The organism is Hoylesella pleuritidis, assembly GCF_963541955.1.
In the GTDB taxonomy this organism is placed as follows: domain Bacteria; phylum Bacteroidota; class Bacteroidia; order Bacteroidales; family Bacteroidaceae; genus Prevotella; species Prevotella pleuritidis.
Genome location: NZ_CAUTUT010000013.1, coordinates 1 through 82,439, shown reverse-complemented (window position 1 = coordinate 82,439; position 82,439 = coordinate 1). Strand labels below are relative to the sequence as shown.

The following is an 82,439-nucleotide window of genomic DNA, read 5'->3' as shown; positions in this document are numbered from 1 at the left end:
TTCTTCTATATATGTTAAAAGGTTATTGTTTCTACGGTTTCATCAGTTCTCTCCAGCCCGCTATGCTGTAAGCCGCATATTGTTCGAGCGCACGCTCTACCTCGCAGCTTTCATAGTCTTCGTGCCGCACAAGTTCGCAAAAAACGTTCATCCAGGTGGAACTGGTGATATGAATAAAGAAGGGCGAGATGTCGATATTGATGTGCGGATAGCGTTCTTTCATCAGTCGCAAGTATTCCGTGCCTACTTTCATCTGGTGCTCGATAATCTTGTCTTTGTATCCGGCGAGCGATGTCCCTTCGGCGTTGAACAGCAACAGGCGCAGTTCGGGACGATAATTCTTTACAAGCGTCTTCATCGCACTAATATATTCATCCTGAAACTCACTCACGTTGAATACGTCGATGCTTAGATGTCGCTCTTCGTTGTGTGAAAGGATATGGCGGTGGAGGGCAGCAATGAGCGGACGCAATACCTCGCGCAACAGATCATCCTTGCTGCTGAAATAGTTATAAACATTACCGGCGGCGATACCCGCCTTGCGTGCCACTGTGCGGATGGACGTGCTTCTTACACCGTGCGCGATAAACTCCTCGCGCGCTGTCGCGAGAATGCGCTGCCGTATATCATCTTTCAGTATTTGCATATCGAATGGGATTTATCAATAATGAACTTCGTTTCGCTTTGTTCATAAAGAAAACGCACCGTTCTTCGTCTGAACGGTGCGTTTGGGGCAATGTGAATCCATACCTTTGTTGTATGTGATGTCTATTTCTTATCATAAATCGAAATTTATCTGGTGCAAAGATAGCAAAGTTGCCAGAATGCTGCAATACCCAAAAGCAGGTATTTTGCAATAAACACTTGTGTGTATTGAATGTTTATAGGTCAAACTACATATTGCGAAATAGAATATGAAGGGTTTCAGTTCTACAAAATCAATACCCCTTTATAATTCTCCTCCAATATCCTCTCCAAGTCCGAGCCTTATAGAGTATCTTTTCTGCAAACTGCGTGTAAGGAATAATCCTCCTGTCCCGATAGATCTGCAAGGTGCGAGGGCTGATATACAGCCAATCATACACCTTCTTACTCGTTAGGAATTCTTCTCTCCGAATGCCTTGTGGCAGCATTCTGTAAGGCTCAAGATTTCGTCTCTGAGCTTTGCTCAATTGGTTTCCGTAATGGTGTAATAGTTTATAATCTTATCTTGTTATTTCAGGCCTTCCCTGTTTCCACCGGAAAAGGTAATAGCATGCGTACGCCTCTCAAAGTAGCAGAGAAATATCTATGAGTTCAAATACTCTGCAAAGCACTACCAAATTATAGTTCGTCAACAGACTGAAGAAAGAATTTCTCCAACCGTTCTTGCCCAAAGGTTGGAGCTTGCATATCCATTGCCATAGCGGTTAGGAAGAACTCAAAAGGTCCGTAGGTTTTGGAAGAAGTGAATGTATGCAAGAGGAAGAGAATGAAACGGCGTACTACATCGGGAAGATGGTGAATAGTTACAGACATATCACAAGCTCGCAATGCCAGTTCTGCAATCTGATTATGAGTCAACACGTCTGGCCCGCCAATACAGAGTTCCTGTTGGTCACTTTGTAAGACATCGACGATTGCCCGGGCAAGATCGTTACCATGGATTGGGTTCATATGCAGCTCACCGTGTCCGAAGAGCCATACGCTCCCATGCTTTGCCATTTGCAAGAAATCTTTCATATCAGAGAAGAACCCTGTAGGACGAATGATACAATAGTCCATTCCTGAACCTTTAAGATAATCGACCAGCCGTTCTTTGGCTTCGCAGATTTTCAGATGCCGCATTTGTTCACCATTGAACACAGAAACATAAACAAAGCGTTTCACACCACTGCGGCGCGCTTCGTTTATCAGATTGGCATTCGCTTGAAAATCCACATCCATATAGGTCTTCCCCTCTTTCTGCCGCGTAATACCGACAGTGCTAATCACTACATCAATGCCTTCGCAGATGCCTTTCAGCGTATCGGCTTGTGTTACTTCGCCAGTCCTGATGTCTAAATGCGGGTAGGTACTGATAATGCGTGAGGGATTTCTTACCACAATTCTGGTAGAATAACCTTGACAAAGGAGTTCATCCATTACAAATCTTCCGAGATAACCAGTTGCACCTGCCAACAGTACACGGCATTGTGATGCAGGAATTGTATTATGGTTAGTTTTCATCTTGTTACTATTTTTGTATGTCTGATGAGAATGTGGAGTGTCAATAATCGCTGCGACAGGCTCACCCCATCGCAGCGAAAATAATTAGTAAACAGGGGGGCAGTATTACGGCTGTTCACTTCCTCCGCCCCCGCCAGCCGGTTTCTTCTTTGTCTTCTTTGCAGGCGCCTCCACACGCTCGTAACTTACACCCGAGAGTGTGAAATACTTCTTCGAAGGCGAGAGTCTCACTACGGGGCGGGTGATGTGGATATTAGGGTTGAACTCTGTCTTGCCTTTCTCCACGATTCTACTTTGAAACGAGGGTGTGAGCGTGCCGATATCGCCGAACTCCACGATATCTCCGTTTTCCACATGCCGTTTCGCCATTTCGGCAGCAAGGCGAAGCACTGCCTCTACCTCTGCACCGGTGAATGTGGTTGCGTGCGCCACTTCGTCGCAGAAACTGCGGTGATCTACTCGCTTGCGCCCTGTCGGGCGAGCCTGAATGATAATCTTGCCGGCGTATCGGCCAACTGTTGCCTTGCGCTCGGTGAGCGTGTAAGTCAATGGTCTGTTTGCCATAGTTTTTGGGTGTTAAAGTTTTGTCCCTCAGAAATAATGTTTCGCCAACTGTTAGAGTGAGGAACTTTCTCTGCCGTCAGCCCAGTATTTAGTTATCTGTCGGCAAATATACAAAAGTATGATGACATTTCCAACAAAATATGACATCATATTCTTTCAAATATGACGTCATTTCCAACAAAACATGACGTCATATTCTTCCAAATATGACGTCATGTTTTCCGTAATGGCAAATGATTTTACCCTGTTCAATCATTTAAAGTACCGATGATTTCGTGTACAGACGCACAACCGTGGGCATCGAGCCACGCATTGATTCCGTCACGAATCTTGATTGTTACGGCAGGATCGAGGAAGTTGGCCGTGCCAATCTGCACCGCAGTTGCGCCTGCCATCAGAAACTCGATGGCATCTTTTGCGTTGCAAATGCCGCCTAATCCGACAACGGGGATCTTCACTGCACGGGCCGTCTGCCATACCATCCGCAGTGCAACAGGTTTTACACATGGCCCGCTCAACCCTCCCGTGCCAATGCTGAGCACAGGTTTCCGACGCTCGATATCTATCGCCATTCCCATCAATGTGTTGATGAGCGATACTGAGTCGGCTCCTTCGGCCTCGCAGACACGAGCTATCTCGGTGATATCCGTTACGTTCGGAGACAGCTTGACGATAAGTGTCTTGCGATACCGACGGCGCACTGCTCTGACCACTTGGGCTGCTCCGGCACACGTTACACCGAAAGCCATCCCGCCCTGTCGCACATTCGGGCACGAGATGTTGAGCTCGATGGCGGGTATTCTGTCCAATTCGTCGATGCGAGCAGCACATTCTGCGTAGTCGTCGGGTGATGAACCGCTTACGTTGACGATCATATTCGTATCGAAATCCTTAATCTGCGGATAGATATTCGCACAGAAATAGTCTACACCTTTGTTTTGAAGTCCCACGCAATTAAGCATTCCCGAGGGCGTCTCTGCCATTCTGGGATAGTCGTTTCCTTCACGAGCGGCGAGTGTAGTACCCTTTACAATGATGCCGCCGAGACCATCCAAAGGAACGAAATCGGCATATTCGAGCCCGTAGCCGAAAGTTCCCGAGGCTGTCATTATCGGGTTTTTGAGGTGCATCGCACCGATATTTACGTTCAAAGTTGCCATAATAATCTATTTATATTGAATACAGGGCCTTCCTGGCATACGCACACATTTCCTTCGGTCGACTTCTCTACGCAACACAGACAGGCACCGACACCACATGCCATCACGTTTTCTAAGGATACTTCGCACGGCGTATTGCTCTGTCGGGCATAACGGGCCACGGCTTGCATCATCGGTTTCGGTCCGCAAGTAGCAATGAAATCGAAATGCTCTCGGCACAAAATCGAATGGTTGGTAACGAATCCTCGTTCGCCGAAGCTGCTGTCTTCGGTGGTCACAAACACACGACCGGTAACCTCGAAATCACTCATTTCCAAGAGATCTGAGGCCGAACGAGCTCCCAAAAGAAATGTAGGTTCGCCGCCCATAGCTTGAATTTGGCGTCCCAAATACAGCAAGGGAGCTACGCCAACACCGCCTCCGACAAGTAAAAAACGCTCTGCCGGCGACTTCGGAAGTGTGAATCCGTTGCCCAAAGGCAGCATACAATTGAGTTGATCACCGGCTTTCAATCGAGCCAGTCGTCGTGTTCCGTCACCGATCGCAGCCACAAGCAGCCACAATTCATTGGCTTTTCGATCTACGAAATTAATGGAAATAGGGCGTCGAAGAAATGTTGTCGGCGAGTCGTCGACACGCACTTCTACAAACTGTCCGGGCAACATATCCGGCAACGGGCGGCTGTCTGTGAGCCGAATCAGTACATATTTCTCACTGAGTCGGGTTACTTGGCTGACCATTAAGTCAAGACAAAATTTCTTCATCATTGTTTTTTCAGTCATCATATTGCAAAGATACAAAAGAAAGTGCAGACCAATGCGAATCCAACTCATTATTCATCGCATCGAGCCTGCACATCAATGATAAAGTATTTTACAGATTGTTAAAAACAGACTATTTGTCGGGTGAGAAAGTTTCCCACGTTTTATCATCATAGAAGACGCGTATTTCGGTAATTTTCCGTTGTGGTTTGTCAATATATTTCATATTTATTTTTTCTTTCTCTTGGGAGTTCTGATACCCTCCTTGGCCTTTGTTCCCATCGAAAAAAGATGTGGGTGGGGTAGAAGATTCATCCTCAAAAACCAACATCTGATTTGAATCCGTAATCCCATCTGCAACCGGATGCTGAGCAGAATTTGACTGCTCAGCAACGTACATAGATCCAGTTCCGAAGAGCAACCAATCTGTTGAGATTTTCGGAATCTTATTTTTAACGGCCTCAACAATGTTGATGGTAGGTCGAGTTCGACCGTTAAAGATGCTGCTCAATGATGCCGGAGACATTCCGATGAATTGAGCAAAAGTTTGTTGAGTCATATGTTGACCCTCCATTATTTGTCTGATTCGATCTTTCATTTCGTACTTCATTAGTCGATTTCAGTCCCAATAAGGGCCGATTTCTAAGACTTTACAAAGGTAAATGATTTTTCCGAGATAACCAACAAATCTATATCAAATTTTGATTTATGAAATTTTGATTTGTAGATTTAATATTTTAAATATGTCAGCGGATGTTTATCGGATTTTAAATTTATAAATACAAATATGAATTCATAGTCGATATACATTGTAAACTATTACTTTATATAATTCAATTAATTATCTGACATATAGTTCTTTACCGTTAATAAACAAGCTATTCATATACTATTTATGCAGCATTTTAGTCTAAGAGGTCGTAAAGCCATTATAAACTTTCAAACAATTGATATGTAAGTATCTGGTTTTCAGTCATTATTTATCTTTTGGAAGCATTGTATATGTATTCGTTCAGCATTATAAAACAAAACGTTTTGCGATTGATTTACAAGTTAAAATGCATAGAATAAAATATAAATCACTACATTCTACACAACAAACATAAATTATTAGGGTTTTAAAACCGATATGTAAAGATGCGAATACACATAAGTAAATGTAAAAGTAATATAAAAGTAAATTTCAAGAAGCTGTAAATGGTCATTTTTTCCATTATTAAAGTCTTTGTGAACAGGAGCCAATTCGTTTGCAAATACGCGAATTATGGAGGAGGAAAAAGAGCTTAAAGTACTGTATTTCTTACCAGTTAGAGCGAAAAAAAGCTCCTATCAGAATGCTTGAAATAGCTGAAAAGAGGGCCGAAAACAGTTTAAAAAGGACTAAAAAACGGTCAGAAATGAACAAGGAATGGCAAAAACGATTCCCGTTTATGGTAAATTATCAATGCAAAATAAAGAAAATGAGCTCTTTCATCAATTCTCCGAGTGGTGTATTGGGATTATCCAACCCTTTACTCTTGGCATCCACCTCTCTGATCTTATCTATAATCTGCATCGTTTTCATCCCACTGTAATTACGCATACCTATCATATAATCTTTAACAGCCCACACCGTCCGAAGTTCTAAGTATTGAGCGACTGATTTTTCATCATTTCTATTAGGTGCATAGTAAGCTATCATCAAATTCTGGAAGTAATTAAAGAGTAGCAGAAGGAATGAGAACAGCGATCCGGATTTAGGATTCTTGTCAAGATATTTCATAATTTGATTTGCCTTGAATATATTCCGATTGACAATTGCATCGCGAAACTCGAAAGCGTTAAAATCCTTGCTTACTCCGATTTGCTGTTCGACGATTTCAGGAGTCACCCGTTTGTCATTTTGAGGAAGCGAAATCAGCAGCTTATCGAGTTCAGAAGTAAGACGTGACAGATCGGATCCGATATGATCGGCAATCATTGTTGCCGATTTATCATCAATCGTAACTCCTTGCATTTTCAAATAACCTGTGATGAAACCGGGCAATTCATAGTCTCGTTTTTTCTTGCTTTCAAACACCACTCCGACAGCTTCGGCCTTGGGAACGAGTTTTTTTCGTCGGTCGATCGTACCGTTCTTGTAACACAATACCAATACGGTCGACCTCACAGGAGCATCGAGATATTTCTCAATCGCCTCGAATCCACGCATTGCTTGCGCCTCCTTTACAATAACCACACGATGTTCGGCCATCATCGGATACCCTTTGGCCTGGTCGACAATCTGTACTGCTGTGGTGTCTGCACCGAAAACGATGTTTTGATTAAAGTCGCGCTCCTCGGGAGTCAGCACATTTCCAGCGATGAAATCGGCAATTTTGTCGATATAATAAGACTCATCACCCATCAAAACATAGATAGGCGCGAAGTTGTGCGCCTTCAAATCGCGCATAATTTGGTCGAAACCGACCGCCGTTTTTTTGTCTGCCATATAATAATAGGTATAAGTTCGGGAAGAAAACTGTGTCTCATCCGTCCTTATCACGCATCTTTTTAGTAATTTTGCATACGCACTTGCAAATATAACAAAATGATTCGATTAAACCTACCCGCATTTAAAATAAATCTCGCCGGTACGCAACAGCACCCTGCTATTTTTGATATTCTGCGTCGAAAATACGTTGCGCTTACACCCGAAGAGTGGGTTCGACAACACTTCATTCATTTTCTGATTGAACAAAAGGGCTATCCCAAGACTCTGCTTGTTAACGAAGTGCAACTTAGGATAGGCGAAAAAAGCGTACGAGCAGACAGTGTTCTTTATGACACCGACCTACATCCGCGGATGATAATCGAGTATAAAGCCCCTTCTATTCAACTCACACAACGGGTGTTCGACCAAATTTCTGTTTACAATATGTTGCTCCATGTAGATTATCTCATCGTGAGCAACGGACTGCAACATTATTGTTGCAAGATGGATTACGAGCATAACACTTACACTTTCGTCCCCGAAATCCCTACATATAACGAAATCTGACTGCTTCTAACAACTTTCGCGAGAAGCGTGTAAAATCGACCGATCTTACCATCGTTCCCAAATATGCAAATCTCATATAAGAAAATGGGCTGCGATTAATGGTTAAACGTGTTGTGATTAACCATTGAATGCACTGTGTTTAACCGTTAATCGCCCGACGAAAAGCCGTTAATCGCGAGCTGTTTAACGGCTAATTAGAAGGAAGACGACTCATTGAAGAGCGACCGGTAGGGGCTGAAAAATTTCCAAAAGAAAGTTCTTAAAAACTCAAAAACTTATAAACTAATGATCCCAAAGCTCTCATTTTCCATTTAAATATATTAAATTTGCAAATAAATAAACCCTGGATTATTAAACCAACAACCGAATAAAATGAAGATTATAGCCTCTTTATTACTATCGACAGCTCTGTTTTCGGTCCTTCCGATTAATGCAACGGGCAACAGTAAACAACGACTCTTCGAAACGAAAAAGACCGATACGATTCCCTATCGTATTCCCGCAATTGCCACGTGTAGCAATGGTGACCTTATCGCCGTAAGTGATTACCGATACTGCAAAGCAGATATCGGCTTCGGACCAGTGGATTTACATTATCGCATCAGCCGTGACAACGGGCGTACTTGGGGCCCCGAGGCGTTGTTGGCTGATGGCAATGGTATCGAAAAGGGCAACGTTTGGGATTATGCTTTCGGCGATTGCGCCATTGTGGCAGACCGTAACGGCAGCGAGGTTCTCGTGCTTTGCGTGGCCGGCAAGATGCCCTACTCCCGCAGTATGCGTGCCAATCCCACCCGAATTGCTTGTTTCCGAAGTCACGACAACGGTCAAACGTGGGACCAAGGAACGGAAATTACCGAGCAAATTTACGGCCTTTTCGACCACCGCAAAACCGGTCCCATCCGCAGTTTATTTGTTGGTTCTGGTAAAATTCATCAAAGTCGCTACGTCAAAACGGGTAAATTTTATCGCCTTTATGCTGCTCTCTGCACATATTCCGGCAATTTTGTGATTTTCAGTGACGATTTCGGAGACACGTGGAAAGTCTTAGGCGATGCCGATGAGTCGTGTTGTCCTGATGGCGATGAACCCAAATGCGAAGAGCTTCCCAATGGAAGTGTCGTACTAAGTTCACGTTCCGAGGGGCGAATGTTTAATATTTACACTTTCACTGATATTAAATCGGGTGCCGGACAATGGGGAAGACGGGCTAAAGCGACGGCTTTCGAGGGTATCAAAAACGCCTGCAACGGCGAGATTTTAGTTCTTAAAGCTCGGAATACGGCTACTCGTCGCCCCACGTTTGTGGCTGTTCAGTCAGTACCTTTCGGTTCTCAACGTGCTAATGTAGGCTTCTTCTATCGCGAATTAGATACCGCTCATCTCACGCCTGAAGCTTTTGCAGATGACTGGCACAAAGGTTTGCAGGTAAGTAATGAGGTTTCCGCCTATTCTACAATGACTCCGCAGCACGACGGCCGCATTGGTTTCCTTTGGGAAGAAGGCCCCACCAATTACAACATTGACTATATATCGTTAAGTCTCAGCGATATTACAAGGGGCCGATTCACTATCGACCGGTCTGTGAAAAAGGAACAGAAGCACAGTAGAAAATAACGATTTATACCGTAAGAAAGTGCCGGCAACGGCACTTTCTCGATATAATCAGATTCCTATTACCGTAAAACGGCATTATATTTGCGCACCCTCGACATATCAAAAAACATCTGATTATGGCAGCAGGAAAATGGATCGGAGGCTTCTTAGGCTTCATTACAACTGGTAGTCCGCTCGGAGCTCTGGCCGGTTTTACGCTCGGTGCACTCTTCGATGCAGGTATGGACGCCGTCAATACAACTGATAACACTTCTTATTCGGCGTTCGGCAATACCTATTCGGGTGCAGATGCTCGGCAGAGAATTTATGAAGGGCAGCGCAACTCGTTTCTCTTTTCCCTGCTGGTTTTGTCTGCTTACACCATCAAAGCAGACGGACGGGTAATGCATTCGGAGATGGAACTGATGCGAAAGTTCCTCCGCCAGAACTTCGGTGATACCTCCGTGCAGCAAGGCGAACAGATTCTGCGCCGACTGTTTGAGCAACAAAAGCAGATGGGAGACCGCGAATTCGGCAATATTATACGCCGCAGTTGCACACAGATTGCAATGAATATGGATTACGGTCAGCGCTTGCAGCTGCTCAATTTCCTCGTAATGATTGCCCAAGCCGACGGCAATGTGGCTCCCGAAGAGGTGAATGTGTTGCGCGAACTCACCCGATATCTCGGTTTATCGACTGCCGAACTCGATTCAATGCTCTGGCTCCGCGACAATGATTTGGAGTCAGCTTACAAGGTGCTGGGTATTACTTCTACTGCTACTGACGATGAGGTAAAAGCCGCTTATCGCCGAATGGCGCTGCAACATCACCCCGATCGCGTGTCTGTATTGGGTGAAGATATCCGTAAAGCAGCCGAAAAGAAATTTCAAGAAATTAGCGATGCCAAAGAGAGAATTTACAAAGCACGAGGACTTTAACTACGAAATGCATCTAAGGAAAAGGCACCCACTTGCATTATTAACTACAAATAGGTGCCTTTTTCATATCACTTTGTCTGCAAAAATCAATCTTCGCTCTCCTCTTTCTTCGTCTTACGGATGGCGCGTTTGCGCTTCGGTTTCTCGTCAGTGACGGCTGTATCGATCTTGACTCCGGCCAATTCAGGATCTACCAAAATGCGACCGCAATATTCACAGACGATAATCTTCTTGTGCATCTTGATGTCAAGCTGCCTCTGCGGCGGTATTTTGTTGAAACAACCGCCGCAAGCGTCACGCTGAACATAAACGATTCCCAAACCGTTGCGCGCGTTCTTACGAATGCGTTTGAAGCTGCTCAGCAAACGAGATTCTATCTTTGTCTCGAACACTTTGGCTTTATCTTTCAGCTTTTCTTCCTCTTCGCGCGTCTCTTGCATAATCTCATTGAGCTCGTTTCGCTTCTGTTCGAGATCGTCTGTACGTGCAGCAATCTGTTCCCGCACGCTATTCAGGTCGCGATCACGTTCATTAATCTTGACGATTGCTTCTTTAATCTTCTTGTTACAAAGCTCAATCTCAAGTGATTGGAACTCGATTTCCTTGCTCAGTGTGTCGTACTCGCGGTTATTTTTCACCTCTTCCAGCTGCATTTTGTATCTGTCTACACTGATTTGAGCCTGTCCTATCTCAGCCCTTTTCTGCGAAACGGCTGCATTAAACTCATTGATCTCACTCTCAATCTTATCAACACGAGTGATGAGTCCTGCAATTTCGTCTTCCAAGTCTTGTACTTCAAGGGGCAACTCGCCTCTCAATGCTTTCTTTTCATCGATGGAAGATAACGTTGTCTGTAACTGATAAAGCGTCTTTAGCTTCTCTTCGACAGACAGATCTGTTGGGTCTTTCTTTGCCATACTTGCTTTATAAATAGATGATCGGATTGGTGTTGGTTTTGGTGAGATAGCACGTCACTTTATCGCCACACGTCTCCTCAATGATTGATTTAAATATTTCGTTGGTAAATTGTTCGCTCTGAAAATGTCCGATAACGGCAATCTGTGTCTGCTGTTCGTGTCCGAAGTATTCGTGATAGTGCATTTCACCGGTTATGAAAGCGTCGGCTCCCGCCGCAATAGCATCTTCAAGCAGAAATGAACCGGCACCTCCGCAGAGGGCAACACGCTGAATCGGGCGGCGAAGTAACTGGTTGCACATTACGCATTCCACGTCAAATACACGTTTGAGTATCATTATAAAATCATCGGCTGCTACCGATTCGGACAATTCGCCGATAACTCCGCTGCCGCATTCAATGCCGTCTACCATCTTCGATGCAAAGAAACGGATATCTTGCAAACCTATTTTCTCAGCGATTTTAAAGTTTACACCGCCTCGTGCATTATCCAGATTGGTGTGCATCGAGACGACAGTTACATTGTTGCAGATGGCTTTCATCACTGTGCGCTGCACGTAGTCGGTATCCGTAATCTGTCTTAACTTATGGAAAATCAGCGGGTGATGTGACACAACTAAGTTGCAACCTAATGCCACAGCCTCGTCAATCACCTGCTCGTTGACGTCTAAACACAATAAAGCCCCTGATACTTCCGCCTCCGTTAATCCGATTTGCAGGCCGGCATTATCATAGTCTTCCTGCAAGGGCAGAGGCGCGAATCGTTCAAGGGCGTTGATAATCTCCTTTATTTTCACGCTTTATCAGCCTTTCATTACCATACAACGCGTTTCGCATTGCACACGATATCACGATTAAATGATATTTGGTTACAAAGTTAATGATTTATTTTAAGAATAGGATATAGTGTTATTTGTATTTAAAAATAATTAAGTTTTAAGGCGGTAATATGATCTATCTGTGGCCAATATGTCGGGGATTCTGATGCGAAAAGCCGTTAAACATCGTGCAATTAACTGTTAATCGTGCTGCATTTAATCATTAATCACCTTGTGTTTAACTGTTAAATGTACTCCTTTTAACCGTTAATCAGAATGTAGTTGGATTTTAGTCTTTATACATCTTATATCTTGTTGATACACAATTAATTGATAAGATGATGTAAAAATGTAGGAGATTTGTTCATCGAAATAGTTATATGGATAATGAAAACGGTTGTTTTCAAACTCCTTTTATAGTTTATTCCAATGTTGTATGGTCTATTATCGAATGTTTAAAAGTTGTTATGTGCGCCTGATAGGACTCGAACCTACACATCATAAGACACCAGATCCTAAGTCTGGCGCGTCTACCAATTCCGCCACAAGCGCAGTATGAGTATGTTTTCAACCGCTGCAAAGGTATGGATTTATTTGCAAACAGCCAAATTATTGCGTCAATAAATGGCGCGCATATTCGATGATCGCATCACGACCTTGAATAATATCAGCCATCGTTAGCCCCACTTTGTGATCAGGATCGATGCCGAATTCTGTGGAATGTTGGTCTTTATCATACATAGGACACGCCGAAAAACGAACGCCCCAACCGTTAGGCAACTCGCTGGAGAATGGTAACCCTGCGCCGCCACCGGTCTTATCACCGACGATGGTTGCCTTCGGACAACATCGCATATACTTTACAAACTCATTGGCAGCACTATATACCCGTCTATTTGTCAGTACAGCTACTCGTTTTTGCCATCTGATACTGCGGGCTGGACGTAATCGTTGTTCTCGCATCGACGAGAAATCGTTGTGTCCTTTGCCTGTTTTGTGTTGCATATACCCCACAAGCAGTTCTTTGTTTGTGAATCTTGCAGCCAATGTTTCGGCACTGGTAATGAGTCCGCCGCCATTGTTTCGGATATCGATGATAAGTCCGTTGCAGGGTGCGAAATAGGCAAAAATCTCATCAAGATTTCCTGATCCGAAGCCGTTTTCAAAGCTGGCACAACGCAGATATCCGATGTTGTCATCAAGAATGCGGTATTGCATTCCGTTGGTTTGCCTGTAATCGGTGCCGATGTATTTATTAAATAATGTATCGCTGAAATTTGTCGGGAAGTCTTCGTGCCACGACCAGTTGCGTGCCAGGTTGAAACGGGAGTACATATTGACGTGTCCGTCGCGCAGTTCGGCCAACATATTGCCCAGGACTTCAAAGAGTTGGTCTTCTGTCATACCCTCGTTGAACTGCCGTGCATATTTATCGTGCACCTCGTTCCAATCAAGGTTATAAGTCTTTTGTTTGTAATCGAAAAAGCAGTAATGCTCGTCGATGATGCGCCAAAGGGCTTCGAAATTGCCGTGAGGATTGTTGGCAAATGTTGTTTCGTCTACACACGAGGTAAGCCCGATGGTCGACAACAGGACGGCAAATGTAAGGAGGATGGACTTAAAGTTCATTTAGCGAATCTTGATAAATTTGAATTTCTTCACAACACCTATCACAACGGCGTGTGTATAAATGTGAGATTTGAGATGATTGATATTTGTCTGCCGGAAATCTCCAAGATAACCGATACGGCAAGTACCGCCGAGCAGTGGAAAATCGACGGCCAACAAGTGGCGCATAGACGGTGCATTGCCAATGAAGGTAGGTACAATGTTATGGTCGTAATTGCCTTTTGCAAACAACTCATAATAAGACTGTCCATAATTAGGACTGAATCGCAGTCCGATTAACGGTATTTCGGCTTCTAAACTCACGTCAATCGCACGGCGTTTAATCATTAATCGATAGCAGGCAGCTACAGAAGGCGTCAGATTGAGTGCTGCGAGTGCCTGTGCAGGATTGTTACCGTTGCGCGTGTTATAGATAAATCCGAGGTCAGCATCGATCATTCCGCCAGCTTTAAGTTGTAGTCGGTCAGCTATTGGCTGCCAATTGAGATGCCAACCGTAACTGAACTGATAACGGCCTGCAATCTCACTTCCGATACCCGAACGGTTACCGGCTTGTGCGATGCTGCCTTGATGGACTATCATTTGTGACCATTTGCGCTCCTCGTGTCTGCGAATGGTGTGCGAGATATAACGGAGCTCGGTTCCGGTATATTTCTCAGGAGAGAGGTATGTATCGAGAATATTGATTGCACCAAGGCTTATCATCCGAGCATTTGTAATCACTTTGCGACCAATGAGCGTGTCGGTTTGTGCACTGGCGGATAATGAGACGAGGCTGAACAGCAGTAGAAACACGCGCATCGGCCTGCATTCGAAGATATTATTGACTGTTATCATCGCTGAAAAGACTTAATTGCCCCGTTATCTCATTAATTACTTGCTGCTGACTTTTGCCTGCATCGGGGTCGAGATTTTCTATTTCTTCTTCCTCGTTTCCTGTCTCATCGTCTGGGGTCTCATTTTTCTCCGGGAAACGAGTAGGCTCCAATTCTTCGATAGTGCCGATCTGATAGGTAGAGATTCGCTTGCCTTTGGCCTTGAATCCTTTCACGCCGATGAACTCATCTACGTCTATTTCTATTGTGTCTCGGAATGAGTCGTGACCGGCAAAAGTTACTTTCAGCCGTGGATAAAACACATCCGAGAGCAGTACGAGCTTGTTTTCGGCATTCTCACCTAGGTAATTTTGATGGCGTTTTGTGGCTTCCATCAAGAAGCGCTTCACATAAGCGTAGCCTTGGTTATCTGCATCGAAGAGCACGGCTGTCCACACTTTCTCCGCATTCCACTTCTCAATGACCTGTATATTGTCCTCATAGTGGTTGTTGGCATCAAAGTTTGTGATGTAAAATTCACCGTTATCAAGTACTACAAGAATGGCATCTTCGTCGTTGAACTCGCCTAAATAGCGGCCGTGTTCTTCGTAATTGATTCGGTTTACATCTGAGTCGAACCACACTTTACGACCACCGAGGGTAGAATGTCCGTGACTTTTCAGCCCGATTCGATGCACAGGCTCTTTTGTCAGCAGGTTACCCTTCGACGTTCTGCCCTTGATCAGCACGTTAGAAAAGTCGCGTTCGAGGAATATGTTTTGTTTTTTCTTTTTAGGATTGGGGTCTAACGTAATTTTGATTACTTCTGCTTCGCCATTCGGGTTGGCTGTAAAATAAACGACTTTTGAGCCTGGTGTGCCTTGCGTTAAGTCGTATTCCTTGTCGCGAGTCATACTCGTTACATTGAAACGCTTATAATAATAGAAGCCTTGTCGACCGTCTCGGTAAACCACATTATAGATTGTTCGTTTGTCATTCTTTTTAAACACCTGTACGTGCAGAATGTTTTTGCCAACGAAAATCTTGTCGGCCACGCGGATAATCTTGTATTTCCCGTCACGATAAAATACGATGATGTCGTCGATATCAGAACAGTTGCACACAAATTCATCCTTTTTCAGACCCGTACCAATGAATCCTTCTTGGCGATTGATGTAGAGTTTCTCATTGGCTTCAACCACTTTGGCAGCTTCGATGGTATCAAAGTTCTTGATTTCGGTCATCCGTGGGTGCGCCTTTCCATATTTATCTTTGATAAACTGGAACCAATTGATGGTGACGCTTACCATCTGTGCAAGGTCGCGATCGATCTCGTCGATCTCCGCCTGCATCTTAGCGATGAGTTCGTCAGCTTTGTCTTTACTGAACTTTAAGATGCGTTGCATCTTGATTTCCATCAGTTTGAGAATGTCGTCGTGGGTTACTTCACGAATTAGATCGGGTTTGAAAGGTGCAAGCCGGTCGTCAATGTGGTTCACGGCGGCATCCATATTTTCTGCGTTTTCAAACTTCTTGTCTTTGTAAATACGCTCTTCGATGAAGATTTTTTCAAGCGACGAGAAGAAGAGTTGCTCCAAAAGCTCATCTTTTCTGATTTGTAACTCGCGCCGCAAAAGTCCCATTGTGCTGTCGACACTATACCGAAGTACGTCGCTCACGGTGAGAAAACAAGGCTTGTTATGCTCTATTACACAACAATTAGGTGAAATATTGACTTCACAATCGCTGAACGCGTAGAGTGCATCAAGCGTTTTGTCCGATGAAATGCCCGGTCCCAGATGCACCTGAATCTCAACCTCGGCCGCCGTATTATCATCTACTTTCTTGGCTTTGATCTTTCCTTTGTCTATTGCTTTAAGAATCGAATCGATGAGTGTCGTTGTCGTCTTGCTGAAAGGAATTTCCTTGATGACCAATGTCTTGTTATCCTGCTTTTCAATCTTGGCTCGCACTTTCAAGACTCCGCCTCGTTGGCCGTCGTTATATTTGCTTACATCAATGCTTCCACCCGTAGGAAAGTCTGGATAAAGCTGAAAATCCTCACCGCGCAGATACGCAATGGCTGCATCGCAGATTTCATTGAGATTATGCGGAAGTATTTTTGAACTCAGTCCGACGGCAATTCCTTCTGCGCCTTGCGCCAAGAGTAAGGGAAATTTAGCCGGAAACGTAATCGGTTCTCTATTTCGCCCGTCGTAGCTTTGTTGCCATTCGGTAGTCTTCGGATTGAAAACCACGTCGAGTGCAAACTTTGATAGCCGAGCTTCTATATATCGGGGAGCGGCCGCTCGATCGCCCGTGAGAATGTTTCCCCAGTTTCCTTGCGTATCTATGAGTAGTTCTTTCTGCCCCAACTGCACTAGAGCGTCGCCAATGGAAGCATCTCCGTGCGGGTGGAATTGCATCGTATGCCCTACGATGTTGGCCACTTTGTTGTACCGCCCGTCATCCATTCGCTTCATCGAATGCAGTATTCGGCGCTGCACGGGTTTCAATCCGTCTTCGATATGAGGCACTGCCCGCTCAAGAATTACGTAAGAAGCGTAATCCAAAAACCAGTTTTGATACATCCCGCTAAGGTGATGTACGGCTGCAGCATCAAATCGATTCACAGGCCGATAGTCTGAATGTGTTTCTACATCCAGTTCTTTTTCTATTTCGTCTAATGTATCGTTGTCTTTTATTTCGTCGTTCATATCGTGTTGACTATTCACTATATTACTCAAATTTAACGCAAAAATACAAAGAAATTTCGGAAAAGTCGCTACCTTTGCAGCAATTATTCGGAAAATACTGACATTTGAACGATGACACGGAAGGGTGTCGAGTGAGTCAAGATTAATAATAGACAACGAGGAAATGGCACAAGAGGATGTTTTTAAGAAGATCGTTTCGCATTGTAAAGAGTATGGATTCGTCTTCCCAAGCAGTGATATTTACGACGGATTAGCAGCTGTTTACGACTATGGGCAGAACGGTGTCGAACTGAAAAACAACATTAAGGAGTATTGGTGGAAGAGTATGGTGCTGTTGCACGAGAATATTGTGGGTATCGATTCGGCTATCTTTATGCACCCTACTATATGGAAAGCGAGTGGCCACGTAGATGCTTTCAATGATCCGCTTATCGATAATCGCGATTCGAAAAAACGTTATCGGGCCGACAATCTGATTGAAGATCAGATTGGAAAGTATGATGAAAAGATCGAAAAAGAGATTGCCAAAGCGCGTAAACGATTCGGAGACAGTTTTGATGAAGCTAAATTTCGCGAAACTAATCCGCGTGTGTTGGAGCATCAGCAAAAGCGAAATGCTCTGCACGAACGTTATGCAGCGGCGATGCAAGGCCCCGATTTGGCTGAATTGAAACAAATTATTCTCGACGAAGGAATCGTCGATCCGATCAGCGGAACAAAGAATTGGACCGATGTCAGACAGTTTAATCTGATGTTCTCTACCGAAATGGGGTCGCTTTCTGATGCCGCCAATAAGATCTATCTGCGGCCGGAGACAGCGCAGGGAATATTTGTTAACTATCTCAATGTGCAGAAAACGGGTCGGATGAAATTGCCGTTCGGCATCGCACAGATAGGAAAGGCATTCCGAAATGAGATTGTTGCGCGCCAGTTTATTTTCCGAATGCGCGAGTTCGAACAGATGGAGATGCAGTTCTTTGTAAAGCCCGGTACAGAGATAGAGTGGTTTATGAAGTGGAAAGAACTGCGAATGAAATGGCATCAAGCACTCGGTTTCGGGGCAGAGAATTATCGATTCCACGATCACGAGAAACTAGCTCACTATGCCAATGCCGCTACCGATATCGAGTTCCGGATGCCGTTCGGATTCAAAGAAGTGGAAGGTATCCACAGTCGGACAGACTTTGACTTGTCGCAACACGAGAAATTCAGCGGTCGGAGTATTAAATACTTCGATCCGGAAACCAATGAGAGTTACACGCCGTACGACATCGAGACCAGTATTGGAGTAGATAGGATGTTCTTGTCGATAATGTGTCATAGTTACGAAGAGGAGCATTTGGAGAATGGTGAAACGCGCGTTGTGTTGAAATTGCCTGCTGCTTTGGCACCTGTTAAGTGTGCAGTGATGCCGTTAGTAAAGAAAGACGGATTGCCTGAAAAGGCTCGTGAGGTAGTCAATGGCTTGAAGTTTCATTTCAATACGCACTATGAGGAGAAGGATTCGATTGGTAAACGCTATCGTCGTCAGGATGCAATAGGCACGCCTTATTGTGTAACCGTAGATCATGATACACTCAAAGACAATAAGGTTACATTGCGTTTCCGTGATACGATGATACAAGAGCGTGTGGATATAACGGCTCTCCGCAATATAATCGAAGACAAAGTGAGTATTCCGAGCCTTTTAAAGAAATTGCAATAAATGATGAAGACAAACGTATTTACCTATTTGTTTACTGCTTTATGCACTGTTTTTACACTGTCATCGTGTCGGGAAACTGATGATTCTAAAGTAGAATTTGAAGACTGGCAGACTCGAAACGAAACTTATTTCAGTAATATTTACGCCCAGGCAAAAGCTAATTCGGACGGCACTTGGAAGTTACTTCACAATTGGTCGTATAACGATGGCGTGGTGACAGAGCCCACAGGCTATGTCGCAGTGAAGGTTCTCACAGCTGGAACAGGGTCAGGCAGCCCGTTATATAGCGATTCTGCGCGGGTGAGTTGTGTCGGACGCATTATCCCCTCAACTTCTTATGCAGATGGATATGCGTTTATCCGAACCTATAATGGCACATTTAATCCTAATACGGTGGCTCCGATCAATATCGGTGTGCACGGAACTTTCGGTAAAGCGACTAAGACTTTCACTCCGTATAATGTCCCCGACGGTCTCACAACGGCATTGATGAATATGCATATCGGCGATCGTTGGCTCGTTTATGTACCTTATCGGCTTGGCTATGGCACTCGTACGGCCAATTATGTCCCAGCTTACTCTACCTTGATTTTCGACATTTTGCTCAGCGGTTATTCCCGTGCAGGTGTCAAAGTGACTGATGGAAAAGCAAAGAAAACTACGATATGGATTGAAGAATAAGCAATACCGATCATATAAATGAAAAGAGACGCGACTTTAATAATCGCGTCTCTTTTCGTTATTTGTGATCACTGTCCGTAATATTACAACTTGTTGATCACCTTTTGCAGCTGTTCGCCGAGACCGATGGTATAGCCTTGGGAAACAAAGACGATTCGATTGAAAGTGTCAGCGATTATGAAAATGGGGAGCAAACGGTCGGTTTGGAGTTTCATCTGGGCTGTGATCTGGCGCTTAATACTACCGTCTCGGTCGATGCCGAAGATAGTATTGGCTGGCAATTCACCGAAATCTTTGGCATTAAATTTGGCTGCGTCGGCTTCATTTTCAAATAATAAGACGAGCGGACGACCCCATTTATTTAACGAAGACTTGACGTTTGCAATGTCGTGCAAGGCGTGATTGGTTGGCTCCTGACCCACACCGAGGATACCCACAACAAAGTATCCGCGGCCAGTCTGTGAGAGAATGGATACGTCTTTGCTGTCTTTGCTGAACTTTGATTCGCTATCGAAAGAGCCGATCACACTCACTTCGTCAGTGCTTGTACGTATATCGAGCGGTAAGGTCGTGGTTTTATCCGGCCGAATCGTGAATATTTGCGTGTTGGCCAGTACACTTCCGTTGGCCAATCGTGTGCCCGTTGTGAGCAAGTAAGTGCCTACATCAAGGCGAGCACCATTTTTGAAAGTGTTCGACCATTTTGTTCCGTTGCTCTCATCGCTCGTTCCGTCGTAGAAATTGAGCAGACTCGTCGTTCCGTTTTCTATTTTTGAAATCGTGAAATGCCTGTAATATTTCGGGTCATCTAAGTATTTCGTGGGCTGGTAGGTCAAGGTCAATGTGCCGGTGGGGGCTGCCTGTTGTTGCACGGCATCAAAGTTGACATCGATCCAGTGGCCGTTTTCGCGGTATTGAACTTTGGATGTAACGACGTCTTTACGTGCGGGAATTCCCAAACTACGCGCAACGTCAACGAAGAAGATATCTCGTGAGCGTGTGTCGGTAAGGCGCGCGTGCCACACACCGATAGGAGTCTGAGCAATACGCAGGGCTTTCGGGTCGGGATAGAGGCGCAGATTAGCCTTTACCCATTTCACAAGCTGTGCGGGATTGGCACGGAATCGGTTGGCGGTCTGCTTATCGAAAGCCTTTTCCAATTGCTGTTTAAACGGCGCGATAATCATTTCGTCTTCTACGCGTGGGCACACTTCATCGCTTGATGCATTGAAGTTGTCTTCGAGAATCTCTGTCGGAATGTCTCTCAAATCCTTGTCGCTGAGTGATCGAAGTAGACTGAAAGCACGTGCGGAACGGTCTTTATGACGGACAAGGAACGACAAAATGACAGCGTGATTGCCGCGTGCCTTGACGAGAAAAGCTATTATGCTGTCGGCCGGCAGACCGTTTTCGAGTGCAGCCTTGCGAGCTGTCTCTTCGTTATAGAATGTTGATGTATAAGCTGTTCGCACCGAATCTTCGTATGCGAAACGACGGAGATTGGCCTGCCGCTTGTCTTCGGGCACATCGGGCAACATCACTTTCTCGACTGGCGGCACAATATCGAAAACCTGTGCGGGATAATGCTGGCGGCGATTGTCGGTTGCGGCGCATCGATCGAGCCGTATTGTGATCTGCTTATCCTTACCGAACGACGCCTTGGAAAAGCCGTACCAACCATCTTTTGACGCCCAAACGAGCATATCTCCAAGTCCGGAAGTGAGAAAAGTGCGCCCTTTTGTATCGGTATATTTAGTTACCACGGTGAAGAATTCGGCGTAGTTATAGATCTTAAAATCTACGCGTGCTTGACTTATAGGCTTCCCGACGTGGTCGACAACCGTGAAATCAGTGCGGGCTGTGGCTGCATAGTTGCCGATCAGGTTGATTTCCGTGAAGTTGGAAGTACGAAGCATCACCTCTTCCGGACCGTTATAGTCGCCGAAAGCTCGTGTATGCATCAGCATTGCACGTGAAGCTGGGGCATTGAACCAACCCAAATTGAGCACGGCTTCAGGTTCGCAGGCCCCTAAGAAATACCATCGTCCGTCGGCCCAAGCCTCTACCCACGCGTGATTATCATCGGTATGGGCCCATCGCGGCGTGTAAACCTGTCGGGCTGGGATACCGATTGCGCGTAGCGCAGCCACTGTAAAGGTACTCTCTTCACCGCAACGCCCGGTGGCAGTACGCATAGATGCGAGTGGCGAAGAGGTACGCGCGTCTGACGGTTGATAGGTAACGTGCTCGTGACACCAGTGATTTACCTCTAAAATAGCATCGTACATGCTCAATCCTTTTACACGATCTTTCAGCGCTTGATAGAACTCCGAGCGCGAGTTATCAAGATTTTCGTTGTTCACGCGGATAGGAAGCACGAAGTGACGAAACAGCAGTTCGGGTACCTTTTGCCCCCAAGGCATTTCCTGTTGTGTGCGGAACGAAGTACGAACATTGTCTAAATAATAAGTCGTTGGATAATCCGTAGCATCGGCCAACGGCATATAAGCATACAAAAATTCCAAAGCCTCGCGCTCTTTCGGTGTAGCTTGTTGGCCCGAAAGATTGAAAAAGCGACTTCCTACGAGGTTGATCTTCTGCCTGAAAGCCTTTTCCACTTTGGTCCGATACGTGGGATTGGAAAGAAAATGATTGTCTGCGGCTATTGAAAGGCACGTGAGCAGAACGCTCAAAGATAAGATAAGTCTTTTCATACTATGTGCAGTTGAAATGCAAAACGAGGCCGGATATACCCCGTTTTGCATCGGATTTATTTCCGAATGGGTATTTTCTCGATACGGCGCAGATGTCTGTCACCCTCGAAGTCGGTACTGAAATACTCGTCCATAATATTTCGTGCAGTGGCATTGTCGATGAAACGGCCAGGCATTACGAGCACATTTGCATCGTTATGCTGCCTGCTTAGATGGGCAATTTCGGGTGTCCAGCACAATGCGGCACGTATCGCGGCGTGTTTGTTGAGCGTGATGCTGATGCCCTCTCCGCTTCCACAGATGGCGATTCCGGGATAGACGTTACCTTGTTCGAGGCCTTCGGCCAGTGCGTGTGCATAATCGGGATAGTCGCAAGAGGTTTCGTCGTAAGTTCCGTAATCTTTATAAGGAAGCCCTTTTTCATCGAGATATTGCTTGACAAACTGTTTGAGTGCAAAGCCGGCGTGGTCGCTGGCTAAACCGATAGTTTTTATTTTCATTGCTGTTGGGCTAAAAATGCTTTCACCTCTTTATATATATGCTCGCCCGTAAAGCCGAGTTTCTCGTCTAAAACTTTGTAAGGAGCGGAGAAACCGAAGCTCGGTAAGCCGAATACACGACCTTCAGCGCCCACTAATCCTTCAAGTGTCACGGGCAGTCCGGCTGTCAATCCGAATATTTTCGAGCCGTGGGGAAGAATCTTCTCTTGGTATTCGGGCGTCTGACTACGGAATAGCCCCTCGGAAGGAACGCTCACAATGCGTACGCGGAGGTTGTCTTTGTGGAGGAGTTCGGCCGCTGCTTCAAGTGTGGAAACTTCTGATCCGGAAGCCAAAAGAATGATATCGAAGTCGTCATCGCTGCCTGCTACCACATAGGCTCCGCGTCGGGCTTGGCTGTAGTCGTTTCCTGTGGGCAGCTTGGTCACATTCTGTCGAGAAAGGACCAGTGCCGTCGGTGTGTCCATATTTTCCATAGCCATCTGCCAACAAACGGTGGTTTCGTCGGCATCTGCGGGTCGGAACACGCGCATACTGTCTCTGCCGTGATGGTTTTTCAGCTTTTCCATCAAGCGGATTTGAGCTTCCTGTTCTACGGGTTCGTGTGTAGGGCCATCTTCTCCGACACGAAACGCGTCGTGGCTCCAAATGAATTTGATAGGTACTTCCATCAAAGCCGCCATTCGGATGGCCGGTTTCATATAATCGGAGAATACAAAGAAGGTGCCGCAAGCAGGCAGAACGCCGCCGTGCAGATACATTCCGATACACATACAAGCCATTGTCAGTTCTGATACTCCGGCTTGGAAGAATGCGCCTGAGAAGTCGCCGGCCGTCATCGAATGGGTCTTTTTGAGGAAACCATCGGTCTTATCGGAGTTCGAAAGATCAGCCGATGAGCATACCATATTATGTACTTGCTCTGCCAAAACACTCAAACAAACCGAACTCGCAGCACGAGTGGCCGATCCTTCGACCTGTGTGATGTTACTCCAATCTACTTTCGGTGCCCGTCCTGAGAACCATTCCTGCATCTCGGCAGCCTTTTCCGGATGTGCTTTTGCCCACGTTTCTTCTTGTCTACGACGGGCAGCAACGATGTGTTTCAGTTCTTCCTGCCGTGCAGCGTAAAGGTTTTTCACCTCGTCAAAAACCACGAACGGGTCAGCAGGATCGCCCCCGAGGTTTTTCACCGTATTGCTGTAAGCCTCTCCGCCGAGCGGTGCTCCGTGTGTTTTTACGCTGTGTTCATAGCTTGTTCCATCGTCTTTCAAGGCACCTTTACCCATTACCGTCTTGCCGATAATCAGCGTGGGGCGTCTCGATTCAGCCTTAGCTTCGGTCAGTGCATAGTGTATTTCGTCGGCATTATTACCGTCGATAGTCAGTACCTTCCATCCCCACGCCGCGTATTTGGCCGCAGTGTCTTCTCGCATTACGACTCCGCACTCGGTCGAAAGTTGAATATCATTGGAGTCGTAGAACATAACGAGGTTGTTTAGTCCGAGTAAACCGGCCAATCGTCCGGCACCTTGTGAAATCTCTTCCTGTATACCTCCGTCGGAGATATATGCGTAAATGGTGTGCTGCATCACCTCTTTACCGAGGCGGGCAGCCAAGAATTTCTCGGCAACGGCAGCTCCGGCGGCAAACGTGTGCCCCTGACCCAGCGGACCGGAAGTATTTTCAATGCCCCGCATCAGATCGCGTTCGGGATGTCCGGGAGTAGGGGAGCCCCATTGGCGAAACGCTTTCAGTTCGTCGATCGTAAACTTTCCTTGCAGTGCAAGAGCAGCATAGAGCATCGGAGACATATGTCCCGGGTCAAGATAAAAGCGATCACGACCCGTCCAAGTGGGATCTTCGGGATCGTAAACAAGGAACTCTGAAAAGAGCACATTGATGAAATCGGCTCCTCCCATAGCGCCGCCAGGATGTCCGGATTTTGCTTTTTCGACCATAGAAACAGCCAAAATGCGGATGTTATCTGCTGCGCGGTTCATTAAATTCTTGTTATTCATTATTTTAGTTATTATGGATTAATCTTCTGCAAAATTACGATTTTATATTCAGATAGGCGATTGATTCGCTCGGTATTTTGTCTTTTCTTACTTTTTCCGTAATTTTCGGTTATTTGAATGAAAATGAATCGCGATCGGGTTGTAAGTATATCATTATGAATTTCGTTGACAAAAGACAGTCGGCTGAATGTGGACTTCTGGAGTGAAAATATTTGCTTTCGAGCACGAAAATAGTTTCTAATTAGGAGATTTATAGCTTGAGATATTGTGAAAGGTGGCTTTTGAGAGGTCTGAAAGCCCTGGATGAGGGGATGATAAGCTGTTGTTTGCGGTCTTATTAACGGCTTTTTAGGGTGTTTTTTAAGTGGGTATTGATTGCTTGGAAATATTAAGTGGCTGTTAGTCTGTATTTTATGAGTCTTTGGAAAATGGCGTTTTTTCAACCATTATATTATTCGATGAAAAATAATGAAGTATTGATGGACTTTAATAATGATTTTTCTTGACAAATAAGGTGAATAGAATGGAATGGAAAAGGCCTGCAATCATTTCCGATTACAGGCCTTTGAAATTGTTATTGAATCGTTCTCGGTGTTATACCGGAATATCGGTATTGACGTTTTTACTGCCGAATAGGGCATAGAACAGCATATAAGCCATAGCCAAGACGGGCACGAAATAAGAAACTAAATAGGTGGAATTATCGGCAATGAAGTTCTGAAGCAGAGGCAACAGACCGCCGCCGACAACCATTACCATAAAAATTCCCGATGCACTTGCCGTGTATTTACCCAATCCCTCGGTAGCAAGATTGAATGTACTTGTCCACATAATCGATGTGCAAAGGCCGCAGAGCACTAAGAACATAGCTGCAATGGGCACGTTGACCATTTGGAACGATGAACCCGTAAATACCGGCATATCTACTGTGGTGGATTTGCCGAGTGTGATGGCAGCTAAAATTAAGACGATGCCGATGATGTTAGCGGCCGTCATCATTGTACGGCTCGACACCTTGTCGGCAATAAAACCGCCACAGAATCGGCCTACAAGCATTAAGAACCAATAGGTTCCGGCAACAAAACCACCGATTGCCGCAGCATTGCCTTGTATGCCTGCGCCGTTGGCAGAGGTGTCGGAGAGATAGAAGTTGAGGGTTCCAGGGATGCCCACTTCTACACCTACGTACACGAAAATGGCGATGGTACCGAGTACAAAGTGGCGGAATGCCATCGGGCTATGCTCGAAAACGGTATCGGCTGTGGTACGACCGAGCTCAGGATCTTGAATGGGAATGAAGCTCAATATGATGAATGCGCCTGCAAATACAGCCATCGCAATGTACATTACGAGGTTTACATCTACCATTTTAGTCTGTGCTGTGACTGTACCGATCAGTGTTCCGACAAGCATTGGAGTTAAAGTGCCCGACAGAGAGTTGAGTGTTCCGCCGACCATATTGAGTTGATTACCGCGATTTCCGCCGCCGCCGAGTAGATTTAACATCGGGTTTACCACTGTGTTGAGCATACAAACGGCAAAGCCGGAGATAAATGCACCGGCCAGATAAGTAGCAAAACCGGAAACGCCGACTTCTACTTTGCCTGACAAGAACTGTGTGAATACGCCGATAAAACCGACTGCAATGCCAATGAGAGCTGTTTTCTTATAGCCGATTTTGGTCAACATCTTACCGGCGGGAATGCCCATAAAGAAGTAGGCCAGGAAGTTCATTGCATTCCCCAGCATACCGATGGTATTGGCGTTGGAACTGTCTGCAAATACGTTTTTCCATATAACTCCGATGGGTGCAGCAAGATTCGTTACAAAAGAAATCATTGCATAGAGGAAGAACATTGTGATAATCGCAATGATACTGCCATTTTGTTTTTTCTCGTTCATTTTATTTGATGGTTTAATAATATACATAGAAATGGTCTGCAACCGCTGTTTCAGTTGCAGACCAAAGGTTTTTTGTTCTCTTTCGGATTAGCAAATCTTTCTCGAACCATCGCTGATGATTACGTCGTAGACTTTCGGTTCCTTACCGAATTTAGCCTGATACTTAGCCTTTGCATCTGTAATGAAAGTATCGTAAAGTTCGTCTTTTACGAGGTTGATGGTGCAACCGCCGAAGCCTCCGCCCATAATGCGACTGCCGGTAACGCCGTTTGCCTTGGCAATGTCGTTGAGATAGTCCAGCTCTTCACACGAAACCTCGTATTCTTTGCTAAGTCCTTCGTGGGTTTCATACATTTTTCGGCCTACGGTTTCATAGTCCCCGGCATTGAGTGCATCGCAGACTGCTAAGACGCGATCTTTCTCTCCGAGAACAAAATGAGCACGTTTGTAGTCTTCTTCGCCCACTTCTGCCCGTACTTCTTCAAGTTGTTCCCACGTACAGTCACGCAAAGTCTCGAACTTGGATTCAGGGTGTTTGGCGGCGATATGCTTCACAACGTTTTCGCAACTATTACGACGGTCGTTGTAAGGAGAGCCTGCTAGTTCGTGTTTTACGCACGAATTGAGCAACACGAGTTTGTAACCTTTCGGATTGAAAGGGAAGTATTCAAACTCGCGCGAACGACAATCAAGACGCATCAACTTGCCTTTTTGCCCGAAAACGCTGGCAAACTGATCCATAATACCGCACATCACACCGCAATAATTGTGTTCTGTGGCCTGGCCGGCCAGCACCATATCCCATTTGGAAATCTTGTTATCGCTGAACAAGTCGTTAAGAGCGAAAGCGAAACAGCTCTCCAATGCAGCTGAAGAAGACATTCCGGCGCCCAATGGAACATCGCCTGCGAAGGCCGTATTGAAGCCTTTTACGTCGACGCCTAACTTCCGCATCTCTTGCACAATGCCATAGATATAACGCGCCCAACTGGCTCTCGGACCTACTGGATCGTCTACTTTGAATTCTACGCGGTCTTTTAAATCGATAGAATAGCACATTATTGTCTGCAAACCATTGGGTCTTACTTCGGCCATAATGCCCTTATCGATGGCTCCGGGAAAAACGAATCCGCCATTATAATCCGTATGCTCGCCAATCAGGTTAATACGACCGGGAGATGCATAAATATTCCCTGTCTTTCCATCAAAGTGTTTGATGAAACGACTTCTTACATATTCTATATCCATATTTCGTAATATTAAATGATTCGTTAGATGTGTTCTGCTTTATTTCTCGATACTGAACCGATAGATAGTTTTCTGCTTATACTGTTCGCCCGGCTTCAAAACGACCGATGGGAAGTAGGGATGGTTCGGACTGTCAGGGAAGTGTTGCGCCTCGAAACAGATGGCACTGCGGCGTGGGAATGTCGCTCCGTGCTGCCCTTTATAGCCGTCGGCCCAGTTATCTGTATAGAGTTGTACACCCGGTTCGGTAGTATAGACCTCCATTGTGCGTCCGCTGATGGGTTCTTTGATACGAGCTGCAAAGCTGAGTTCGCTTTCTTCTTTCTTATTTAGTACGTAACAGTGGTCGTAACCGGCACCGTTCTTAATTTGTTCGTTATCTGCATCAATGTCCTGTCCAATAGTTTTAGGCGTCCGGAAATCAAAAGGCGTACCCTTGACAAAACAGATTTCACCTGTCGGAATAGAGGTTTCATCAATCGGCAGATAATAGTCTGCATTGATTTCACAAATAAGATTGTCGATTGTTGGTGTCGGATCGGCGATTCCTGCCAATGAGAAGTATCCGTGATTAGTAAGGTTTATGATAGTCTGTTTATTCGTTGTAGCCATATAATCGATAACTAATTCGTTATCATTAGTAAACGTATAAACGACAGTTACTTTGAGTTCGCCCGAGAAACCTTCCTCACCGTAAGGGCTTACATACTTTAAAACCAATGTGTGATCATTCATTTGGAGCGCTTCCCAAACCTTGGCGTTAAAGCCTTTTTTACCTCCGTGCAGTGAATTCGGACCGTTATTGATGGGTAAATTGTATTCTTTGCCGTGTAGTTGAAATCTTCCTTTGCAGATGCGATTGCCGTAACGGCCAATCAAAGTGGACAGATACGGCTCGGGACTTTCTATTACTTCCCGAATATTATCGTGCCCTTGGATGATATTGGCACGGTTACCCTCTTTATCAGGAACCATTATTGCCACTAATGCTCCACCGTAATTGGTGATCGCTACTTCATTATCCTCACTGTTTTTAAGAATGTATAAGTCGGTATCTTTTCCGTCAATGCGTGTCTGAAAGTCCTTACGTTTCAGACCGCAAATGTTTTCTGTCTCCACTGTGTTCGTCATATCAGTAAGTTTTTAGTGATTTTACTTTGTTGCAAAGTAACTGAAAAAAAACGAATTTAGCAAGTGAACAAGGGAAAAATGCGAGCAATTTTGAGTTAAAAACAATTAATTATGATGCACGTGTTTCATTTGATGGAGAAATGAAAGGAAATCTGCAACGATATAACTGCTACCTCCCACGAAGATGAAATCATCTTTATCAGCATCTTCAAGAGCTTGTTGATAGGCTTCGGCAACTGTCGGGAATGTTTCTCCTTGTAGTTTGAAACGGAGCGAAATCTCTTTGATTTGCTGTTCTGGAATAGCCCTTTGGGTTGTGGCTCGCGTGAAATAATACTGCGCGGAAGCAGGTAGCAAACTCATAACGGTGTCTATATCTTTGTCGTCTACCATTCCGAAAACGATTCGGAGTTGCCTGCATCGTAGGTCATTGAGCTGTTTACTCAGATACTTCCAGCCTCCGACGTTGTGTCCAGTATCACAGATCACGGTAGGATTAGATTGTATTCGTTGCCAACGCCCCATTAAACCGGTGCGCTCGCAGACGTTGGCCACGCCATTTCTAATACATTCTTCATCTTTCAGCATGCCCATTTTGCGGAGCTTATTCAATGCACACAGTACGGTATTCATATTCTTTTGCTGATAGCTTCCGCTTAATTCGCTCCACAATTCGCCGTAGTTCTGCGTCTGATAGACTATTCCTCCATTTGCAGAAGCGATCGAAGTGAGTACTTCCGGCATACTTTCTGCAAACATGATAGGGGCTCCTTGTTCCTCAGCTCGTGCCTGAAAAACGGGACGAGTCTGCTCTGTTGCTTCGCCAATCACCACCGGAACACTTCTTTTTATAATCCCGGCCTTCTCTCGGGCAATCTTTTCCGGCGTGTCACCAAGGAATTGTGTGTGGTCGAGACTGATATTAGTGATGATCGACAAGATAGGCGTAATAATATTGGTGCAATCTAAACGACCGCCGAGTCCGACTTCAACAACGGCGAAATCAATGTTTTGCTCAGCGAAATATTTAAAAGCCAGCGCCGTAGTTAGTTCAAAAAACGATGGGTGTAACGGTTCGAAGAAAGCCCGTTCGTGCTCAACGAAATCAACAACAGCCTGTTCGCTGATGCAAACACCATTCACTTTGATACGTTCGCGAAAGTCGATGAGATGCGGGGAAGTATAGAGTCCCACCTTGTATCCGGCCGACTGGAGTACTGATGCTATGCTGTGTGAACAGGAACCTTTACCGTTTGTGCCTGCAATATGAATGGATTTGAATTTCTGATGCGGATGTCCGAAATGTTCGTCTAAGGCTAATGAGTTGGCCAATCCTTCTTTATAAGCAGTTGCCCCGACGTGTTCAAAGACGGGTGTACTATTAAATAAGTATTCGATAGTTTGTTGATAGTCCATTGTGTGGGTATTAAAAAGATGCAGACCAAGCTGCTTTGTGCCGGTCTGCGTCTGTAAATCTTAATTGAAATAGTTCTTAAATCGTTCGAAAATAGATTTCTTTGTCTCGGCGTCTCCCTTAAAGTTATCGCTTCCACGCATTTTTTCCACCATTGCTTTTTCGTCTTTGCTCAATGTGGTTGGTATGTAAACGCTGACATTTACTACTAAATCGCCCTTGCCGGTACCATAACCTTGCACGGCGGGCAGTCCCTTGCCGCGCAACCTGAGCGTCTTGCCCGGTTGCGTTCCAGGCTCTATTTTAATCTTCACTTTGGTACCTTCAATGGTCGGAATCTCGATTTCGTCACCGAGTGTTGCCGTCGGAAAGTCTAAGAGAAGATTGTAAATTACATCTTGTTCATCGCGAATGAAAGTATCGTTGGGCTCTTCTTCAACCAGAACTTGGATATTTCCGTTGGTACCTTGTCGTGGACCGGCGTTGCCTTTACCTTGAACGTTGACCACCATACCCTCAGCTACACCTGCAGGAATATTGATCTCAACCACCTCTTCGCCTTTTACGATACCGCTTCCGCTGCATTCGTGACACTTGTTTTTGATGACTGAGCCTTCACCGTGACACGTGGGACACTCCGTTTGGGTCTGCATCATACCGAGCATTGTACGTACTGTCTTGACCACTACTCCCTGACCCTGACACGTCGGACACGTTTCTGTGCCGCTACCACCTTCTGCTCCGCTTCCGTGACAGTGTGAGCAAGTGACGTCTTTCTTGACTTTGAATTTCTTGGTAACACCTGTTGCAACCTCTTGCAGCGACAAACGAACTTTCAAACGCAAATCAGATCCTCGATATTGTGGTCGTTGTCTGCTGCCCCCAAAGCCCCCGAAGCCTCCGAATCCACCACTATGTCCACCGAAAACATCGCCGAACATCGAGAAGATATCATCCATCGAGAAGCCTCCGGCGCCACCAAATCCACCGAAACCACCAGCTCCTGCAGGACCGTCGAAACCGAATTGGTCGTATTGTTGTCGTTTCTGTGCATCGTGTAATACATCATAAGCTTCTGCAGCTTCTTTGAATTTTTCCTCAGCTTCTTTGTTGCCGGGATTGCGATCGGGATGATATTTGATAGCGATTTTCCGATACGCCACTTTAATTTCGTCGTCTGTGGCAGTCTTTTCAACGCCTAGGACCTCGTAGTAATCTCTCTTTGCCATTTGTAAAAGATGGATAAAATAAAAATGAAAGGGTCTTTGGGGCCCTTTCATTAAATGTGTACTTATTGCCCAACTGCAACTTTCGCGTGACGGATAACCCTATCATTCAACATATAACCAGCCTGAACGCAGTCGATTACCTTGCCTTTCTTGTCATCTCCCATACCTGGAACCATTGCAACTGCTTCGTGATAGTCTACGTCGAAGTCTTTCCCATCGGTGTCGATCTTCTTAACACCGAGGCTTTCGAGCGTTTTCATCAGCTTCTTGAATATCAGTTCCCAACCTTCTTCAAGTGCTTTTATGTCTTCGGCTTTGCCTGCATTGTCAATAGCTCGTTCCATATCGTCTATGATGGGTAGTATAGCAGCTACCGTTTTCTCGCCTCCGTTGAGGATTAAATCAGCTACTTCCTTGCGCGTTCGCTTCTTATAGTTCTCAAATTCGGCTACAGAACGTAGATATTTATCTTTCAATTCTTCAATTTCTGCATTGGCTTCTGCCAATGGATCTTGGTTTTCTGCCTTTTCGTCAGTTAGCTCATCTGAGGCGTTCGGGTCAGTTTCGCAGGTCGTTTGATTCTCATTTTCAGAACACTGATTCGTCATCTCTTCATTGTCTGTAACGATTCCGTCTTCTATGTCTATCTTTTGTTCTTTCTGATTCATCATTGCTCATTTTTTGATTTAATGTCAATGGCAGCAAAAAGCTTGCCATTCTTGCTCATAATACACATCAACACAGGTCTCGTTTAGTACGGACCTGTGTCAGAAATGGTGTATAGATGTGTGGTATCAAATGGTATACATCTTTGCTTTTTGTTCTTTAATGCCCTCGTCATAGATGTAGTCGTCATAGTCCATCAGCTTATCGATGGTTCCGTTCGGCGTCAATTCGATAATGCGGTTGGCCACAGTTTGAATGAATTCATGGTCGTGACTGGCAAAGAGAACATTGCCCTTGAATCCTGTCAGATTGTTATTGAAGGCCTGAATACTCTCCAAATCCAAGTGGTTGGTCGGTGTGTCGAGAATCAAACAGTTGGCATTTTTCAACTGCATTCGGGCTATCATACACCTCATTTTCTCTCCTCCGGAAAGCACATTGACTTTTTTCAGCACCTCTTCGCCCGAAAACAGCATCCTTCCCAAATAGCTTTTCATCACGACTTCGTTACCAGAGCCGTATTGACTGAGCCAGTTTACTAAATCGAGATCGCTATTGAAGAAAGCTGTGTTATCAAGAGGCAGATAAGCGGTAGTGATTGTCACGCCCCACTTATATGTGCCGGCATCGGCCTCGCGATTGCCGTTGATAATCTCAAAGAGGGCTGTCATTGCCTTCGGATTATGACTAAGGAACACCACCTTTTGACCTTTCTCGATGTTGAAGTTAACGTTATCGAAGAGCACTGTACCGTCTGTGTCTACCGCTTTCAGACCATCCACTTCGAGAATTTGATTTCCCGGTTCGCGATCCATTTGGAAAATGATGCCCGGATATTTGCGACTCGACGGACGAATCTCCTCTACATTCAGTTTCTCCAGCATCTTCTTTCTACTTGTGGTCTGCTTACTCTTAGCCACATTGGCAGAGAAACGGCGGATAAACTCTTCCAATTCCTTACGCTTCTCTTCGGCTTTCTGACGTTGGTTCTGTGCCTGACGCAATGCCAATTGCGAACTCTCGTACCAGAACGAATAGTTACCTGCAAAGACACTCACTTTACCAAAGTCGATATCTACGGTCTGGGTGCTCACGGCATCAAGGAAGTGACGGTCGTGACTGACCACAAGCACTGTCTGTTCTACGTTACCCAAATATTCTTCCAACCATTGCACCGTGTCGAGGTCGAGGTCATTAGTAGGCTCATCGAGCAACAGATTGTCGGGATGTCCGAACAAAGCTTTGGCCAACATTACGCGAACCTTCTCGTTGTTGGACAGTTCGCTCATCTGCTTTTCGTGCAGATTCTCTTTTACGCCGAGGTTGCCCAGCATCTGTGCTGCATTGCTTTCGGCCTCCCAACCGTTCATTTCGGCAAACTTGTCTTCCAATTCGGCTGCACGATTACCGTCTTCTTCGCTCATCTCCGGCTTCGAATAGAGAGCCTCGCGCTCTTTCATATTGTCCCAAAGAGGTTTATGTCCCATCAAGACTGTATCGAGAACGCGGTATTGATCGTACTTGAAATGGTCCTGATCCAATACCGAGAGCCGTTCACCCGGTCCCAATTCGATGGTTCCTTTATTCGGTTCCAATTCGCCGCTGATGGCTTTGAGCAGCGTTGATTTACCTGCTCCGTTGGCTCCGATTACGCCATAGATGTTGCCGTTAGTAAATTTGATGTTGACGTCTTTGTAAAGAACTCTCTTCCCGAATTGAATTGCAAGATTCGTAACTGTTATCATTCCTTATATATATTATAGTTGATAAGTTAACAGTTGACAAGTTGATGAGGATTTTTTACCTATCGTTTACTACCAAACACTTGTTCTTTTTATTTACTTGTCCACTTGTTAACTGTTTGCAAAGGTACGAAGAATATCCCGATAAACCAAATATTCCGAAGTGTTTAGCTGCCGAACGGTATGAAGAAAACGACGGCAGATGTGCGCTCTATGGCAAAAATATCGTAACTTTGCAGTCTGATGAGAACGAATGGTTTACAAAATAAAGCAGGATACGACACCTATATAGTCGACCGGGATGCCGAACTGCTGCCGTGGTTGCTTGAAACTTTACAGCGTGAAAGTCGCAGTAAGGTGAAAGCTACGTTGCAGGGAAACGGTATTAAGGTTAACGGCAAGCGGGTGACACAATTCAATTATCCGTTGAAAGCGGGTATGAAGGTGTCTGTGAGCAAATCGAAGAAAAACGATGCATTCAAAAGTCGCTACCTGAAAATTGTTTACGAAGATCGCCATTTGGTCGTTGTGGAAAAGAATGTGGGCATCCTTTCAATGGCTGCGGGACATTCGTCGCTCAACGTGAAGACCGTGCTCGATGATTATTTTCGACGCACACACCAGCGTTGTACGGCTCATGTGGTGCACCGGTTAGACCGAGACACAAGCGGACTGATGATTTATGCTAAGGATATCGAGGTAGAACGATTGCTCGAACAAGACTGGCACCACATTGTTTACGACCGTCGTTATGTGGCAGTGGTATCAGGTGAGATGGAAGAAGACGGCGGAACCGTTGCTAATTGGCTTAAAGACAACAAGGCTTATGTCACTTATTCCAGTCCGATCGATAACGGCGGTAAGTATGCCGTTACTCATTTTCACACGTTGAAACGAACAGTCGAACACAGTCTTGTAGAATTTCGTTTGGAGACCGGTCGTAAAAATCAGATTCGTGTGCATTGTGCCGATATGGGGCATCCTGTTTGCGGCGATACGAAATACGGCAATGGAGACGATCCTTTGGGGCGTTTATGTCTCCACGCCTATGTGCTCTGCTTCTATCACCCCATTACGCACAGACGAATGGAGTTTGAAATGCCCATTCCTCCATTGTTCCGCCACTTGTTCAAGTAATTCGATTTAATCTTTAATAGGTATATGAGCTCAAGTTTTTTGTATTATCTTTTCGTATTAGTAGGTATCGTTATGGCCATAGTCATCGTGAAAAAGGTGACAGGTTGTTTGTTTCGATTGTTTTCGATAGCTGTTATTGTCGCAGTTCTTATGTTTATTTATTTTACTTATTTTCGCTGATTGAAATTGTAATTTACAGTTAGAAATTTTTCTTACAAATACATCTTGAATACGGCGTTATTTCTAATCGGATAGTCGTTGGGGCGTAAATACGCAATTCTCGGCATCCTTTTTTAAGGCTGTTTAGGCGTATTTACGTTTTATTTTGTCGTTCTTGGGCTTCCGATTAACATTCTTTTGGTCGATGAAAGGGCGTTATTTGTTGGGTGGAAAGTAGTTAATAGGAGTGCAAGGAACGTCTTTTTGATGTATTTGGGAAGGCCTTTATCTCTTTAATCGATATTTTTCCGCTTCTTGATTCCTTATTGCTATTCTGGAACGGAGTGTTTCCTCAGTTGCTTTTTGAGTAAATTTCCTTTACGTACTGATACAATTTCTCTTTTAGAATATTTATATATCGGGTTTCTATTTGTATGGAAAAAATCACGAATTAATATAAAGGCATTCTCTGAATTTCGGTCAATGAGTTGTACCTAAAAATGAGGAGATGTTGAATTACCGATTTTTAAGTATTGCAAAGTATTAGTTATCGTCGTATCTTTGCAACATCAAAATGGATAGATAAAATACAGATAAGTGCGGGGATGCGTGCACTCTTTCCACTCGAGAAGGTCTGGTTAAAAGCCAATTCTATTCTTAACATTTCAGACTTGAAGGTTAGAACGCACTCAGGAAGCCGCACTTTCTTTTTTGTTCTTATGTCATCAGCAGGCTTGTTGATGATGTTTTGTATATCGTCCTGTAAGTATATGTTTGTTTATTTTGTTGAAAACCATTCATTTTATGTATTGCTGCGTTTGCAATTTACTTCTAACTCTGCATTGTTAAACAACGAACGATGAAAGTCTATATAATTAAGTGTGAACAAATTAGCTATTGGATTGTTGGCCGGCGAGTTTGTCACGGCTTGTATTTCGGGCGTTGCTTGTGGCCAGATTAACGCTGCTGATAGTGTTGCGCAGCACGTAAAAGACAATTGATTTAGTGTCGGAGGTTATGACGAAGCGGTTTATGCGCGCGAGTTTTTTAGCGATAATCCTTATCAATACAGCCAAGTCGGGAGATATAAAGATAATCCCAGCTACAGCAAATTCGATTACGGGCATCTCGGTGATGCCGAAAAGGTACAGTTCTTGGCACGAGGACAAACTAAAATATCGCCTTTCAATCACGATCCTGTCAGTAAAACAGCTATTGCTACGAGTATAGAAGTTGGCTGTGGGACTTATTTTCTCAAATTGCCAAGCTGCGCCGGGATGAACGCTTATACGTAATTGTTGTCGTATTATTAAGAATAAGAAATTTATTTTTTGATTAAAGTCTGTCAAGTTCTTTGATTTCTTTCTTGTCAGCTTTGAGTTTCTGGATACCGAGTTGAAACCTAACTCTGAACAAAAGTTGCCGACTCTCGCCCTGTCCCCACGATGTCAGGTCGAGTTGTCCTTTTGTTCCATAACTGTCCCAACGTTCTGTGTGAAAGATATCTGTCATCAAAAGTGAGAGATTTAATTGGTTTTTCAGCAGACTTTTACTGAATCCAGCATCCACACTACCTGTCGATTTCAGTACTTCATAGCTGTTCCCCTGTCGTTTGGAGTTGTATCGACCGGACAATTCAAGACGAATCCCGGCTGGTAAAAGGATGTCGTTAGATAGTGAAAGCACACAGGATGGACGGCGATAAGTCTCCTTATATTTTTCATAATCGAGCTGATTGATGAAATAAAAAGCACCTCCGTTAAAACTTATATCCCACCACGGAACTAATCTTCGGCTGTACACAAGTTCTAATCCCATTTGTTTTTGTCGACCGATATTCTTCGTTGTCATTACAATCGTTCCTTTTTCATAGGTATCTGTCAATGCAGTAAAATAGTCATTCAACTGATTATAAGATAAGGTAAGCCCTAAATTCCTGACTGCAAGATTCAACATTAACCTATGACTGACCTGTGGTGTGATAAAAGGATTCCCTTTCCAGTAAGTCAACTCATCAAGAAGATACTCGAAAGGATTTAAGTCTTCGTATTTGGGTTTATCCTGTCTCTTGCTGTAAGAGAGTGTAAGCTTGGTAACATCTGTCGCTTGGTAAGATACGGAAAGATTGGGGAAGAGTCCGAACCGATTCCGCTTGTTCTCCTCTTTTGCTTTTTCCTTGCCGAAAGGTTGCAGTTGCCCATCAGTGTGCATATACTCTGCACGCAGACCGGCCGTGATTGCCCATTTGGCCCGCCGCATCGTATATTGAGCATATCCCTCAATATTGGTCTCGCTGTATTTAAACCGATTCGATCTATTTGTATTAAAAACGGAATTCGTGAAAAACCTGAAATCATTGTTGCTGATAATACGAGACAGTTTCAAACCGCTCAAGAAGTCGTCTTCTTTACCTATCGTCAGTTTATAATCAGTCATCAAAGACAGTATATCTATATCTTTCTTTGTGTCTGAATAATACAGATCACGACGAGCCGGTGAGCCGTCCGGCATAAAATAAGCATTGGGCTGATTGTTGCGAGAGGTGCCGTCGACGTGAATCCAATCAGTACTGACAGAAACAGAATGTCTCGATGAGGGGGTAAAGAGATAATTCAGCCCGCCCCCATACTTCAAATTACGCTGCTTGATATAGTCATTTTCTGCTCTAAGTATCTGTTTCAGTGCATTTGTTTCGTGGTAAATCCGGGTTTCGGTAATTGTTTTTCCCGGTCCTACAACGGCATTGACAGAAGTCAGGATCGACAGTTTGTGTTGTCCGTTAGGTTGCCATACGAAATCCATTCCGCCTGCATAAACGTTGCGTTTGTCGGTATCTACGGTCTCGGATAGGTTCCGATTGCCGTCTTGCAGGCGTTCACTGCCATATCGCATACCGTAATGACCGATGCTCTGATTATAGTTTACGCCTATCTGCCAGTCTTTCCGATGATACGATAAGCCTACATCCGATGTCTCGCGCAGATGTTCCCAATAAGCCAGCCCGTGAGAAGTGGTGAGATGGAGGCCTGTATCTTCGTTGCGTTTCAGGATGATATCAATGACCCCACCGGCTCCTTCCGACTCATAACTTGCGTCAGGATTGGGCGAAGTGACAATCCGTTCGATCTTCGATGACGGTAATGAGCGTAGGTAAGCGGTCAGCAGGTCGCCTTGTAAGCGTATTCTCTTGCCGTTGACGTATACTGCCGTTCCGCCCGGTGATGACAAAGAGATACTGCCGTCGTTGCCTACTCGAATGCCGGGCGAATGTTTCAACACATCAACTGCATTTCCCAAATCTGTCAAATAAGAACGGGAAACGTTGATAGAAACCTTCCCGTCAATCATCTTGGCAACAGGACGACGTTGTCGGGCAGTGACAATCACATCGCTCAAATGTGCGATTTCCGGTTCCAATACGAAAGAATAGAGTTCAGAATCCGATGGAATGCGAATCTTTTCAAGTACATTCTTATAGCCCAGTAGACTGATATATACCTGATATTCGCCGTCATTCAGATGGAAAATAATCTTTCCGTCAGTTCCGGCAATACCGTTTCCGACCACCTTTCGTTCTTTTATCTCGGTGATGATTACCGATGCAGCATCAGCCGGAATGTTCTCTCCGTCAGTAATTTGTATGGTCACGACTCTCTGGGCAGATCCTTTCAAGACTGCTGCCATCATCAAAAACGATACCCATAAGATGCGTAATATCTGTTTCATTCTATTTTTTCCGTTTATATTATTCACTGCTTAGCCATAAAGATAAAAGTGATACTGCAAGAAGCTCATTACTTCTAATTTTTACAAAAGTACGATTTATATCGTAAATGAGAGTTTGGTATTCCTTAAAATATTTTAATTTGTCTGGAGATTGTGGTGTGATTCTGTATTGAGAATTCGCTTTTCACGGTGTTTTTTCCTACTTTTGTCCTCAAATTTGCATACTCAATGAGGAAAATCTCTAAAAATTTAGGACTTTACTTCGTGTATCTCGGTGTAGTGACATTATTAATCTGCTATATCACGGGATGGACTCGGTATAATATCCCGATGCTGATGGGCTTAGTATTGATCATTATTGGTATCATCGTTCACATTTTCTTACAGCGGCGAGATAGTATCTATTAAAAGATCTCATTATCAGTTACTTACCGAAATTTATCCTTTATCTTTATAATTAATGGTTAAACACGCTATGACTAACAGTTATTTGTAATGCAATTAATGGTTAAACGCACGCTAATTAACTGTTAAACGTAGACTGTTTAACGGTTAATGGAAAGTGGAAGAGTGAAAAAGGAAAAGTCGAGCTATTTCAATGCGTGGGATAGGGAAATGAGAATAAAGGCGTATTTCAGTGCTTTTTATCTTCCGTATTGTCGAAGTGCGGCAAGCAATGCATTATTTTCGCTCTTAGTTCCGATGGAGATGCGAAGACAATCGGTACAAAGTGGTGTGTTGATGAGTGGGTGGACGAAGATTCGTTTGCTTACTAAATACTCGTAAATAGCTGCAGCATCGGTCATCTTAGCAAGTATAAAGTTAGCTTCGGTGGGGTAGACAGCCTTACAGATAGGCAGTTCGCGGAGTGCATCGAGCATTCTGCGACGCTCTAAAAGCAGCATCCGCACCCATTTGTCAACCTCATATGGGTCGCATATCGCCTCGATGGCTTGTTGTAAAGTAAGAGCATTGATGGGGTGGGGAGGGCGTATCCGATCGAAAAATTCAATGATGTCACGATGAGCAAAAGCCATACCTAAATGTAGAGCTGCATTGCCCCAAGCATTGCTTAGCGTGTTAAGTACGATTAGATTAGGGTGATCGGCGATTTCGTTACGCATCGGACATTGGGCGGCAAAGTCGCTGTAAGCCTCGTCGATGATTACAATTCCGTCGAAATCAGTTATGATTTGTAACATTTCTTCACGTTCGAGACTGTTGCCCGAAGGGTTGTTGGGCGAGCAAAGCCATACGATTTTAGTTCGTGCATCACACGCGTCGAGCACCTTTCGGGACGAGAGGCCGAACTGTTCATTGAGTATCACAGCCCGATAAGTTACTTCGTTGAGGTCGGCATAGTGTTGGTACATTTCGTAAGTGGGCGAAATGGCTACTACATTGTCTTTTTGCGGACGACAAAAAATGCGAAATGATAAGTCAATCAGCTCATCACTACCATTGCCTAACGTGATGTTCTCCACTGGAATACCCTTAATTTGGGCTGCCAAAGCCTTGAATCGGTTTTCCGATTCAATAGGATAACGATTGAAAGGTGCGTTATAGGGATTTTCGTTGGCATCGAGTCGAATGCCTGCTTTGTATTCCTGGCTTGCGACGGACAAGTGGGCAGACCGAGAGAGAGAACGGATGTTGGGTCGGATTAATTCTTGTAAGCTCCTCATTGTGGATTTATCAGCATTTTATCGCACAAAAATAGTCATTTCCAAAGATATTTCCAAGAAATGTATTACTTTTGTGTCGTTTTCGTATGCACATTAAATCGATTTGCTGTTTGTTTCTTCTTACTCTCATCCTGAGTTGTACTGAGAAGAAAGAACCTGTGACAACGCCTTGGGGAACATCACTGGACGGGGATTCGATACCTGCAAACGGTGATTTTAAACTCAATGATATCGTGAATAACGGAGAACTGATTATGCTCACGCTGACAGGTCCTGACAATTATTATGACTATCACGGGCACGGTATGGGAACACAATATATGCTGTGCGAGAAGTTTGCTCAGAAGCTCGGCGTATCGCTTCGGGTAGAGGTTTGTAAAGATACGACCGAATTAGTGACGCGTTTACGCAAGGGTGACGGCGACATTGCAGCTTTTCAGTTGCCTCGAACGATACAAGGTGTGAAGTTTTGTGGTACTGAAATTGATTCACTTCGTACGCAATGGGCAGTGCAATCGGGCAACAACGAATTGGCAGATGCGCTCAACCGATGGTTTCAGCCGGGAATGATAAAAGATATTCGTGAAGAAGAAGCGTTTCTCTTGTCTACCCGCAGTGTGACACGCAGGGTTTATTCACCGATGTTGAACCGTGCGGGTGGCATGATTTCGCATTACGATCATTATTTTCAGAAATATGCTCCGTTGGCTCGTTGGGATTGGAGATTGATGGCCGCACAGTGTTACCAGGAGTCAACTTTCGATCCGCAAGCCCGCTCTTGGGCCGGCGCTTGCGGTCTGATGCAGATTATGCCGCGCACGGCTGCTCATTTAGGATTGCCCCAATCGAAGATGTTCGACCCCGAATCGAACATCGCTGCATCTGCAAAGTACCTGCAAGAATTGGAAAGCAAGTTTGCAGATGTACGTAATCGGGTAGAGCGTTATTACTTCGTGCTGGCCAGTTATAACGGTGGTTACTTTCACATTCGCGATGCAATGGCTCTTGCCCGCAAGTATAATCGCGATCCATATCGTTGGGATGACGTCTCTGAATTTGTTTTGAAACTGCGTGAATCGGCTTATTACACCGATCCAGTGGTTCGTTACGGTTATATGCGCGGCGATGAAACAGTGGGGTATGTGTCACATATCCGCGATCGTTGGGCACAATATCGAGGTGTGGCTCGCAGCAGCTTCTCAGGCTCTTTCAGCCCTACTACACCACAACGGGCAAAGCATAAATATCGGTTTCACATCTGATCGACCTGTGTTCGGGGTAAGTTGATAAGTGGGTTTGTTTATTCGTCAGTTAATTTATTGGCCAATTTGTTTACTTATCGATACACATTAGTTATGCGGTTAATGATTTTTCACGTTCTCGCTCGGTTGTTTCGATGGAACCATAGGCATAATAGAACACGAAAGACGACCAAATAACGAGATAAGCAAAGATGAAAGATGTGAGTAAAGTGGTACCGTAAAGTAAAATATAGAAGTTTGAGGGAATACCGGACGGGTCACCGTTCAGTGTTCCGAGTAGGTCGGATATTTGTGCCTCTACAATGATTCCGAAAGGTGCGAAGAGTACTGTTGCAATGAGACAGAATATAATTCCTGTGATGAATAACGTGATAAAGAGAAACCCCCAATGACGCCAACCGTGTCGATAAGCCTTGCCGAAGATATCCGAAATCTTGCTTTGGGGATCTATCAGATATTTGATTATAGAGAAAGTACAGGGTAATAGTGCAACAAAGAATGCAGAATCAAGTAGTATCTCGATGACTGTTGAAGTGAGTGTTGCCGCTCCTGATGAGACTTTTGCAGATAGAAAAGTACTTACTACAAGTGTATTGACAAGTTGGAGAATTATTTTCACGAATCCGGCCACGTGTAGTAATATAAGGATTAAAACGGTAGCGCGTATTAAGTTAGCTTTCAATGTTCGGGTGTTGAGTATTCTGTTGACGACGGCAATAAACCAGATGCAACCTGCAAGGCTCCAAATACACATACCGCTCATCAGTACTAATGTTGTAGTAGGAATAGGAAGGTCGGCTTCATTTAATGCTCTACTTGATAGACTTAAATCTATCATTATTGCCAAAGGGATTGAATAAACCAATATCGAAAGCCAAGTACGTTTGAAAATGGTGGTGAGATTGGTGCTGAAAAGTATGTAAGCTGACTTGATGCAGCCTGAATAACTGCGACTTTTGTATAATTCTATTTCCATTATTTGATTCCTTTTATTTGTTGGTTCTGGGCATTTGACGGCGTCGGAATTCGCTGCACGTGATAGCGGCTGCAATGGCCACATTTAGGCTTTCGGCTGTTTCACGACCTTGTGGATAGTTGGGGATGAGGAGCCGGTGAGTGATTCGCCTGCGGATTTCTGATGAGATACCGTTTCCCTCGTTGCCCATCACGATGAGACCGGTTGTAGATAGCGTTTCGTTATATAGATTTTTACCGTCTAAAAGTGTGCCGTAAATCGGGACATTGGCGGGAAGGGAGTCTATAAACTGCGGCAGATCGGTGTATGTGATATTTACTCGGGCAATGCTACCCATTGTCGCCTGTACTACTTTGGGGTTGTATATGTCGACTGTATCGAGACTGCAAAAGATATCGGTAATGCCGAACCAATCGGCGATTCGGATGATAGTACCGAGATTTCCGGGGTCTTGTATACCGTCGAGAGCTATTGTCAGATGTGTCGAAACAGCCGACTTGTCTGTCTTGTCAGTGAATTGTGGAAATACGGCCAATACTTCTTGCGGATGCTGCAAGAAGCTGATACGCCGCAGTTCTTCATTCGTCACTTCCGTTAGTTCGGCTCTTTGTCCGCATTGATGATGATGATCGTCCATCCAATCAGATGTGGCGAAGACAGCAAGAGCAGGTAAAACGGACAACAAATCGCCCACTACTTTCGGACCTTCGGCCACGAAAACTCTTTCGGTCGTACGTTTTTTTTTGCGTGCTAAGGATTGAATATATTTGATTTTAGCCTTGCTGATCATCGCTTTGTCGATTGTTTTGCAAAAGTAATGATTAAAATCGAGATATACTCAACGATAAAGATAATTTTAGATAATTCAAGTTTTACAAGCGAAACTTGCTGTGAACCGGAGGATTGGAGAGTGAATGGACGAGTTGTTACATTTTTATTCGATTTTGAGAGAAGGTTGCTAAGGAAGAGATTTGTGCTGCTTAATGGTTTTGATATAAGAAAAACGGAAAGGGGTATATGATGGGAAACTATGATGAATGTTTAAGATTATAGATGCCAATACTCTTATTGTCCTCTCAATTTAGTCGAATTGATGATACGAAAATCCACGTTAAATATAATTAACAACGAAGATAAATGTCGGATCTCTGTATTGTTTATAGTCTTAAAAGTCGTATCTTTGCAGCCGATTTTTAATTAATTCACATAAAGTCTAACTTTATTAATTTACAAAACAAATAATTTTTATGTCAGATTTAAAGAACGTTCAACCGTTAGCAGACTTCAACTGGGATGAGTTTGAGAATGGGGCCAACGCAAGCGCAAGTGAAGAAGACCTTCAAAAAGCCTATGATGAGACTCTGAACAAGGTTTCAGATCATCAGGTTGTTGAAGGGACGGTAATCTCAGTAGACAAGAAAGAGGTTGTCGTTAATATCGGTTACAAAAGCGATGGTATTATCCCCGCTTCCGAATTCCGTTATAATCCCGATCTCAAAGTGGGCGATAAAGTCGAAGTTTACGTTGAGAACCAGGAGGATAAGAAAGGTCAGTTGATTCTCTCCCACAAGAAAGCTCGCCTGAGCAAGAGTTGGGAACGTGTCAATGCAGCGCTTGAAAATGAAGAAGTCATCCAGGGTTACATCAAGTGTCGCACCAAGGGCGGTATGATAGTTGATGTATTCGGAATCGAGGCATTCCTCCCCGGCAGCCAGATTGACGTTCATCCTATACGCGACTACGATGTTTTCGTAGGCAAGACGATGGAGTTCAAGGTTGTGAAGATCAATCAAGAATTCCGCAATGTTGTTGTTTCTCACAAGGCTCTCATTGAAGCTGAGTTGGAAGCACAGAAAAAAGAAATTATCAGTAAACTCGAAAAGGGGCAGGTTCTCGAAGGAACTGTCAAGAATATCACTTCTTACGGTGTGTTTGTTGACCTCGGTGGTGTGGATGGATTGATTCATATTACAGACCTTTCTTGGGGTCGCGTGAGCGATCCTCACGAGGTCGTGACACTTGATCAGAAGATTAATGTGGTGATTCTCGACTTCGATGACGAGAAAAAGCGTATCGCACTTGGTCTGAAACAGCTTACTCCGCATCCTTGGGATGCACTCGATCCGAACCTCAAAGTGGGTGATCACGTGAAAGGTAAGGTTGTTGTTATTGCTGATTATGGTGCATTCGTTGAGATAGCTCCGGGTGTTGAAGGTCTCATTCACGTTTCAGAGATGTCTTGGAGCCAGCATCTGCGCAGTGCACAAGAGTTTATGCACGTTGGCGATGAAGTTGAGGCTGTGATTTTGACACTTGACCGTGAAGAGCGTAAGATGTCTCTTGGCATCAAGCAATTGAAAGAAGATCCGTGGGAGACTATTGAGGTGAAATATCCGGTCGGCAGTAAGCATACGGCAAAAGTACGTAACTTCACCAACTTTGGTATCTTTGTTGAACTTGAAGAGGGTGTCGACGGACTAATCCATATCAGCGACTTGTCTTGGACCAAGAAAGTAAAGCATCCGTCAGAATTCACACATGTGGGTGCGGAAATGGACGTTGTGGTTCTCGAAATAGATAAGGAAAACCGTCGTTTGAGTCTTGGTCATAAACAACTCGAAGACAATCCTTGGGACACTTACGAGACATTGTATACTCCGGGATCCGTTCACACGGGCAAGATTACGGAGATGATGGATAAAGGTGCAGTGATTACGTTGAACGAAGGTGGTGAAGGTTTTGCTACTCCGAAGCATCTTGTCAAAGAAGACGGAATTCAAGCACATCTCGGTGAAGAACTTTCATTTAAGGTTATTGAGTTTGTGAAAGATGCTAAGCGTATCATCCTTTCACACAGCCGTACTTTTGAAGAGGGTAAAGATGAAGTGAAACCCGCTCATAAGCACACCGGTGCTAAGAAGAGTGATGCGCCGCAGATCAATAATGTCGTTGCAGGTACCTCATTAGGAGACCTCGATGTACTTGCTGACTTGAAGGCTAAGCTGGAAAAAGGAGAATAATCCGATTCATATCAGATAGAGATGACCGGTCCCGTTTGGATCGGTCATTTTTCGTTTATATGCTTTCAGTGCGTGAAATGCACGATTAATTAATGTTAATCACTTAAATCAGTTTATCTCCGGTACTGCTTTATTCATTTTTTTTAGTACCTTTGCAACCAAATTTTAATACAACCCGCGTTTCAACTCTTGAAACGTCGGTCTTTCAATCAGAGAAATTTATTATACAATATATGTATAGCAAAGACGAATTATTATCGAAAGGTATCTCCGAACTCGAAGATATTGCAACCAAGTTGGGTGCCGAGTTCTCATCTAATGCCACACAGGAAGATATTGCCTATGCCATTTTAGATAAACAGGCCATAGATGAAGGGAACAAAAATCCGTTGGGGGCGAAACGCCGCCGTGTAAGAATTGCCAAAAAAGATACCGATAAGGTATATACTGTTAATGGGAAAGAGGGAGAGAATTTTGACTTGAAAAAGAACAAAGTTTCTGTTGAACAACAACCGCTTTTCAAAGATGAATCTGTTAAGACCGATGTAGAGGAAATGCCGAAACAAGAGAAAGAACTGACTTCAGAAGAGTTGCTGGCGATGATTCCTAAGCATAGAGGGCGTAAATCGAAGCGAGAGCTCGAACTGATTGCTGCTGCTGAGGCTGCGCGGGCTGCCAAAGAGACTCAAATGGAATCACAGACTGAAGATAAAATCGGAGTTGAAGCTCAGGAGAAAAAATCTCAGTCCGAGGATAAGCAAGACGTTTCTCAAGAAACTCCTTTTGTTCCCGAGCAAGCATTTGCCTCCGGTGAAGTAGTAACGAATAATGACGAAGAAAGCAATGATTTGTTGGCAAAGCTGCAAGCGAAAATCAATGCTCACAACGAAGATGCCGAAGAAAAACGCGAAGCCATTGCTGAGGGTATTTGGGAAGGCGATCCGGGAGATGGAACCGACTTTATTCCTGTTGTCGATTTACCGATAGAAGACCAGGGAGCTGTGCCCAATTTTGATATGTTCGATAACCCGACGACACCTGTAATGCCGCAGACACAAGGTTATCAACAGCCTGTCGCTCCGTCGAGTTATGTTCCGACGTATGACTTCACGGATATTATCACAGCCAATGGCGTACTGGAAATTATGCCTGATGGATACGGATTCTTACGTTCAAGCGACTATAACTATCTGTCATCGCCAGATGATGTGTATGTTGCCGGGCCGCAGATCAAACGCTATGGACTGAAAACTGGTGATGTGGTGCAATGTCACGTACGTCCACCCCACGATGGAGAGAAGTATTTCCCCTTGACGAGCATTGATAAGATTAACGGTAGGAATCCGGGTGAAGTGCGCGATCGTATTCCGTTCGAACATCTTACACCGTTGTTCCCTGATGAGAAATACAACCTATGTGGTAATCGCGAGACCACCAACTTATCTACGCGTGTTGTAGATCTTTTCTCTCCCATTGGTAAAGGGCAGCGTGCTTTGATTGTCGCTCAACCTAAAACAGGTAAGACTATTTTGATGAAAGATATTGCCAACGCAATTGCTGCCAACCATCCCGAGGCTTATTTGATGATGCTGCTTATTGACGAGCGTCCCGAGGAAGTTACCGATATGGCGCGCACGGTGAATGCGGAGGTCATCGCATCGACCTTTGACGAACCGGCCGAACGTCACGTGAAGATTGCCGGAATCGTCTTAGAGAAGGCCAAGCGAATGGTGGAGTGTGGTCACGATGTTGTCATTTTCCTCGATTCGATCACGCGCTTGGCTCGTGCATACAATACGGTTGCACCTGCCAGCGGTAAGGTATTGACGGGTGGTGTGGATGCCAATGCTCTGCAAAAGCCCAAGCGTTTCTTCGGTGCTGCACGTAACATCGAAGGCGGCGGCTCGCTTACCATCATTGCAACTGCCTTGATCGACACCGGCAGTAAGATGGATGAAGTGATCTTTGAAGAGTTTAAGGGTACTGGTAATATGGAACTTCAGCTCGACCGTTCACTGTCCAACAAACGCATCTTCCCCGCAGTTAATCTCGTGGCTTCAAGTACGCGTCGCGACGACTTGTTGCAAGACAAGACGACACTCGACCGTATGTGGATACTGCGCAAATATATTGCCGATATGAATCCGATAGAAGCAATGAATTCCATTCACGACAGGATGATTCATACTCGCAGCAACGATGAGTTCCTTTTGTCAATGAACGGCTGATAAGTTTTTAAGAGAATAAATAAATTAAAATTATAAGGAGTTAAGTCTGAGATGAAACCAATGACTTAACTCCTTATTTCTTTTAACTCCTTTACAATGAATAACATTATCCGATTTTCAATTCTGTTGTTATATTTCTTAGTCTGCCACAATGGTAAGAAGCCAAGTAAAAGGCGTGTTATGGGATCAGACTAATAAAATATCAAGAAACGATATGTGTTTATTAGTTTGGAGAAGCTAAGAAATAAAAATATGCAGATTCTGAATAAAAGATATGCATTCAATGCGATTAATCACTATATTTGGCGGTGAGACCTATGGGACTTCTGCCACCTTACTCCTATACTTTTCATCGTTACCTATGGGACTTCTCATTTGATACTATCAAGTGTGTAAAAGTGGCGAATCGTATATGGTGAGCTTGTTTAAGTGTGGAATATTAATTCTTTTTCACGATACTCTTTTAGTTTTTATCCATTTATTCCCTTTATTATTTAGATAATTATAATATCCTCTTTAATGTGCGAGTAATGAAATTTATATCTCGCCGATCTAATGAGGAGAAATGATTCTCTGTTACAAACTTATCGTTAATCTTATCCTAATGTGAGTTCGACAGAATTTTCCTTCTAAATAATTGTCAAAATCGCAACAGGGCTATGGCAAGTGTAGTAACGTAGTTACGGCAATCATCGTAACGGGGTTGCGGCAAGTATCGTAACGGAGTAGCGATAGAAGCCGTTGTCCTGATGCTGTGAGCATTAATGTTTTTGACACTTGAGGCGTGTTCATAAGTTTGTCGGACTTATAATATTTAACGCAAATTCAGGATAAGCATTTTCTTATATGGTACATCGTTCGTATTACCCCACGAGTGAGGTACAGAAACACCCCACGAGTGATATGCAGAGAGACCCCACGAGTGGGGTAAAAAGGTGTCGTCTGATCCTGTCTGTTACGCCCCTTTCTCACCCGCATAATACAAGTTTATCCCGAACTCGCGTTATTTGCGCTCCCCGATGCTTCTTTCTCGATTTTTCTTTCTACCTTTGTGACACAATTAATTAGATAAACTATGAACCAGAGCGACAGCATTGTAATCATTCCGACATACAACGAGAAAGAGAACATAGAGAAAATCATACGAGCCGTATTCTCATTGACTAAGTGTTTTCATATCCTTGTCATCGATGATGGGAGTCCGGACGGAACAGCGGGTATCGTTCATCGGCTGATGACAGAAGAGTTTGCCGATCGGTTGTTTATCATTGAGCGGCAAGGAAAATTAGGACTTGGTACAGCCTATATCACGGGATTCCGTTGGGCGTTGGAGCATAGCTATGAATACATCTTTGAAATGGATGCCGATTTCAGTCACGATCCGGATGATTTGCCGCGTCTTTATGCAGCCTGCCACGATGAAGGATATGATGTTGCCATCGGATCGCGCTATGTCAGTGGTGTGAATGTGGTCAATTGGCCTATCGGCAGGGTGCTGATGAGCTACTTTGCATCCAAGTATGTGCGCTTTATCACGGGCTTTTCGGTGCACGACACGACAGCTGGATTCAAGTGTTACCGCCGTCGGGTTCTTGAAACGATACCACTCTCCGAAGTGCGTTTCAAAGGTTATGGTTTTCAGATTGAGATGAAATATACGGCTTATAAGATAGGTTTCAAGATCAAGGAAGTGCCCGTTATTTTTGTTAACCGTCGTGAGGGCACCAGTAAAATGAGCGGTGGTATTTTCGGCGAAGCTTTCTTCGGCGTGATGCGACTCCGTTTGGACGGATGGATGAGGAAGTATCCGAAAATGCCGTCTGCAACCTCTCCAAGAATCGAGGAGTAAGCAACGCAATAACTTCGCTTTCATTTGGGAAGATGATTGCGAGTGGATGACGTGATCTTTGGGATTTATCTATATGGATTTACAACATATTCAACAACTTTATGGAGCAACATCACAGGCTCGGGCATTTGCTAATGCTGTGAATGACGAAACTGTGCGGAGCATCTTTTTGCAAGGATTGGTAGGCTCTTCTGTCCCGATGTTTTTTGCGGGATTGACCGCAATGCTGAACCGAACCGTGCTTTTTGTCTTGCAAGATACTGATGAAGCAGGGTATTTTTACCACGATCTGACACAAGTAATGGGGCAAGAGCAAGTGCTGTTTTTCCCCTCTTCGTTTCGACGGGCTGTAAAATACGGACAGCGCGATGCCGCCAATGAGATATTGCGGACGGAAGTCTTGACTCGCATCAGTTCTTCGACGATACCGATGTATATTGTGACTTCGCCCGAAGCCTTGAGTGAATTGGTGGTTTCTAAAAAACAATTGGATGAGCGCAGATTGTCTTTGAAAGTGGGGCAAACGATCCGTGTAACGGAGTTGACACACAAACTGCTTGCTCTCGGATTCTCAGAGACTGATTATGTGTATGAACCTGGACAGTTTGCCTTGCGTGGCAGTATCCTTGATGTTTATTCATTTTCCGGTGAATTGCCTTATCGTATCGATTTTTTCGGAGATGAAATCGATACGATTCGTACGTTTACAGTGCAAGACCAATTGTCGAAAGATAAGATGACAGCCGTAGAAATTGTACCGGAATTAGTCGGATTATCGACGGAAAAAGTATCTTTCTTCCGATTTCTCCCTGCTAACACATTGCTTGCTATTAAGGATATGCTCTACGTTCGTGACAGTATCGTGCAAATATATGACGAAGGTTTTTCTTCACAGGCAATAACCGAGCGGATGGAAGAAGCAACGGAAATGGAGCGCCAAGAGATTGTACGTGAGATGAGGCGCGAGAGTCAGCTGATTAGTCCGTCGCAATTCACGGAAGATATGGCGAGTTTTTGTCGCGTGGAATTTTGTCACCAGCCTACGGATACCCCCCAAGTTAAAATCCAATTTAACACGACTCCGCAACCACCTTTCCATAAAAACTTCGATTTCTTGCGGCAAACCATAGACCAATATGCTCTTAGTGGTTATACTATTTATATCTTATCGGACAGTAAGAAACAACAAGAGAGATTGACAGAGATATTAAAAAATGCAAGTTCTTCGGTTTCTTCCGAAAGTGGGGGAGCATTTATGCATCACGATTATAACGCCATTTCTCCGGAGAAGGCTGATGCGGCAGACTCTAAGGAAGTCTTCCTTTCGGGTACGCTCCATACGGGTTTCATCGATAATGGTCTACGTGCCTGTTTTTTCACTGACCATCAGATATTCGACCGCTTCCACAAATACAGCCTGCGAAGTGATACAGCCCGGGCTGGCAAGATGGCGCTCACGATGAAAGAGTTGCAGGAAATGGAACCGGGAGATTACATTGTCCACGTAGATTATGGCATCGGGAAGTTCGGCGGATTGGTACGCGTGCCCACGAAAAACTCCTATCAGGAGATGATTCGCATCATCTATCAGCGTGGCGATAAAGTGGATGTCTCCATTCACTCGCTTTATAAAATCAGCAAATATCGCCATAGCGACACGGGCGAACCGCCGCATCTCTCAACACTCGGAACCGGTGCCTGGGAACGGTTGAAAGAGCGGACGAAGAAAAAGATTAAGGATATTGCCCGCGATCTCATCAAACTTTACGCCCGTCGCAGGCACGAGAAAGGATACGCTTTCAGTACTGACTCATTTATGCAACACGAGTTGGAGGCGAGTTTTCTTTATGAAGATACTCCCGACCAGTTAAAAGCGACACAGGATGTAAAGGCGGATATGGAGACGGCACGACCGATGGATCGTCTTGTATGCGGCGATGTTGGATTCGGAAAAACAGAAGTGGCTGTGCGTGCAGCATTTAAGGCTGCTTGTGACTCTAAGCAGGTAGCAGTGCTCGTCCCTACAACCATCTTGGCTTATCAGCATTATCAGACATTCCGAGACCGGTTGAGGGCCTTTCCCGTGCGGGTGGATTATCTTTCGCGAGCACGCTCGGCTCGACAGGTACGAGCCGTACTTGATGACTTGCAAGCGGGACGTATAGACATCCTTATCGGTACACATAAACTTATTGGAGCCAATGTGAAGTGGCACGATTTAGGTCTTCTTATCATCGATGAGGAACAGAAGTTCGGCGTTTCGACCAAAGAGAAATTACGTAAGTTGAAAAGCAATGTCGACACACTTACGATGTCGGCCACGCCTATACCTCGAACGTTGCAATTCTCACTGATGGGTGCACGTGATATGAGCATTATCCGCACACCGCCCCCTAACCGTCACCCTATTCATACAGAGTTGGCCACATACGGACACGAGGTGGTTGCCGATGCGATCAACTTCGAAATGAGTCGCAACGGACAAGTATATTTTGTGAACAACCGTATCAGTAATCTACCCGAAATAGCTCATCTTATCCACAAATATGTACCTGACTGCCGCGTTGCTATCGGTCACGGGCAGATGAAACCCGATGAGTTGGAGAAGATTGTCGAAGGTTTTATCAATTATGACTATGATGTACTTCTCTCGACAACCATTGTTGAAAACGGGATAGACATTTCCAATGCCAATACGATCATCATCAACGATGCCCATCATTTTGGACTCTCAGACCTGCATCAAATGCGCGGTCGGGTAGGGCGTAGTAATCGCAAGGCTTTCTGTTATCTGTTGGCACCGCCAAAAGCCGTACTGACACCTGAGACTCGCCGCCGATTAGAAGCTTTGGAGAACTTCTCTGAGTTAGGAAGCGGCTTCAATCTTGCGATGCAAGATCTCGATATTCGTGGTGCGGGTAATTTGTTAGGAGCCGAACAGAGTGGTTTTATGGAAGATTTAGGTTATGAGACCTATCAAAAAATCTTGAATCAGGCTATCACTGAACTTAAAAATGAGGAGTTCGGCGATATTTATGTTGAAGAGATGTCACAAGGACGGGCGTTCACGGGAGCCGATTTCGTGGAAGATTGCGGGGTAGAAAGCGATCTTGAAATGTATTTTCCTGATAATTATGTACCCGGGAGCAGCGAACGAATGTTTCTTTATCGCGAACTCGATAATATTGCCAGTGATGACGAACTCAATGCTTATCGTCAACGGCTGATAGACCGTTTCGGTCCAGTGCCGTATGAAGGAGAAGAGTTAATGCAGGTCGTTGCCTTGCGTCGCATCGGTAAACGTCTCGGTTGTGAGAAGGTTATTCTACGTCAGGGACAAATGAATATGCAGTTCGTAAGCAATCCTGCGAGTGCCTATTACAAGAGTCTGACGTTTGAACATATACTCAATTATATCGTGTCTAATCCTCGCCGCTGTAATTTAAAGGAGATCAAGGGGCGCCGAATACTGCACGTGCGAGATATTCCCAGTGTAGAAGAGGCTGTTTCCGTACTCCGTGATATCGGTAAAGACGAAAAACTGGAAGAGTAAGTATCCTATTTTCTCTTTTCGTAAAGAATGGAAGAAACGGCCAGGAGAATTATATCAGGAGAAAGCTTGTAACTTTCTGATTATCAAATGTATATAATGTGTGTTGTAATTAACAGTTAAGCACATTGCAATTAATGGTTGGTTGCACGCTGTTTAACGGCTTTTCGTAAGGCAATTATCGGTCTTTTGTAAGGCCGATTACTAAGATTGGATTTATCGACTTTTTTCAACAGATTGTAGAAGTCGTTTTTTAGTTCTTTTCTTATATTCTTTTATTTCTCCATCTGAGAGTAAAATAAAATCCCGATACGGTATATCTCGTATCGGGACTTCTTATTAACAATATGTTGACAACGGCTAATTAGAAGTTGTAATAAAGGCCGAATACAACATTGTTACCGTCTATATCAACGCCCCACCCATCACTTTTTGCTTTGGTGTTGTTGTTTTTGGTGTGGTTGTACCCCACAAAACCGACCTTGGTCATAAAGCTCAGACACGGTGTGAGATTGACGGCTACGCCTGGTCTAAAACCGATTTGCAAATGATCGATGTCTCTTTTGTTTGCGCCATAATCGTGAGTATAACCCACTGTTCCGTCAATGAAACCATTAATAAACCGTGTGTGGAAAAAAGTGTAACGCACATAGGGGCTGAACTCTATTGATTTCGCACCTCCGTGGTTAGATCCTTTCCAGCCGAAAGTTGTACCTACGGCCCAATCACTGTTAAAATTGTAGCCGATTTCGGGTACGAACTTGTACGTTGTGGTGTTGTTATCACCACCATTGTCCATACTTCCGATACCAACACCACCGCCCACATAAACCTGAGCGGATGCACTTACAGCCATAACGGCTGCAACCAATGTCATAAATACCTTTTTCATCTTGTACATTTAATTTTTGTAACTATGATATTATCCGTTAAACGGACAATTGCAAAAGTAAAATAAATTATTTAAAGGCTATTCATTATCTATCTTTTTTTGTAACTCTTTAATACAAATCTCTGTTAAAAGCTTGTTCTTTCACGCTGATTTCAGTACCTTTGCAATTATTAAAAACGAGAATATGCCACCTATTTTCATTGCCGGACCGTGTGTCATTGAGTCGCAAGAATTACTTGATACTGTTGCTGAAACACTTGTGCGTATCAATAAAAAGCTCGGTACGGACATCTTTTTCAAGTCATCTTTTGACAAAGCAAACCGAACTTCTATCCGTTCTTTCAGAGGACCGGGACTCGATAAGGGGTTGCAGATGCTGGCAGATGTGAAGTCTAAGTATGGGCTTAAGCTATTGACAGATATCCACGAGAGTTATCAGGCTGATCCGGTAGGCGAAGTTGTAGATGTGATTCAGATTCCGGCATTCCTCTGTCGGCAGACGGATCTGCTCGTGTCAGCTGCAAAGACCGGTCGGATTATCAATATTAAGAAAGCGCAATTTTTAAGCGGACGAGATATGCAATATCCCGTTGAGAAAGCAAAAGATGCCGGTGCACGTGAAATTTGGCTCACCGAACGTGGTAATTCGTTCGGTTACAACAATTTGGTGGTGGATTTTCGGAATATCCCCGATATGCAGGAAATTGTACCGACGGTTATAATGGATTGTACACACAGTGTTCAACGTCCCGGAGCAGGCAACGGAACAACAAGCGGCGATAGACGTTTTGTTCCGGCAATGGCATTGGCAGCTAAGGCGTTCGGTGCCAACGGATATTTTTTCGAAGTGCATCCCGATCCCGATCGAGGATTGAGTGACGGCCCCAATATGCTGGAGTTAAAACAATTGGAAGCACTCATTATGAGAGTTAATGAGGAGATGAGTGAGTAGTAAACGAGTTGACAAGTTGATAAGTGAACGATTTAACAAGCTCTCTCATCAACTTGTTTATTTGTTCTCTCATCAACTCGTCAGCTAAATAACGCAATACAAAGATGAACGACAAAGCACTTGATAGATTAAAAGAGGTTCGTGCATATGCGATACAGTGTTTGAAAGACGAGGCTGAAGCGCTGATCGACCTGATTCCGCAACTCGATGAGAACTTTGATCGAGCCGTAGAGATGATGTACCGATGTCGCGGTAAGATTATTGTAACGGGCGTTGGAAAGAGCGGTAACATCGGAGCAAAGATCGCGGCTACGCTTTCGAGCACTGGTACACCGGCTTTTTTCATCAATCCTTTGGATGCTTATCACGGCGATTTAGGTGTGATGACGCCCGATGACATCGTTTTGGCACTGAGCAATTCAGGTCAAACCGATGAGTTATTACGCTTTATCCCAATGGTGTTGCATATGCACGTGCCTATTATCGGTATGAGTGGCAATCCCGATTCGCTGTTAGCTAAATATAGCAATGTGCATATCAAGGTGTGGGTAAAGAAAGAAGCGTGCCCGCTCAATCTTGCTCCCACGAGCAGTACAACGGCTGTCCTTGCTGTGGGTGACGCGTTGGCCGTAGCGCTGATGCAGGTAAGAGACTTCCGACCGAAAGACTTTGCGCAGTTCCATCCGGGTGGAGAGCTGGGAAAACGACTGCTCACCACAGCCGAAGATGTGATGCGCAGCAATGAGCTTCCGGTCATTCCGCAGAATATGCACTTAGGAGAAGCCATCATACACGTAAGTAAAGGCAAGTTGGGTTTGGGAGTTGCGCTGATCGACAACAAAGTTACAGGCTTGATAACAGATGGCGATATTCGTCGCGCAATGGAGCGTTGGCAGGCTCATTTCTTTGATAAGACCGTCAGTGACATAATGACTCGCAAACCGAAATCGGTTTCTCCTGACACTAAAATCACTGAGATTCAGCGCATGATGCACGAATATAAGATTCACACGGTGCTGGTTGTAGACGGTGAAAACCATCTCTTAGGGGTGGTAGATCACTACTCTTGTATGTTATGAGACCTCAATTTTTGAAACGTTACGTTATTTTTTTCATACTTCTGTTGGGGTGTTTGGTATTCGCGTATGCACAAACAGCTGATTCAGTCATTGTCAATCAACTTCGCAAAGAGGGCATCACGTTCTCGTGTAACAACTCTGTAACCTTGTTGACAAGTGGCCAAGAGAAATTCGATGATCTCTTCAAAGCCATTCGACAGGCCCGGAGTAGCATTCATCTCGAATATTTCAATTTCAGAAACGACTCTATTGCCAATCTTCTTTTCAATCTTTTGGAAGAAAAGGCGCAAGAGGGAGTCGAGGTGCGAGCTCTGTTTGATGGGTTCGGAAATGATTCGAACAACAGACCGCTAAGACGTAAACAAATCCAAGATATACGTCGTCGGGGGATAGAAATCTATGAGTTCGATCCCATTCGGTTTCCTTTCGTCAACCATATATTTCACCGTGATCACCGAAAAATCGTTGTTATCGATGGACAAATAGCCTATACCGGTGGAATGAATGTGGCCGACTATTATATAAAAGGTACGCGCGTTGTCGGTACTTGGAATGATATGCATTGCCGACTTGAGGGCAATGAGGTGAACAGTTTGCAACGAATTTTTCTTCGGATGTGGAATAAGACTACGCATCAGAACATCCAGGGGGCGCAATATTATCGTGGTGGATTGAACGATGGACATTTTATCGGTTTGAAACCTGATACTTGCAATACAGCCGGTCATAAAATGGTGGGCATCATCAACCGCGAACCGCATACCAGCAACACTATTATCCGTCGCTTTTATACCGATGCCATCAATGGTGCCAAAGACAGTATTAAGCTCATTAATCCCTATCTCACACTCAACGCCACACTGAAACGGGCACTACGCCGTGCCGTTAAACGAGGCGTAAAGGTCGAGATTATGGTGTCGACTCATAGTGATATTCCGCTCACGCCTGACTGTGTGTTTTACAATGTGCATCAACTGATGCGCCACGGCGTGCGAGTTTGGATGTACACGCCAGGCTTTCATCATACTAAAGTCATTATGGTTGATGGGCGATTCTGCACTGTCGGTAGTGCCAATCTCAATGCCCGAAGTCTCAATTTCGACTATGAAGAGAATGCCGTCATCATCGATCGTTGTACTACGGCTCAACTTTCGCATCTCTTCGATCGCGATAAAGCGCAGAGCTTTCTTCTCACCCAAGCGTCGTGGAATCGTTTCCGCAGTCCGTGGAAGAAGTTTGTCGGTTGGTTTGCCCATCTTCTTGCTCCATTCTTGTGATGTTGTAAAAGTCCATCACCCTATCTCCACAAGATTAAAAGGCTAAATTTTATTGATGTCTACATATCCGTGCATTACGGCATAAATGGTAAGCGCACTCACACTCTTCATTCCCAGCTTTTCCATAATGTTCTTACGATGTGTAATTACGGTTGTCATTCCGATATTGAGTTGGTCGGCAACTTCTTTATTAATAAATCCTTGCACGATCAGTGACAGTACTTCGATTTCGCGATCGGTTAAAACCTTTGCGCGTAGAACTCTCGGAAGTGGTGGGAGATTTTTACCGTTGGCGTGTGCTGCCTGCTCAAGTGCAAGGATAGAACGTACTAATTGCTCTTCCGGTACATTGATACAAAGACTATGGAAATGGCTTAACTGGGTATTGGGATTATTGGATGTGGTCAGGACTATTGTGCGATGACGACGTTCAAAGAAGAATTGACCGCTACCTAAAACCACATTTACGGCTACGAAATAATGTACAAAATCGTCGGCTTTCGATTTACTCAGCTTTTCAAACGAATCGAATGTCTCGATAGTCATTATCGGCATTACATTCTCTAATATCTGTTTTAGTCCCAAAACGGCTAAGGTATTGGGATCGATAATTGCTACTCGGGGCCGTCCTGCGTTCATCTTACCTTTCATTGACTATAACTTGACGGTAGAAATATCCACTAAATTGTTGACGATGGCATAAATAGTGAGTCCTGCCGGACTGTGAATCTGCAATTTGCGTGCGATATTCCGTCGATGTGTAATCACCGTATTGATGGATATACACAGGTGATCGGCGATTTCCTTATTGGTCATTCCTTGCACCAAACTTACGATGACGTCTTTCTCGCGGTCACTCAGTGTGTCGGCATTGTCAGGATTCTGGCTGATCATACTGGATATTTTGACCGACACATCGTTCTGTTTGAACTTCTGTTCCATCTTCCGAATCACCGGAACAAAGATTTCATCCTCTACCTCTGCGTGCCGAGACAGCCATTGCTCATTATTATATATGTCATAAAGCGTTGCCACCAATTGATTATTGTGCCGTCCGTCGCTCGGTAGATACTTGATAATAATATTCTTTAATTCGCGCAGTTTCTGATCGGTTTGCCCGTGATGCTGAGAATAAGTGTCGATATCGTAATTGCCATTAACATCATTCTTCATTAAAGACTCTACATAGGGGAATACTGTTTTCTCCTCATAGCGCATATGAGAGTGAATACTGTGCGAGTATTCATCAAAGAGTTTGAGTATTAAACGAGCCAGATTATCTTTTTCATCCAATGCACTCACTAACCCTGTACGGATATTAGGCAATTGGAAATCAAGGTAATACTCGTGCGAAGCCCGCAGATATTGAATCAGTGTCGGTACTGAAAGGCGGTCGGTATCGTCAAAATCTCGATAACCATTGATTGTGAAATTTATAACGGCTAAAAACGTATATGTGTCTACTTTCTGGTCTTCGCAGACTTCCCGTACAGTTTTGTCGCCGAAGCCTAAACTGATACCGAACGACCCGAGACTTTGTAACAAATCGTAATTATCTTTTATCAGGTTGATCATTTTATCGTCAGCCTCATACATTTTCTGGTTCTTCATCGAAACATTCATTTACGTACGTGTTGCAAAGTAACTAAAAAAAATTGATTCATACAATAATAATAAATAAGTAATTTTCATTTGAGGCCCATAAATCGGTGATTTTTTAAGACGCGTATAATCCAAAAGGAAAATTCAAAAACAATAAATGCCCCCTCTTCACAGAGGGAGCATTTAATCTCAATAGGTATTAGCTTTCTTTTAAGGTAAAAAGATTGTATTCAGGATAACATTTGCAAAAGTACGTCTTTTTTCGTCTTTGAACAAATAATTCTTTATGTTAGAAAACATATTTTATTACAATATATAGGGAAATTATACTTCAATTTCCATTCCATCATAGGGAAATTGAAATCCGGCGGGTAATCGGCGGTTGGCTTCATCGTGAAAACCGATCTGATGAGTGACGTGAATCAGATAGGTGCGTTGTGCCTCGATACGATGCGAAAATTTGATAGCATCGGCTACAAGTTGATGAGAATGATGCTCTTTTTCAAACCGTAATGCGTTGATTACAAGTGTTTCTACGCCTTGCAGATACCTCAACTCGTCCGCATCAATCGTTTTCATATCTGTGATATAGGCCAATCTACCGAACCGATAACCGAGAATGGGCAGTCGATTGTGCATTACTTGAATGGGGAGCAGTTCTATATCTCCGATGCTAATGTGCTGATGTGGCACGATGGTATGCAGTTTCAGTAGCGGAACTCCGGGATATAATTTGTCCGTAAAGCAATAAGGCATTGTCTGTTTCAACCCTTTTACAGTGCTTTTGTCGGCATAAATATTGATATCTCCGAATATACAGTGAGGTCGCAAATCGTCGATGCCCGCCACGTGATCATAATGAATGTGTGTAAGAAGTACGGCATCGATCTTGCGGAAAGGCTGTGCGAGCAATTGCTGACGAATATCGGGTCCGCTATCAATAAGAATTCGTGTCGTATCTGTCTCTAAAAGAGCAGCCGAGCGTAGGCGTTTATCGTGCGGATTGGTACTGCGACAGACAGCACAATCACATCCGATAGACGGTACACCACCCGAAGTTCCTGTGCCGAGAAACGTCAATCTCATAGAATATTCACCTCCGGCTTGATCTCGATACCGAATTTCTGTAAGACGTCTTGCCGAATCGTGTCGCACAAATGTACGATATCGGCACCCGTGGCACCGCCTTTGTTGACAAGAACGAGCGCCTGTTTGTCGTGCACTCCGGCCTTTCCAAGCGTGTGGCCTTTCCATCCGCATTGGTCGATCAACCATCCGGCAGGAATCTTTTCGTGTTCGGTATCAACGGTGTAATGAGGTATTGTCGGATAAGTATGTATTAGATCCAAGTATTTCTGTGTCGAAACGATAGGGTTCATAAAGAAACTCCCGGCGTTTCCCTCTATTTTCGGGTCGGGAAGTTTAGCTTGCCGAATGGCAATAATGGTGTTGCGCAGTTCGGTGGCAGACGGTTCAGAGATGCCGTGTTCGGCCAAAGCCGCGCGAATGTTGCCGTAATCTAAGCGCGGATGAAAAGTTTTGGAAAGACAGTAAGTGACATAGGTAATGATGAACTGCCCTTTCCAATCATCTTTGAAACGGCTTTTTCGATAGGAATAGCAGCACTCGACATTGGTAAACGAAACCTGTCGGCCCGTCGCGATTTCCACAGCCTCGACCTGAACGATGAGATCTTTAACCTCGACTCCATAAGCCCCGATATTTTGAACGGCACTGGCACCCACTTCGCCGGGAATCAATGACAGATTTTCTGCGCCGTACCAGCCGTTCGAAACACATTGGGCCACAATATCGTCCCACGTTTCGCCTGAACCACAACGAATGTAATGGTTTGTCAGATCGCTGTCGACGATCTCTACGCCACGGATTGCTGAATGCAGAACGGTTCCCGGATAGTCGGCTGTAAACAGCAGATTACTGCCGCCGCCGATAACAAGTAACGGCTGATCTGCTGTCGTGAGCGAACGGACGAGGGTTTGAAGCTCTTTGACCGATGCAAACTCAACAAACCGCTGACACTGCGCGTCGATGCCGAATGTATTATGACACAACAGGCTATAATCTCTGAAATCTTTCATTTAACTGTTAAATTCCATCAGTTTCCACGCTCCACCCCGTTTACGAAACACGAGTTCTTCTTCCATTCCGCTGGCAATACCGCGAATTACAAAGATCTTTTGATTGCTCTCCGTATATTTCTGACCATAAAGAATGTTGTAAATCACGCCCGAAGGAATAAGCTCCGGCTTGAACGAGGGCCATTGATCTGGTACAATCGAGCCCGTCTGTGTACTGAAATCATCGTCGGGATCGGGGCTGGTAAACTCTACCAAATCGTTCATACTGGCCACTTGAAAAACGCTGTCGACCGAGAAACGCTCGTAAAATTGCAAAAAGGAAGCATTCTGATTTTGTTGTACGGTCGTGTGCCGAATACTCGTCATCATCCATTGGCCACTCAACCGGTCGAAAACAAATTGTGTGAGTGCTTTGTTCTTGAAGTAAATCTTCTCGATGGTCACGCGGTTGATAGTCGTGTCTTTCATCAGTTTCAGCTGTCGGCGATTGTCGAGAATCAGTGTGTAATAGCCTTGTCGCATAAAAAAATGCTCCATCCGCCAGTGCTTCCGGTCGAGATAAGTTACGCGTCCGCCATTTTCCACTGCAAGAGGAAATTTGATTCGTGCGAGCTGCAACTTGCGATTGGCTGCGAAATTGAAGATGAAATCGTCGAACAATTCATCGGCAGCCTTGGGCATCGGTGTCTCCGAGATCAGCGTTTCCAACGTGTCGGCCGTAACGGTGTCCGCAGGTATCGAGTCGACGACCGTAGTATCGGCCGCCGGTTTCTTATCAGAGCAAGCACCGAGAGGGAAACCTATGAGCGTCATCACTGCTGCAAGAACGAAAAAGAACGCACTTTTTCTCATTTCATTTATTCCTTATAAATCACTTTTAATACGTCTCTCAAATCGTTGCAAATGTACAACTTTATTTCGATATGTTTCTTACTTTGCTGTAAAAATATTAACTTTGCAGGTAATTTTAATGACAACGAGATAATGATAACTGACAAAATAGATCGACTTCTTCGTGAAGTGCAGGCGCTCTCAGCACAAAATGCAGAGGAAATAGAGCAACTCCGACTTAAATATCTCAGTAAGAAAGGTGAAATTACGGCTTTAATGGCTGACTTCCGCAGCGTGGCGGCTGACCAAAAGAAAGCTGTCGGTATCAAGATCAACGAACTCAAGCAGGCTGCCATCGATAAAATCAACGCGCTGAAAGAGCAGAATGCCACGACAGAAAGCGACGGCGAAGCACTCGATCTTACCCGAACGGCTTATCCTTTGCCGCTCGGCACGCGCCACCCATTGACAATCGTCAGGAATCAGATTATAGACATCTTTCAAAGGATGGGTTTCACTTTGGCTGAAGGGCCCGAGATCGACGATGATTTACACGTATTCACCAAACTGAATTTCGCAGCTGATCACCCTGCTCGTGATATGCAGGATACTTTTTTCATTGAACAGAGTTCTAATGATGTAACTCGCAACATCTTGCTTCGTTCACACACGAGCAACGACCAGAGTCATTATATGGAAACACATCAGCCTCCTATCCGCGTGATTTGCCCCGGACGAGTCTATCGCAACGAAGCTATCAGTGCCCGCGCACACTGCTTTTTTCATCAGTTAGAGGGCCTTTATGTAGACAAAAACGTGTCATTCACCGACTTGAAGCAGGTTCTTCTCACCTTTGCACGTGAACTTTTCGGTGAGAATACAAAGATTCGGCTGCGTCCGAGCTATTTCCCGTTCACCGAACCAAGTGCCGAAATGGATATATCTTGCCATATTTGCGGCGGTGAAGGATGCGGATTCTGTAAACACACGGGTTGGGTTGAAATCCTTGGTTGCGGTATGGTAGATCCTAATGTGCTCGATGCCTGTGGTATAGACAGTACTGTTTATTCTGGCTATGCATTCGGTTTGGGTATTGAACGTATTACGAATCTCAAATATCAAGTGGCTGATCTACGTATGTTCTCTGAAAACGATGTTCGCTTCTTACGTGAGTTTGAAGCAGCAAATTAAGTGTTTAAGGTTTTGGAAACAATGATTAAGAGACTTATTCTTCTCAAACGAGAGGATAAAAGTTGTCGAATTTAAGAACGAGAAACCAATCCACATTTTTATAAAACATAGATCTGCTCATTTGCCCGTAATAGGTAATATGATAATAGACTGTTGAATGCCGTATGATTAACTGTTAATCATACGGCATTCAATGGTTAGTTGGTGTGCGTTTAACGGTTAATTGCAGCGTATTTAACGGTTAATTGAAATGTGTTTCGGATATAATGTGTTTTCATTGTATATGCCAGTTTGGGATAAGTAAACTCGCAAGGTCTAAGTTCGGGCTTATTCCGAACTTGCGTATTATACTATAAAAGAATCTTATTTTATTCTTTTGGGAGAGTGGCTGGTTGTTAGGGTAGGGTGGTTTACTTCGTTTGGTATCGCAACCGAACGGAAATTATATCCAATATGCGGATATCTCATTGAAGAAAGTGTGTTGGACTGTCATTGTGTCGATTTTAGGTAAAGAAAGGACGGATGTTTATGTTGCTTTAGTTGTATTCAAAACAAGAAAACAAAAAGGGTCACAACCCATAGTTGCAACCCTTCTGTATCATTGTTTAATTAAACTGTCAATTCTTGAAAAAGTCCTTTACCGCCTCGTTGGGCACCATTCGCTCATCGAAAACATAAGCACCAGTCTTCGGACTACGAACCATTTTGATAACCTTTGTATATGCGCGACCGTCCGTTGAGCCTTCGTGGAGGGTTGCGACCGCTTTCTTTGCCATAGTTCTATGTGATTATTCTTGTTGTTTACTTAATCTCTTTGTGAAGCGTCATCTTCTTCAAGATGGGGTTATACTTCTTCAATTCAAGACGCTCAGGTGAGTTCTTACGGTTCTTTGTGGTCACATAACGACTCGTACCGGGCAGCCCACTGTTCTTCATTTCAGTGCACTCTAAGACCACTTGTACTCTGTTACCTTTTGTTTTCTTTGCCATCTTGATTATTCTCCTATAACTTTAATGTCTTTCCAGTCGCAATAACCATTGGCAACAGCTTTTTTCAATGCTGCGTCCAAGCCGACTTTATTAATAAGACGAAGACCGGCCGCACTGATTTTGAGACTGATCCAGCAACCTTCTTCAACGTAATAAAACTTCTTTGTGAAGAGATTGACGTCAAAGCTACGCTTTGTACGGTGCTTTGAGTGAGACACATTATTTCCGATATGTGACTTCTTTCCCGTAATCTGACAAATTTTCGACATCGCTATCTAAATTTTTTCGTTTTTTGATACTTATTCCAAACAGAGTGCAAAATTACAATTTATTCTCGGATTGACAAAATATTTCCTAAAAGAATATGCTGAATTAAACATTTTTACGGATAGAATTGCACCACAGAGATTATTCTTCGGTGGGCTGATTACGTTTCTTGTAATATTCGAGAAACAACCGGAGTGCCTTGTTAGTAGCGATGGCTAGGTTGATATCACGGCCGAAATCCTCTTCAAGTTTGAATGTTTCGACATCGTCTTTGGTTCCGAATGCGAGCCAAATGGTACCGACCGGAATTTCGGGAGTGCCACCGCCAGGACCGGCAATGCCTGTTGCACTGATTGCGTAGTCTACTTTCAATGTATCGCATACGCCTTTCACCATCTCGATGGCAATCTCTTCACTTACGGCAGTCTTCTCTTCGAGGGTTTGATGATTCACGTGCAGGAGTGCCTCTTTTACCTCATCGGCGTAAGAAATAATGCCTCCCTTAAAATAATTCGAGGCGCCCGGCACGGCAATAATCGCCTCGGCAATGCGCCCGCCGGTACAACTCTCGGCTGTACCCAGCGTTTGGCCGGTATCATAGAAATTCTGTTGAATCTCCTTGCTCAATACTTTGCTTTCTAAATCCACGATTGTTTATATTGAATTTGAGTAAATTTTATGTGTCATTATTGGAATGTAACTTTTGAGAATGCAGGTTTGTCGATGCTACAAAAGTCGTGATCCAAATATTTATAATATCCTGTTATACCGATCATTGCGGCGTTGTCGGTGGTATAACTGAACTTGGGTATATAGATAGCCCAGCCATATCGATCGGCATATTCGCGAAAAGCGTTGCGTAACCCGTTGTTGGCCGACACACCGCCGGCCACTGCTACGTGCTTGATACCGGTCTGTTTGGCGGCCATTCGCAGTTTTTTCATCAAAATATCTACAATGGTATGTTCGAGACTTGCAGCCAGATCGTTCTTGTGATGTTCGATAAAGTCAGGGTCATCAGCCATCCATCGGCGGAGGCTATATAAGAATGAGGTCTTCAAGCCTGAAAAACTGTAATCCATTCCGGGGATATGTGGTTCAGAGAAGTGAAAAGCCAATGGGTTGCCTTGTCGTGCAAGACGATCGATAATGGGGCCGCCTGGATAGCCTAAGCCCATTACTTTTGAGCACTTGTCAATGGCTTCGCCGGCTGCGTCGTCGATAGTCTGCCCCAAAACAACCATATCATTATAAGCGTTTACCTTGACAATCTGTGAGTTTCCGCCACTAACGAGCAGACAAAGAAATGGGAATGGCGGCGCCGTTTGGTCGTTGTCGTTCTCTTTAATGAAATGGGCCATTACGTGTCCCTGCAAATGATTGACATCGATCAGCGGTATATTTAAGGCCCGTGCGAATCCTTTGGCAAAGCTGACACCCACCAATAATGATCCCATCAGGCCCGGACCGCGTGTGAAAGCCACGGCGTTGAGTTGCTCTTTGGCGATTCCCGCCCGTTTGATGGCTTGATCAACGACGGGCACTACATTCTGTTGGTGTGCGCGGGAAGCCAACTCTGGCACTACACCTCCATAGGCTTTGTGCACGTCTTGGGATGCAGTAACATTGCTCAGAAGTACGTCATTACGGAGCACTGCTGCCGAAGTGTCGTCACAACTACTTTCGATTCCTAATATATATATATCTTTCATCGCCCTGTTTTCCTATCAATTGTCAATGCGTCAATATCTCTACGCCGTGTTCGGTCATCACAAATGTGTGCTCCCATTGGGCCGATGGTTTATCGTCTCCGGTAATAACTTCCCATCCATAGGGGTCATCGGCGTCGATAAACACTTTCCACGTGCCCATATTGATCATTGGTTCGATGGTGAAAACCATACCTGGTACAAGCAGCATACCCGTACCTCGGTGTCCGAAATGTACTACATCAGGCTCTTCGTGGAAGTCAAGTCCCACACCGTGGCCGCACAAATCGCGTACCACTCCGTAGTGATACTTGTTTGCGTGTTTCTCAATGGCGTGCCCGATGTCTCCCACAAAGCCATAAGGTTTAGCTGCTTCGGCTCCCACTTCGAGACATTCTTTAGCCACACGAACCAACTGTTCTTTCTCAGGTGAGGTCTTCCCAATGATGAACATGCGCGAAGCATCGGCGTAATAACCATCGAGAATGGTGGTGAAATCTACGTTGATGATATCTCCTTCTTGTAAAATATCCTCCTCTTTGGGTATTCCGTGGCACACCACTTCATTTATACTGGTGCACACACTTTTAGGAAATCCTTCGTAATTGAGACACGCCGGTACAGCGCCGTGTGCTGTGCAATAGTCATAACAAAGCTGATCGATTTCGAGCGTGTTCATTCCCACGTGTATGTTTTTGGCCACTTCGTCTAATACTCCGGTGTTAACCACACCGCTCTTTCTGATTCCCTCGATCTGTTCTGGTGTCTTAATCAGTTCACGGGTAGGCACCTCTTTGCCTTTATTTTCCCAATACATCACTTGTCTGTCGAGATCAGTGATCGGCTGACCGGGTAGACAATGCCATCTCCTTTTCTTTTTCAACATTATTATTGAATATTAAAACAGTACAAAGGTAGTAAAAAGCAAAGAGATAAAACGGTTCTAATAAAGGTTTTTATACATTTTTAAATCGTCTGTTCTATGCTTCCTAACAGGCTTGACTTTATATTTTCTGCGGATTGAGATAGGTGTAAATGTTCTCAGTCCAGTCTTCTCCGTTTTTCGGGCAGAATGTTTTGAAACCCAGTTCACTGGCTGCTGCAACATTGCGCGGGCTGTCATCGACGAATAATGTCTCGCTGGGCAGAACGTTTTCTTGTGTCAATACACGACGGAAAAACATTTCATCGGGTTTCATCAAATGCTGTTCAAAACTTTTATACTCCGCATCGAAGTAATTTCCTAACGGCTTTCTCTCAGAAGAAAAGCAATTGCTCTCGACCCAATCGGACACAAAAGGATTGGTGTTTGATAATAAGATGACTCGGTAACCGTCGTGTCTCAGCTTTTCAAGCGTCTTCAATTTCTTGACAGGTACATCCTGTACGAATCCCAACCATGCATAACTGCATTCGTCATATGTCAACTCGCGACCTACTTGTCGGCCCAATTCGGATTGAAATTCAGCTGTATTGATCTTTCCACTTTCCAAATCACCGAAGATGCCTTGCTGTTCGTAAGGGTCGAGTTGACGGTCAGCATCTTTCAGGCCTAATGCTTTGAAGCGGACGACTGCCTGTTGGTGGTTGATCGTAATGATTACACCGCCCATATCGAAAATAATGTTTCGTATCATATATTAATTTTAATCAATGTCGCTTCTGTGGATATTTATTGTGAAAGTCTGCTGTGCAAGTCATTAAAAATGCTTGATTGCACGATCCATTTCGCGGCGATCTTCTTTCTCTTTCAGTGTTTGTCGTTTGTCAAATTCTTTCTTTCCGCGTGCTAAAGCGATGTCAACTTTCGCTCGTCCGTGATTGTCTATGAACAGCAATGTGGGCACAATGGTAAACCCCGGAGCCTTAGTCGCTTCTTGAAGTTTACGTATTTCACGGCGATTCAACAATAATTTACGGTCGCGTTTGGCTTCGTGATTACTGAAAGAACCGTAAAAATAAGGTGAGATATTCATTCCTTTGACCCACACTTCGCCATTATTGATATAGCAAAACGTATCGACCAGCGAAGCCTTACCCTGTCGAATCGACTTGATTTCGGTGCCGGTCAGGACGATTCCGGCGGTATAGGTGTCGACGAAAAAATATTCGAATGATGCCTTTTTGTTTCTTATTTGTATCGGACTTTTCTTCCGAAGCGCTTGTTCTTCTTTGTTCATATCATACGATTTGTGCAAAGTTGCCAATGTGTTCATCCACATATCGTGCCACTGTCGCTGTCCATTTCTCTTCGTTCTCAACGAAAATGTCATCGCAATGATCAAATTCGGCAAAGCGTTCGAACATTGCCATAAATTCATCGTCAGTGCAATCACGCTCGATTTCGGTGTGGAATTTGTTATAAAGTTTATGTGTTTTGTTCACAAGTTTATATAAATCAACGAGCCCCCAATTGCGAATCATTTTTCCGAAAGGGTTTCGGAAGATGAAACCGCCGTATCCATTGTGAATTAGTTGTATAAAACCGCCGTCCATCACCTCGTCACGCAGAATACTATAAGCCAGCAATGTGAGTTGATCTGTTGATAGTTCGCTCATTGTTTTAACTGTCAATTCACCACCGATAGTTACATAAATGGCATCGACAAACGCCGCAAGGAAGTCATCCATTCCCTTTTTTGCTGCTTGTTTCAGTTTTATATCTTCGATTTTAACCTCTTTCATAAATTCGTAAACAAGTAAATTTCAGATGGCAAAGGTACTGAAAATCACGCTAAAAACAGAACTTATCTGGAAGATTAATTCAATTCGAGCTGTTAAGTCTGAGTCAATGACTAACAGAAAGAACAATTTTTCAGGCAAAAGAGAAAAAGAATATAAGAGTAAGACTTCCTGCAATCGATTTAATTTTTGATGATTGCAGTGTTGATGCAATGCGGATTATTCTATGAATTGCAAAAAGATAAAAGGTTAAAGTATTAATAAAGAATAAGAACCAGAAGTCTGTAATAAAGTTTCTCTCAATATCTCGGGAATCAATGATTCGTTTCTCGCCGAAAATCCGTAACTTTGTCGTTTCTAAACGACAGTGATGACGGATGAAAGAATATATAAAAATCAAAGGCGCACGCGTCAATAATCTTAAAAATGTGAGCCTCGATATCCCGCGAAATAAGTTTATTGCCATTGCGGGAGTGAGTGGGTCGGGTAAGTCTTCATTGGCTTTTGACACGCTTTATGCCGAAGGACAGCGGCGGTATGTGGAATCTTTATCAGCCTATGCACGGCAATTCCTGGGACGAATGAGCAAACCCGAGTGTGACTTTATCAAAGGTTTGCCACCTGCTATCGCCATTGAACAGAAAGTGAATTCGCGCAATCCGAGGTCGACCGTAGGTACTTCAACAGAGATTTATGAGTATCTTCGCTTGCTTTTCGCCCGCATTGGTCGTACGTTCTCACCCGTTTCAGGTCAGGAAGTGAAGAAACACTCTACGGAAGACATACTTGCCTGCACTCGGAAATATTCCCAAGGTACGAAGTTTGCGATTCTTGCACCGCTGCGCGTGACAGGCGATCGAACGGTTGAACGGCAATTGGAGATGGAGATGCAGCAAGGTTATTCGCGTCTATGGACGGGTAACGACTTTGTGCGTATTGACGACTTTCTGGCCGAACCGCGCAAAACAAAGTTGCAGGCTGACGGACTTTGGTTGCTGATTGACCGAATGGCGGTAGACGATGCCAAAGACTCGGTATCGCGATTAATCGACTCTGCTGAGACGGCGATATATGAAGGTGATGGCGAATGCAGACTTTTGTTTCTGCCATCGAATATCACTTACGATTTCTCCACGCGTTTTGAGGCTGACAGTATGTGTTTTGAAGAGCCCAACGACAATATGTTTTCGTTCAACTCGCCGCTTGGCGCGTGTCCCGAATGCGAAGGATTCGGCAACGTAATTGGCATCGATGAGAAGTTAGTCATTCCTAACTCTACGCTGAGTGTGTATGACGGATGCGTGCAATGTTGGCACGGCGACCGGATGGGCGTATGGAAAGATGAGTTTTGTAAGCGTGCCGCAAAGGATGATTTCCCGATTTTCGAACCCTACTATAAACTCACCCAAAAGCAGAAAGATATGCTTTGGCACGGTCTTCCGTCTGAAATCGGCCTTGATGTACACGAACAAATCAATATCGACGCATTCTTCCAGATGGTAAAAGAGAATCAATATAAGATTCAATATCGCGTAATGATGAGTCGGTATCGCGGCAAAACGGTTTGCCCAAGATGTCATGGTACGCGATTGAAAGAGGAAGTTCGATGGGTGAAAGTGGGCGGAATGAGCATCACTGATTTAGTAGAGATGCCGATAGTCAATCTTAAAGCGTGGTTCGATAACCTGCAATTAGAGGCGCACGATGCAGAAATTGCCAAGCGGTTGCTCGTTGAAATCAACAACCGATTGCGTTTTCTCGTCGATGTCGGATTAGGTTATCTCACGTTGAATCGTCAATCCAATACGTTGAGTGGTGGTGAAAGCCAACGCATCAATCTCACTACTTCGTTAGGAAGTTCACTTGTCGGTTCGCTTTATATCCTTGATGAGCCGAGTATCGGATTGCACAGCCGAGATACTTTCCGGCTGATTCGGGTCTTAAAAGAATTGCAATCGTTGGGCAATACGGTCATCGTTGTGGAGCACGACGAAGACATTCTGCGTGCAGCTGACTATCTCATAGACGTTGGTCCGGATGCAGGCCGGCTTGGTGGAGAGATCGTTTATGAAGGCGATAACAGCCTGTTGCAGGCCGATGCAGATGCTTTGATCGCACAATTTCCGCGTTCTCACACCATCAAATATCTTACCGGCCACGAGATAATTCCCGTCCCGTCCTCCCGCAGGTCGTGGAACAGAGCCATTGAACTGACCGGTGCGCGGATGAACAACCTGCGCGGCATCAACGTCCGATTCCCGCTTAACGTGTTTAACGTGGTTACTGGTGTGAGTGGCAGCGGTAAATCATCGCTTGTCAAAGGTATTCTCTATCCCGTGTTGAAGCGTCATCTCGATGAAGTTGCCGATGTCCCGGGCGAATATATTTCGCTCGATGGCGATTGGCAACAGGTCAAGCATGTGGAGTTTGTTGATCAGAATCCCATCGGAAAGAGTACGCGCTCTAATCCGGCGACATACGTCAAGGCTTACGAAGCTATTCGCCAACTCTTTGCTGAGCAACCTTTGGCCAAGCAGTTGGGCTTCACGCCGCAGTATTTTTCATTTAATGTTGAGGGCGGCCGATGTGAAGAGTGCAAAGGTGCAGGTGTTATTACGGTTGAGATGCAGTTTATGGCCGATCTCATTTTAGAGTGCGATACTTGTCACGGGCAACGTTTCAAGCAAGATGTTTTAGACGTTCGGTTTGAAGGAAAGAACATCAATGAAGTGTTGGATATGACGGTTTCAGAGGCTATTGAGTTCTTCGGTTCCCACAAACAGAAAACCATTGTAGCTCGACTGAAGCCGTTGGAGGAGGTTGGTTTAGGCTATATCAAACTTGGGCAAAATTCGTCTACACTCTCGGGTGGCGAAAACCAGCGCGTGAAATTGGCTTATTTCATCGCTCAGGAGCAGCCCGAGCCCACGCTTTTCATCTTCGACGAGCCCACAACAGGTCTGCATTTTCACGACATCAAACGACTGTTGGGAGCCTTTGATGCGCTGATCGAACGCGGACACAGCATTATTGTCATCGAGCATAATATGGACATCATCAAGTGTGCGGACTATATTATCGACCTCGGACCCGATGGTGGCGATAAAGGTGGCAATCTTGTGTGTGCCGGAACACCTGAAACGGTGGCGCAATGTGCAGCAAGCGTCACCGGTAAATATTTGAAAGAGGTTTTGAATTAACGGCTTTTCGTCTTGTGATTAACTGTCAGTTGCCTCGTGATTAACCGTTAGTTGCAATTCGATTAACTGTTAGTTGTCTGTCGATTAACCGTTAATCGCAGGGTGAAAAGCCGTTAATCGATTGAACATCTTTTGTTAATTGAATATGAAGACCGAATTATCCATACTCATACCCACATATAATTGTCGTTGCGTCGACCTCGTTCGAGCGTTGAACGAACAGGCACAAAGGCTTCGATATATCAACTATGAAATCGTCGTTGCTGATGACGGGTCGACTGATGAGCGCATAAAGACTGTCAACGCGTGTATCGATGTGTGGCCGAATTGTCGCTATGTGGCCCGCGAATCGAATCTTGGGAGGTCGGCTATTCGTAATTTTCTGGCACAGACTGCACGTTATTCGTGGTTGCTTTTCATCGACAGTAATGTGCGAATTATCAGTAACGATTTTCTGAAATGCTATTTGTCGACAGACGGTAAGGGACAGGTGATTTGCGGGGGTATTGCCGTGGGAGATGCCGATGAAGATGTACGGCATTGTCTGAGATATCTTTACGAGCGCCGTTATATGGAAAAACGCCCTTTAAATCGACGTCGGCAATATCCCTATCAGTCATTTCGTACAACGAATTTTATGGTCGATCGAGATGTAATCCGTACATTTCCTTTTTGTGAGGAAATGCGCAACTATGGTTACGAAGACGTGCTTTGGGGCAAGTATTTACAGCAAAACGGCATTCAAGTGACCCACATCTATAATCCCGTTGCTTATTTCCGATACGACGATAATGCCGCATTCATCGCGAAAACAGAAGAAGCACTCGACACGTTGGCTGCTTTTCGCAATCAACTCAGAGGTTATTCTGCTTTGCTTACTATGGCCGAATGGATGCAAAGATACGGTTTTGCATCCCTTTTCTTAGCCTTATTTCGTTATCGACAATCGGTTTGGCGGCAGCGACTTTGTGGCAAACACCCATCTGTTTTCCTGTTCAATCTTTATCGATTGGGTTATTTGCTCATTGGGATGGGAGCTGAAGAATGAAAGATGAAAGATTGATTGCAATGCTGAATGAGAAGGATATCGAGAGATAAACTTTCATTTTTGATTCCTTATTTTTCGTCATTCACCAATCTCATAAATTTCACTCGGCATTTTTCTTTTCAATATATCCAAAGCAAAATCTTTGCCTGCGACGATGCCGTAACTGCGAAGAATCTGTTCAACTGTCTTGCGAGCCAGTTCAGGATGATTGTTCTCTTCGCTCAGATGGCATAACCACACGTGTTTCAGACTCTCAGTAACGTTCTCGGCAATGGCCTTTGCACAATCTCCATTGCATAAATGACCGGTCGGTCCGATGACGCGCTCTTTGAGATGTTGTGGATATGGGCCTTCCATCAGCATTTCGCGGTCGTGGTTTGCTTCGATAATCAGATAGTGGGCAGTGCTGATCATTTCTTTCATCTCATCCGTTATGTGTCCTATATCGGTCATTAAACAGAAGACGGTATTGCCATATTTGATCTGATAACCTACATTATCGCTGCTGTCGTGAGGTACTTCAAAAGGACGAATCTCGAAATCTCCTAAGTGAAAAGGTATGCCCTTCTCGATTACTTTCACGTATTCCGCAGCGATTTTATGCCTTACGCAATAGTTGCGTTCAATGCCTGCGTGCACTTGATGTGTAGCAAATACAGGAATTCCGTAGTCTCGACTCAGGCTGCCTACGGACTTAACGTGATCTGCATGGTCGTGAGTAATGATGATATGATGTATATTTGAGAATGACAGACCGCGATCTTTAAAATACTTTTTCAGCGTACGCACACCGATACCTGCATCTATCAAGAGTCCGTCTGATTCGGTATAGAGGAGGTAACAGTTGCCACTGCTCCCGCTGCCGAATGATATAAACTTCAGCATTTCATTCTTTTTTATGGACAAAAGTAAGTAAAAGCGTTGGAAATACCAAGCATTTTCTTTACCTTTGGCGATATTTTAAGGTTTTTATATGCGTTATATTCATCACATTCAGCATTGTTCGGCAGTTGCAATCATCTTGTTTCTCACAATAGTGAATCTCATTTCGTGCAGTCGTTCAGATACTGACAGTCAACTGAAAGCAGTTGTTGACTCGTTTGCTACACATTATTATAATTGGCAATTCAAGCAGGCTTTGCCTTATTGTACGCCCGAATCGGAATCGTGGCTACGTTTTGCATCTACCAATGTGCAGCAATCTGATGTGGATATTCTGCGTGCGCAAGATGAGGGAGCAAGTCATCAGATCAATGATATCAAGTTCGGCCTCGGCGATTCTACGGCCATCGTATCTCTTACTGTCAGTCACTACCTGCGTATGGACACCGTAGGCAATGCAGGACAATTTGTTAATAAGGCTGATTTTCAGCTCCCCGTGGTGTGTCGAAATGGTCGATGGATGGTGCATTTAACTGCACTTCCATATTCTCAGAACGGCAGACCGACGGCGAAATGAAATGAAACGTCGCGGGCATAACGCGGATGAAAGAGGGGAAAATGTTCTTTGCGAATAGTGTAAGCAGGGTTAACGGCTTTCACACCCATATCGAGTCGCAGAATGAAATAATTGAAATTGAGACGCAATCCCAGTCCGTAGGCCACGGCAATTTGCTTGTAAAACTCGTTGATCTTAAACTGTCCGCCGGGCTGATCAGCGTAATTACGGAGCGTCCAAATGTTTCCTGCATCAATGAAAAAGGCCCCGTCGAATTTCCAAAAGAGGTAAGTGCGTAGCTCGGCATTCAAATCTATCTTCATATCTCCGGTCTGATTGATGAAGTCGATGGCACCATCTGTTCCGCGAAACTTGCCCGGTCCGAGTCCGCGTACACCCCATCCACGCACCGAATTGGCTCCACCCGAGAAATATCTTTTCTCAAACGGCAATACTTTACTGTTGCCATAAGGATACGCCAAACCTATTCCCGCGTGCAGAGCGAGCAGATTATGAGTGTCGAAACGCAGTAAATGGGTGTAGTCGAAATCAAATTTCGTGTATTGGGCATAGGCAATATTAAATAAGGTGTATTGTCCGTTGCTGTTCCTTTTCATCTCTGTGAGACGTGAAACAGCATTGAGCAGATTACCCGCCGATTCTACATTGGCCCGAAGAACATTGACTCCGTTGTTGTAAGTGAGACCGAATCCGATTTTCATCACAAACAGATCTTCGTAATTGTAACGTAGAATAGCGTTGCGACTCGTGGCATTATCGAGATAATTCTGCTTGAAGGTCTCGCTGATCCAGGGCATATAGACGTAGTTGAGATCGATAATGTCTAATCTGTATGACGTATGATAGCGAGGCTCTGTCCAGTTATATCGCCACGAGGCAGAGAAGACTCGACGATGAAACTCCGGTCGATTCTGCAAGTTCCAACTCAAAGCCAGCTCTGAGGTGGCGCTACTCCGACGTTGAAAAGCCCGCGAAAGGAGGGGCGCTACAAATCGGGGGAATCCCAATCGGGTCTCAACGCTGTACTCTTTATAGTTGTTATTCTGATAGCCTTCAAGTCCGGTGATGGCCTCGAAAGCGCCGCGCAGCTGCACGCTGAATGTTTCGCTACCCCTGAAAAGATTGCGATTCTCATACGTTAAAGATGCAGCGGCTCCGAAATCTCCCGCAGTATTGGTACCTTCGGGCAGAAAAGAGAGTGTCGAAGGTTTGTTGGTGCTAATCTGAATGTTGCAATCCAAGAGTGTCGTATCGGGTTGTTCGACAAACCGGATATTGGTAAATCGAACGGCTTGAAGCCTTGCAAAGTTGTTATATGTGCGTTGTAAGTCGGCTGCACAGAAAGGTTCGCCCGTCTTGATAGCCGTGTTATGCTCTAAGACTCGACGTCGGAGGTGGAGCCGTGTGGAGTCGTTGCTCAGATAATTCACTTGATGAATGGTGTAGCGTGGATGCAAAGTCTCGGGCGATTCACTTGTAGTACGATATTTCAAAAGACGTAGTGTGAGATCGACTTGCTTGCTTTGGCGAGTTGAGTCGGCCTCATACTGAATGAAATCTTTATGAAAGCGATAGTAACCACTATCCATCAGAAGTGTTGTTAGACGCTTGCGCTCGGCGTCAAGATGGTCTACGGTGAACTGCATCCCAGGTTTCAGACCTTGTTTTTGCGGGCTGTTCAGGTTGAGGATACGGGCTATCAATGTGTCTTGAATATCGTATTTAATTGTCCCGATACGGAAAGGCTCGCCGGGCTGAAGTGTATAAATAGCTTTGAGTCGTTTGCCGCGGACGTGCGTTTTGAGATCGACTGTGGCATTCATATAGCCCATATTCTGTAAAGCTGTGCGCAAATCGTTACACGAGAGCCGTGCTTGTAGTGTATCGAAAATCACCGGTCGTTCGCCGATATGTTGCAGTGTACGGTTGATCCAGCGTGTGGTGTCGCGCCCGGAGAGTGCATAAGCTCCCATCGGAACTTTAAAAAGAGAGAACCATCGTGAGTTGGTCTTCTGCCGAATATACGGTTCTAAATAGGCGGTATTCAGTGTTTTGTCAGTCGATTTGATTTTTACCCGCTCCAAAAGATAGGCTTTCTCCGGTATAAACTTGGTAGCTGAGCACGATACCAACGTGATAACCGATGCTATGAAGCACAGGCCAGCAATAAAATTACGGGCGAAACATACGTTCATTATAATGCGTTGGAAATCCAATCTGTCAACTCTTAAATGTTACAAAGGTACGAAATTTATCGGAAGTCACAAGAGGTGAATGGAGAAAATAAGAAGAGGCGTAATGTGATAGGATTCTTTTTACTGTGCAATTAACCGTTAAACGCACGGTTATTTGATGTTGATCGCAGTGTGATTAACCGTTAGTTACACGATGATTAACGCTTACTTAGAAGATGATTAACAGTTAATTGCACGGTGATTAACTGCAAATGAGAAGCTGTGAATTTATGAATGTTGCCAAAGCTTTACTTCGGTTATCATATTATCGCACAGATTCTACGATGGTTTTGACACCTTTGATTTTTTCACCAGCTATCCGTACAAGCAGATGATCTGCTTTTTCACGCGCAATAGCAACATAAGCATAGCGTTCTTTCACATCGATGCGTCCGATATCAGAACCTTTTAAGCCACCTTTTCGACACAGAAAACCAACAATATCGCCTCTGCTTATTTTATCTTTCTTTCCTTTTCCGATATACAACGTAGCCATCCGAGGGAGTGATGGGGGAGGTAATTCCGTCGGGATTGCATAAACTTCCGGTTCGTCGTGAATGTACTCAGGCATTATTTCGTTTGGTCCCAAGATGAAAAAGGTTCTACCCGATTTCTTCCAGCGGGCCGTACGTCCCACCCGATGTACGTATCCCTGCTGGCTTTCAGGTAAATGATAATGAATAATATTATCTATATCGGGAATATCAAGCCCCCGAGACGCCAAGTCTGTGCTGACAAGTATATTAGCCGAACCATTTGAAAACTTATATAGAGCATTCTCGCGCATCTTCTGATCCATTCCTCCATGTAATATACTTGTCGTAAATCCCTGCTCTACAAGATAGTTATCAGTGCGCTCTATACTATCCCGATAATTCAAGAAAACAATACTGCTGCCATTGCCGAGACTGCGCAACAAACCATTCAACGTATCTAATTTATCTTTCTCCGAACTCGACACCTTATATATATGTACACGTTCGGGCACTTGGTTGTCGGTATCTGAATAATCAATTCGGATGCTATGACCTATATGAACAAACTTCGGGACTAACTCAGCGTCGGTCGCCGATAACAACACTCTGCGCTCGATATACGGTAATTTCTCTATGATCGCTTTCATTTCCTCGTTAAATCCCATCTCCAAACACTTGTCGAACTCATCGATAATCAGGAATTTAACTGCACCAGGACTGATATTTCCCTTGTCGAGATGATCATTCAAACGCCCTGGTGTTGCAAAGATGATCTGCGGTTTCACCTGTTTCAGCGTACGATGCTCATCTATAGTCATCCTACCTCCATAGCAGGCACAAGACCGCAGTCCACTACCTAAGCTTTGATGCACCATAGCCGACTGCAAGGCCAATTCACGTCCGGGAACAATAACGACAGCCTGTACCTCACTGCTCGCAGCATCGAGGATTTGCATCAATGGCAGCAGATAGGCCAAGGTTTTACCCGATCCTGTGGGCGAGAGTACTATTATGTCTTTATCCGAATGTAGAAAGGCATCTGACACATTCTTCTGCATCGCATTCAAATCGGCAAAGCCCAACTTATCTAATGTCTGTCTAATATCCATCTTCATATTAATTCTCTATCGGTCACTTTTCAACATTCGGTCTATTTCATCAAACTCTTTACCCATATTGAGATTCAAATAAATCGTATAAAGTGGGATTCCCCACTTATTCCATTGCTCCGGCACAAGCGCACGATATTTTTCTAAGTATGGCAAGGCTTTCTGATAATACGTTAAAATAGCTTGCTTACGCCGTGCAGATACCTGTGTGCTCTTGTCGAGTTCTACTCCCTGATCAAAATACGCCAAGCCGGCATTCAAATAAGCATCGGCAAGGCTGTCGTTAGCGGCTATCAGCTCATCACACAGCCGTATACACTCTGAATAACGACCTATTCCCAGCAACAGAGAACTCTTAGCGAAACGAAAAATAACACTCGTACTATCTACCGCCAAGGCCCTGTCGGTCACCTCCATCGCTTTGGTCAAATCACTTTTATCTGAATAATATGCAATAAGTCGAGAAAAAAAGAATGGAAATTTAGGATATTTCTCAAAGCCTTCTTTCAACATTTCAATATAGCGAGTTGTGTCTTTTTCTATTTTATAAGTCTCTGCAAGGTATTGTAACATATAATTATGATGCACCGTATCTTTCAAAGCCAGGTCTGCGTGACGCAAAGTGGCCAACGGATTTTTCAGCTTATAGCCACAATAAACGGCCCAATAAGCAGCCTGCGGCATCTGTTTGTCTCTTTCAGCATACTGATAACGCGTGAAAAGCGGTTGATCGGCACAATCTAAATAGGTATGAAAGAAGTCATAAGCATCTCCATAAGCATGCTTATTGATGAAATATACACCGCCGTTAAATAGATTGACACGATAGTCATTCAGCAGTTCTGCATTCTTATCTCGCAGTTTCGGGCGTACTCGTCCCTTTGCATCAGGACGCGAATCAAGCGAATCGAGCCCCTCCAAAATGGTAAACATCTTTTTGCCGAGCACGAACAGCGTCGCGGTATCACAAGATTGCCGAAGATAGAGCCGCTCGTTTCCCTGGTCGTATTGCTTCTTAATCGCCTCGAAAAGCACTATCCAGATCTTCTCATTCGTACGGTTGACACTGTCGCCAAGTAGTTTTCTCATCATCTGTTCAGCTTGGGGAAGATTTGTTCCTTTCTTCACCCAATCCTTTGCAAGGGCTATTTCTTTCTTCTGGGCAGCAGCTCCGAAGACACAAAATATCAGTATTGCAATCGTCAGTAATCCTCTCATTTTTTCGTCTCTTTATCCTCTCCCATTTGATCTTCATTTTGCCGAAGCAACGGCTCTAACTGATCAACCTTGTCTTTATCTTCCAAAACAAAATAGATCTGATACAACGGTATTGCCCAGTCTACCATTTTTCGATTGGGATCTAACTGCCGTACCCGTTCCAAATACGGTAAGGCTGCCCCAAACTGATTCCTGATCGCTACACGGGCAACTTTTGTAAGTCGTCCTCGTTTGTCTACAAGCGAGTCTTTCATAGCCATCGCTTTGGAGCAGAAACAGATTCCGATATTATATAAGGAGGGCACAAGCATTGAGTCAAGAACTACCGACCGTCTGTAAGATGCAATCGCCCGATCCCACTCACGACGTTTCATCTCGGCCTCGCCCCGTAACACCCATAGTGTCTTATTGGTTGAATCACGCTGCAATTCATTCTTAACAAACCGCTCCAAATCGTCTTGCCGCCCTGGTGAAGTATAATATTCAACCAGCATTGAGAAATAATTATTGTTTTCCGGAGCCTTTTTGTGTAATTCGGTAAGTGCTTTAACATACCTCATCGAATCACCCTTGCTCGCCAATTGGTCCCTCATACAATTGATTTTCACTTCGGCTGCATCCCGTGCATAGTTCGGATTTCGCAACGCCAAATCTGTATAATACTCAGCTTTAGCATAGTCTTTCATCCCGTACGACAGCAAACCTGCATAATAAGTCACTAATCCCAACTCCTGTCCTGCGTCTTTAAACAGTGGCTTTCCCGCCGTTTCAATATACAACTCGAATGCTTTCATTGCCTCATCATTGCGCCGATGATTATAGTAAAACAATCCCCCTTCCACTAGTCGGTCTCTGATCGGCCCCAGTCGCTTCGCATTCGACGTCCGAAACAACGGTTTCACCGTACCTCGCCCGTCGGGTTTACTATCATAAAAATCACACAACATTGCTGTCTTAACAGCATCCATTGCAGTAGAATAATAAACAGCAGAATCACCAGTGGCAGCTAATATCTCCAATAATCGGCTCGTCTGTCCATTCAGCGAGCGTGCTTTCTCTACATTCGTAAGCCCCTGCCCCACAGCTATTTTCACCCAAGCAAAAAGGAAAATACAGATCAATATCTTTGATTTCATCTGAAATGACATAATTAAAAATTATTTGCAAATATAAAAAAATAATATGTCAATACGGAAGAAGTGCTCATAATTTATTATAATTTTACACACAATAATAATGAGATTTCACTTTATTGCTATTATTCATAATAATATTAATACTCAACTTTTCGATAAGCCTGTAAGAGGATTGAAATTATCAGAGAGATAAAAGCCAAGGTAACTTTCTATCACTATCATAACCTTTTTTTCTCTCTTTTCCCCGCTCCTGTTCCTTTATACTTGCTATCCGCAGTATTAAAGCGATAAGCAAATGTGAGACTGATGCTGCGCGTGTCAAGATAAGCAGTTCGATTTATCATCATATTAATACCTTGATAGATATTTTTATTGTGATGAGTTTTGAGAATATCATTGATCTTCAAACGAACAGAAAGTTTATCTTTGAGAAAATACTTATACGCAAGTACAGAAAGAATATGACTCGCCTTGTTATACATCGTCAATTCATTGCCTGTTGTAAAACATCCATATTTCAACTCTAACCAGAAACTTTTAGATAGATGGAATGTATTGTAAAATTTAAACATCCAGTAAGGTTTCCCTAATGGACTATCGATGCCCTGCTCTGACAAATTGAGAATCTGTTTACTCAATCCAATACTATAACGAGGTTGCCAACACCGAATCCGATGTGCAAAAGTCAGCAGCATATGGAATCTCATCCGCCGTGGAATATTCACCGGCGTGTAAAGAACTGCCTTTTCACCATATAGCTGATCCAACCAAACGATATCATTATGTATATCAGCATAGGTAGACAGAAGAGTAAAACGGCGATATTGAGCTTCTAATGACAACGTATGAATCTTTGAAAAACGCAGAAGCGGATTCCCTCCTTCATAAACGTATTCATCATTATATAATCTATTACCTGACAGATTTTCGTAAGCAGGTCGCCGTGTTTCAGTAGTATAACTAATACGAAAAGCCGTACGGTTGTGACAATATCCAAAAGAAACAGATGGAAACCATTCATTATATTTGGGACTCTGTGACTTATTAAATACTTTAAATTGGTAATATTTGCTACGAGTATGCTCATAACGGATACCAGTAGACGCTGAGAAACTGCCCAATGTAATATCGTATCCGGCAAAGAACGCGGCAGAACACTCCTTGATTTCATCATCTGTAACAGATTCTATACCACCGAAACAACTAAAAAGACTATTTCTTCCTGTATGGGTACATTCGCATATAGTATTTATAACCATAGAACAACCAAAACTAATCAGAAATATCCGAGTGTAAATC

The 82,439-nt window shown here is 44.3% G+C and carries 66 protein-coding genes, 1 tRNA gene and 1 pseudogene; 19 read left to right on the top strand and 49 right to left on the bottom strand.

Annotated elements, in window-relative coordinates; genetic code table 11:
- Window positions 1–31: 31 nt before the first annotated feature.
- The 8 genes and pseudogenes from RWY97_RS07025 to holA form a co-directional block, all read right to left on the bottom strand.
- On the bottom strand, window positions 32–646 hold the full coding sequence (locus RWY97_RS07025; protein WP_315566317.1) for a TetR/AcrR family transcriptional regulator: 615 nt from the start codon (window positions 644–646) through the stop codon (window positions 32–34).
- A gap of 284 nt (window positions 647–930) precedes the next feature.
- Window positions 931–1,172, bottom strand: a pseudogene (locus RWY97_RS07020) (hypothetical protein).
- A gap of 151 nt (window positions 1,173–1,323) precedes the next feature.
- On the bottom strand, window positions 1,324–2,208 hold the full coding sequence (locus RWY97_RS07015) for an SDR family oxidoreductase (protein ID WP_315566315.1): 885 nt from the start codon (window positions 2,206–2,208) through the stop codon (window positions 1,324–1,326).
- 105 nt (window positions 2,209–2,313) lie between these two features.
- Window positions 2,314–2,772, bottom strand: coding sequence for an HU family DNA-binding protein (locus RWY97_RS07010; protein WP_024992409.1), 459 nt, complete (start codon window positions 2,770–2,772; stop codon window positions 2,314–2,316).
- Between the two features lie 248 nt (window positions 2,773–3,020).
- Window positions 3,021–3,932, bottom strand: a complete 912-nt coding sequence (locus RWY97_RS07005; protein ID WP_021582999.1) for a dihydroorotate dehydrogenase — start codon at window positions 3,930–3,932, stop codon at window positions 3,021–3,023.
- Entirely contained in the window at window positions 3,920–4,696 is a 777-nt protein-coding gene (locus RWY97_RS07000; protein ID WP_315566320.1) for a dihydroorotate dehydrogenase electron transfer subunit, read from the bottom strand. Before RWY97_RS07000 ends, RWY97_RS07005 begins: the two co-directional genes overlap by 13 nt.
- 130 nt (window positions 4,697–4,826) lie before the next feature.
- Window positions 4,827–5,291 carry a helix-turn-helix domain-containing protein gene (locus RWY97_RS06995; protein ID WP_024992411.1) on the bottom strand — a complete coding sequence of 155 codons (465 nt, stop codon included), beginning with the start codon at window positions 5,289–5,291 and terminating at the stop codon, window positions 4,827–4,829.
- 843 nt (window positions 5,292–6,134) lie between these two features.
- Window positions 6,135–7,163 (bottom strand): DNA polymerase III subunit delta, encoded by a 1,029-nt coding sequence (holA, locus tag RWY97_RS06990; RefSeq protein WP_315566311.1) that lies wholly within the window; start codon window positions 7,161–7,163, stop codon window positions 6,135–6,137.
- 99 nt (window positions 7,164–7,262) lie between these two features.
- Here holA and RWY97_RS06985 point away from each other — a divergent pair, with 99 nt between their 5' ends.
- The 3 genes from RWY97_RS06985 to RWY97_RS06975 all read left to right on the top strand — a co-directional run bounded on the left by RWY97_RS06985 (window position 7,263) and on the right by RWY97_RS06975 (window position 10,249).
- Window positions 7,263–7,712, top strand: a complete 450-nt coding sequence (locus RWY97_RS06985) for a type I restriction enzyme HsdR N-terminal domain-containing protein (protein ID WP_021583039.1) — start codon at window positions 7,263–7,265, stop codon at window positions 7,710–7,712.
- Window positions 7,713–8,084: 372 nt separating this feature from the next.
- Window positions 8,085–9,329 carry a sialidase family protein gene (locus RWY97_RS06980; protein WP_315566309.1) on the top strand — a complete coding sequence of 415 codons (1,245 nt, stop codon included), beginning with the start codon at window positions 8,085–8,087 and terminating at the stop codon, window positions 9,327–9,329.
- A 116-nt stretch (window positions 9,330–9,445) separates the two neighbouring features.
- Window positions 9,446–10,249, top strand: a complete 804-nt coding sequence (locus RWY97_RS06975) for a TerB family tellurite resistance protein (protein ID WP_315566308.1) — start codon at window positions 9,446–9,448, stop codon at window positions 10,247–10,249.
- Window positions 10,250–10,335: 86 nt separating this feature from the next.
- Here RWY97_RS06975 and RWY97_RS06970 read toward each other — a convergent pair whose 3' ends face one another.
- The 6 genes from RWY97_RS06970 to RWY97_RS06945 form a co-directional block, all read right to left on the bottom strand.
- Window positions 10,336–11,166, bottom strand: a complete 831-nt coding sequence (locus RWY97_RS06970; RefSeq protein WP_315566306.1) for a zinc ribbon domain-containing protein — start codon at window positions 11,164–11,166, stop codon at window positions 10,336–10,338.
- Window positions 11,167–11,173: 7 nt separating this feature from the next.
- Entirely contained in the window at window positions 11,174–11,962 is a 789-nt protein-coding gene (locus RWY97_RS06965; protein WP_315566304.1) for a Nif3-like dinuclear metal center hexameric protein, read from the bottom strand.
- 491 nt (window positions 11,963–12,453) lie between these two features.
- Window positions 12,454–12,535: transfer RNA gene (locus RWY97_RS06960), tRNA-Leu, on the bottom strand.
- A 57-nt stretch (window positions 12,536–12,592) separates the two neighbouring features.
- Window positions 12,593–13,612, bottom strand: coding sequence for a S41 family peptidase (locus tag RWY97_RS06955; RefSeq protein ID WP_021583080.1), 1,020 nt, complete (start codon window positions 13,610–13,612; stop codon window positions 12,593–12,595).
- Window positions 13,613–14,449 (bottom strand): DUF3316 domain-containing protein, encoded by an 837-nt coding sequence (locus RWY97_RS06950; protein WP_315566303.1) that lies wholly within the window; start codon window positions 14,447–14,449, stop codon window positions 13,613–13,615. It lies immediately after the preceding gene.
- Window positions 14,433–17,144: a DNA gyrase/topoisomerase IV subunit A gene (locus tag RWY97_RS06945; RefSeq protein ID WP_315566302.1), complete on the bottom strand. Its 2,712-nt coding sequence runs from the start codon at window positions 17,142–17,144 to the stop codon at window positions 14,433–14,435. The genes RWY97_RS06950 and RWY97_RS06945 overlap by 17 nt, the downstream gene beginning before the upstream one ends.
- A gap of 163 nt (window positions 17,145–17,307) precedes the next feature.
- On the opposite strand from RWY97_RS06945, the gene RWY97_RS06940 reads away from it, so the two are divergent.
- Together RWY97_RS06940 and RWY97_RS06935 are read left to right on the top strand one after the other, a co-directional pair.
- Window positions 17,308–18,849, top strand: a complete 1,542-nt coding sequence (locus tag RWY97_RS06940; protein ID WP_273175490.1) for a glycine--tRNA ligase — start codon at window positions 17,308–17,310, stop codon at window positions 18,847–18,849.
- Window positions 18,850–19,530 (top strand): BamJ family beta-barrel-assembly machinery protein, encoded by a 681-nt coding sequence (locus RWY97_RS06935; RefSeq protein WP_051522029.1) that lies wholly within the window; start codon window positions 18,850–18,852, stop codon window positions 19,528–19,530.
- Between the two features lie 83 nt (window positions 19,531–19,613).
- Here RWY97_RS06935 and RWY97_RS06930 read toward each other — a convergent pair whose 3' ends face one another.
- From RWY97_RS06930 to RWY97_RS06885, 10 genes are all read right to left on the bottom strand, one after another.
- Window positions 19,614–22,244, bottom strand: coding sequence for a transglutaminase-like domain-containing protein (locus tag RWY97_RS06930; RefSeq protein ID WP_315566300.1), 2,631 nt, complete (start codon window positions 22,242–22,244; stop codon window positions 19,614–19,616).
- A gap of 56 nt (window positions 22,245–22,300) precedes the next feature.
- Window positions 22,301–22,744 (bottom strand): ribose 5-phosphate isomerase B, encoded by a 444-nt coding sequence (rpiB, locus tag RWY97_RS06925; protein WP_021583054.1) that lies wholly within the window; start codon window positions 22,742–22,744, stop codon window positions 22,301–22,303.
- On the bottom strand, window positions 22,741–24,765 hold the full coding sequence (locus tag RWY97_RS06920; RefSeq protein WP_315566298.1) for a transketolase family protein: 2,025 nt from the start codon (window positions 24,763–24,765) through the stop codon (window positions 22,741–22,743). The genes rpiB and RWY97_RS06920 overlap by 4 nt, the downstream gene beginning before the upstream one ends.
- A 594-nt stretch (window positions 24,766–25,359) precedes the next feature.
- Window positions 25,360–26,667: an MFS transporter gene (locus tag RWY97_RS06915; RefSeq protein WP_314739816.1), complete on the bottom strand. Its 1,308-nt coding sequence runs from the start codon at window positions 26,665–26,667 to the stop codon at window positions 25,360–25,362.
- 87 nt (window positions 26,668–26,754) lie between these two features.
- Window positions 26,755–27,915: a galactokinase gene (galK, locus tag RWY97_RS06910; RefSeq protein ID WP_024991603.1), complete on the bottom strand. Its 1,161-nt coding sequence runs from the start codon at window positions 27,913–27,915 to the stop codon at window positions 26,755–26,757.
- Between the two features lie 39 nt (window positions 27,916–27,954).
- The gene (locus RWY97_RS06905) at window positions 27,955–29,046 is read right to left on the bottom strand and encodes an aldose epimerase family protein (RefSeq protein ID WP_315566296.1); all 1,092 of its coding nucleotides are present in this window, start codon (window positions 29,044–29,046) and stop codon (window positions 27,955–27,957) included.
- A gap of 105 nt (window positions 29,047–29,151) precedes the next feature.
- Window positions 29,152–30,462: a bifunctional folylpolyglutamate synthase/dihydrofolate synthase gene (locus RWY97_RS06900; RefSeq protein WP_315566295.1), complete on the bottom strand. Its 1,311-nt coding sequence runs from the start codon at window positions 30,460–30,462 to the stop codon at window positions 29,152–29,154.
- Window positions 30,463–30,522: 60 nt separating this feature from the next.
- The gene (gene dnaJ, locus RWY97_RS06895) at window positions 30,523–31,689 is read right to left on the bottom strand and encodes a molecular chaperone DnaJ (RefSeq protein ID WP_315566293.1); all 1,167 of its coding nucleotides are present in this window, start codon (window positions 31,687–31,689) and stop codon (window positions 30,523–30,525) included.
- 62 nt (window positions 31,690–31,751) lie between these two features.
- Window positions 31,752–32,357 (bottom strand): nucleotide exchange factor GrpE, encoded by a 606-nt coding sequence (locus RWY97_RS06890; protein WP_315566319.1) that lies wholly within the window; start codon window positions 32,355–32,357, stop codon window positions 31,752–31,754.
- A gap of 126 nt (window positions 32,358–32,483) precedes the next feature.
- Window positions 32,484–34,100 (bottom strand): ABC-F family ATP-binding cassette domain-containing protein, encoded by a 1,617-nt coding sequence (locus RWY97_RS06885; protein WP_315566291.1) that lies wholly within the window; start codon window positions 34,098–34,100, stop codon window positions 32,484–32,486.
- A gap of 240 nt (window positions 34,101–34,340) precedes the next feature.
- On the opposite strand from RWY97_RS06885, the gene RWY97_RS06880 reads away from it, so the two are divergent.
- Entirely contained in the window at window positions 34,341–35,234 is an 894-nt protein-coding gene (locus RWY97_RS06880) for an RluA family pseudouridine synthase (RefSeq protein ID WP_021583132.1), read from the top strand.
- A gap of 1,494 nt (window positions 35,235–36,728) precedes the next feature.
- On the opposite strand, the gene RWY97_RS06875 is transcribed toward RWY97_RS06880, so the two are convergent.
- A complete protein-coding gene (locus RWY97_RS06875) occupies window positions 36,729–39,119 on the bottom strand; it encodes a TonB-dependent receptor (protein ID WP_315566288.1) in 2,391 nt (796 codons plus the stop codon).
- Between the two features lie 228 nt (window positions 39,120–39,347).
- Between RWY97_RS06875 and RWY97_RS06870 the strand changes: the two genes are divergently transcribed.
- A complete protein-coding gene (locus RWY97_RS06870; protein ID WP_148295368.1) occupies window positions 39,348–39,527 on the top strand; it encodes a hypothetical protein in 180 nt (59 codons plus the stop codon).
- Window positions 39,528–39,763: 236 nt separating this feature from the next.
- Here RWY97_RS06870 and hisC read toward each other — a convergent pair whose 3' ends face one another.
- The gene (hisC, locus tag RWY97_RS06865) at window positions 39,764–40,804 is read right to left on the bottom strand and encodes a histidinol-phosphate transaminase (protein WP_315566287.1); all 1,041 of its coding nucleotides are present in this window, start codon (window positions 40,802–40,804) and stop codon (window positions 39,764–39,766) included.
- 86 nt (window positions 40,805–40,890) lie between these two features.
- Between hisC and RWY97_RS06860 the strand changes: the two genes are divergently transcribed.
- Window positions 40,891–42,066 (top strand): MltF family protein, encoded by a 1,176-nt coding sequence (locus RWY97_RS06860; protein ID WP_315566285.1) that lies wholly within the window; start codon window positions 40,891–40,893, stop codon window positions 42,064–42,066.
- A 91-nt stretch (window positions 42,067–42,157) separates the two neighbouring features.
- Here the strand turns inward: RWY97_RS06860 and RWY97_RS06855 are convergent, their stop codons facing one another.
- Window positions 42,158–43,042 (bottom strand): hypothetical protein, encoded by an 885-nt coding sequence (locus RWY97_RS06855; RefSeq protein WP_148295367.1) that lies wholly within the window; start codon window positions 43,040–43,042, stop codon window positions 42,158–42,160.
- A 13-nt stretch (window positions 43,043–43,055) separates the two neighbouring features.
- Window positions 43,056–43,832, bottom strand: coding sequence for an RNA methyltransferase (locus RWY97_RS06850; protein WP_315566282.1), 777 nt, complete (start codon window positions 43,830–43,832; stop codon window positions 43,056–43,058).
- Between the two features lie 457 nt (window positions 43,833–44,289).
- On the opposite strand from RWY97_RS06850, the gene rpsA reads away from it, so the two are divergent.
- The 4 genes from rpsA to mfd all read left to right on the top strand — a co-directional run bounded on the left by rpsA (window position 44,290) and on the right by mfd (window position 53,692).
- Complete coding sequence (gene rpsA / locus RWY97_RS06845; protein WP_315566281.1) at window positions 44,290–46,062, top strand: 30S ribosomal protein S1; 1,773 nt, start codon at window positions 44,290–44,292, stop codon at window positions 46,060–46,062.
- A 233-nt stretch (window positions 46,063–46,295) separates the two neighbouring features.
- Complete coding sequence (gene rho, locus RWY97_RS06840; protein ID WP_315566279.1) at window positions 46,296–48,290, top strand: transcription termination factor Rho; 1,995 nt, start codon at window positions 46,296–46,298, stop codon at window positions 48,288–48,290.
- Window positions 48,291–49,365: 1,075 nt separating this feature from the next.
- Window positions 49,366–50,139, top strand: a complete 774-nt coding sequence (locus RWY97_RS06835; RefSeq protein WP_315566278.1) for a polyprenol monophosphomannose synthase — start codon at window positions 49,366–49,368, stop codon at window positions 50,137–50,139.
- A gap of 73 nt (window positions 50,140–50,212) precedes the next feature.
- Window positions 50,213–53,692, top strand: a complete 3,480-nt coding sequence (gene mfd / locus RWY97_RS06830; protein ID WP_315566277.1) for a transcription-repair coupling factor — start codon at window positions 50,213–50,215, stop codon at window positions 53,690–53,692.
- Between the two features lie 361 nt (window positions 53,693–54,053).
- Here the strand turns inward: mfd and RWY97_RS06825 are convergent, their stop codons facing one another.
- A complete protein-coding gene (locus RWY97_RS06825; protein WP_024991591.1) occupies window positions 54,054–54,581 on the bottom strand; it encodes an outer membrane beta-barrel protein in 528 nt (175 codons plus the stop codon).
- Between the two features lie 169 nt (window positions 54,582–54,750).
- Here RWY97_RS06825 and kdsA point away from each other — a divergent pair, with 169 nt between their 5' ends.
- The 3 genes from kdsA (at window position 54,751) to cls (ending at window position 57,889) form a co-directional block, all read left to right on the top strand.
- Complete coding sequence (kdsA, locus tag RWY97_RS06820; RefSeq protein ID WP_262502479.1) at window positions 54,751–55,533, top strand: 3-deoxy-8-phosphooctulonate synthase; 783 nt, start codon at window positions 54,751–54,753, stop codon at window positions 55,531–55,533.
- Between the two features lie 104 nt (window positions 55,534–55,637).
- Window positions 55,638–56,612, top strand: a complete 975-nt coding sequence (locus RWY97_RS06815; protein ID WP_315566276.1) for a KpsF/GutQ family sugar-phosphate isomerase — start codon at window positions 55,638–55,640, stop codon at window positions 56,610–56,612.
- Window positions 56,609–57,889 (top strand): cardiolipin synthase, encoded by a 1,281-nt coding sequence (cls, locus tag RWY97_RS06810; RefSeq protein WP_315566275.1) that lies wholly within the window; start codon window positions 56,609–56,611, stop codon window positions 57,887–57,889. Before RWY97_RS06815 ends, cls begins: the two co-directional genes overlap by 4 nt.
- A 42-nt stretch (window positions 57,890–57,931) precedes the next feature.
- Here cls and RWY97_RS06805 read toward each other — a convergent pair whose 3' ends face one another.
- The 5 genes from RWY97_RS06805 to RWY97_RS06785 form a co-directional block, all read right to left on the bottom strand.
- The gene (locus RWY97_RS06805) at window positions 57,932–58,540 is read right to left on the bottom strand and encodes a helix-turn-helix transcriptional regulator (protein ID WP_021583105.1); all 609 of its coding nucleotides are present in this window, start codon (window positions 58,538–58,540) and stop codon (window positions 57,932–57,934) included.
- Window positions 58,541–58,543: 3 nt separating this feature from the next.
- Window positions 58,544–59,500 (bottom strand): LuxR C-terminal-related transcriptional regulator, encoded by a 957-nt coding sequence (locus RWY97_RS06800; protein ID WP_273175542.1) that lies wholly within the window; start codon window positions 59,498–59,500, stop codon window positions 58,544–58,546.
- Window positions 59,501–59,815: 315 nt separating this feature from the next.
- Window positions 59,816–60,577: an MBL fold metallo-hydrolase gene (locus RWY97_RS06795; RefSeq protein ID WP_315566273.1), complete on the bottom strand. Its 762-nt coding sequence runs from the start codon at window positions 60,575–60,577 to the stop codon at window positions 59,816–59,818.
- Window positions 60,574–61,590: a UDP-N-acetylmuramate dehydrogenase gene (murB, locus tag RWY97_RS06790; RefSeq protein WP_021583062.1), complete on the bottom strand. Its 1,017-nt coding sequence runs from the start codon at window positions 61,588–61,590 to the stop codon at window positions 60,574–60,576. The genes RWY97_RS06795 and murB overlap by 4 nt, the downstream gene beginning before the upstream one ends.
- The gene (locus tag RWY97_RS06785) at window positions 61,591–62,442 is read right to left on the bottom strand and encodes a DUF4348 domain-containing protein (protein ID WP_315566271.1); all 852 of its coding nucleotides are present in this window, start codon (window positions 62,440–62,442) and stop codon (window positions 61,591–61,593) included.
- A 132-nt stretch (window positions 62,443–62,574) separates the two neighbouring features.
- On the opposite strand from RWY97_RS06785, the gene pheS reads away from it, so the two are divergent.
- On the top strand, window positions 62,575–63,612 hold the full coding sequence (gene pheS, locus RWY97_RS06780) for a phenylalanine--tRNA ligase subunit alpha (RefSeq protein ID WP_315566270.1): 1,038 nt from the start codon (window positions 62,575–62,577) through the stop codon (window positions 63,610–63,612).
- 617 nt (window positions 63,613–64,229) lie between these two features.
- Here pheS and RWY97_RS06775 read toward each other — a convergent pair.
- The 9 genes from RWY97_RS06775 to RWY97_RS06735 form a co-directional block, all read right to left on the bottom strand.
- The gene (locus RWY97_RS06775) at window positions 64,230–64,388 is read right to left on the bottom strand and encodes a DUF4295 domain-containing protein (protein WP_021582986.1); all 159 of its coding nucleotides are present in this window, start codon (window positions 64,386–64,388) and stop codon (window positions 64,230–64,232) included.
- A gap of 25 nt (window positions 64,389–64,413) precedes the next feature.
- On the bottom strand, window positions 64,414–64,602 hold the full coding sequence (rpmG, locus tag RWY97_RS06770) for a 50S ribosomal protein L33 (RefSeq protein ID WP_024991582.1): 189 nt from the start codon (window positions 64,600–64,602) through the stop codon (window positions 64,414–64,416).
- A 5-nt stretch (window positions 64,603–64,607) separates the two neighbouring features.
- Window positions 64,608–64,871, bottom strand: coding sequence for a 50S ribosomal protein L28 (gene rpmB / locus RWY97_RS06765; RefSeq protein WP_021582997.1), 264 nt, complete (start codon window positions 64,869–64,871; stop codon window positions 64,608–64,610).
- A gap of 139 nt (window positions 64,872–65,010) precedes the next feature.
- Window positions 65,011–65,517, bottom strand: a complete 507-nt coding sequence (locus tag RWY97_RS06760; protein WP_315566268.1) for a CinA family protein — start codon at window positions 65,515–65,517, stop codon at window positions 65,011–65,013.
- Between the two features lie 38 nt (window positions 65,518–65,555).
- A complete protein-coding gene (tsaD, locus tag RWY97_RS06755; protein WP_315566267.1) occupies window positions 65,556–66,581 on the bottom strand; it encodes a tRNA (adenosine(37)-N6)-threonylcarbamoyltransferase complex transferase subunit TsaD in 1,026 nt (341 codons plus the stop codon).
- Between the two features lie 22 nt (window positions 66,582–66,603).
- Window positions 66,604–67,464, bottom strand: a complete 861-nt coding sequence (gene map / locus RWY97_RS06750) for a type I methionyl aminopeptidase (protein WP_390883274.1) — start codon at window positions 67,462–67,464, stop codon at window positions 66,604–66,606.
- A gap of 118 nt (window positions 67,465–67,582) precedes the next feature.
- Window positions 67,583–68,215 carry an HAD family hydrolase gene (locus RWY97_RS06745; protein ID WP_315566266.1) on the bottom strand — a complete coding sequence of 211 codons (633 nt, stop codon included), beginning with the start codon at window positions 68,213–68,215 and terminating at the stop codon, window positions 67,583–67,585.
- 63 nt (window positions 68,216–68,278) lie between these two features.
- Window positions 68,279–68,758 (bottom strand): SsrA-binding protein SmpB, encoded by a 480-nt coding sequence (smpB, locus tag RWY97_RS06740; RefSeq protein WP_021583115.1) that lies wholly within the window; start codon window positions 68,756–68,758, stop codon window positions 68,279–68,281.
- A 1-nt stretch (window position 68,759) separates the two neighbouring features.
- A complete protein-coding gene (locus RWY97_RS06735; RefSeq protein WP_315566264.1) occupies window positions 68,760–69,263 on the bottom strand; it encodes a DMP19 family protein in 504 nt (167 codons plus the stop codon).
- A gap of 374 nt (window positions 69,264–69,637) precedes the next feature.
- On the opposite strand from RWY97_RS06735, the gene uvrA reads away from it, so the two are divergent.
- Both uvrA and RWY97_RS06725 read left to right on the top strand, forming a co-directional pair.
- Complete coding sequence (gene uvrA, locus RWY97_RS06730) at window positions 69,638–72,460, top strand: excinuclease ABC subunit UvrA (RefSeq protein WP_315566262.1); 2,823 nt, start codon at window positions 69,638–69,640, stop codon at window positions 72,458–72,460.
- A gap of 145 nt (window positions 72,461–72,605) precedes the next feature.
- Complete coding sequence (locus tag RWY97_RS06725; RefSeq protein WP_315566260.1) at window positions 72,606–73,508, top strand: glycosyltransferase family 2 protein; 903 nt, start codon at window positions 72,606–72,608, stop codon at window positions 73,506–73,508.
- A 78-nt stretch (window positions 73,509–73,586) separates the two neighbouring features.
- On the opposite strand, the gene RWY97_RS06720 is transcribed toward RWY97_RS06725, so the two are convergent.
- Window positions 73,587–74,393 (bottom strand): MBL fold metallo-hydrolase, encoded by an 807-nt coding sequence (locus RWY97_RS06720; RefSeq protein ID WP_315566258.1) that lies wholly within the window; start codon window positions 74,391–74,393, stop codon window positions 73,587–73,589.
- 88 nt (window positions 74,394–74,481) lie between these two features.
- Between RWY97_RS06720 and RWY97_RS06715 the strand changes: the two genes are divergently transcribed.
- A complete protein-coding gene (locus tag RWY97_RS06715; protein ID WP_315566256.1) occupies window positions 74,482–74,967 on the top strand; it encodes a hypothetical protein in 486 nt (161 codons plus the stop codon).
- On the opposite strand, the gene tamL is transcribed toward RWY97_RS06715, so the two are convergent.
- From tamL to RWY97_RS06690, 5 genes are all read right to left on the bottom strand, one after another.
- On the bottom strand, window positions 74,940–77,162 hold the full coding sequence (gene tamL, locus RWY97_RS06710; RefSeq protein ID WP_315566255.1) for a translocation and assembly module lipoprotein TamL: 2,223 nt from the start codon (window positions 77,160–77,162) through the stop codon (window positions 74,940–74,942). The two genes, RWY97_RS06715 and tamL, sit on opposite strands and share 28 nt — an antisense overlap.
- A gap of 304 nt (window positions 77,163–77,466) precedes the next feature.
- On the bottom strand, window positions 77,467–78,786 hold the full coding sequence (locus RWY97_RS06705) for a DEAD/DEAH box helicase (protein ID WP_390883273.1): 1,320 nt from the start codon (window positions 78,784–78,786) through the stop codon (window positions 77,467–77,469).
- 15 nt (window positions 78,787–78,801) lie between these two features.
- Window positions 78,802–80,004, bottom strand: coding sequence for a tetratricopeptide repeat protein (locus RWY97_RS06700; RefSeq protein WP_315566252.1), 1,203 nt, complete (start codon window positions 80,002–80,004; stop codon window positions 78,802–78,804).
- Window positions 80,001–81,140, bottom strand: a complete 1,140-nt coding sequence (locus RWY97_RS06695; protein WP_315566251.1) for a tetratricopeptide repeat protein — start codon at window positions 81,138–81,140, stop codon at window positions 80,001–80,003. The genes RWY97_RS06700 and RWY97_RS06695 overlap by 4 nt, the downstream gene beginning before the upstream one ends.
- Window positions 81,141–81,358: 218 nt before the next feature.
- A partial coding sequence (locus RWY97_RS06690) for an outer membrane beta-barrel family protein (RefSeq protein ID WP_315566250.1) occupies window positions 81,359–82,439 on the bottom strand: 1,081 nt, incomplete at its 5' end.

What these genes read in the sequence shown, in the direction of transcription:
- RWY97_RS06815 (WP_315566276.1), top strand. Translation starts at nt 55,638, where the DNA reads ATGAACGACAAAGCACTTGATAGATTAAAAGAGGTTCGTGCATATGCG.
- RWY97_RS07010 (WP_024992409.1), bottom strand. Translation starts at nt 2,772, where the DNA reads ATGGCAAACAGACCATTGACTTACACGCTCACCGAGCGCAAGGCAACA.
- rpmB (WP_021582997.1), bottom strand. Translation starts at nt 64,871, where the DNA reads ATGTCGAAAATTTGTCAGATTACGGGAAAGAAGTCACATATCGGAAAT.
- RWY97_RS06945 (WP_315566302.1), bottom strand. Translation starts at nt 17,144, where the DNA reads ATGAACGACGAAATAAAAGACAACGATACATTAGACGAAATAGAAAAA.
- RWY97_RS06880 (WP_021583132.1), top strand. Translation starts at nt 34,341, where the DNA reads ATGAGAACGAATGGTTTACAAAATAAAGCAGGATACGACACCTATATA.
- rpsA (WP_315566281.1), top strand. Translation starts at nt 44,290, where the DNA reads ATGTCAGATTTAAAGAACGTTCAACCGTTAGCAGACTTCAACTGGGAT.
- hisC (WP_315566287.1), bottom strand. Translation starts at nt 40,804, where the DNA reads ATGAGGAGCTTACAAGAATTAATCCGACCCAACATCCGTTCTCTCTCT.
- rho (WP_315566279.1), top strand. Translation starts at nt 46,296, where the DNA reads ATGTATAGCAAAGACGAATTATTATCGAAAGGTATCTCCGAACTCGAA.
- dnaJ (WP_315566293.1), bottom strand. Translation starts at nt 31,689, where the DNA reads ATGGCAAAGAGAGATTACTACGAGGTCCTAGGCGTTGAAAAGACTGCC.
- RWY97_RS06720 (WP_315566258.1), bottom strand. Translation starts at nt 74,393, where the DNA reads ATGCTGAAGTTTATATCATTCGGCAGCGGGAGCAGTGGCAACTGTTAC.
- RWY97_RS07005 (WP_021582999.1), bottom strand. Translation starts at nt 3,932, where the DNA reads ATGGCAACTTTGAACGTAAATATCGGTGCGATGCACCTCAAAAACCCG.
- RWY97_RS06975 (WP_315566308.1), top strand. Translation starts at nt 9,446, where the DNA reads ATGGCAGCAGGAAAATGGATCGGAGGCTTCTTAGGCTTCATTACAACT.
- RWY97_RS06725 (WP_315566260.1), top strand. Translation starts at nt 72,606, where the DNA reads ATGAAGACCGAATTATCCATACTCATACCCACATATAATTGTCGTTGC.
- RWY97_RS06705 (WP_390883273.1), bottom strand. Translation starts at nt 78,786, where the DNA reads ATGGATATTAGACAGACATTAGATAAGTTGGGCTTTGCCGATTTGAAT.
- RWY97_RS06775 (WP_021582986.1), bottom strand. Translation starts at nt 64,388, where the DNA reads ATGGCAAAGAAAGCGGTCGCAACCCTCCACGAAGGCTCAACGGACGGT.
- RWY97_RS06885 (WP_315566291.1), bottom strand. Translation starts at nt 34,100, where the DNA reads ATGATAACAGTTACGAATCTTGCAATTCAATTCGGGAAGAGAGTTCTT.
- RWY97_RS06855 (WP_148295367.1), bottom strand. Translation starts at nt 43,042, where the DNA reads ATGGAAATAGAATTATACAAAAGTCGCAGTTATTCAGGCTGCATCAAG.
- RWY97_RS06900 (WP_315566295.1), bottom strand. Translation starts at nt 30,462, where the DNA reads ATGGACTATCAACAAACTATCGAATACTTATTTAATAGTACACCCGTC.
- RWY97_RS06835 (WP_315566278.1), top strand. Translation starts at nt 49,366, where the DNA reads ATGAACCAGAGCGACAGCATTGTAATCATTCCGACATACAACGAGAAA.
- RWY97_RS07000 (WP_315566320.1), bottom strand. Translation starts at nt 4,696, where the DNA reads ATGAAGAAATTTTGTCTTGACTTAATGGTCAGCCAAGTAACCCGACTC.
- RWY97_RS06890 (WP_315566319.1), bottom strand. Translation starts at nt 32,357, where the DNA reads ATGAATCAGAAAGAACAAAAGATAGACATAGAAGACGGAATCGTTACA.
- tsaD (WP_315566267.1), bottom strand. Translation starts at nt 66,581, where the DNA reads ATGAAAGATATATATATATTAGGAATCGAAAGTAGTTGTGACGACACT.
- RWY97_RS06920 (WP_315566298.1), bottom strand. Translation starts at nt 24,765, where the DNA reads ATGAATAACAAGAATTTAATGAACCGCGCAGCAGATAACATCCGCATT.
- RWY97_RS06970 (WP_315566306.1), bottom strand. Translation starts at nt 11,166, where the DNA reads ATGGCAAAGAAAGACCCAACAGATCTGTCTGTCGAAGAGAAGCTAAAG.
- RWY97_RS06915 (WP_314739816.1), bottom strand. Translation starts at nt 26,667, where the DNA reads ATGAACGAGAAAAAACAAAATGGCAGTATCATTGCGATTATCACAATG.
- holA (WP_315566311.1), bottom strand. Translation starts at nt 7,163, where the DNA reads ATGGCAGACAAAAAAACGGCGGTCGGTTTCGACCAAATTATGCGCGAT.
- RWY97_RS06935 (WP_051522029.1), top strand. Translation starts at nt 18,850, where the DNA reads ATGATGAAGACAAACGTATTTACCTATTTGTTTACTGCTTTATGCACT.
- RWY97_RS06860 (WP_315566285.1), top strand. Translation starts at nt 40,891, where the DNA reads ATGCACATTAAATCGATTTGCTGTTTGTTTCTTCTTACTCTCATCCTG.
- RWY97_RS06785 (WP_315566271.1), bottom strand. Translation starts at nt 62,442, where the DNA reads ATGAGAAAAAGTGCGTTCTTTTTCGTTCTTGCAGCAGTGATGACGCTC.
- RWY97_RS07025 (WP_315566317.1), bottom strand. Translation starts at nt 646, where the DNA reads ATGCAAATACTGAAAGATGATATACGGCAGCGCATTCTCGCGACAGCG.
- RWY97_RS06940 (WP_273175490.1), top strand. Translation starts at nt 17,308, where the DNA reads ATGGCACAAGAGGATGTTTTTAAGAAGATCGTTTCGCATTGTAAAGAG.
- tamL (WP_315566255.1), bottom strand. Translation starts at nt 77,162, where the DNA reads ATGAACGTATGTTTCGCCCGTAATTTTATTGCTGGCCTGTGCTTCATA.
- cls (WP_315566275.1), top strand. Translation starts at nt 56,609, where the DNA reads ATGAGACCTCAATTTTTGAAACGTTACGTTATTTTTTTCATACTTCTG.
- RWY97_RS06805 (WP_021583105.1), bottom strand. Translation starts at nt 58,540, where the DNA reads ATGAAAGGTAAGATGAACGCAGGACGGCCCCGAGTAGCAATTATCGAT.
- RWY97_RS06980 (WP_315566309.1), top strand. Translation starts at nt 8,085, where the DNA reads ATGAAGATTATAGCCTCTTTATTACTATCGACAGCTCTGTTTTCGGTC.
- galK (WP_024991603.1), bottom strand. Translation starts at nt 27,915, where the DNA reads ATGGATATAGAATATGTAAGAAGTCGTTTCATCAAACACTTTGATGGA.
- RWY97_RS07015 (WP_315566315.1), bottom strand. Translation starts at nt 2,208, where the DNA reads ATGAAAACTAACCATAATACAATTCCTGCATCACAATGCCGTGTACTG.
- RWY97_RS06715 (WP_315566256.1), top strand. Translation starts at nt 74,482, where the DNA reads ATGCGTTATATTCATCACATTCAGCATTGTTCGGCAGTTGCAATCATC.
- smpB (WP_021583115.1), bottom strand. Translation starts at nt 68,758, where the DNA reads ATGAACAAAGAAGAACAAGCGCTTCGGAAGAAAAGTCCGATACAAATA.
- RWY97_RS06735 (WP_315566264.1), bottom strand. Translation starts at nt 69,263, where the DNA reads ATGAAAGAGGTTAAAATCGAAGATATAAAACTGAAACAAGCAGCAAAA.
- RWY97_RS06850 (WP_315566282.1), bottom strand. Translation starts at nt 43,832, where the DNA reads ATGATCAGCAAGGCTAAAATCAAATATATTCAATCCTTAGCACGCAAA.
- RWY97_RS06905 (WP_315566296.1), bottom strand. Translation starts at nt 29,046, where the DNA reads ATGACGAACACAGTGGAGACAGAAAACATTTGCGGTCTGAAACGTAAG.
- RWY97_RS06825 (WP_024991591.1), bottom strand. Translation starts at nt 54,581, where the DNA reads ATGAAAAAGGTATTTATGACATTGGTTGCAGCCGTTATGGCTGTAAGT.
- map (WP_390883274.1), bottom strand. Translation starts at nt 67,464, where the DNA reads ATGTTGAAAAAGAAAAGGAGATGGCATTGTCTACCCGGTCAGCCGATC.
- RWY97_RS06795 (WP_315566273.1), bottom strand. Translation starts at nt 60,577, where the DNA reads ATGAGATTGACGTTTCTCGGCACAGGAACTTCGGGTGGTGTACCGTCT.
- RWY97_RS06695 (WP_315566251.1), bottom strand. Translation starts at nt 81,140, where the DNA reads ATGAAATCAAAGATATTGATCTGTATTTTCCTTTTTGCTTGGGTGAAA.
- RWY97_RS06995 (WP_024992411.1), bottom strand. Translation starts at nt 5,291, where the DNA reads ATGAAAGATCGAATCAGACAAATAATGGAGGGTCAACATATGACTCAA.
- uvrA (WP_315566262.1), top strand. Translation starts at nt 69,638, where the DNA reads ATGAAAGAATATATAAAAATCAAAGGCGCACGCGTCAATAATCTTAAA.
- RWY97_RS06875 (WP_315566288.1), bottom strand. Translation starts at nt 39,119, where the DNA reads ATGAAACAGATATTACGCATCTTATGGGTATCGTTTTTGATGATGGCA.
- RWY97_RS06950 (WP_315566303.1), bottom strand. Translation starts at nt 14,449, where the DNA reads ATGATAACAGTCAATAATATCTTCGAATGCAGGCCGATGCGCGTGTTT.
- RWY97_RS06745 (WP_315566266.1), bottom strand. Translation starts at nt 68,215, where the DNA reads ATGATACGAAACATTATTTTCGATATGGGCGGTGTAATCATTACGATC.
- rpmG (WP_024991582.1), bottom strand. Translation starts at nt 64,602, where the DNA reads ATGGCAAAGAAAACAAAAGGTAACAGAGTACAAGTGGTCTTAGAGTGC.
- RWY97_RS06955 (WP_021583080.1), bottom strand. Translation starts at nt 13,612, where the DNA reads ATGAACTTTAAGTCCATCCTCCTTACATTTGCCGTCCTGTTGTCGACC.
- murB (WP_021583062.1), bottom strand. Translation starts at nt 61,590, where the DNA reads ATGAAAGATTTCAGAGATTATAGCCTGTTGTGTCATAATACATTCGGC.
- RWY97_RS06985 (WP_021583039.1), top strand. Translation starts at nt 7,263, where the DNA reads ATGATTCGATTAAACCTACCCGCATTTAAAATAAATCTCGCCGGTACG.
- RWY97_RS06700 (WP_315566252.1), bottom strand. Translation starts at nt 80,004, where the DNA reads ATGAGAGGATTACTGACGATTGCAATACTGATATTTTGTGTCTTCGGA.
- pheS (WP_315566270.1), top strand. Translation starts at nt 62,575, where the DNA reads ATGATAACTGACAAAATAGATCGACTTCTTCGTGAAGTGCAGGCGCTC.
- mfd (WP_315566277.1), top strand. Translation starts at nt 50,213, where the DNA reads ATGGATTTACAACATATTCAACAACTTTATGGAGCAACATCACAGGCT.
- RWY97_RS06800 (WP_273175542.1), bottom strand. Translation starts at nt 59,500, where the DNA reads ATGAAGAACCAGAAAATGTATGAGGCTGACGATAAAATGATCAACCTG.
- rpiB (WP_021583054.1), bottom strand. Translation starts at nt 22,744, where the DNA reads ATGAAAATAAAAACTATCGGTTTAGCCAGCGACCACGCCGGCTTTGCA.
- RWY97_RS06930 (WP_315566300.1), bottom strand. Translation starts at nt 22,244, where the DNA reads ATGAAAAGACTTATCTTATCTTTGAGCGTTCTGCTCACGTGCCTTTCA.
- RWY97_RS06870 (WP_148295368.1), top strand. Translation starts at nt 39,348, where the DNA reads ATGAGGAAAATCTCTAAAAATTTAGGACTTTACTTCGTGTATCTCGGT.